This is a genomic window from Kordiimonas sp. UBA4487 (genome assembly GCF_002389025.1).
Lineage (GTDB): Bacteria > Pseudomonadota > Alphaproteobacteria > Sphingomonadales > Kordiimonadaceae > Kordiimonas > Kordiimonas lacus.
In genome coordinates this window covers 57,672-173,014 of sequence record NZ_DGNR01000002.1, presented here as the reverse complement: position 1 = coordinate 173,014, position 115,343 = coordinate 57,672, and the positions used below count along the sequence as shown (strand labels likewise).

At 57.1% G+C, this 115,343-nt stretch carries 104 protein-coding genes, 1 tRNA gene and 1 other RNA gene (2 of these 106 cut by a window edge); 40 read left to right on the top strand and 66 right to left on the bottom strand.

Annotated features, from left to right (window positions below):
* Nucleotides 1–744 carry the 5' portion of an enoyl-CoA hydratase/isomerase family protein gene (locus B3Z17_RS00775; protein WP_286828146.1) on the bottom strand. 72 nt of this gene lie to the left of the window's left edge, so only the first 744 of its 816 coding nucleotides appear in the window; its start codon is at nt 742–744; its stop codon lies beyond the left edge, outside the window.
* Between the two features lie 15 nt (nt 745–759).
* Nucleotides 760–1,452, bottom strand: a complete 693-nt coding sequence (locus B3Z17_RS00770) for an SOS response-associated peptidase (RefSeq protein WP_074519492.1) — start codon at nt 1,450–1,452, stop codon at nt 760–762.
* A 59-nt stretch (nt 1,453–1,511) separates the two neighbouring features.
* Here B3Z17_RS00770 and B3Z17_RS00765 point away from each other — a divergent pair, with 59 nt between their 5' ends.
* Entirely contained in the window at nt 1,512–1,976 is a 465-nt protein-coding gene (locus B3Z17_RS00765) for an NUDIX hydrolase (protein WP_206594876.1), read from the top strand.
* A 20-nt stretch (nt 1,977–1,996) separates the two neighbouring features.
* On the opposite strand, the gene B3Z17_RS00760 is transcribed toward B3Z17_RS00765, so the two are convergent.
* Nucleotides 1,997–2,923: a LysR family transcriptional regulator gene (locus B3Z17_RS00760; protein ID WP_286828143.1), complete on the bottom strand. Its 927-nt coding sequence runs from the start codon at nt 2,921–2,923 to the stop codon at nt 1,997–1,999.
* 114 nt (nt 2,924–3,037) lie between these two features.
* Here B3Z17_RS00760 and B3Z17_RS00755 point away from each other — a divergent pair, with 114 nt between their 5' ends.
* The 3 genes from B3Z17_RS00755 to B3Z17_RS00745 all read left to right on the top strand — a co-directional run bounded on the left by B3Z17_RS00755 (nt 3,038) and on the right by B3Z17_RS00745 (nt 4,269).
* On the top strand, nt 3,038–3,496 hold the full coding sequence (locus B3Z17_RS00755) for a VOC family protein (protein WP_068304989.1): 459 nt from the start codon (nt 3,038–3,040) through the stop codon (nt 3,494–3,496).
* An 11-nt stretch (nt 3,497–3,507) separates the two neighbouring features.
* Nucleotides 3,508–3,864 carry a nuclear transport factor 2 family protein gene (locus tag B3Z17_RS00750; protein WP_286828142.1) on the top strand — a complete coding sequence of 119 codons (357 nt, stop codon included), beginning with the start codon at nt 3,508–3,510 and terminating at the stop codon, nt 3,862–3,864.
* A gap of 189 nt (nt 3,865–4,053) precedes the next feature.
* Complete coding sequence (locus tag B3Z17_RS00745; protein WP_068304984.1) at nt 4,054–4,269, top strand: DUF2842 domain-containing protein; 216 nt, start codon at nt 4,054–4,056, stop codon at nt 4,267–4,269.
* A gap of 68 nt (nt 4,270–4,337) precedes the next feature.
* Here the strand turns inward: B3Z17_RS00745 and B3Z17_RS00740 are convergent, their stop codons facing one another.
* The 3 genes from B3Z17_RS00740 to B3Z17_RS00730 form a co-directional block, all read right to left on the bottom strand.
* Nucleotides 4,338–5,966 carry a long-chain-fatty-acid--CoA ligase gene (locus B3Z17_RS00740; protein WP_286828141.1) on the bottom strand — a complete coding sequence of 543 codons (1,629 nt, stop codon included), beginning with the start codon at nt 5,964–5,966 and terminating at the stop codon, nt 4,338–4,340.
* A gap of 123 nt (nt 5,967–6,089) precedes the next feature.
* Nucleotides 6,090–6,533, bottom strand: coding sequence for a M67 family metallopeptidase (locus B3Z17_RS00735; RefSeq protein WP_286828140.1), 444 nt, complete (start codon nt 6,531–6,533; stop codon nt 6,090–6,092).
* Nucleotides 6,518–6,937, bottom strand: a complete 420-nt coding sequence (locus B3Z17_RS00730) for a hypothetical protein (RefSeq protein ID WP_286828139.1) — start codon at nt 6,935–6,937, stop codon at nt 6,518–6,520. The genes B3Z17_RS00735 and B3Z17_RS00730 overlap by 16 nt, the downstream gene beginning before the upstream one ends.
* Before the next feature lie 11 nt (nt 6,938–6,948).
* Between B3Z17_RS00730 and B3Z17_RS00725 the strand changes: the two genes are divergently transcribed.
* Both B3Z17_RS00725 and rpoH read left to right on the top strand, forming a co-directional pair.
* Nucleotides 6,949–7,929 carry an RluA family pseudouridine synthase gene (locus B3Z17_RS00725; RefSeq protein WP_286828137.1) on the top strand — a complete coding sequence of 327 codons (981 nt, stop codon included), beginning with the start codon at nt 6,949–6,951 and terminating at the stop codon, nt 7,927–7,929.
* An 83-nt stretch (nt 7,930–8,012) separates the two neighbouring features.
* Nucleotides 8,013–8,915 carry an RNA polymerase sigma factor RpoH gene (gene rpoH, locus B3Z17_RS00720; RefSeq protein ID WP_286828136.1) on the top strand — a complete coding sequence of 301 codons (903 nt, stop codon included), beginning with the start codon at nt 8,013–8,015 and terminating at the stop codon, nt 8,913–8,915.
* Nucleotides 8,916–8,918: 3 nt separating this feature from the next.
* On the opposite strand, the gene B3Z17_RS00715 is transcribed toward rpoH, so the two are convergent.
* The 6 genes from B3Z17_RS00715 to B3Z17_RS00690 form a co-directional block, all read right to left on the bottom strand.
* Entirely contained in the window at nt 8,919–9,455 is a 537-nt protein-coding gene (locus tag B3Z17_RS00715; RefSeq protein WP_068304972.1) for a hypothetical protein, read from the bottom strand.
* 33 nt (nt 9,456–9,488) lie between these two features.
* Nucleotides 9,489–11,516 (bottom strand): hypothetical protein, encoded by a 2,028-nt coding sequence (locus B3Z17_RS00710; RefSeq protein ID WP_286828135.1) that lies wholly within the window; start codon nt 11,514–11,516, stop codon nt 9,489–9,491.
* 212 nt (nt 11,517–11,728) lie between these two features.
* The gene (locus tag B3Z17_RS00705; RefSeq protein ID WP_286828134.1) at nt 11,729–13,021 is read right to left on the bottom strand and encodes an adenylosuccinate synthase; all 1,293 of its coding nucleotides are present in this window, start codon (nt 13,019–13,021) and stop codon (nt 11,729–11,731) included.
* A 38-nt stretch (nt 13,022–13,059) separates the two neighbouring features.
* Nucleotides 13,060–14,223: an ATP phosphoribosyltransferase regulatory subunit gene (locus B3Z17_RS00700; RefSeq protein ID WP_286828133.1), complete on the bottom strand. Its 1,164-nt coding sequence runs from the start codon at nt 14,221–14,223 to the stop codon at nt 13,060–13,062.
* Between the two features lie 51 nt (nt 14,224–14,274).
* The gene (serA, locus tag B3Z17_RS00695; protein WP_286828132.1) at nt 14,275–15,852 is read right to left on the bottom strand and encodes a phosphoglycerate dehydrogenase; all 1,578 of its coding nucleotides are present in this window, start codon (nt 15,850–15,852) and stop codon (nt 14,275–14,277) included.
* A gap of 83 nt (nt 15,853–15,935) precedes the next feature.
* Nucleotides 15,936–17,093, bottom strand: a complete 1,158-nt coding sequence (locus B3Z17_RS00690) for a phosphoserine transaminase (RefSeq protein WP_286828131.1) — start codon at nt 17,091–17,093, stop codon at nt 15,936–15,938.
* Nucleotides 17,094–17,702: 609 nt separating this feature from the next.
* Between B3Z17_RS00690 and B3Z17_RS00685 the strand changes: the two genes are divergently transcribed.
* Complete coding sequence (locus B3Z17_RS00685; RefSeq protein ID WP_286828130.1) at nt 17,703–18,269, top strand: hypothetical protein; 567 nt, start codon at nt 17,703–17,705, stop codon at nt 18,267–18,269.
* A gap of 66 nt (nt 18,270–18,335) precedes the next feature.
* Here the strand turns inward: B3Z17_RS00685 and B3Z17_RS00680 are convergent, their stop codons facing one another.
* The 13 genes from B3Z17_RS00680 to pyrC form a co-directional block, all read right to left on the bottom strand.
* Nucleotides 18,336–19,118 (bottom strand): nucleotidyltransferase domain-containing protein, encoded by a 783-nt coding sequence (locus B3Z17_RS00680; protein ID WP_286828129.1) that lies wholly within the window; start codon nt 19,116–19,118, stop codon nt 18,336–18,338.
* A 60-nt stretch (nt 19,119–19,178) separates the two neighbouring features.
* Nucleotides 19,179–19,700 (bottom strand): GrpB family protein, encoded by a 522-nt coding sequence (locus B3Z17_RS00675; protein ID WP_286828128.1) that lies wholly within the window; start codon nt 19,698–19,700, stop codon nt 19,179–19,181.
* 2 nt (nt 19,701–19,702) lie between these two features.
* Nucleotides 19,703–20,854, bottom strand: a complete 1,152-nt coding sequence (locus tag B3Z17_RS00670) for a serine hydrolase domain-containing protein (protein WP_286828127.1) — start codon at nt 20,852–20,854, stop codon at nt 19,703–19,705.
* 13 nt (nt 20,855–20,867) lie between these two features.
* On the bottom strand, nt 20,868–21,635 hold the full coding sequence (locus B3Z17_RS00665; RefSeq protein ID WP_286828126.1) for an alpha/beta fold hydrolase: 768 nt from the start codon (nt 21,633–21,635) through the stop codon (nt 20,868–20,870).
* Nucleotides 21,635–22,450: a bifunctional hydroxymethylpyrimidine kinase/phosphomethylpyrimidine kinase gene (thiD, locus tag B3Z17_RS00660; RefSeq protein WP_286828125.1), complete on the bottom strand. Its 816-nt coding sequence runs from the start codon at nt 22,448–22,450 to the stop codon at nt 21,635–21,637. The genes B3Z17_RS00665 and thiD overlap by 1 nt, the downstream gene beginning before the upstream one ends.
* A 17-nt stretch (nt 22,451–22,467) precedes the next feature.
* Nucleotides 22,468–23,811 carry a phosphoglucosamine mutase gene (glmM, locus tag B3Z17_RS00655; protein ID WP_286828124.1) on the bottom strand — a complete coding sequence of 448 codons (1,344 nt, stop codon included), beginning with the start codon at nt 23,809–23,811 and terminating at the stop codon, nt 22,468–22,470.
* Nucleotides 23,812–23,912: 101 nt separating this feature from the next.
* Complete coding sequence (gene folP, locus B3Z17_RS00650; protein ID WP_286828123.1) at nt 23,913–24,989, bottom strand: dihydropteroate synthase; 1,077 nt, start codon at nt 24,987–24,989, stop codon at nt 23,913–23,915.
* A gap of 57 nt (nt 24,990–25,046) precedes the next feature.
* Nucleotides 25,047–26,951, bottom strand: a complete 1,905-nt coding sequence (ftsH, locus tag B3Z17_RS00645) for an ATP-dependent zinc metalloprotease FtsH (RefSeq protein WP_286828122.1) — start codon at nt 26,949–26,951, stop codon at nt 25,047–25,049.
* Between the two features lie 148 nt (nt 26,952–27,099).
* Nucleotides 27,100–28,377 carry a tRNA lysidine(34) synthetase TilS gene (gene tilS, locus B3Z17_RS00640; protein ID WP_286828121.1) on the bottom strand — a complete coding sequence of 426 codons (1,278 nt, stop codon included), beginning with the start codon at nt 28,375–28,377 and terminating at the stop codon, nt 27,100–27,102.
* A gap of 23 nt (nt 28,378–28,400) precedes the next feature.
* Nucleotides 28,401–29,273 (bottom strand): tetratricopeptide repeat protein, encoded by an 873-nt coding sequence (locus tag B3Z17_RS00635; RefSeq protein WP_286828120.1) that lies wholly within the window; start codon nt 29,271–29,273, stop codon nt 28,401–28,403.
* A 176-nt stretch (nt 29,274–29,449) separates the two neighbouring features.
* Nucleotides 29,450–30,007: a peptidoglycan-associated lipoprotein Pal gene (gene pal, locus B3Z17_RS00630; RefSeq protein WP_286828119.1), complete on the bottom strand. Its 558-nt coding sequence runs from the start codon at nt 30,005–30,007 to the stop codon at nt 29,450–29,452.
* Between the two features lie 212 nt (nt 30,008–30,219).
* Nucleotides 30,220–30,855: a LysE/ArgO family amino acid transporter gene (locus B3Z17_RS00625; protein ID WP_286828118.1), complete on the bottom strand. Its 636-nt coding sequence runs from the start codon at nt 30,853–30,855 to the stop codon at nt 30,220–30,222.
* Nucleotides 30,856–30,882: 27 nt separating this feature from the next.
* Nucleotides 30,883–31,965 (bottom strand): dihydroorotase, encoded by a 1,083-nt coding sequence (pyrC, locus tag B3Z17_RS00620; RefSeq protein WP_286828117.1) that lies wholly within the window; start codon nt 31,963–31,965, stop codon nt 30,883–30,885.
* A 130-nt stretch (nt 31,966–32,095) separates the two neighbouring features.
* Between pyrC and B3Z17_RS00615 the strand changes: the two genes are divergently transcribed.
* The 3 genes from B3Z17_RS00615 (at nt 32,096) to B3Z17_RS00605 (ending at nt 34,052) form a co-directional block, all read left to right on the top strand.
* The gene (locus B3Z17_RS00615; protein WP_286828116.1) at nt 32,096–32,881 is read left to right on the top strand and encodes a YgfZ/GcvT domain-containing protein; all 786 of its coding nucleotides are present in this window, start codon (nt 32,096–32,098) and stop codon (nt 32,879–32,881) included.
* Nucleotides 32,882–32,958: 77 nt separating this feature from the next.
* Nucleotides 32,959–33,861, top strand: coding sequence for a hypothetical protein (locus B3Z17_RS00610; protein ID WP_286828115.1), 903 nt, complete (start codon nt 32,959–32,961; stop codon nt 33,859–33,861).
* A gap of 68 nt (nt 33,862–33,929) precedes the next feature.
* Complete coding sequence (locus B3Z17_RS00605) at nt 33,930–34,052, top strand: hypothetical protein (protein WP_277620377.1); 123 nt, start codon at nt 33,930–33,932, stop codon at nt 34,050–34,052.
* Here B3Z17_RS00605 and B3Z17_RS00600 read toward each other — a convergent pair.
* From B3Z17_RS00600 to B3Z17_RS00560, 9 genes are all read right to left on the bottom strand, one after another.
* Nucleotides 34,049–34,876, bottom strand: a complete 828-nt coding sequence (locus B3Z17_RS00600) for a phytanoyl-CoA dioxygenase family protein (protein WP_286828114.1) — start codon at nt 34,874–34,876, stop codon at nt 34,049–34,051. The two genes, B3Z17_RS00605 and B3Z17_RS00600, sit on opposite strands and share 4 nt — an antisense overlap.
* Before the next feature lie 59 nt (nt 34,877–34,935).
* Nucleotides 34,936–35,367 (bottom strand): hypothetical protein, encoded by a 432-nt coding sequence (locus tag B3Z17_RS00595; RefSeq protein WP_286828113.1) that lies wholly within the window; start codon nt 35,365–35,367, stop codon nt 34,936–34,938.
* Between the two features lie 42 nt (nt 35,368–35,409).
* Entirely contained in the window at nt 35,410–38,070 is a 2,661-nt protein-coding gene (gene ppdK / locus B3Z17_RS00590; RefSeq protein ID WP_286828112.1) for a pyruvate, phosphate dikinase, read from the bottom strand.
* A 103-nt stretch (nt 38,071–38,173) separates the two neighbouring features.
* Nucleotides 38,174–40,279 (bottom strand): glycine--tRNA ligase subunit beta, encoded by a 2,106-nt coding sequence (gene glyS / locus B3Z17_RS00585; RefSeq protein ID WP_286828111.1) that lies wholly within the window; start codon nt 40,277–40,279, stop codon nt 38,174–38,176.
* A 3-nt stretch (nt 40,280–40,282) separates the two neighbouring features.
* On the bottom strand, nt 40,283–41,179 hold the full coding sequence (locus B3Z17_RS00580) for a glycine--tRNA ligase subunit alpha (protein WP_175445661.1): 897 nt from the start codon (nt 41,177–41,179) through the stop codon (nt 40,283–40,285).
* Nucleotides 41,180–41,296: 117 nt separating this feature from the next.
* On the bottom strand, nt 41,297–42,037 hold the full coding sequence (map, locus tag B3Z17_RS00575; RefSeq protein ID WP_068304929.1) for a type I methionyl aminopeptidase: 741 nt from the start codon (nt 42,035–42,037) through the stop codon (nt 41,297–41,299).
* A gap of 3 nt (nt 42,038–42,040) precedes the next feature.
* Complete coding sequence (locus B3Z17_RS00570; RefSeq protein ID WP_074519494.1) at nt 42,041–42,343, bottom strand: chorismate mutase; 303 nt, start codon at nt 42,341–42,343, stop codon at nt 42,041–42,043.
* 32 nt (nt 42,344–42,375) lie between these two features.
* Complete coding sequence (locus B3Z17_RS00565; RefSeq protein ID WP_286828110.1) at nt 42,376–43,263, bottom strand: S49 family peptidase; 888 nt, start codon at nt 43,261–43,263, stop codon at nt 42,376–42,378.
* Between the two features lie 33 nt (nt 43,264–43,296).
* A complete protein-coding gene (locus B3Z17_RS00560) occupies nt 43,297–44,118 on the bottom strand; it encodes a tRNA1(Val) (adenine(37)-N6)-methyltransferase (protein WP_068304925.1) in 822 nt (273 codons plus the stop codon).
* A 154-nt stretch (nt 44,119–44,272) separates the two neighbouring features.
* Between B3Z17_RS00560 and B3Z17_RS00555 the strand changes: the two genes are divergently transcribed.
* The gene (locus B3Z17_RS00555; protein WP_286828109.1) at nt 44,273–45,301 is read left to right on the top strand and encodes a polyprenyl synthetase family protein; all 1,029 of its coding nucleotides are present in this window, start codon (nt 44,273–44,275) and stop codon (nt 45,299–45,301) included.
* 5 nt (nt 45,302–45,306) lie between these two features.
* Here the strand turns inward: B3Z17_RS00555 and B3Z17_RS00550 are convergent, their stop codons facing one another.
* Nucleotides 45,307–46,017, bottom strand: a complete 711-nt coding sequence (locus tag B3Z17_RS00550; protein ID WP_286828108.1) for a hypothetical protein — start codon at nt 46,015–46,017, stop codon at nt 45,307–45,309.
* Between the two features lie 124 nt (nt 46,018–46,141).
* Here B3Z17_RS00550 and B3Z17_RS00545 point away from each other — a divergent pair.
* Together B3Z17_RS00545 and B3Z17_RS00540 are read left to right on the top strand one after the other, a co-directional pair.
* Nucleotides 46,142–46,218, top strand: a tRNA-Pro gene (locus B3Z17_RS00545).
* A gap of 86 nt (nt 46,219–46,304) precedes the next feature.
* Entirely contained in the window at nt 46,305–47,243 is a 939-nt protein-coding gene (locus tag B3Z17_RS00540; RefSeq protein ID WP_286828107.1) for an MBL fold metallo-hydrolase, read from the top strand.
* Here the strand turns inward: B3Z17_RS00540 and B3Z17_RS00535 are convergent.
* From B3Z17_RS00535 to B3Z17_RS00525, 3 genes are read right to left on the bottom strand one after another with little or no spacing between them, the layout of a single operon-like run.
* The gene (locus B3Z17_RS00535) at nt 47,240–48,349 is read right to left on the bottom strand and encodes an aromatic ring-hydroxylating oxygenase subunit alpha (protein ID WP_286828106.1); all 1,110 of its coding nucleotides are present in this window, start codon (nt 48,347–48,349) and stop codon (nt 47,240–47,242) included. The two genes, B3Z17_RS00540 and B3Z17_RS00535, sit on opposite strands and share 4 nt — an antisense overlap.
* A gap of 1 nt (nt 48,350) precedes the next feature.
* On the bottom strand, nt 48,351–49,229 hold the full coding sequence (locus B3Z17_RS00530) for a dimethylarginine dimethylaminohydrolase family protein (RefSeq protein ID WP_286828105.1): 879 nt from the start codon (nt 49,227–49,229) through the stop codon (nt 48,351–48,353).
* Complete coding sequence (locus B3Z17_RS00525) at nt 49,226–50,542, bottom strand: APC family permease (protein ID WP_286828104.1); 1,317 nt, start codon at nt 50,540–50,542, stop codon at nt 49,226–49,228. Before B3Z17_RS00525 ends, B3Z17_RS00530 begins: the two co-directional genes overlap by 4 nt.
* Nucleotides 50,543–51,037: 495 nt before the next feature.
* Here B3Z17_RS00525 and B3Z17_RS00520 point away from each other — a divergent pair, with 495 nt between their 5' ends.
* The 4 genes from B3Z17_RS00520 to B3Z17_RS00505 all read left to right on the top strand — a co-directional run bounded on the left by B3Z17_RS00520 (nt 51,038) and on the right by B3Z17_RS00505 (nt 55,827).
* Nucleotides 51,038–51,958 (top strand): MBL fold metallo-hydrolase, encoded by a 921-nt coding sequence (locus tag B3Z17_RS00520; RefSeq protein ID WP_286828103.1) that lies wholly within the window; start codon nt 51,038–51,040, stop codon nt 51,956–51,958.
* Between the two features lie 68 nt (nt 51,959–52,026).
* On the top strand, nt 52,027–53,019 hold the full coding sequence (gene nadA / locus B3Z17_RS00515; protein WP_414672757.1) for a quinolinate synthase NadA: 993 nt from the start codon (nt 52,027–52,029) through the stop codon (nt 53,017–53,019).
* A gap of 25 nt (nt 53,020–53,044) precedes the next feature.
* Complete coding sequence (gene nadC / locus B3Z17_RS00510) at nt 53,045–53,884, top strand: carboxylating nicotinate-nucleotide diphosphorylase (RefSeq protein ID WP_286828101.1); 840 nt, start codon at nt 53,045–53,047, stop codon at nt 53,882–53,884.
* 59 nt (nt 53,885–53,943) lie between these two features.
* Nucleotides 53,944–55,827 (top strand): response regulator, encoded by a 1,884-nt coding sequence (locus B3Z17_RS00505; protein WP_286828100.1) that lies wholly within the window; start codon nt 53,944–53,946, stop codon nt 55,825–55,827.
* Here the strand turns inward: B3Z17_RS00505 and B3Z17_RS00500 are convergent.
* Complete coding sequence (locus tag B3Z17_RS00500) at nt 55,824–56,228, bottom strand: DUF6869 domain-containing protein (RefSeq protein ID WP_068304903.1); 405 nt, start codon at nt 56,226–56,228, stop codon at nt 55,824–55,826. The two genes, B3Z17_RS00505 and B3Z17_RS00500, sit on opposite strands and share 4 nt — an antisense overlap.
* 110 nt (nt 56,229–56,338) lie before the next feature.
* Nucleotides 56,339–57,118, bottom strand: a complete 780-nt coding sequence (locus B3Z17_RS00495) for a M48 family metallopeptidase (protein ID WP_286828099.1) — start codon at nt 57,116–57,118, stop codon at nt 56,339–56,341.
* 142 nt (nt 57,119–57,260) lie between these two features.
* Here B3Z17_RS00495 and B3Z17_RS00490 point away from each other — a divergent pair, with 142 nt between their 5' ends.
* On the top strand, nt 57,261–58,952 hold the full coding sequence (locus B3Z17_RS00490) for a molecular chaperone HscC (protein ID WP_286828098.1): 1,692 nt from the start codon (nt 57,261–57,263) through the stop codon (nt 58,950–58,952).
* The gene (locus B3Z17_RS00485) at nt 58,949–60,184 is read left to right on the top strand and encodes an RDD family protein (protein WP_286828097.1); all 1,236 of its coding nucleotides are present in this window, start codon (nt 58,949–58,951) and stop codon (nt 60,182–60,184) included. Before B3Z17_RS00490 ends, B3Z17_RS00485 begins: the two co-directional genes overlap by 4 nt.
* A 92-nt stretch (nt 60,185–60,276) precedes the next feature.
* On the opposite strand, the gene rpmF is transcribed toward B3Z17_RS00485, so the two are convergent.
* On the bottom strand, nt 60,277–60,462 hold the full coding sequence (rpmF, locus tag B3Z17_RS00480; protein WP_068152552.1) for a 50S ribosomal protein L32: 186 nt from the start codon (nt 60,460–60,462) through the stop codon (nt 60,277–60,279).
* 253 nt (nt 60,463–60,715) lie between these two features.
* On the opposite strand from rpmF, the gene B3Z17_RS00475 reads away from it, so the two are divergent.
* The 10 genes from B3Z17_RS00475 (at nt 60,716) to B3Z17_RS00430 (ending at nt 68,707) form a co-directional block, all read left to right on the top strand.
* On the top strand, nt 60,716–61,411 hold the full coding sequence (locus B3Z17_RS00475; RefSeq protein ID WP_286828096.1) for a hypothetical protein: 696 nt from the start codon (nt 60,716–60,718) through the stop codon (nt 61,409–61,411).
* Nucleotides 61,412–61,426: 15 nt separating this feature from the next.
* Entirely contained in the window at nt 61,427–62,362 is a 936-nt protein-coding gene (locus B3Z17_RS00470) for a 2-hydroxyacid dehydrogenase (protein WP_286828095.1), read from the top strand.
* 79 nt (nt 62,363–62,441) lie between these two features.
* A complete protein-coding gene (locus B3Z17_RS00465; RefSeq protein WP_068304893.1) occupies nt 62,442–63,422 on the top strand; it encodes a calcium/sodium antiporter in 981 nt (326 codons plus the stop codon).
* Nucleotides 63,422–64,180: an SDR family oxidoreductase gene (locus B3Z17_RS00460; protein ID WP_068304891.1), complete on the top strand. Its 759-nt coding sequence runs from the start codon at nt 63,422–63,424 to the stop codon at nt 64,178–64,180. Before B3Z17_RS00465 ends, B3Z17_RS00460 begins: the two co-directional genes overlap by 1 nt.
* A 3-nt stretch (nt 64,181–64,183) precedes the next feature.
* Complete coding sequence (locus tag B3Z17_RS00455) at nt 64,184–64,609, top strand: dihydroneopterin aldolase (protein WP_068304888.1); 426 nt, start codon at nt 64,184–64,186, stop codon at nt 64,607–64,609.
* 376 nt (nt 64,610–64,985) lie between these two features.
* On the top strand, nt 64,986–66,842 hold the full coding sequence (uvrC, locus tag B3Z17_RS00450) for an excinuclease ABC subunit UvrC (protein ID WP_286828094.1): 1,857 nt from the start codon (nt 64,986–64,988) through the stop codon (nt 66,840–66,842).
* A gap of 78 nt (nt 66,843–66,920) precedes the next feature.
* The gene (gene pgsA, locus B3Z17_RS00445) at nt 66,921–67,472 is read left to right on the top strand and encodes a CDP-diacylglycerol--glycerol-3-phosphate 3-phosphatidyltransferase (RefSeq protein ID WP_068304881.1); all 552 of its coding nucleotides are present in this window, start codon (nt 66,921–66,923) and stop codon (nt 67,470–67,472) included.
* A gap of 2 nt (nt 67,473–67,474) precedes the next feature.
* Complete coding sequence (gene moaD, locus B3Z17_RS00440; RefSeq protein ID WP_068304879.1) at nt 67,475–67,726, top strand: molybdopterin converting factor subunit 1; 252 nt, start codon at nt 67,475–67,477, stop codon at nt 67,724–67,726.
* A gap of 2 nt (nt 67,727–67,728) precedes the next feature.
* A complete protein-coding gene (locus tag B3Z17_RS00435) occupies nt 67,729–68,175 on the top strand; it encodes a molybdenum cofactor biosynthesis protein MoaE (protein ID WP_286828093.1) in 447 nt (148 codons plus the stop codon).
* A gap of 25 nt (nt 68,176–68,200) precedes the next feature.
* On the top strand, nt 68,201–68,707 hold the full coding sequence (locus B3Z17_RS00430) for a DUF6265 family protein (RefSeq protein ID WP_286828092.1): 507 nt from the start codon (nt 68,201–68,203) through the stop codon (nt 68,705–68,707).
* 92 nt (nt 68,708–68,799) lie between these two features.
* Here the strand turns inward: B3Z17_RS00430 and ftsZ are convergent, their stop codons facing one another.
* The 15 genes from ftsZ to B3Z17_RS00355 all read right to left on the bottom strand — a co-directional run bounded on the left by ftsZ (nt 68,800) and on the right by B3Z17_RS00355 (nt 86,134).
* Nucleotides 68,800–70,485, bottom strand: a complete 1,686-nt coding sequence (ftsZ, locus tag B3Z17_RS00425) for a cell division protein FtsZ (RefSeq protein ID WP_286828091.1) — start codon at nt 70,483–70,485, stop codon at nt 68,800–68,802.
* Between the two features lie 74 nt (nt 70,486–70,559).
* Complete coding sequence (gene ftsA / locus B3Z17_RS00420) at nt 70,560–71,822, bottom strand: cell division protein FtsA (protein WP_074519496.1); 1,263 nt, start codon at nt 71,820–71,822, stop codon at nt 70,560–70,562.
* A gap of 22 nt (nt 71,823–71,844) precedes the next feature.
* Complete coding sequence (locus B3Z17_RS00415; RefSeq protein ID WP_068304867.1) at nt 71,845–72,621, bottom strand: cell division protein FtsQ/DivIB; 777 nt, start codon at nt 72,619–72,621, stop codon at nt 71,845–71,847.
* Entirely contained in the window at nt 72,618–73,556 is a 939-nt protein-coding gene (murB, locus tag B3Z17_RS00410) for a UDP-N-acetylmuramate dehydrogenase (RefSeq protein WP_333698347.1), read from the bottom strand. The genes B3Z17_RS00415 and murB overlap by 4 nt, the downstream gene beginning before the upstream one ends.
* A 1-nt stretch (nt 73,557) precedes the next feature.
* Nucleotides 73,558–74,967: a UDP-N-acetylmuramate--L-alanine ligase gene (gene murC, locus B3Z17_RS00405; protein ID WP_068304864.1), complete on the bottom strand. Its 1,410-nt coding sequence runs from the start codon at nt 74,965–74,967 to the stop codon at nt 73,558–73,560.
* Nucleotides 74,964–76,076 carry an undecaprenyldiphospho-muramoylpentapeptide beta-N-acetylglucosaminyltransferase gene (gene murG / locus B3Z17_RS00400; RefSeq protein ID WP_068304862.1) on the bottom strand — a complete coding sequence of 371 codons (1,113 nt, stop codon included), beginning with the start codon at nt 76,074–76,076 and terminating at the stop codon, nt 74,964–74,966. The genes murC and murG overlap by 4 nt, the downstream gene beginning before the upstream one ends.
* On the bottom strand, nt 76,076–77,227 hold the full coding sequence (gene ftsW, locus B3Z17_RS00395; protein WP_068304858.1) for a putative lipid II flippase FtsW: 1,152 nt from the start codon (nt 77,225–77,227) through the stop codon (nt 76,076–76,078). The genes murG and ftsW overlap by 1 nt, the downstream gene beginning before the upstream one ends.
* On the bottom strand, nt 77,224–78,588 hold the full coding sequence (gene murD / locus B3Z17_RS00390; protein WP_286828089.1) for a UDP-N-acetylmuramoyl-L-alanine--D-glutamate ligase: 1,365 nt from the start codon (nt 78,586–78,588) through the stop codon (nt 77,224–77,226). The genes ftsW and murD overlap by 4 nt, the downstream gene beginning before the upstream one ends.
* Nucleotides 78,589–78,595: 7 nt before the next feature.
* Entirely contained in the window at nt 78,596–79,672 is a 1,077-nt protein-coding gene (mraY, locus tag B3Z17_RS00385; protein WP_068304855.1) for a phospho-N-acetylmuramoyl-pentapeptide-transferase, read from the bottom strand.
* Complete coding sequence (locus tag B3Z17_RS00380) at nt 79,662–81,110, bottom strand: UDP-N-acetylmuramoyl-tripeptide--D-alanyl-D-alanine ligase (RefSeq protein WP_286828087.1); 1,449 nt, start codon at nt 81,108–81,110, stop codon at nt 79,662–79,664. The genes mraY and B3Z17_RS00380 overlap by 11 nt, the downstream gene beginning before the upstream one ends.
* A 4-nt stretch (nt 81,111–81,114) precedes the next feature.
* Nucleotides 81,115–82,578, bottom strand: a complete 1,464-nt coding sequence (locus tag B3Z17_RS00375) for a UDP-N-acetylmuramoyl-L-alanyl-D-glutamate--2,6-diaminopimelate ligase (RefSeq protein ID WP_286828086.1) — start codon at nt 82,576–82,578, stop codon at nt 81,115–81,117.
* A gap of 10 nt (nt 82,579–82,588) precedes the next feature.
* Complete coding sequence (locus B3Z17_RS00370; protein ID WP_068304842.1) at nt 82,589–84,274, bottom strand: peptidoglycan D,D-transpeptidase FtsI family protein; 1,686 nt, start codon at nt 84,272–84,274, stop codon at nt 82,589–82,591.
* A complete protein-coding gene (gene ftsL, locus B3Z17_RS00365; protein ID WP_068304840.1) occupies nt 84,271–84,663 on the bottom strand; it encodes a cell division protein FtsL in 393 nt (130 codons plus the stop codon). Before ftsL ends, B3Z17_RS00370 begins: the two co-directional genes overlap by 4 nt.
* Nucleotides 84,663–85,670, bottom strand: coding sequence for a 16S rRNA (cytosine(1402)-N(4))-methyltransferase RsmH (gene rsmH, locus B3Z17_RS00360; RefSeq protein ID WP_286828085.1), 1,008 nt, complete (start codon nt 85,668–85,670; stop codon nt 84,663–84,665). Before rsmH ends, ftsL begins: the two co-directional genes overlap by 1 nt.
* A complete protein-coding gene (locus B3Z17_RS00355; RefSeq protein WP_286828084.1) occupies nt 85,667–86,134 on the bottom strand; it encodes a division/cell wall cluster transcriptional repressor MraZ in 468 nt (155 codons plus the stop codon). The genes rsmH and B3Z17_RS00355 overlap by 4 nt, the downstream gene beginning before the upstream one ends.
* Nucleotides 86,135–86,744: 610 nt before the next feature.
* Here B3Z17_RS00355 and B3Z17_RS00350 point away from each other — a divergent pair.
* Complete coding sequence (locus B3Z17_RS00350) at nt 86,745–88,205, top strand: hypothetical protein (protein WP_286828083.1); 1,461 nt, start codon at nt 86,745–86,747, stop codon at nt 88,203–88,205.
* 45 nt (nt 88,206–88,250) lie between these two features.
* Here B3Z17_RS00350 and B3Z17_RS00345 read toward each other — a convergent pair whose 3' ends face one another.
* The 3 genes from B3Z17_RS00345 to rnpB form a co-directional block, all read right to left on the bottom strand.
* The gene (locus tag B3Z17_RS00345; protein WP_286828082.1) at nt 88,251–90,713 is read right to left on the bottom strand and encodes a zinc-dependent metalloprotease; all 2,463 of its coding nucleotides are present in this window, start codon (nt 90,711–90,713) and stop codon (nt 88,251–88,253) included.
* A gap of 163 nt (nt 90,714–90,876) precedes the next feature.
* Nucleotides 90,877–92,649: a DUF885 domain-containing protein gene (locus tag B3Z17_RS00340; RefSeq protein ID WP_286828081.1), complete on the bottom strand. Its 1,773-nt coding sequence runs from the start codon at nt 92,647–92,649 to the stop codon at nt 90,877–90,879.
* 206 nt (nt 92,650–92,855) lie between these two features.
* Nucleotides 92,856–93,227: RNase P RNA component class A (rnpB, locus tag B3Z17_RS00335), an RNA gene on the bottom strand.
* 118 nt (nt 93,228–93,345) lie between these two features.
* Between rnpB and B3Z17_RS00330 the strand changes: the two genes are divergently transcribed.
* On the top strand, nt 93,346–93,558 hold the full coding sequence (locus B3Z17_RS00330) for a hypothetical protein (protein ID WP_068304824.1): 213 nt from the start codon (nt 93,346–93,348) through the stop codon (nt 93,556–93,558).
* An 87-nt stretch (nt 93,559–93,645) separates the two neighbouring features.
* On the opposite strand, the gene B3Z17_RS00325 is transcribed toward B3Z17_RS00330, so the two are convergent.
* On the bottom strand, nt 93,646–94,308 hold the full coding sequence (locus tag B3Z17_RS00325; protein ID WP_068304821.1) for a TetR/AcrR family transcriptional regulator: 663 nt from the start codon (nt 94,306–94,308) through the stop codon (nt 93,646–93,648).
* 306 nt (nt 94,309–94,614) lie between these two features.
* Here B3Z17_RS00325 and B3Z17_RS00320 point away from each other — a divergent pair, with 306 nt between their 5' ends.
* Both B3Z17_RS00320 and B3Z17_RS00315 read left to right on the top strand, forming a co-directional pair.
* Nucleotides 94,615–95,745, top strand: a complete 1,131-nt coding sequence (locus tag B3Z17_RS00320; RefSeq protein ID WP_286828080.1) for an efflux RND transporter periplasmic adaptor subunit — start codon at nt 94,615–94,617, stop codon at nt 95,743–95,745.
* A 12-nt stretch (nt 95,746–95,757) separates the two neighbouring features.
* Nucleotides 95,758–98,898 carry an efflux RND transporter permease subunit gene (locus tag B3Z17_RS00315; RefSeq protein ID WP_286828079.1) on the top strand — a complete coding sequence of 1,047 codons (3,141 nt, stop codon included), beginning with the start codon at nt 95,758–95,760 and terminating at the stop codon, nt 98,896–98,898.
* A gap of 83 nt (nt 98,899–98,981) precedes the next feature.
* On the opposite strand, the gene B3Z17_RS00310 is transcribed toward B3Z17_RS00315, so the two are convergent.
* The 4 genes from B3Z17_RS00310 to B3Z17_RS00295 are packed head-to-tail and all read right to left on the bottom strand — an operon-like array spanning nt 98,982 to nt 102,595.
* Nucleotides 98,982–100,187, bottom strand: a complete 1,206-nt coding sequence (locus B3Z17_RS00310) for a hypothetical protein (RefSeq protein ID WP_068304813.1) — start codon at nt 100,185–100,187, stop codon at nt 98,982–98,984.
* A complete protein-coding gene (locus B3Z17_RS00305) occupies nt 100,184–100,933 on the bottom strand; it encodes an N-acetylmuramoyl-L-alanine amidase (protein WP_286828078.1) in 750 nt (249 codons plus the stop codon). The genes B3Z17_RS00310 and B3Z17_RS00305 overlap by 4 nt, the downstream gene beginning before the upstream one ends.
* Nucleotides 100,934–100,937: 4 nt before the next feature.
* Nucleotides 100,938–101,846 carry a DMT family transporter gene (locus tag B3Z17_RS00300; RefSeq protein WP_286828077.1) on the bottom strand — a complete coding sequence of 303 codons (909 nt, stop codon included), beginning with the start codon at nt 101,844–101,846 and terminating at the stop codon, nt 100,938–100,940.
* Entirely contained in the window at nt 101,843–102,595 is a 753-nt protein-coding gene (locus B3Z17_RS00295) for a molecular chaperone DjiA (protein ID WP_068304807.1), read from the bottom strand. The genes B3Z17_RS00300 and B3Z17_RS00295 overlap by 4 nt, the downstream gene beginning before the upstream one ends.
* Before the next feature lie 184 nt (nt 102,596–102,779).
* On the opposite strand from B3Z17_RS00295, the gene B3Z17_RS00290 reads away from it, so the two are divergent.
* Nucleotides 102,780–103,910, top strand: a complete 1,131-nt coding sequence (locus B3Z17_RS00290; protein WP_286828076.1) for a beta-ketoacyl-ACP synthase III — start codon at nt 102,780–102,782, stop codon at nt 103,908–103,910.
* Between the two features lie 77 nt (nt 103,911–103,987).
* Here the strand turns inward: B3Z17_RS00290 and B3Z17_RS00285 are convergent, their stop codons facing one another.
* Nucleotides 103,988–105,199 carry a GGDEF domain-containing protein gene (locus B3Z17_RS00285; RefSeq protein ID WP_286828075.1) on the bottom strand — a complete coding sequence of 404 codons (1,212 nt, stop codon included), beginning with the start codon at nt 105,197–105,199 and terminating at the stop codon, nt 103,988–103,990.
* A gap of 183 nt (nt 105,200–105,382) precedes the next feature.
* Between B3Z17_RS00285 and B3Z17_RS00280 the strand changes: the two genes are divergently transcribed.
* The 4 genes from B3Z17_RS00280 to B3Z17_RS00265 all read left to right on the top strand — a co-directional run bounded on the left by B3Z17_RS00280 (nt 105,383) and on the right by B3Z17_RS00265 (nt 110,664).
* A complete protein-coding gene (locus tag B3Z17_RS00280; RefSeq protein WP_068304800.1) occupies nt 105,383–105,754 on the top strand; it encodes a BlaI/MecI/CopY family transcriptional regulator in 372 nt (123 codons plus the stop codon).
* Entirely contained in the window at nt 105,754–109,113 is a 3,360-nt protein-coding gene (locus tag B3Z17_RS00275; protein WP_286828074.1) for a M56 family metallopeptidase, read from the top strand. The genes B3Z17_RS00280 and B3Z17_RS00275 overlap by 1 nt, the downstream gene beginning before the upstream one ends.
* Before the next feature lie 79 nt (nt 109,114–109,192).
* Complete coding sequence (locus B3Z17_RS00270) at nt 109,193–110,377, top strand: dipeptidase (RefSeq protein ID WP_286828073.1); 1,185 nt, start codon at nt 109,193–109,195, stop codon at nt 110,375–110,377.
* 110 nt (nt 110,378–110,487) lie between these two features.
* The gene (locus B3Z17_RS00265) at nt 110,488–110,664 is read left to right on the top strand and encodes a hypothetical protein (RefSeq protein ID WP_156432052.1); all 177 of its coding nucleotides are present in this window, start codon (nt 110,488–110,490) and stop codon (nt 110,662–110,664) included.
* A 79-nt stretch (nt 110,665–110,743) separates the two neighbouring features.
* On the opposite strand, the gene B3Z17_RS00260 is transcribed toward B3Z17_RS00265, so the two are convergent.
* Nucleotides 110,744–111,190, bottom strand: a complete 447-nt coding sequence (locus B3Z17_RS00260) for a YaiI/YqxD family protein (RefSeq protein ID WP_068304792.1) — start codon at nt 111,188–111,190, stop codon at nt 110,744–110,746.
* A 110-nt stretch (nt 111,191–111,300) separates the two neighbouring features.
* On the opposite strand from B3Z17_RS00260, the gene B3Z17_RS00255 reads away from it, so the two are divergent.
* On the top strand, nt 111,301–111,894 hold the full coding sequence (locus B3Z17_RS00255) for a hypothetical protein (protein WP_286828072.1): 594 nt from the start codon (nt 111,301–111,303) through the stop codon (nt 111,892–111,894).
* Between the two features lie 248 nt (nt 111,895–112,142).
* Nucleotides 112,143–115,343, top strand: partial view of a hydantoinase B/oxoprolinase family protein gene (locus B3Z17_RS00250; protein ID WP_286828071.1) — the 5' portion only. It continues 381 nt past the right edge of the window; 3,201 of the gene's 3,582 nt are visible here — the first part of the coding sequence; its start codon is at nt 112,143–112,145; the stop codon falls past the right edge of the window.

Here is a 115,343-nt window from a genome sequence, read left to right as displayed (position 1 = left end):
CGCGTCCTCGGCTGTGTGGGCATCCTTGAACATTTGTGCGGTCTGGTCGTCATCGTCATGCTGGCCGTCAAGGATAAGGCGAATGGTCTGTTTAATGCCGCGCACCGAATATTGCGAGACCTGGGCAATTTGCTGCGCAAATGCCTGGGTCCTTTCCGTCAATTCATCTAGGGAAAACAGCTCATCCACCAGGCCAATGCGCAGTGCCTCATCGGCGTCCACCACCCGGCCGGTAAACAGCATGCTTTTGGCCTTCGCTGGCCCCACAAGGTCCATCAACTGCTTGGTGTCATTGAGGGGATAGATCAGCCCCAGCTTGGCCGGCGTGATTGCAAACCGTGCTGTGTTGGCGGCAAAGCGCATGTCGCAGTGAATGGCAAGGCCACAGCCGCCGCCCATGCAGGCCCCTGCCACCTGGGCGATGGTTGGCTTCTTCGCCCGTGCCAGCGTCCGCTGGGCTTCCCGAATAGCCAGCCTGTTACTTTCCTGCCGCTCCGGCGACGTCGCAATCTGTTCCAGCTCTGCAATGTCTGCCCCAGCGGAGAATGCTTTTTCCGTAGACGAGCAGACAATGATGACGCGCACGTCCGGGTCCGCATCAAGCCGCGCTACAGCGCCTGGGATTGATGCCCACATGGCTTCCGACATGGCATTGCGCTTCTCCGGCCTGTTCAGCACCAAGCGACCGATGGGACCAACTTTTTCAAGGAAAACAGGGCTTTGGCGATCATTCAGGTCAGTCATTCGTGTCTGCTTTCCTTAAAACAAAGTGTGTTGGCGTTCTTGCTCTGGCGGCTCCAGGCATTCCGGCGCGTCAAACCGCACATCATTGAGACGGCTGTTAACTGCGCGCCACTCGAATGCAGTCTCTGGCATAAAATCGAAACTTTCCAGGAAGCCGCGGGGTAGCGGGTCGTGGGGTGTGAGCCAAGCCCCATACTGCTCCCGCTTTACAACAAGCGGCATCCGGCTATGCAGGCTGCGCATCGGCCCGTTGGTCGGCCCCGTCAGGATCGCCATGGTTTCCAGCCAATGTTCGCCTGCCGGGCCATGCCAGGTGGTCCAGATGCCCGCAAAGGCCTGCAGGCCACCGCCGACGGGGGTGATCAGGAAAGGCTGCTTGCGTCCATTCACTGTTTTCCATTCATACCAGCCATCAAAAGGCACCAGGCAGCGCGTCCGCTTCATCGGAGACCGGAAAGAAGGCTTCTCAGCCACGGTTTCCATGCGTGCGTTGATCAGCGGCTTGGCACCCAGTTCCTTTTTCCACTCTGGCACCAACCCCCACTCGACTGCGGCAAGCTCAGCCAAACCGCTCTCGTTATTGCGGACAATCAGCACCGGTTGACCGGGGGAAATATTGTATCGCGGCGGTATGTGAGCATCTGCGCGCACGCCAAACAATGCCTTCATTGCATCCTTTGGCGATGTCATCAAATAACGTCCACACATAAACCCTTGCCTCTTTTGTCGTCCACTCCCATTGTGGGGCTTATGTGCAAAGAAATAGCATGCTTATGACAGAGGCAAGTGAAAAGCCGGATCACCGGCAAAATCCGACGCGTCCGGTCGTGGGCGTTGGTGCCGTGGTGATGAACGGCAACAATGTTCTTCTGATCAAGCGCGGCAAGCCCCCCAAGGAGAATGAGTGGAGCCTGCCTGGTGGTGCTCAGCTATTGGGGGAGACAGCGTTTGAGGCCGCTGCGCGCGAAGTGTTCGAGGAAACAGGCCTTACGATCCAGCCAACCTGCCTGTTAGACGTTGTCGACTATATTGACCGGGCGCCTGATGGATCGCTCGAATTTCACTATACCTTGATCGATTATCTTGCCCTGACCACCGATCGTCATCCGGTTGCTGGCACTGATGCGGTCGATGCACGCTTTTTCCCTCTTGAGGAAGCCCTTGCGCTGCCGCTATGGGCGGAAACCCGGCGTATCATTGCCTTGGCGGCGGAGAAATTGGCGACGCTTTAACTGTTGCATAGAACAGCCGCTCATGTCTCATCTCCATGCCTCCAGCGGTCCCAATGCGGTATATTGCCGCCCAGGTTAGTGACCATGAAATCGATAAAGACACGTACCTTTTCAGGCAGATAGCGCTTCTCCGGGAAAACCGCATATATCGCCTTATGCGGCATTTCATAATCAGACAATATGGGCACCAGTTTCCCTGATTGAATATCCGGCCCGGCAACAAAAGTCGGCAAGCGTCCAATCCCCAGGCCCTGCAGCAATGCCTCATGCAAAGCTTCGCTGTTGTTCACCTGGTAATTGCCTTCTATCCGAACGCGGCTTTCCTCACCGTTCCTGATAAACACCCACTCAGGTACCCCTGTGTGATACGTAAACAGGATGCAATTATGCTGTATCAGGTCCTGTGGCGATTTTGGCATACCGTGCCTTGCGATATAATCCTTAGATGCACAAAGAACGCTATGGAGCGGCGCCAGCTTCCGGGCGATAAGCGACGAATCCGGCAGGTCGCCTGCGCTTAACGCAACATCGAAGCCCTCCGCAATGACATCACGGGTCTGGTCGCTCATATCCATATGAATTTTAACATTCGGATACTGCTTTAAGAATTGTGGGATGATCGGCGCAATGTGAAGGCGCCCAAATGACATTGGTACGCTGAGGCGCAGCGTCCCTTGCGGCGTCGCCTGCAATTCCATCGCCGCATTCTGGGCATCCTGCGCGGCATTCAATGCCTGCACCGCATGTTCAAAATAGCGTGCACCCGCTTCGGTCAGGCTTAATTTGCGCGTCGACCGCTGCAGCAATTTAACGCCCAGCTGACCTTCCAGCCCACTTATCCTCTTGCTCACCGCCGACTTGGTAATGCCAAGCTTTCCGGCCGCCTTCGAGAAGCTGCCCTCTTCAACCACACAGGTGAAAACTGGAATTGCGGAAATATCCTGCATGACGCCCAACTGTTTCCTATAAGTTAACAATATTTTTCAAAACAACAATATTATCACCCATTCAGAAACGCAATAGATTGTCTGGGTACAGTCATTACAGAAGGAGAGCAGACAATGGCTCGATTGGAACATGTGAATCTGGTTGTCAAAGACCTCGACGCGACATTGGATTTTATCCTGACTGCGTTTCCAGACTGGCGGGTGCGCGGAACAGGCGAAGGCGACTGGTACGGCACAAAACGAAAGTGGCTGCACGTTGGTACCGATGACCATTACATCACGTTGAACAATGGGGGCACCGGCAGCAACCGCGACCTCAAAGGGCATCTGCCAGGTCTCGCCCATATCGGGTTTATCGTTGATGATATGGAAGCCGTCGCAAACCGGCTCCAAGCCAAGGGATACGAAATAGCGACCATTGGCGCCGATCACCCCTTCAGGAAAACCATCTATTTCATCGATCCGGCCGGCTTTGAGTTCGAGTTTATCGAATATCTGAGCCAAAAGCCGGAAGAAAAAAACATGTATGGCGGGGAAACATCAGGGATCACCCGCGTCAGCACAGCAATTTAAGGATAACCGCAATGAACAGCACAAACTTTATAACAGACCTCTACAAGAATGCGGTTGACGGTATGGATACAGCCCAGCTTGCCCCCTTCCTGGCGGAAGATGTGCGCTTCCGTATCGGCAACCATGATCCCGTGAAGGGGAAAAAGGCAGTTCTGGACGCTAATCACGCTTTTTTCTGCAGCATTAGTAGCATGGCCCATACCATCGACAATATCTGGCCTCATGGTAACGACATCATATGCAATGGCACGGTTGACTACGTCAGGCTGGATGGCAGTGCGCACTCAGCCACATTCGCGACAGTCTTGACGCTGAAGGATGGAGAAATTAGCGATTATCTCGTCTATGCCGACCTGTCTCAGCTTTGAAACCGGGAATGTTCAGGCATGAAAGCTTCACATGTGGGCCATAGATCAGGCATCTACTGATTGCTAATTGCAGTCTATTCCATGTAGAGAAGAGGTCGCGGCAGCAGTCAGGCAGCGTCCCACACCTTCCTGGCCGTGCTTTTATAGGGCCGCAACTGGGCCAACCACAGCGCAAGAAAGTAGACAGACATGACCGACGAAAAACCATCCTCCCGCAGCGCGATCGGGATGCTTGCCCTGATTTTCGGCCTGATGGCTTATGCCTTCCTGGCGGCTGCCATTGGCGGCATGATGGCGGAATGGTCGGTCGCGATCCAGACAGTCTATTACCTGATCGCCGGCCTGCTGTGGATCTGGCCCGCCAAGAAGCTGATCTACTGGATGGGCGGCAAAAAGCCCGAATAGGCACCACGCCAAAAGAAAAGCCGCAGTGCAAAACACCGCGGCTTCCTTTTTGGTCTTTCCCAAATCCATCAGGTGCCTGGGAATTTATAGTCCTTGAACTGGTCTCTGAGGTCTTTCTTCGAAATCTTTCCTGTGGCGGTGTGCGGAATCTCGCTCACCATCACCACGTCATCCGGTAGCCACCATTTGACCACCCGGGTCTCAAGGAAGGCATTCATCTGTTCGGTCGAGACCGTCTTGCCCGCTTCCGGCACGACAATCATCAATGGGCGTTCATCCCATTTAGGGTGATGCACGCCAATCACTGCGGCTTCCACCACATCCGGGTGTGCGACAGCCTCATTTTCAAGGTCAATCGAGCTGATCCATTCGCCACCAGACTTGATCACGTCTTTGGCGCGGTCTGTGATCTGCATATAACCATATTCGTCGATACAGGCGATATCGCCGGTGTCGAACCAGTTGTCGTCATCGAGGATCTTGCCGCTGTCGCCCTTATAATAGGTGTCGATCACCCACGGGCCACGTACCATCACCCGGCCAGAGGTCTCACCGTCGCGCGGCAGGATGTTGCCGTCGTCGTCCTTGATGCACATCTCAACACCCAAGACCGAGCGGCCCTGTTTGGTCTGCACATCCAGTTTTTCTTCGGCGGGCAGCGTTGCCACAGCTGCGTTTTCGCTGCCAAGGCTGCCAAGAGGGCTGGTTTCCGTCATGCCCCAGGCATGGTTCACCCGGACACCGTATTTTTCCTGGAAGGTCTGGATCATGCTCCTGGGCACTGCCGATCCACCAATGGTCACGATCGTCAGCTTACCCATGTCCTTGCCGGTTGCCTCAAGATACTTCAGCATGCCGGACCAGACAGTCGGCACAGCCGCTGTCACCGTGACATCCTCGTCGATGATCAGTTTATGAAGCACATCCGGTTCATGGTGCGGGCCATTGAAGGCAATCTTGGCGCCCGTGGCCGCCGCAGCATACGGAATACCCCAGCTGTTAGCATGGAACATCGGCACGACCGGCAGGATGGTCGACAGCGACGTGATGCCCAGCGTGTCACCGGAGATTGCCAGCAGCGTGTGCAGGAAGTTCGACCGGTGGCTGTAGAGAACCCCTTTCGGATTGCCGGTTGTTCCGGACGTGTAACAAAGGCCGCAGGCTGTGTTCTCATCAAATGTCGGCCAGCTGTAATTACCGTCTTCAGCATCCAATAGCTCTTCGTACGACAGCACGTTCGGGAGCTTGGTCTCGGGCATATGCTCACGCCCGACCATGATCACATAATGCTCAATCGTTTTCAGATGATCCTGAATGGCTTCGATCAGCGGCACGAAGGTGATGTCCAGCATCAGCACTTTGTCTTCCGCGTGATTCATGATGTAGATCAGCTGTTCGGGGAACAGGCGCGGGTTCACCGTGTGCGTCACAGCGCCCATGCCGGACGCACCATACCAGATTTCCATATGTCGGTGGCTGTTCCAGGCAAGTGTCGCCACCCGGTCGCCCATTTCCACTCCCAGGCGTCCAAGCGCCTGCGCACACTTTTTGGCGCGCACAGCACAGTCGGCGTATGTATATTCAAACTTCCCGCCTTCCGGCAGAAGGCCGACAATTTCGCGGCGTGGATGGTTTACTTCGGCATGCTCAAGAAACTTGGATACCAGCAAAGGCCAGTCTTGCATCTGTCCCAGCACAGGCACTTCTCCCCATAATCGAAAACAAAACGCCGCTGCCTTCCCAAACAGCGGTACATTCAGGCGTCTGATTGACTATAGGTCTGCGACGGGGCTTTTCAAACGCTTTGTGGCGCTTTTTCGCTAGTCTGACGAGACTTTGAGCATGCACTCATCAAGCTGGTGCGGATCGCCTGTTCCTGCCCGGAAGGCGCCGTGCTCACACATACCGTCCCTGACACCGGAAATAAGCCAAACCCAACCGGGTTCGACAGACTGTGCCCTGTCCGTGTCCGACGGCCACGCCACCCCATTCGGATGGCTGTGCCAGACACCCACAATCTGGGGCCCACCAGCCCGTGCTGCTTTCTGCATCAGGATATGCATGCCAGGGTCAATCTCGAAGCTGGTTTCGGGGTTACCTTCGGTAACATTGTCGGTGACAACGGCCTGCGTCAGTTTGACTTCACTACCCCCGACCTCGCCCAGCAACAAGGCGCAAGCCTCATGCGGCTCCGCCTGCCAGGCCGTGCGCTCCAGCATTTCAAGGAGGGTGGCGCTCAGCCGGACGTTTACTTGTCCTGCCATACCAGCGGAACGTCCACTTTGGCCTGTTCACCCGTCACACGGTTGAGTGTGATGATGGTATCGCCGGCATTCGACCGGAAATGGAACACCAATTCGGCACCCTGGCCGGTCACGGACACCAGCGTGGCGCCCGCTGGCCGTTCGATCTGATAGTCACCATAAGATTGAGCCGGTGCCATAACAGGCGCCGTGGCCACGGCCTCGGTGTCACCCTCACCCATCAGGCTTTGTGCCGCACGTTCGGAGATCTTATAGACCATCAACCCCACCATCGCGAGGATGGCGATCCCCAGCCCGATCACCAGCACCTTCATGCCAGTATGGCTGGGCACTGCCTCGTCGTCACCACCAGAAACGGCAGCGCCTTCATTCTGGGGCGTGACTTTTTCGTCTTGTGGCATCATAAGATGTCTCCATGAGCGACACATTCAAAATTCATATCGAGCCAGAGCTTGCCGGCAGCCGCCTTGATAAAGTGCTTGCCGACGCAATGCCAGACTTTTCGCGCTCGCGCCTCAAGGCACTGATCGATGATGGCCAGGTTCTTGAGCAGCAAGCGGGCGGTAAAATCAGCGCGTCGCGCAAAGTCAAAGCCGGTGAAACATACCATATCAATGTGCCCGAGCCAGAGGACCCAGAACCAAAGGCCGAGGATATCCCGCTTGATATCGTGTTTGAGGACGAGCACCTGATTGTGGTCAACAAGGCGCCTGGCATGGTGGTGCACCCGGCGGCAGGCAGCCCGTCCGGCACGCTTGTGAATGCGTTGCTGCATCACTGCCACGGATCTTTGAGCGGCATCGGCGGCGTCAAGCGCCCGGGCATCGTGCACCGCATTGACAAGGACACCAGCGGGCTTCTGATTGTGGCCAAGCATGACAAGGCCCACAATGGCCTTGCCGAGCAGTTCGCGGACCATTCCATTGAACGCCTGTATTCTGCCGTGTGCAAGGGCCACCCCGTGCCGCCCAGTGGCCGGATTGAAGGCAATATCGCGCGCCATCCGGTGGACAGGAAGCGCATGGCCGTTACAGACCATGGCGGCAAATGGGCGGCAACGCACTACCGCTCGCAAACTCACTTCGCGCAAAATGGCGTTGCTATCGCCAGCCTCATCGAATGCCAGTTGGAGACAGGCCGCACCCATCAGGTGCGCGTTCACATGGCCCACATCGGCCACCCACTGGTCGGCGACCCGGTTTATGCCCGATCTGCAGTGCCCGGCAGCATAAAAGGTGCGGCCCGCGCAGCGCTCCAATCCTTCAAACGCCAGGCACTTCATGCCCGGGTTCTGGGTTTTCGCCACCCCGTCAGCGGCGAAACCTTTAAATTCGAGAGCGACTTACCATATGATATGAAAGAGCTTTTGGAGACACTGGCACCCTACCGGGTGTAAGTGCCTCTTTTTGCGTGTTTGACGAAGAATAGAAAGCCGCAGTAAACTAAGCGGCAAACAATAAAGCGGTTAGGGATAGGAATATGTCGACTCCAAGCAACTTACCAACGTTGTCGCCTGAAGGCAGCCTCAGCCAATACCTGCAGGACATCCGGAAATTCCCGATGCTCGCGCAGGAAGAGGAATACATGCTGGCCAAGGCCTGGACCGAACACGAGGACCGGGACGCAGCCCATAAGCTTGTCACCAGCCACCTGCGCCTGGTTGCCAAGATTGCTATGGGCTACCGCGGCTATGGTCTGCCCGTGGCTGATCTGATCTCTGAGGGCAATGTGGGCATGATGCAGGCGGTCAAACGCTTCGACCCGGAAAAAGGTTTCCGCCTTGCCACCTACGCCATGTGGTGGATCAGGGCCGCAATCCAGGAATATATCCTCAGAAGCTGGTCGCTGGTGAAAATCGGCACCACCGCTGCGCAGAAAAAGCTGTTCTTCAACCTGCGCCGCATGAAAGGTCAGATTGCTGCTGTCGAGGAAGGTGACCTGACACCCGAACATGTCGCCAAGATCGCCAAAAAGCTGGATGTGCCGGAAGACGATGTGGTCAATATGAACCGTCGCCTGGCCGCCATGGACCACTCGCTGAATGCGCCCCTGCGCGCTGACGCGGAAGGCGAATGGCAGGATTGGCTGGTTGACGAAAACCCGGACCAGGAAACTCTGGTGGCAGACAAGGAAGAACGGGACCAGCGCCTGGAGCTTCTGTCGGATGCGATGGGTGACCTTAACGACCGTGAGCGCCATATTTTCCAGGAACGCCGTTTGGCGGAGCCGCCGAAAACCCTGGAAGAACTCAGCCAGGAATACGGCGTCAGCCGTGAACGGGTACGCCAGATTGAAGTGCGTGCTTTTGAAAAAGTCCAGAAGGCGATGCGGCTTGCGGCATCAGAAGCTGGCCTGGGCAATCCCGGTAAACAACAGCATTAAGGGTCAGGCGCTTGGACGCCGACCTTGTGCCCAGCCAGGCTCTTCTTCGGGACCGTCCTTGTCTCCGATCACATCTGCCCCCCACTGTTCGATCAGGGCCTGTCGCTGCTGGTTCAGCGTTTTAATGCGCTCTTGCGCCAGGCTTTGCAGCACGATGGCCGCAAGCATGGGGCCCACGTGGACAAGGGCATAACCGACTGCCGCCGCACCATACATGGTAGCCAGGTTAATTGGGTTGAACAGGATAAACATCAGTTCCCGTGGTTGATCCATGACCATTGCGATAAACGGTAGAACGCCAGCGATATTCATGAACCCGACGCACTGAACGCGCTCAGCCTTATTAATACCTTTGGCAGTGAGGCTGAGAACAATCGTCGGCGCCAACCCCACGATGGCAACACCGACCGCGTTGAGGCTGGCGATGCCAAGGCCAATCAAGCCGGCGACAAGAAGCGGCCCAAACGCACTCATTTCCTGGCGTTTGTTGATCTTGCGGCGCATCCGCATCGGTGTAGCTTGCTTCTTCTTTTTTGCCATTCTTCTTTCCAAAGATCCCTGTGCACTCAACCCTTATGCAGGGAAAAATGCCATGAACCCAACAAGTAACATGACGACAAATGCGACCAGCCTACTGCCTCGCAACCCCTTGGTACGCGCGTCAGAGTCAGTTGGCAGTATTTTACGCCCCAGCTTGGCCTTTTCCCGGTCCAGTTTCATCAACGCGTTACGGGCTTGGGCAAACTCCCTTGAATCCTCGACCTGGATACGCGACATGTTCAGTTCTGTTGTCAGCTTATGAACATCACCGCCTTTCTTCACTTTTTCAAGCAAGGCTGTCACGCGCTCCCGGCGCTTCTTGTTCTTCAGCGCCTTCACGGTGTTTGACAATCCATCGACCAGCTTCTCGGTCAGGTTATGGAGCGGCTCAAGCTTAAACCGGCGCTGCAGCATACCGAAAAACTCGGCGCTCAGGCTGTTCAGGCGCACCGGGTCATTCTGTGCGGCGGCAATCTTGTTGAAATCGCGCTCAAGATCACTGCCATGGGCGGTACAAAAGGCAGCGATATGGCGATCCAGCAGCACATTCTTCAGTGGCCCGACCGCCGCCATTCGATCAAGCGCGCGCATCATCTGTTTGATGGACCCGATCCAGACATTGCTGAAACGTTGACTGACGCAGGGCAGGATCGGGTTCATGGCATAGAGCACCCGTTCCATGCCACGCCCAAGCGATTTGCTGCTGCCGTGGATCATGATGGGACGCAGGCCACGAACCTGGGTCATGAACCTATCGTTTCGTTCGGCGCAGACCTCAGCAAGGGCATTGAGGAAGCGTTCATCAAACAGATCCAGAATGACACCGATCAGGTCACGGTCATCGCGCGAGAATGCATCGGCCAGTGCCGACGGCAAGCCATCCAGGAAGAAGGAGTGGCCTTTGAAATGAACCGGTCCCGTTGGGTGCAGGAACATGCAGACGCGGGACACCATTTTATAGTCGTCGGGCCGCGTGCCACCAAGACCACCACCAGGCACGACATTCAGTGTGGCTTCAAGCCGCTCGGTCAGAATTTCATCGCGGAACGAGAGCTGAACCCAGGCAGGAAAGTCGATTCCCTTAAGGAAATTCGCGGCTTCCCGCGGATCGCGGGCGAAGGCATCGGCCAGCAGGCGACGGTCCACATAAGCAACACCCTTGAAACTGGTCGGCCGGTTCATGGACCAGGCCTTCATACTGGTGCGCTTTGGTTTGCCCACCCCCTCGAACCAATCAAGGATATCTTCGGCGCCCCAGCGCTCGTCCTCGTCATCTGCCATCAGACCCCGGATGAGGTTGCCGAGCGCCCCGGGAATTTCACGCCCTCCACTCAGGGCCCAGAATGAGCTCTGGTTCACCCGTGCCATCAGCAAACTGTCGCGGTCCTTGCCGCGCCACAGGGCTTCACCGAAATAAAGGCTCTGGAGGCAGGCACCCAGCTGATAGAAATCGCTTTCGATGTCCCCTTCACCGCGGGCTGTTTCATCCGCAAGCGCCAGCTTTAGCGGCTCAAGGGCAAAGGGATGCTTGTAGCCCGGCGGCGCGCTGTAGCATTCGCCGATGCAGACCTCATCGCCATCTGGGGCCGCGAAAAAAAGATTTGTCGGCATGATACTGCGGTGCGTGAAACCGCGTTTGTGAACTGCCGCGATTGCCTTCAAGGCAGACAAAACAATACTTTGCCTGAGCTTATTTGTGTTAACCCGCGGATGTACTTTGCCGTCCGGCCCAAACAGGGCGCCGCCTGTCGGTCGTTCAAAAATGGTGACCAGCCGCTGTTTCTGGCCTTTCAGGTCCAGATTCATCAAGCCCCGGTCGATGGGGTTTACCACATTCGCAACGGGGCGGCTTTTCAGGCTTTTGTAAACTTCATTCCGGACCGGAATGGTGGGGTGCTGTACCAATGCATATATGTCTTTGCCAGGGCGTTCCTTGTCGACAGCCATGAAGGCATCGCCGCCACAGGTGGTGAACTCCGGCAACGGTGCCGACGTCTTGACGTCGTACCGGTCACCGAAAGCGCTCTGACCGCTCGGAACTGGTGCACTATCACCGCTCAAGCCAAATTCCCCTTAGCACGCAAACAGCGGCGCTCCCGTGCCCCTTGGCAGCGCCACAATCAATTCCTGTACCCCTTATGCAGGAATACAGTTAACAAATTAAAATCATATTGCTCAAAGATGCAACATATTCACAAAAAAAACGCCGCTGCTCCGGGGAGTTAGCGGCGTTTTGTGTCTTTTTTGCTTAAGCGCTGATTATTGCAATCGCATTAGTCCAGGAAAGGATCCCGCACCAGAATTGTATCGTCGCGCTCAGGGCTGGTAGACAGGAGTGCCACTGGCACACCGATCAATTCTTCAATACGACGGATATATTTCACTGCTGTCGCAGGGAGGTCGGCCCAGCTGCGCGCGCCGAACGTGCTGTCTTTCCAGCCTTCAAGCGTCTCGTAAACCGGCTCAACGTCGGCCTGATCTTCCATACCGTATGGCAGATAGTCGATCACTTCGCCTTTGTGCTTGTAGCCGACACAGACCTTCAGTTCGTCCATACCGTCCAGAACGTCCAACTTGGTCAGGGCAATACCCGTGACACCGCCAATCGTCAGGCTCTGGCGCACCAATACTGCATCAAACCAGCCACAACGACGGGACCGACCAGTTACAGTACCAAACTCATGGCCCTTTTCGCCCAGATACTGGCCAATCTCGTTTTCCTGTTCTGTTGGGAACGGGCCGGAGCCAACACGTGTCGTATAGGCTTTGGTAATCCCCAGCACGTAGCCAAGTGACGATGGGCCCATGCCGGAGCCACCAGCTGCCTGGCCTGCAATCGTGTTGGATGACGTCACAAATGGGTAAGTACCGTGGTCAACGTCCAGAAGCGTGCCCTGCGCGCCCTCAAACAACACCTTCTTGCCCGCCTTGTCGGCGTCATCAAGCGTGCGCCAGACATTGGTTACGTATGGCAGAATTTCAGACGCCATTGCCATCAGCTCGTCAGCCATTTCCTTGCTGTCGATTTCTTCGTGGCCAAGACCGCGACGAACAGCATTATGGTGCGTGAGAGCGACTTCAAGGCGGGCTTCAACCATCGCACGGGACTGAAGGTCGCACACACGGATCGCACGGCGACCAACCTTGTCCTCATAGGCTGGGCCGATGCCGCGGCGCGTAGTGCCGATCTTGACACCTTTGGTGGCGTCTTCACGGATGGCATCCAACTCGCGGTGGTACGGCATGATCATGGTAGCATTGGCTGCAATCTGCAGCGATTCAGGCGTGATATCAACGCCCTGCCCGCGCAGTGTTTCCATTTCCTTGAGGAGCGCCCAAGGATCAACAACCACACCGTTACCGATAACGCTTGTTTTGCCGCCGCGGACAATGCCGGATGGCAGCAGGGACAGCTTGTAGACGTTTCCGTCGATTACGAGCGTATGGCCGGCATTATGCCCGCCCTGGAAGCGCACCACCACATCAGCGCGTTCTGAAAGCCAATCGACAATCTTGCCTTTGCCTTCATCGCCCCATTGGCTACCGACGACAACAACGTTGCCCATGCGAAATCCCCTTTACTGGTCTCTTAAAAACAGAGCTTTTATACGGGTCGAACCCGTTCATCAAGCAAGATATGGCTGCAGCCAAGGCGCTTTGCTTCCACAAGCGGGTCAGCGCCCGCATCAAGGCCCTGTACCGTACGCCAGCCCTCGACGCGCAACTTATTGCCATCACTGGATTTTGTGCCAAAAGGCAGGAAAACATGATCGGTCTTTTCAGCTGCTGGCAGCGCCTTCATCAGGCTATCCAGATAGACAGAAAATCCTGTTGCTTCCTCTTCATGGCCGTCAGGATGGGGCACCATGTAGCGCCCACCGCGGCCCAGCTCGCCCTCGCCACCCTTGGCAAAGAGCGCGAATCCGATTCCGCTTTTATATTCGAACCCATGGCTTTCGCACGGGTCGATTGTCAGCGACAGGTCTGGCAACCGGTCAGCGACCATTTCAGTCAGGCGGCTGAGGCGGGCAACAAGCTTGCCGGCGTCGCCCTTGAGCTCCAGTCCAGAAAGCATTTCATTCGCCTGCTTGGCTGGGCCCGCGGCCTGCAGCAGTTTCTCAAACGCAGCCCGGCTTGCATCAGGCAGTACCGCGAGGCCACCGATATCCTTGGCTTCAAGGGCTGCCATCACGCCTTCCCGCACGTCACCCGCAAGCCTATGCTGGTCACACATCATGGCAACAAGGGGCGCAACCGTCAGGTCCAGCGACAGCTCACCAATGCCGACAGCTGCAAGCGCTTCAACGGCAACTGCGATCACTTCAAGTTCAGCCTCAAGGCTGGGACTGCCCACCAGCTCAACGCCCGCCTGCACAAACTGGCGGGTGGGGCGAAGCTGGCTGCCCTTGGTCCGGAGCACATTCCCTGTGTAGGCAAGCCTGAGCGGGCGCGGTGCATCCGCAAGTCGCGTGCTGGCAAGCCGTGCCATCTGCATGGTCATGTCGGCCCGCACTGCCATCATGCGCTGGGTATCCGGGTCCATCAGACGGAACATCTGCTTGGCGCGGGTTTTCCCTGCACCAACCAGCAGGCTGTCTTCATATTCGACAAGAGGCGGGGCCACACGGTCGTATCCATGCGACAGGAATGTATCCACCAGACCGCGCACCAAAGCTGCTTCTTGTTCAGCCTTGGGTGCCAGTTGATCACGAAAGCCTTCCGGCAAAAGTGCCTGACGGGCGTATGCACCACCCGCCATCTGTTTCATTGGACCATTCACGTGTCAATTGACCACTAAACGTGGCCCCTCTCGTTAATTTTAGAACGTCAGACGTTTTGCCTGCCGTACATGCGCGAGCGCGGTCACCTGGTCAAGAACAATATCCTGAACCGGCTGGTCAACCGACACCAGACACACGGCCTCTTCGCCCTCGATCTTACGGCCCAGCGCAAAGGTTGCGATGTTCACACCGTTGTAACCCAGAAGCGACCCCAGCGCACCGATGAAGCCAGGTTTGTCATCGTTGATGACATAGAGCATGTTTGGCTCGACCTCAGCTTCAAGGCGCACGCCGTTGACTTCCACAATCCGCGGTGCGTGGTTGGCGAACAGCGTGCCGGTTACGGTCCGGGTCTGCTTTTCGGTTTCAACCGTCAGCTTGATCAGCGTGTGATAGTCGCCTTCACGGTCATGCTTCACTTCCGTTACCTGGATGTTGCGTTCTTTCGCGATCACAGGCGCGTTGACCATGTTAACGCTGGACATCAGCGGCGACAGAAGGCCTTCAAGCACAACAGCCGTCAGTGGCTTGGTATTCAGCTCGGCAACTGCGCCCTCATATTCTACCATGATACGCTTCAGGCCATGTTCTGTCAGCTGGCCAGCGAAACCACCGATCTGTTCAGCAAGCGCCATATAGGGCTTCAGCTTCGGTGCTTCCTCAGCGGAAAGCGACGGCATATTGAGGGCGTTGGTGACACCGCCGGTCAGCAGGTAATCGGACATCTGTTCAGCAACCTGAAGGGCCACATTGACCTGTGCTTCGGTCGTGCTTGCGCCAAGGTGCGGCGTACAGATGACATTGTCATGGCCGAACAGCGGGTTGTCGGTTGCAGGCTCAACCTCGAACACGTCGAGGGCGGCACCAGCCACCTTGCCGCTGTTGAGCGCATCGAGAAGCGCTGCTTCGTCGATCAGGCCACCACGGGCACAGTTCACGATGCGAACACCGTCCTTCATTTTCTTGAAGGCTTCAGCGCCCACAACACCGCGCGTCTGGTCAGTCAGCGGGGTGTGAAGCGTGATCACGTCCGCTTTGGCGAACACGTCATCCAGCTCAACCTTGGCGATGCCCAGGTCCGCCGCACGCTCTGGCGCCAGGAACGGATCATAGGCAACAACCTTCATCTTCAGGCCCAGTGCACGCTCTGCCACCACGGAACCGATGTTGCCGCAACCGATCAGGCCAAGCGTCTTGCCGGTGATTTCCATGCCCATGAATTTGGACTTTTCCCACTTGCCGGCATGCGTGGATGCATTGGCCTGCGGGATCTGGCGCACCAGCGCCATCATCATGGCGATCGCATGCTCAGCTGTCGTGATGGAGTTACCGAAAGGCGTGTTCATCACCACCACACCGGCGTTGGTGGCGGCTGGCACGTCCACATTATCCACACCGATACCGGCACGGCCAACAACCTTCAGGTTCTTGGCGGCTTCAAGGATTTTCGGGGTAACTTTGGTCGAAGACCGGATGGCCAGGCCATCATAGTCACCAATAATTTTCAGAAGCTCGTCCTTATCCAGGCCGGGCTTATAGTCAACTTCCACGCCGCGATCTTTGAAAGTCTGTTCGGCAAGTGGGCTCATTTTATCGGAAATCAGCACCTTAGGCATGATTGGTCCTTCTCTGATGTCTTTTCTCTGTTGGGAAACAGCCGGGGCCGCACGGCGCTTGCCGGGCCCCGGATACAAATCTTCTACGAATGCGCTGCTTTGGCTTCCGCGTAGGCCCAATCGAGCCACGCGGTCAGGGCCTTAAGGTCTGCGGCTTCAACTGTAGCACCGGTCCAGATGCGAAGGCCCGGAGGGGCATCGCGGTAGGCACCGATGTCATAGGCCACGCCTTCAGCGTCCAGAATGGAGGCCAGCTTCTTCGGCACAGCCGCCTGCGCTTCTGCATCCAGGCCCCGGAACCATGGGTCCACAACCTTCAGACACACACTGGTGTTGGACCGGGTGGCTTTGTCAGCCGCCAGGAAATCAACCCATTCGGTTTGCTCTGCCCAGTCCTCCAGAACCTTCAGGTTGGCTTCGGACTTGGCGATCAGGCCCTTCAGGCCACCAAGGCCATCGGCCCACTCAAGCGCGTCGATATAGTCTTCAACACAGATCATGGATGGGGTGTTGATGGTTTCGCCCACGAAGATGCCTTCGATCAGCTTGCCACCTTTGGTCAGGCGGAAGATTTTCGGCAGCGGCCATGCAGGCGTGTAGCTTTCAAGGCGCTCAACAGCACGCGGGCTGAGGATGATCACGCCGTGGGCTGCTTCGCCGCCCAGCACTTTCTGCCAGCTGTAGGTTACAACATCGAGTTTGTCGAAAGGCAGGTCCATCGCGAAAGCGGCCGAGGTGGCGTCGCAGATGGTAAGGCCCTTGCGGTCGTCGTCGATCCAGTCACCGTTTGGCACTTTCACACCACTGGTGGTGCCGTTCCAGGTGAAGACAACGTCATTGTCGAAATCGACCGCGTCCAGATCCGGCAAGTTGCCGTAATCCGCATCAAACAGGCGTACTTTTTCAAGTTTCAGCTGTTTGGCAACATCTGTTACCCAGCCAGAGCCAAAGCTTTCCCAGGCAAGCATATCAACGCCGCGCGCACCCAGAAGCGACCAGAGCGCCATTTCAACGGCGCCGGTGTCGGAACCGGGCACAATACCGATGCGGTAGTCCGCAGGTACACCCAGAACTTCACGAGTTTTATCGATGGCGTATTTCAGCTTGGCCTTGCCAGGCTTAGACCGGTGAGACCGCCCTGTGAGGGCGTCATTAAGCGCGTCCACGCTCCAACCTGGACGCTTTGCACATGGGCCAGAGCTGAACTCAGGCCGTGCAGGTGCCGTGATAGGCTTTGTCATATCGCTATCCTTCCAGATAGTAAGCGCCTCGTTGGGGAGGCGTGTCCCAAGGGTTTATGCCGACCTCACAGACAGCTGGTTCCCAGTTGGGGGAACTACCAAGGCCGGAAACTAGCGATATAGGCGCCAAAGTCAACGAAAGATTTGTGTCAGGACACAGAAGTTTTTGTAACGATATTTCACGCCTGAAAAATAGTCAGGATTCCGAAGGGTTAAACGATCAAGGCCAGTGAGCCTAGCTGCAAGCTCTAGCACTTCTTGGAGGTGCGAATCTGTTCATGAGAATTTAATCAGACTGGTTTACGCTTATGGTATCTTTGTTCTCGGTTCCGAGACGAAAGGAAACTGTAATGAGTGAACCAGAGAGGACGATTAACGTAACTGTGATAGTCAACGAAAAAGAGAGCAGCCCCCAGCCAAGGAAACCACTCTCTTTCATTCAAGATATAGTCAAATATATCGTCTACATATTTACAGGACGTTAATCAGACTGACAAGGGGCCTTCATCGGCCCCTTGTTTTCTTCCGCCTTTCGAAGGGTTCGCGTCCAAGCCCCGTATCACCTTCAACCGCCGGCCCTGCCCGGTCACAATCAGTTGGAGGAAAACAATGCGCGTACGCCCCATTCACTTCATCATCTTTGGAGCTGCCTTTGGCCTCGGTGCCTGTGCAAGCGGGCCGGACCGTGGTCGCAGCGGCCCGCCGCAGATGGACATGAACCCAGCAGCACATGCAGAACGGGTGCAACAAGTTTACCGCCAGTATGTTGAACGCTGGGACTATAACGGGGACGGCGAAGCCACCTGCGAAGACATCAATGTCCAGCGCAGCCGCCTGTTCCGCGTGCTGGACGAAAACAAAGACGGCAAGCTGGTCTCAGGTGAGTATCGCCACGCGAAATTCGAAGACAAAAGTTTCATGTTCTTCGATTTCCTGCGCGTGGATACAAACGGCACCGCTGCCGTGGAACTGGAAGAACTGGTGGCCGTGCCCCACAGCCAGTTCCTGAATGCGGATAATGACGGTGACTGCTATATCAGCCCGCCGGAAGCCATGGCTATGATGCGTGACATGCAGATGGGCGCAGGCGGCGCTGAAGGCCGTGGCCCAGGCGGCCGAGGCGGTAAAGGCGGTCGCGCACCCCGAGGTGGTGGCCCTATGGTTACCGGGGATTAGTCTGAAGCATTAAGCAAATAGTGGGGCAGCCAAGGAAACTGGCCGCCCCGACGTCACACCCAGTTATTATACCGCATGTAAGGGGTACAGGTCACACAGGCCTTCCGGCATGCCGTTAGTTATTTTTTCCGGCACCTGGTCCTCTCTCAGCTCCAGATACAGCTCCATTGAGGCATGAATGGCACTCCTCACAGACTTCGCGCAACAAGCGGGGACTGTGGCGGCAAGCATAGCGCCTCCAATTTCTTCGATACGCCGAACGCCACGTTGGTTTTGCCCATGGCGACGGTGAATCATTGGCCCCAACACTTGATCTCGAAAGAATGAAAGCATGCCGATCGCTTCATAAAACTCGCATCGCATCGCCTTCGTTATTGCGTAGTGCAACCAAATCCAAGCCCGGTCTTCGAACCATTGCGGCGACTGGTTAGGCCATTCAATAATGGCTGCATCCAGTTTTTGCTGAATAAGGTCCATGTTACGCGCCCACAGAACGGCTGGTATTTCAATCCTGGCATCCAGGTCGGACACGGTCACAAACTTCATATCCACATGGAGAAGAGCGTTTTGATAGAGACATATCAAAAGCCGGGGTTCGCCCACATGCTCGCCCGTAAACGCGGACACAAGGACATCAACAGATTCTGCGAGAGCCCTTCGACTCTCCATCACTTCCGGATAAAACTCTTCTTTGACAATAATGACCAAGTCGAGGTCAGAATGCTCGTCAAAGCCTCCATGCACAAGGGAGCCACCGCCTAACAAGGCCTCAAATCTATGATCATTGGAAAAGAATTCACGTGCTTTCTCAATGAAAGTAACGTGCTGGCTGGGTAAAGTGCTAGTCATAACATTCTCCTGGCTAGCACCTCAGAATACTAAAAAGCTCTGTCCTGAATCAACTCCAATTTAGCTTTCCAGGACTTCCACCCATTTAAGCGCGATCGCCTGTATTTCTTCAACGAATGCGCTTTTGGCGTCCTGATAGGCCGGGCCCGGCATTTCAGCCAGGTTGGCCTTCAGGTCTGAATAGGCCTGAGCCATTTCCGGATGTGCCCGCATGAAATCACGGAAGGCGACATGCCGCACAGCATGATGACTTCCTTTTTCAAACACGTGAACATGGTGGGTACGGCGCCCTTCTCCGTCCGTTAGGCGGAAATAGCGACGTCCCGGTATGCCGTATTCGCCTTTGGCTTCAAACCCGGCCTCAAGCATTGCAGGCGTTGCTTCGTCAACAGCATCAACATCAGCCACTTCAACAAGAATATCGATAATGGGCTTGGCCAAGATCCCTGGAATTGCCGTGCTACCTATGTGGGCAATGCACACGGCATTGTTCCCCAGCGCATGCCGAATTACCGGCACCTGTTCATCAAAAGCAGCCTTCCAGCTGGTGCGGTGGGGAACAAGGTGAACCGACTTTGTCATGACTAACGACTCGTAGAAGTCTCAAATTCATCAAGCGCTGCCACCCAGAAGCGGGAAGATAGACGCTCAACTGCACTGGTCTGCGCATTCGCCATGATAGCAAAGCCAAGGTCCAGGTCTTTTGAGTAGGATACGAATGTCCTGAACCCCTTCACACCTCCTGCATGCAGCACAACATCATGGCCATCAACGGCATAGATGCGCCAGCCGAAACCATAATGTGCGTCTGTCAGTTTGCCACGCCAACCGCGGCGCCTGAGTTCACGCGATGTATCCACGCGTTTCTCTGTCACCATTTCAAGGACAGGTGTCGGCAACACCGCGTCGTTATACCCCATCTGGGCCACAACCCATTTAGCCAGATCTTCGATGCTGGCATTCACGCCGGCGGCTGGCGCCACCCGGTAATAATTCCGGTCCACCATCACCCTGATCCAACCGTTCCGGCGCGTGAAAATATGGGGTTCAGCCCGGTTCGCTGTGGAAAGGTAAGCCTCCAGCCCTAGCGAGGCATGCTGCATGCCGAGCGGCTTCAGAAGTCTGCTTTCCACCAGCGACGGATAGCTTTTACCTGTCGCCTGCTCAATGGCCGGCTCAATCAAGCTAAACAGGATGTTCTGATAGCCGTAACAATCCCCCGGCTGGCACATGGGCTCGATCCGGTCAAACCGGGGAACAATCTTATCAAGTGCCCAGCCATCCTCGAGCATATTGTCATAGGCATTTGGGGTGATACCGGCGCTGTGGCTCAAAAGATGCTTCAGCTTTACCTTGTTGGCAAACCCATTTGATTTGAATTCAAGTGCGGGCACGAACTTTGTCACGGGTGCCTCAAGGTCAAGCTTGCCCTCTTTCGCCAGAATTGCCGCAAGGTCTGCCGCGAACGTCTTCGAGACAGACGCAAGGCGGAATACTGTCTGGCTGGTGACCGGCAAATCAGCGTCCACCGCACGCGTGCCATACACCTTCACGGCCACCACGCGACCACCCTTGATAATCGCGTAAGCCGCACCGGGCACCTTGTTGGTTTCCACCTCGTTCAGGAACTCTTTTTCAAAGTCCGGGATCAGGCCGGCAGCCTGTGCGCCAGCCATGCCACCCAAAAGAGCTGCCCCCAAAATACCGCCGAGAATTACTGCCTTCAGACGTTTCACACCCAGTTCCTGTTTAAAGTTCATCTTTCAAAAAACGTGTTATCACACGCGCCACCAGATCAGGTTTTTCTGCATGAAGCCAGTGTCCCGTGCCTTCCACTGAGCGCACAGTGGCTTTAGGGAAAAGTTTCAGGATCGCGTCCCGATGCTCGGCCGTCACATAATCGGAGTCGCCGCCTCGCAGGAACAGAACTGGCGTATCCACCGGGTCCCCTTCAACAGCTGCGCTGATTGAACCGTAGTCATCGCGAATGGCATCAATATTCAAGCGCCAGCGCCAGGTGCCATCATTCCCACGTCGCCAGTTGGTCAGCAGGAAACTGAGCACGTCAGGTTCCTGAACATAAGAGGTCAAAATGGCCTCGGCCCCGGCCCTGTCTTGCGGGGCAGCATCTGCCACTTTCCCCATACCTTCAAGAATGGTGTCATGGTGGTGGCTATAGGCAACAGGCGAGATATCCCCTACCACCATGCGGTCCACCCGGTCCGGCGCAAGCAGCGCCATTTGCATGGCCACCTTGCCGCCCATGGAATGGCCAAAAACGTGCGCCTTATCGATGCCTTCACGGTCCATCACGTCAAGAATATCTTCGGCCATTTCGCCATAGCTGTTGGTGGGCACATGGGGGCTGCGGCCATGGTTACGGTGGTCCACCATCACCATGCGGAACTCATTTTCCATCGCGCGGGCCAAGCCGCCCAAGTTGTCCCCTGACCCGAAAAGGCCATGCAACATCACAAGAGGTGGTCCGTCGCCGCGCGTCCGGTAGAACAGGTCCATCAGTCAATATCCAGACGTACGCGTGCGTGCCCAAGCGGGCCATGACCACCGCCAAAGCCAGGCGCGGCCTTGATAGCCATATGGACGAAGGTGTGAGCTTTTTCAAAAGCGGCTTCCAGGGTCAGCCCTGCGGACAAAAGCGCGGCAACAGCGCTTGCGAGCGTGCAGCCAGTACCGTGGGTATTTGTGGTGTCGATGCGATCACTTGTAATACGGCATTCGCCTTTCGCACTCACCAGTACATCCGTCGAAGTTGCGCCTTCAAGATGCCCGCCCTTGATCAGGACAGCCTCTGCACCTGTATCCAGAATATCATTCGCAGCCGCGATCATGTCGTCCACCGTATTGATCAGTCGGCCGGTCAGCACTTCCGCCTCATTGGCGTTGGGTGTGACAAGGCTAGCATGGGCAATCAGTGTCTTGAACGATGCAACAGCGTCCTTCTGCAACAGCATACTACCACTTGTCGCCACCATCACGGGGTCAACAACCAGGTCGCCATCAAAGGCCACGTCATCAATCACAGCCAGCACGGTCTCAATCACTGCTTTGTCGTGCAACATACCGGTCTTGATTACATCCGCGCCGATGTCGGACAGCACAGCCCGCATCTGCGAGGCCACAATACCCGGCGCCATGGCCTCTACGTCTGTCACGCCCTTAGTGCTTTGCGTGGTCACAGCCGTCACGGCTGTTGCGGCATACTGCCCCAGCATGGTCACCGTTTTGATGTCAGCCTGCAGGCCTGCACCACCGGAGCTGTCTGATCCGGCAACAATCAGTACCCGGCCCATCTGCTTTGGTCTCTGCTCCATGATGTCTGGCCTTCCTGTTAAGCGCTTGCTTCGATCTCGGCACAAATCTGGTCCACCACCCGGTTCACAACGGCTTCGTCATCACCTTCCGCCATTACGCGAATTACCGGTTCGGTGCCCGACTTACGGATCACCAACCGCCCGGTACCGTTCAGGTCGGCTTCTGCGGCAGCTATAGAGGCCTTGACCGGGCCAGTTGCAAGCGGATCGCCGCCCTTGAAGCGGACATTCTTCAACAGTTGCGGCACAGGTTGGAACTGGCGGCAAGCTTCAGAGGCTTTATGGTCAGATTGCTTAATTTCCGTCATCACCTGCAGGGCAGCAATCAGGCCGTCTCCTGTAGTGGCAAAGTCACTTAACACAATATGGCCGCTTTGTTCGCCGCCCACGTTAAAGCCTTTTTCGCGCATACGCTCCACCACATAGCGGTCACCCACCTTGGTGCGTTCCAGCGTCAGGCCTTCGCCCTCCAGCAAGCGCTCGAGCCCCAAGTTGGACATAACGGTACTCACAAGCCCACCGCCCTTCAAAACGCCCCGCTTGTGCCAATTGCGTGTGATGAGCGCCATGATCTGGTCACCGTCCACTATGGCACCGGTCTCGTCGCACAGGATCAGGCGGTCTGCGTCACCGTCCAATGCGATGCCAAGATCTGCGCCTTCAGCTACCACCCGTTGGCACATTGCATCAGGGTGGGTCGAACCACATTCCTTGTTGATGTTGAAGCCATTCGGGTCAACGCCAATTGAAATCACATCTGCACCCAACTCCCACAGCACCATCGGGGCCACTCGGTAGGCCGCGCCGTGGGCGCAATCCACCACCACCTTCAGCCCGTCGAAGGTTACGCCGTTGGGAACCGTTGCTTTGGCAAATTCCACATAGCGCCCGCGGGCGTCCTCAAGGCGGGTTGCCCGGCCCAGCTTTTCGGAAGGCACCAAAGACTTGTGGAAACCATTGTCTACCAGTGCTTCAATTTCCAACTCGGTTTCATCCGACAGTTTGAAACCATCAGGGCCGAAGAATTTAATGCCGTTATCCTGGTGTGGGTTATGGCTGGCGGAAATCATGACACCCAGGTCCGCGCGCAAGCTTTTCACCAGCATGGCAATCGCGGGGGTTGGCATGGGACCAACCATGATCACATCCATCCCGGCGGCGGTGAAACCAGCCGCCAGCGCTGGCTCATACATATAGCCGGATCGCCTGGTATCCTTGCCGATCACCACCCGGTGCACATGGTCCCCACGGCGAAACACCCGGCCTGCAGCCAGGCCCACCTTCATCGCAACATCGGGCGTCATGAAGCCTTGGTTGACCTCACCCCGCATGCCATCTGTGCCAAAATATTTCCGGCTCATACCCAAGTCCCTAATAGTCAAATGAATGGAATTTTAAAATTGAAGGCAATTGTAACCAGTTCGGCCCCAAGCGTCCACTCGGAAGGCGATTTAGTCAGGCGTTATCCCCCTGCCCCCATCATGGCCGCATCATGCATGGCCTGCGAGAGCCTGACCGCCTGAACTGTTTCGGTCACATCATGAACCCGGACAATCTGGACGCCCTGTTCAACACCTTTCAGCACAGCGGCAAGCGAGCCCGGCATGCGTTCAGCCGCCTCCTCGACGCCCGTGATCGCCCCAATGAAGCGTTTGCGTGAAGCCCCCAACAGAACCGGGCATCCCAGCGAGTGAAAGAAGGCCAGGCCGTTCATCAGGGCCAAGTTATCCTGCACCACACGCTTACCAAATCCGATACCCGGATCAACGATCAATCGGCTGCGGTCAATTCCAGCAGCGGTACACGCCTCAATCCTGTCTTCAAGATAGTCGTATACGTCCAGCACCACATTGTCATAGTCCGGCGCGTCCTGCATGGTCTTCGGGGTGCCCTGGGAATGCATCAGGATGATCGGTGCGTCCGTCGCCACGGCTGCTGACATGCTGTCGCCGTCATACGTCAGGGCCGATACATCATTGATGATGTGGGCGCCCGCATCCACTGCCTTTGTCATCACGGTGGAGTGCCGCGTATCGACAGACAACGGGATGCCGTCAGCTGCCAGCGCTTCGATCACAGGCACGATCCGCTCAGCCTCCTCGCCTTCCCATACCGGGGTTGCGCCAGGACGCGTGCTTTCGCCGCCAATATCGATGATGTCGGCGCCTTCAGCCCGCATCTGGCGCGCGCGCCTTATGGCCGCGTCCGTGTCCAGGAATTTGCCGCCGTCAGAAAAGCTGTCCGGTGTGACATTGAGAACTCCCATCACCAGGGGACGGCTGAATCCAAGCGGTGCATCCCGGCCGGGCAGCGCCATGGGTGGGCGCGGTGCGGCATAGCGTTCAAGCTGGGCTTCCGCCAGCGAGCGCACGGCCTCAGGAAGTGGCGCAAGCGCTGACGCCAGGCTATCGGCTGGTACCGTATGGTCCAATTGTATTTTGGCGCCTTCCCGTACGATCAGCCTGAAGGACGGGAAAGACAGCCCGGGAATACCGGAACTGAACCCATGGAGGGTCCCCCAAACGGCACCGACGGGCACGAGATATGCTCTCGCCCCGTCGGTCAATTTTTCTAAAGCTTCAACCGTCACCGGCCGTTAGCCTTCAGGCTGCGGTTCGCCGTGATCAATACCGGCGCTTGGCACAGCCGAAGGCGACGCTGGTGGCACGTCAGACCTGCCGCTAGGCTTCTTTGGTTCGGTCCGTATCTTTTCGCCAGCAATCAGCTTCTTGATCTCGTCACCAGACAGCGTCTCATATTCAAGAAGCGCGTTGGCGATGATATCCAAATGATCACGATGTTCGGTCAGGATCTTCTTGGCCCGATCATTGGCTTCACCAACGAACCGCTTGATCTCTTCATCAATCATCTGAGCTGTTGCTTCTGATACATTCTGCTGCTGCGCCACAGAGTGCCCAAGGAACACTTCCTGTTCGTTGGCAGCATACTGCAGCGGACCAAGCTTGTCTGACATTCCCCACTGGGTCACCATGGCCCGGGCCAGTTTGGTCGCATACTGGATGTCGCTTGACGCGCCGCTGGTGACTTTGTCGTGACCGAAGACGATTTCCTCAGCCACACGACCACCCATGGCAATCGCCAGATTGTCGTGCATCTTCTCACGGCTCTGGGAATATTCGTCCCGCTCCGGCAGGCGCATCACCATACCCAAAGCACGACCGCGCGGGATGATGGTTGCCTTATGGATCGGGTCAGACGCTTTACAGTGCAACGTGACGAGAGCGTGGCCGCCTTCGTGGAAGGCTGTCAGCTTTTTCTCGTCATCAGTCATGACCATGGAGCGACGCTCTGAACCCATCATCACCTTGTCTTTGGCGTCCTCGAATTCCTGCATCGCGACAATTTTCTTACCGCGGCGGGCTGCCAGAAGTGCAGCTTCGTTCACCAGGTTCATCAGGTCAGCGCCTGAGAAACCGGGGGTGCCGCGCGCAATCACATTGATATCCACGTCAGGTGCCAGTGGCACCTTCTTGATGTGCACGCCAAGGATTTTCTCGCGGCCATCGATATCCGGATTTGGTACCACAACCTGACGGTCAAAGCGGCCCGGACGCAGCAGCGCAGGGTCCAGCACGTCTGGACGGTTGGTCGCTGCCAGGATGATGATGCCCTCGTTGGCTTCAAAGCCGTCCATCTCAACAAGGAGCTGGTTCAGGGTCTGCTCGCGCTCGTCGTTACCGCCGCCAAGGCCCGCGCCCCGATGACGACCGACAGCGTCGATCTCGTCAATGAAGATGATGCAAGGCGCGTTTTTCTTGGCCTGTTCGAACATGTCGCGCACGCGGCTTGCGCCCACGCCCACGAACATCTCAACGAAGTCAGAACCCGAAATCGTGAAGAAGGGTACATTTGCCTCGCCTGCAATGGCACGCGCCAGAAGCGTCTTACCCGTACCAGGAGGGCCTACGAGCAGTGCACCTTTCGGGATTTTGCCGCCCAGACGCTGGAACTTTTGCGGGTCTTTCAGGAAGTCCACGATTTCCTCGAGCTCTTCCTTGGCTTCTTCAATACCCGCCACGTCTTCAAACGTCACCCGGCCTTGTTTTTCCGTCAGCAGGCGTGCACGGCTTTTGCCGAAGCCCATGGCCCCGCCACCGCCGGACCGGCCCTGCATCTGTCGCATGAAGAAAATCCATACCCCGATCAGCAGGATGAACGGCAACCAACCGATCATCGCGTTCAGGAGGCCATTTTCCTCACGTTTGATTTCCCTGTAGGTCACGCCGTTGTCGATCGCGAGCCTCAAGAGGCTATCGTCAATCATGAAAGGTGCAGTGACGGTAAATTTCTCGCCTGACCCCTTATAGGTGCCGACGATATCCTGTTCCTGCTTTTCAACGCGGTCCACACGGCCCTGTTCTATCGCTTGCACGAACTCACTATAGGCAAGCTCAGGCGCCTTCGGGGCATTGCCTTGAAACAGATTGTAAAGCGTCACCAGCAGAAGGATGATCAATCCCCAGACCAGCGCGTTTCTCATAAAACCATTCACTATAACTGCCTTTCATATGTCGCCCCTATGGCGGCGACTGCGTCAGATGCATTTATCCTGCATTCTTCCTTTAAAAATGCTTACCCAAGAGATAAGCGTGGCCACCCTCCATGCAAGGGGGAACCGGCCAATAAAGCTACTTTTTCGGCCAACCGTGGGATTTAAGCGACAAGCTTACCGCATTTCCACGGCCCAAGGCTACTTCCAGGTGTGGAACTGCCAACGGATCTTCTCCGTCGAACACCGCCGGCAACACGATCCGAGCCGCAAGCGGCAGGGTTGTCTGCCTGATATCCGGCCACGCTTTCAGCGCCCTGTTCCACCCCTCTTGCCCAAGGGGCCCAATTTCCAGCCCTGCAATATCACCCTTGGCTGAAATATCAAAACGGTTATCCCAGCTGCCGCCCTCTGCCACGGGCACTCGCCCCTGCGCTGCGCGCAGCTCCCGCGTTGCCAGAACTTGCGTGCCCGACACAGGAATAAACTGGACACCATAAAGTGTTAGCCCTGAAAAGCCTGGTGCGCGCATCGCATCAGCGGCGCGCTCCAACTTCTCCATTCTGGGCACATAGCGTTCACCGCTGACTGTCCGACACATGCTGGCAATCGCCCGCAGCATAATTTCTTCAGGCACCGAATCGAACGCGGCAGGGTCGAACATCAGCGTACCGTCATGCCGATATTCTACGTTCTCCGTAAGCCAACGGTTTTCATAATATTCGAGTGCATCCCGGGTACGCCTGAGGCGCCCCGCCGTTGCAGCCAGGCGGTCAGCCCGCAGCCCTTCAAGGGGCGGGTTCTCCAGAAACGAGCGCACTTTTACCCGGTCAAACTGCATGGCCTTGTTGCTGGGATCTTCAAGCCAGCCAACCTTCATGGCTTCAAGCGTAGCCATAAGCTGTTTCTTCGGAACCCCGAGGAGCGGCCTCACCAATGTGATCCGCCCGTCTGTGCCCGGCATGTTTGATGTCGGCGGCATCGCAGCCAGGCCGTATACGCCGCTGCCCCGCGCCAAGCGAAGCAGCAGTGTCTCGGCCTGGTCATCCTGGTGGTGGGCCGTCAGCAGGTACCCAACCCCGTTTGCTACGCACCAATCGTTCATCAAGTGGTAACGAGCAATCCGTGCCTCGGCCTGGATGTTGGCTTCAGGTTTCTTGCCTTGCCAGACCAACCTGTGGCAGGGAATGCCTTTATCAGCCATCAGCTTTTCCAAGGTTGCCGACTCTGCTGCGGATTCTGGCCGCAGTCCATGATCAACTGTCAGGCAGACGACATTGGCAATTTCAGATGCCAGCAGAACAAGACACAGGCTGTCAGGCCCACCGGATACTGCAACAGCAAGTGGGGCGCCATCGGGCACCCCACAGGCGCTAAGCGCCTCTTTCAGGTCTGTTGATGTTAGCCGCTGTGCCAAAGCATCCGCCTGTCTGGTTGTCGCTAGGTCGCGCAGCCGGCTTCGGCAGCCGTCCGCTCGGCCCGAGCTTTCAGGCGGTCTGATGCGTTATCTGCGCTACGGCGAAATTCCGCCAAGGCGTTGCAGGCGTCCGGCTTGCTGCCAAGGCCAATCAGTACATCCGCCAGATCCAGAAGCGCGTCTGCGCGCTTGCCGTGATTGGGATGTTCCTCAATCAGCGCCAGCAACTGCTGTGCTGCCTGCGGCAGGCGCCCTTTCAGCAGGTGAATACGCCCCAACCAAAATTTAGCATTGCCCGCAAGGGAATCATCGGGATGCGCCTTGAGGAACATATCCATGGCCTTGAACCCGCTATCGAGGTCATTTTTCTGGATGAAGCCAAATGCATATTGATATTGATCCGAAGGCTCTCCTTCAGGCAATGAAATTTCCGGCTCCTTGGGTGCTTCATCGACCTTGGCGGCAGGTGCTGTGTCGGCGGGCGTCGTCACCGGCTGGGAATTTGGCTGTGCCGCCTGGCTGGCGCGATAGTCGGCGGCTTCCTGTTGCTGCAGCTGCAATTCGCGACGCAGCAGGTCCAGCGCCTCGTCCAACTGCCGCTGCTTATGCTCAAGCTCTTCCATACGGCCGGTCATGGCGCGCATCTGGCGCTCTACCGTTCCGATCTTGGCTGCTAGATCCGCCAACAGCGTCCTGTCATCAAGACTACCCTGCGCACCAGCTGATGCGCCGGTAGCAGAGCTGGTCGCAGCCCCGCCACGCAGCCGATTTTCAAGGGCGATCATTTCGCGTTCCAGCCGCTCAACCTTGAGCGCCAGCTCCGCACGACTTTGGGCTTCGACCTCAATGGTTACAGACAAAGTGAGAATACAGATGGCAACAACACGCCAGATCATATCCTGGTTCTCCTTAACTGACAGGCCCGCTCAGAACTGGAACGAGTACAGGTATAGTTGTTAAATGCGGCCCGATAATGGCTGCGCCGCACCCCACCAAAGGGGCGTCCGATAAAAAAACAGCCCCGCACCGGCAATCCGGGCACGGGGCCACTTGTCCTGAGTGCGCCTAAGGCTTACTGGACGCGGAGCACACCGCGACGGTTCTGGCTCCAGGTGCTTTCACCGTTACCAACAACAGCAGGGCGTTCTTTGCCGTAGCTGATGGTGTTCATGCGGGAAGCCGGAACGCCAAGGGCGATCAGATAATTTTTGACAGCGCTTGCACGACGCTCGCCCAGCGCGAGGTTATATTCGCGGGTCCCGCGCTCATCACAGTGACCTTCAATCGTGATGCGTACACGTGGGTGACGGCCCAACCATGCCGCTTGCTTCGACAGAGTTGCGCGCGCTTCTGCCGTAATCTCAGAGCTGTCATACTCGAAGAAAACACGGTCGCCAGCGTAAGCTGTCAGGCCTTCCTGACCTTGCACCTCGATTGGGTCCAACGTATCTTGCGTAACCTGGCCCATATCAGGCTGGCTCGGCTGGCCTGTATCTGTCTGCGATTGGTCAGTCGACGTATCCGTGGAGGATGTATCCGTCTCTGGCTCAGGGGTGGATGAACAGGCTGCCAGAATCAGTGCAGCCGCGGAAATGATGGCGATATTTTTGCCCAGGCGCTCGGACTTCATTATTGCTCCCTCCAACGGAGCGGGGGTTCCCCGCGTTTTATACATGTGTCATCGCTCGCCCGGCCTCCCCCTATTAGAAAGCTGGTAAGCGACACCTGAAGTTCGTGGCAACTATAGAACGCGAATCTTTCGCAATCAAGCAATCAAAATAGCTCAAATACTTGTTTCGACGTGAAATTTCCGCCGAATTTTCACAAAAATGTCATGATTGATCAAATCGGCAGGAGGCTGACGAGGGCCCCAAGCGCAAAAAGCCCAATAATTGCCGCGGACACATGGTTAATCATGGTGAGCAGATTGTCGTTTACCTTGTCCCGAAGGTACCGGCCAATCCCCACCAACAGCCCCCACCAGGAACAACTGCCCAGAAACACGCCCATAATCAGCATGATGGCATCGCTCGACGCATGCCCAGAGGCAGCCCCCAAGTCCCCAATCCCGGCAAGGGCATACATGCCCAGAAAACCGAAGAAAACACCAGGGTTAGTAAGCGTCAGAACCAAAGCACCCAACATGCCGCGCTTGACCCCGCCTTCCATGGGTTCGCGGTCCAGGTGCGGATGGGCCCGCCAGATACGCACCGCAAAAACAAGCATGATAGCGGCGCCAACCAGACGCAGCAGTGTGTCATAACTGTCAATGATCGCAAGAAATGCGTTGAGCCCGAGCGCTGCCAGCCCGGCATAAAAGGCATCGCCAAAGGCTGCACCGGTACCGATTGCAAACCCGTCGCGCGCACGTCCGAACAGACTGCGGCGCAGACAGATAATGTTGACAGGGCCGATGGGGGCGGACAGCGCGAAGCCAAATCCCACGCCCCACAAAGCATATTCCAGCCCACCAATCACCAGTATTTACCCCCCACCTGCACTTATTCAGGCGTCTTCAAATCCCGCGAACCGCCATTCCAGCGTTTCGCCGGCCAGGAACGGCACCAGCTCGTTGCCCCCGCCTTCAACCTTTTCCGGTACGGTGACTGGTGCGCGTTCAAGCACGATACGGCGCTCATTGAGTGGCAAGCCATAAAACTTCGGGCCATTTTCGGACGCGAAGGCTTCAAGCTTATCCAGCGCGCCTTCTTCTGCGAAGGTCTTGGCATAGCTTTCCATCGCAAACGGTGCGTTGAATACGCCGGCACAGCCGCAGGCCGTTTCCTTGGCCTCCTTGGTGTGAGGCGCACTATCTGTGCCCAGGAAGAACTTTGTTGAGCCGGATGTCGCTGCCTTCCTGAGCGCCAGACGGTGTTCCTCCCGCTTGATCACCGGCAGGCAATAGAAATGCGGCTTGATCCCCCCCACCAGCATGGCGTTCCTGTTGTACGCCAGATGCTGCGGCGTAATGGTTGCGCCGATATTATCGCCGCTTTCCATGACAAAAGCTGCCGCATCAGCAGTGGTGATATGCTCAAACACCACCTTCAGGCCCGGAAAATCGGCAACGACCTGCTTCATCACCCGGTCAATGAACACGGCTTCCCTATCAAAAATATCCACATGGCTGTCTGTGACCTCGCCGTGCACCAGAAGCGGCATGCCGATGCGCTGCATTTCTTCCAGCACCGGATAAATGTTTTTTACATCGCTGACACCAAAGCTTGAGTTGGTCGTGGCGTTCGCGGGATAGAGCTTGCAGGCGGTAAACACACCTGACGTGAAACCGCTGGAGACCTCAGCCGCATCGATGCTGTCTGTCAGGTAGCATGTCATCAACGGCGTGAACTGGAGATCAGAAGGCACCGCCTTATGGATACGGTCCCGGTAGGCTTCCGCGGCCGCCACGGTTGTCACAGGCGGCGTCAGGTTCGGCATGATGATCGCCCGGGCAAACTGGCGTGCCGTGTAGGCCGCCACCGTTTCCAGCATGGCACCGTCCCGCAGGTGGACATGCCAGTCATCAGGCTGGCGAATAACAAGGCGATCCTTGGTTGCGTCATGGGTTTGGGAAGCGGGCGCGTTCATTGGTGTATCCCTGTTTTTACTTCATACCTACGTGAGGGCTGTTGTAACGGGCTTCGCTGCGCCTTACAACTTGAAAGCCGCAATAAAGTGGCTATGTGTAGCGTGAATATCAGCACCAGATAGGAATTTTATGTCAGCCGCCCTGTTGAACCTCGATCACCGCGCCATCCTTCGTCTGAAGGGCCCGGATGCCCGCAGTTTCCTGCAGGGGCTGGTGACCAACGACGTGATGCCTGTAACGGCCGGCAAAGCCGTGTACGCTGCCATGCTGACCCCGCAAGGGAAATATATGTACGACATGATCATCATGGCCGATGGTGATGACCTGCTGCTGGATATTGAGGCAGAACGAAAGACAGACCTGATGCGGCGCCTGATGATGTATAAGCTTCGGGCGGATGTGGCGATCACGGACGAGACCGACCTCGGTGTCTGGGTATCGCTGGAACAGCCAAGCGCAAACGGCGTGTCAGTGCCTGACCCTCGCGACGCAATGTTGGGTTGGCGGCTTGTAACCGCAGAAAAGCCGGATGCCCCCGCCCTGGAGCGCGACACCTATGAACAGGCCCGGCTGCGGCTGGGTGTGCCGGACGGCAGCCGCGACATGGAAATTGAAAAATATTTCTGGCTGGAAACGGCGGCCGAACGGCTGAACGGCGTATCCTTCACCAAGGGGTGTTATGTCGGGCAGGAATTGACCGCCCGCATGAAACACCGCACCAACCTGAAGAAAATGCTGCGCCCCGTACGCGTTGAAGGCGGCGCGCCTGAAGAAGGTGCTGTCATTGAGACAGTAGAGGGCAAGGCAGCGGGCACCGTTCGCACCTCAAACGGCGAGTTTGCGCTCGTCTACTTCCGGCTGGAGCACGAAGCCGCAACGCTCACATGCGACGGCAAACCGGTGATCCTGTTATAATTATTGCATTTGCAGTTCTTTAACCTCCGCAATCTAGTCTTGGTCTTTGCGTGTAACAATCAAGACGGGGACTTTGCGTGCGCACTGGACTGATCCGGGGTGTGACTGGGCTTTTACTGGCATTTATTGTCAGCGCCGTCCCCGCGCATGCTGAAAACAAACCCACCATCACTTGGCTAAAGCTTGATTGGCAGCCCGCCTGGATCAATTCGGGCCCCTGGGCAGGTAAAGGCTATGCGCAGGCTGGTGAACGCATGCTGCAGGCCCGCTTGCAAGAATTCGATCATGCCGACCAATCCGTTGTGAATGTCCGCATCTACACAGTCATCAAGACAATGGAGGCCTGCTTTGCAACCGCGCCCTACCGCGGCATTGACCTGAGTCCAGACCAGAGAGACGGCCTGGTTTTCAGCGCCCCAACGTTCCTGTTCTTCTATCATGGCATCATTGCCCAGGAGAAGGCGTTGCCCGTTATTCAGGCCCACGCCGATCAGGGACGAGTCGACTTCAAAAGACTGATTGAAGACAAAGCTGCCAGAGGTGCCTTCCAGCCGGGCCGTGTCTACAGCCGCTGGCTCAATGACATTTTCGCGAATGATCCAAACACGGGGAATATGTTTCGCTGGTCCGGGCGCACCAGCCTGACCCAAAGCATGTTCAAAATGATGGATGCCGGGCGCTTCGATTATTTTGTCGACTATTATGCCATGCTGCGATTTCATCAGCTGACCGAAGGCAACAGCGGCCACTACAGCTATTATCCGATCCTGGAACATGAGAATGAGTTTGGCATGGGCGGCATTGTCTGCAATGACACGCCCCAAGGACGCATGGTGATTGCGCGCATCAATGAAATTCTCTCCAGTCTTCGGCAAACAGATGAGTTCACCAATGCCAACGCCTTCTGGCTGATGCCACCCGGCCAGGAAGCCAAATACTGGCGCCTCTGGCATCAGGAACTGCTAACCCGCACAGATTGACGCACTCACACTAATAGTCTTGTCTTTTTTCCCCGCTTGTGGTGCCATTGGACAAACGGGGAAGGGCTATGACCAAGAGCAAAAAACAACGCACTCAGGAAAAGAACAAGGCGCATGAGCGGCACAATCTGTTTGTGTTGGGCGCCGCTGTCGCCTCCATCCTGATCATCGTGCTGGCACTGGCCAACTAGTCAGCCAATAGCTTTGCTGGATGACGGCCACCCGCATGGCCCATGAAGGGTGGGTGAATCTGATAGCCAAGTAACGACTGCATCGTTTCAGGCATTTTCGCCACATCCTCACGCGGGATGGACAGGAAGAAGTTTTCCTGCTGGCGCGCCCAGGTGGCGCAATACTGCGGGAACAGCCCAAGCCTGCCGTGGTCGGTCACATTGCCCCCTGCCCTGTGCCACAGGTTCCCCAGGAAAATCAGCACCGACCCCCGCGGCATTTCCGCCGTTACGATCTCTGCGTTTTTTGGTGCAGCCCAGCCGTCCGCCTGTCCGGCCTCATGAATCTGGAACGCGTCATAGGTTTCCAACACACCCTCGGGCTTTTCATCGTCGCCCCAGGTATGGCTGTAGGGGATCAGCTGTGTGGCGCCGTTTTCCGCCGTGAAGTCATCCATCGCCCAAATTGCACCCACTGAGAAGGCGGGTCGGGGGCGCGGGATGGGATAGAAGCTGTCATCTGTATGGAAGGCCTGCGGCTGTTCGCCCGGCAGCACATTGGCCGCCAGCGCCGCCGTGATCAAACAGTCACCCCACAATAGCGGCTTGATGATCTTCAACACATCTTCGTTATCAAAAAAGGGCCACAGCGCCGGGCCATATTTGGGCAGGCTGTAGATGCGCTGGGTCTTGAAGCCTTCAAACTGGTTGCGGCCCGTACGCTGGCCCTCGAAGACCGGGTCCAACACCGCGCGGCAGGCATCCAGTTTTTCATGCGGCATCAGGTTTTCAATGATGAAATAGCCGCGGTCCTTGATGATCTCGATAATGTCAGCGTGGTTCATGGCCTATCCCCCTACAGGGAAAAAGATAGCCCCACTCCGAGAAAAGAAAAGCCCTGTGGCTATTCGAATACCTGTCGAACATTCACATCGCGCTTTGGCCAAACACTCGCAGCCACATAGGCAACGACAAAGCCTTGAAGGAACACCAGCAACAAGCCGACCACTTTTCTGGGAACAAAGGCATCGCCCGACAAGGCCGCTGCAATGAAAAGGGGCGTGATAATCATAGCTGCAACCTGGATTGCAGCAATTTTCACAGTCCTTTTGCGCCGCATCATCAAAACAAGCGGCGTTGCGATTGCCGCGAGCAGCAGCGCACCACCCAAATCCATGATGGTTGCAGCCATCATCACAGCAACCTCATCCACAGACTCTGGATCAAACGCAACCCATCCCAGTACAATGCCGTGGCGGAGGACGAAGCTGCTCAACATCTCGCCAACGAGCACGGACAAGAAAAACAGCCCAATAAATATACCAACCTTTTTCATACTTCCCCCAAATGCAAAGAGGGCCCGAAGGCCCTCAGAAATTTAGTCTTTCAGGGCGGCCTGTGCAGCCGCGAGTCTGGCGATCGGCACCCTGTACGGCGAGCAGGACACGTAATCCAGCCCCGTGCGGTGGCAGAATTCCACCGACGCCGGATCGCCGCCGTGCTCACCACAGATGCCCAGCTTCAGGTCAGGCTTGGTGGAGCGGCCGCGCTCGGCGCCGATTTCCACAAGTTCGCCCACGCCTTCCTGGTCGATGGAAACGAATGGGTCCTGCGCGAAGATGTCTTTCTTCACATACTCGTCCAGGAACCGTGCTGCATCATCCCGGCTGATGCCGATGGTGGTTTGCGTCAGGTCGTTGGTGCCAAACGAGAAGAAATCAGCTTCAACTGCAATCTTGCCAGCCTGCAATGCAGCGCGCGGCAGTTCGATCATGGTGCCGACCAGATACTCGACGCTATGGTCTTGCTCGCTGAACACCAGGCTCGCAGCGGCATCCACCACCTGGCGCAGCATACCCAGTTCCTTGCGGGTGGCCACCAGCGGGATCATGATCTCAGGCACAACCGTTTCGCCGGTTTCCTTTTCAACCGCGATCGCCGCTTCAAAGATGGCGCGCGCCTGCATTTCATAGATTTCCGGGTAAGTAATGCCGAGGCGGCAACCCCTGTGACCCAGCATCGGGTTAAACTCATGCAGTTCAGACGCCCGGCGTTTCAGGTGGTCCACATCCGCGCCAATGGCCTTGGCCACGTCTTCGAATTCGTCTTCCTCACGCGGCAGGAATTCATGCAGCGGTGGGTCCAGAAGTCGGATTGTCACCGGCAGGCCGCGCATGATCTTGAAGATTTCTTCAAAGTCGCTGCGCTGCATCGGCAACAGTTTCTCAAGGGCGGCTTTCCGGCCCGCAAGATCATCCGCCAGGATCATCTCACGCACGGCAATGATGCGCTCGCCTTCAAAGAACATATGCTCCGTGCGGCACAGGCCAATGCCTTCCGCGCCAAACTCACGAGCGGTCGAGGTGTCATGCGGTGTATCGGCGTTGGTGCGAACCTTCAGCTTGCGGTAGCTGTCGGCCCATTCCATCAGCTTGGCGAAATCGCCCGCGAGCTCAGGCTGCAGGGTTTTCACTTCGCCGATCATCACCTCACCCGACGCGCCGTCGATGGTGATGATGTCGCCTTCCTTGACTTCACGGCCCGCGCAGGACATCACACCTGCCTTGCCGTCGATGCGCAACTGACCAGCGCCAGACACACAGGGCCGCCCCATGCCGCGGGCCACAACAGCCGCGTGGCTGGTCATACCGCCGCGGGCGGTCAGAATGCCTTTGGCAGCGTGCATGCCGTGAATGTCCTCGGGGCTGGTTTCAACCCGGCACAGGATCACAGCTTTGCCTTCCTTGGCGGCTGCTTCGGCGTGGTCTGCGTCAAACACCACCTCGCCAGAGGCCGCGCCAGGCGACGCCGGAAGGCCACGTGTCAACACATCACGCGGGGCATCCGGGTCCAGCGTTGGGTGCAGCAGTTGGTCAAGGGCTGCAGGCTCAACCCGCAGCACGGCTGTTTTCTCGTCGATCAGGCCATCAGCCGCCATTTCAACGGCGATCTTCAGGGCCGCTTTCGCGGTCCGCTTGCCGGCGCGGGTCTGCAGCATCCACAGTTTGCCGCGCTGAACGGTAAACTCGATATCCTGCATGTCCTTATAGTGTTTCTCGAGCTTCTCGAACACAGCCGCAAGCTCTGCGAACACTTCAGGCATGCTTTCTTCCATCGACGGCAGCGTTGCGCCTGCAGCTTCACGGGCTGCTTTCGTCAAATTCTGCGGCGTGCGGATGCCCGCCACCACATCTTCGCCCTGCGCGTTGATGAGATACTCGCCGTAATATTCGTTTTCGCCGGTGGATGGGTCCCGCGTGAAGGCCACACCCGTCGCTGACGTGTCGCCCATGTTACCGAACACCATGGCCTGCACATTTACGGCCGTGCCCCAGTCTTCCGGGATATTGTTCAGCTTGCGGTATACCTTCGCACGCTCAATCTGCCAGCTTGAGAAAACGGCACCAATAGCGCCCCAAAGCTGCTCACGCACATCCTGTGGGAACGGCTTGCCAAGCTCTTCTTCCGTCTTGGCCTTGAACTGCTGCGCCAGATCTTTCCAGTCATCCGCGTCAAGGTCGGTGTCCAGATCGACACCCTTTTCTTCCTTGTGGATCTCGATCAGTTCTTCGAAGTGATAGTGATCAACCCCGAGCACCACGTCAGAATACATCTGGACAAACCGGCGGTAGCTGTCCCAGGCAAAGCCGGGGTTGCCGCTGTTTCGTGCCAGACCTTCAACCGTTTCGTCATTCAGGCCCAGATTCAGGACCGTGTCCATCATCCCTGGCATGGAAACCCGTGCACCAGACCGCACGGACACCAGAAGCGGGTTTTCCTTGTCGCCAAATTTGGCGCCAACACTTTTTTCAATTGCTGCGATGGCCTGGTTGACTTCGCTTTCAAGCGTGTCGGGATATTCCTGGCCGTTGGCGTAATAATAGGTGCAGACTTCTGTGGTAATCGTCAGCCCCGGAGGCACCGGCAGGCCCAGCGAGGCCATCTCGGCCAGGTTTGCACCCTTGCCGCCCAGGAGGTTCTTCATATCTGCACGGCCTTCAGCCGCGCCATCACCAAAGCTGTATACCCATTTGGTCATGCTCTACAGTCCTTTGTCGCGTGCCCGGGTCCCCTTTAAAGGCACGCAGATTTCAGAAGGGCGCCGGGCAGTTTTTATATCTGGTTGCCCGGCCATTTTATGATCAGCCCTCGATCAGGCTGAAATCGGCCACGGTATTCACCGCGGCTCGAATTTGGCTCAGAAGCGCAAGGCGGTTGGCCCGCAGCGCTTCATCATCGGCGTTCACCGTTACCTTGTCAAAGAAGGCATCGATTGGCGCTCTCAGTGTAGATAGAGCGGCCATCGCCTTTTCAAAATCTTCCGCGGCCAACGCATGCTCCGCGTCGGCGCCCGCGCGGGTGAGCGCAACCGCCAGCGCTTCCTCTTCCGGATCAATGAGGGCGGCTTCGTGAACGTCCTGGTCATAGGACTTGCCGTCTTTCTTCTCTTCGATCTTCAGAATGTTAGCGGCCCGCTTGTAGCCCGCCAGCAGGTTGGACCCGTCATCGCTTTCAAGGAAAGCCGACAGGGCTGCAACCCGGTTCAGGATGCGCACCAGGTCATCATCGCCTTTGGCAAACACGGCGTCGATCAGGTCGTGCCGCACACCAAGGTCACGCTGCTGCACTTTCAAGCGGTCAGCGAAGAACGGCAGAAGATGCTCTTCGAACATGCTTTCCAGATGCTTGAGGATTGCGTCCTCACCGCCTTCGGCGTGCAGTTCCAGATACGGCTTGAGCGGCTTGGCAGCCAGGCCCAGCACATGCTCAAGCGGCAAGCGGATACCGTTTTCTGTGATCAGGCGAATGACACCCAAGGCTGCGCGGCGCAGCGCATAAGGGTCCTTGGAGCCTGTCGGACGTTTGTCGATCGCAAAGAAACCAACAAGCGTGTCGATTTTTTCTGCCAGAGCCACAGCAACAGATACCGGTGCACTAGGGCAATCATCCGACGGACCGGCAGGCGCATAATGGTCACGAATGGCATCGGCCACCGCGTCGCTTTCGCCCTGTGCCTTGGCATAGTAGCGGCCCATGATGCCCTGCACTTCAGGGAATTCGTAAACCATGCCGGAAACCAGGTCAGCTTTCGCAAGCTCTGCAGCGCGCTCTGCCTCTGCCGGATCACAGCCTTCGATATATTCAGCCAGGAAGCCCGCCAGCGCTTTCATCCGCGCCACACGGTCAGACATGCGGCCCAGTTCAATATGGAACACGATGTCCTTGAGCTGCGGCAGATTGTCTTCGAGCTTGCCCTTGAGGTCCTGTTCCCAGAAGAATTTTGCGTCTGCGAGGCGTGCGGCGATCACCCGGCCATTGCCGGTTGCGACAGCCGCGCCGCCATCCTTGGCTTCCAGGTTCGACACCGTGATAAAGTGCGGTGCCAGCTTGCCGGTTTCCTTGTCGCGGGTAACGAAATATTTCTGGTCCTTCTTCATGGTCAGGATCAGCACTTCTTCCGGCACTTCCATGAAGCTTGGGTCAAAGCTGCCCAGAAGCGGCACAGGCCATTCAACGAGGCCCGCCACTTCCTGCAGAAGCCCCTTGTCTTCCACCCATTCAACGCCCTGCTTGTCAGCAAGGGCCTTCGCGGCTTCAGCGATCTTGGCTTTGCGCATCGCTGGGTCCAGCACCACTTTGGCGTCCTGCAGCTTGGTACGGTAGTCAGCGAAATCTGTCACCTCAAAGGCGTCCGGCGCCATGAAGCGGTGACCGCGCGTGGTGTTACCCGCCTTGATACCGTCGATGTCCAGTTCAACCACATTGCTGCCGAACAGGCACAGGATGGATTGCAGCGGGCGCACCCACCGGAGGCTGCCATCGCCCCAGCGCTGGGACTTGGGCCATGGGAAATTGCGTACGGTGGCTTCAAGCGCTTCGGCGATCACTTCTGTCGTCGCGCGCCCCGGCTTTTCGATCTTGGCGAAGAAGAAAGTGCCCTTCTTTTCTTCGCGCTCTTCAAGCTGGTCCCGGGTTACGCCCGCGCCGCGCATGAAGCCTTCAAGCGCTTTTTCCGGCGCGTCAACGCGGGGGCCACGGCGCTCCTCGGAAATATCAGGTGTTTTGTCAGGGATGCCGCTGATGGTCAGCGCAAGGCGGCGCGGTGTCGCGAACGCATCAGCCATCTCATACGCAAGGCCCGCTTCCTTCAGCGCAGCCGTCATCATTTCCTTGAAGTCTTCAGACGCTTTTTTCTGCATCCGTGCCGGAATTTCTTCGGACAGGAGTTCAATCAGAAGGTCACTCATGACTTATACCTCCCAGCCGTTTTTCTTGATCCAGGCTTCACAGCAGCCCTTCGCCAGGTCCCGCACACGGCCGATATAGGCCTGTCGTTCCGTTACCGAAATGACACCGCGCGCATCCAGCAGGTTGAAGGTGTGGGAAGACTTGATGCACTGCTCGTAGGCCGGAAGCGGCAACTCGGCTTCCAGAAGCTTGGCGCATTCTTCCTGCGCCTTCTTGAAGTCCGCGAACAGCTTGTCGGTGTCGGCGTGCTCGAAATTGTAGGCAGACTGCTGGCGCTCGTTCTCCAGGAACACGTCGCCGTATGTTGCGCCGGCGCCGTTGAAATCAAGGTCATACACATTGTCGACGCCCTGCACGAACATGGCCAGGCGCTCCAGCCCGTAGGTCAGCTCACCCGAAACCGGTTTGCAGTCAAAGCCGCCCACTTGCTGGAAGTAGGTATATTGGCTGACTTCCATGCCGTCGCACCAGACTTCCCAGCCAAGGCCCCAGGCGCCCAGGGTTGGGCTTTCCCAGTCGTCCTCGACAAAACGGATGTCATGCAACTCGGCATCGATGCCGATCGCTTTCAGGCTGCCAAGATACAGTTCCTGCATGTTCGCAGGGCTTGGCTTCAGGATCACCTGAAACTGGTAATAATGCTGCAGCCGCATGGGGTTTTCACCGTACCGGCCATCGGTCGGGCGGCGGCAGGGCTGCACATAAGCAGCTTTCCACGGCTCTGGGCCAAGCGCCTTCAAGGTGGTCGCCGGGTGAAATGTACCCGCGCCCATTTCCATGTCATATGGCTGAAGGATGACACAGCCCTGATCGGCCCAGTAATTCTGGAGCGTCAGCAGCATTTTCTGGAACGGCATGGCGTCCGGATTGCGTTTTGCAGTGCTTGAAGAGTCTGTCATGAATGACCGCTTTAAAAAATCGAATCTGTTACTCGGAATTGCTGCGCTGCAAACTAACGGGCGGACCCCATGGGGTCAAGCAAGAGAATCCCTTGGCGTAGCAAAGATTTTCAAGGCTCACGCTGTCAGGATAATTGGCGCGCCTTTTGTGACGATAAAGGTATGCTCGAACTGGGCTCCGAAGCCGCCATCAGCCAGGCGGAGGGTCCAGCCGTCTTCGTCCTCATAATATTGGTCGCTGTGGGTTGCCAGGAACGGCTCGATGGTCAGCACCTGCCCTTCGTGCAAGCGCTCGCGCTCACGCGGATAATAGATGTTCGACACCGTCGGCTCTTCATGAATCCAGCCACCAACACCGTGGCCGTTCAGGCCCTCGATAATCTTGAAACCATATTTGGCCGCTTCGCGCTCCACCACCTTGGCGATGGCATTCAGCGGCTGACCGGCACGCGCCGCGAACATGGCTTTCCGCTGCGCTGCCTTGGTGGCATCCAGAAGGGTCTGCAGGTCAGGCGAAATGGTGCCCACCGCGAAGCTGGAGCCGGTATCCGCAAAAAAGCCGTCCTTCTCAGCCGACACATCGATATTGACCAGATCGCCTTCCCGAAGCGGAATGTCGTTCGGAATGCCGTGCGCGACCGCGTCACCCACGGAAATACAGGTGAAGCCGGGGAAATCATAGGCCAGCTTGGGCGCCGATGTCGCGCCGCGCTCTGCCAGCATTTCGCCCGCCATGGTGTCCAGCTCAAGCGGGGTCACACCGGGCACTACCCTTGTGCCCATGGCAGCCAGCACATCGCGGCAGATAGCGCCAATTTCCTTCAGCTTTTCAAGCTGGTCCGGCCCGTCAACAGTCATGCCCTAAAGCTCGCCTTTCTCTTTGATCCGCTCATGGTGCTGGATCACTTCCCGTATGATGAAATGGAGGAATTTTTCGCTGAATTCCGGGTCCAGGTTGGCGGAATTCGCCAGCGTGCGCAGCCGTTCGATCTGCTTCTGCTCGCGCCCTGGGTCAGCCGCCGGCAGGTCATGCTCGCGCTTGTAGAAACCAACCGCCTTGGTGATCTTGAAGCGTTCGGCCAGCATGAAAATCAACGCCGCGTCAATATTGTCGATGCTCTCCCGGTAGGCATTCAGCTGGGTCTCGTGTTGTTCGCTTGTCAAAGCGCTTCCTCCGTAAAGTATACTTTAGGGCCCTATAGCCCGAAACGGTTCCAAAACAGCCGTTCCTCGATCGCCGCCAAAAGCCCATGCGGCATATCTTCGATCTGGCCGATCCCGCTTGTATGCTGGGTGTCGCTGCCGCGGCCAAGGCCAAGGATCGACCCCAGGCGGGGTTTGCGTTCGCCAATCAGGCGCAGCCGCACCTTTTTGCCGAACCGGTCCCGAAGAACTTCACGTGCGTCGCCCAAACCGTCCACAAGACCCATTTTGACGGCGTCGGCACCCGTAAAGACATCCCCGGAAAACAAGCGCCCACGTAGCCCCTTGAGGCGCTTGCCCCGGCGCTCGCGCACCAGGGATTTGAAATGTTCGTGGACCTCTTCCTGAATTTCCTTCAGGCGTTCCACATCTTCTTCCTTCTCTGGCGAGAAGCTGTCCAGCATGGCTTTCCGCTCGCCTGCTGTGTAAAGGCGTCGATCAATGCCCAATTTCTCGATCGCCTTATCGAAGCCAAATCCGCTCGCGATCACGCCAATACTGCCGATGATCGACGACTCGTTCGCGTAGATCTCGTCGCCCGCCAGCGCCAGCATATAGCCGCCTGATGCTGCAACATCTTCAGCAAATGCAAGCACTGGCACATCTTTTTCGCGCGCAAAGTCGCGGATGCGCTTGGTAATCAGTGCACTCTGCACAGGTGATCCGCCGGGCGAGTTAATCTGCAGCGCCACAGCAGACAAGCCTGGGATGGTGAAAGCATGCTCAAGCGTTTCAGCCAGGGACGCCATGTTCAGATTCTGCTTGAAGCGCTGGCCCGGAGCAATCACGCCGTAGAGCCGTACCACCGCCACAACAGGTGGCGGATCACCGAACAAGCGGCGACGCAGTTCATAGAAGAATTTGGACAGTCGGTTAGCCATGGTTGCTACTTTGGATAATCATTCTGCCCCTGATTAGCGGCTTTGACGCGGATGCGCAAAGGCTTTCAGGTCAAGAGCCGCGCCATCACGCAAAATTTCTTCGGCTTCACGGGTATAGCGTTCCACCTCTCCGTGCAAGGCAAGCCCCGGCAGAATACTGGCTGTGCCGTGCATACCCTTGCGCCCCTGGATGATCACCCGCTTGGCGGGAGAGCCGTAGCGCGGCCAGAGTGGCATGATCTTTAACTCCCCCACACGCCGGTGCAGGTGGGCAATCACTTCATCCACCCGGTCGGCCCGGTAAATAATGGATACTGTGCCCTTGTTGCGCACCAGATGAATGCAGAATTTCACCCAGTCGCGCACGCCGGCGCTGAGGTCCATGTGCGCGAGGCCTTTGGTTTCCGCTGGGGGTCGGATGCCCTTGCCGTCGGCCAAATAGGGCGGATTGACCATCACATGATCATAGGTGGCTTCGTCTTCCTGTTTGAGGTCCGTAATACTGCCCTCATCAACGGTCACCCTGCCCTCAAGGCCGTTATAAGCGATGTTGCGGCGCGCAAAATCAAGCATGTCCGACTGAATATCGATGCCATGAACAGACACGCCGGGAACCCGCCGCGCCAGGCAAAGGGCCGCGCCTGCAGACCCAACACCGCCTTCAATCACCCGCTCGCCAGCCTTGGCAGGCACGCAGGCGGCCAGCATCACTGTGTCCATCGACACACGATAGCCGCACTTGGGCTGGATCAGCTTTACGGCGCCACCAAGGAAATCATCGACCGTTTCCCCTTCACCCAGGCGTGGGATCGCGGGAAAGAGATGCGCGCTATTGTCTCGGGCTTGATCGTCCACGGGGTTTCGTTCACCACTTGTTTATTTGATACGCTTAATTGTACGTGGAAATTATCTGGGGTCAATTGACCTAAAATGCGTGCAAATCCTTGCCAGCCCTGATGTCAGGCAGTAATGTCCGCGCGCTAAATATAAAAATGAAAGCGGGGATCGAATGTCCAGCAACGTTGTAAATATGCGCGATCACAAGCAACCAGCCGCCGATAAGGAGGCAATCGACCGCCTTCAGGCCATGACCGCTGATGACATGCAGTTGGTAAACGAAACCATCCTGAAGCGCATGGACAGCCCCGTGGCCCTCATTCCTGAGCTGGCCGGACACCTGATCTCCTCAGGCGGAAAACGCCTGCGTCCCATGCTGACCTTGGCTTCCGCCAAGCTTGTTGGCTATGAAGGCAAGCGCCACATCGGCCTCGCTGCCGCCGTTGAATTTATCCACACCGCCACGCTTCTGCATGACGATGTGGTGGACGAAAGCAACATGCGGCGCGGCAAGAAAACCGCCAATCTTATCTGGGGCAACCAGCCGACTGTTTTGGTGGGTGACTTCCTTTTCAGCCGGTCATTCGAGCTGATGGTGGAAAGCGATTCGCTGCGCGTCCTCAAGATTCTGGCAAATGCCGCTGCCGTTATCACTGAAGGTGAAGTTCTGCAGCTGACTACTGCCAATGACCTGACCACGTCAGAGGAAAAATACCTGGAGGTGATCACCGCCAAGACGGCCGTGCTGTTCGCCGCCGCCTGTGAAGTAGTGGGTGTGGTGTCCGAACAGGGCGCAGAGGTTGAAAGTGGACTCGAAGCCTACGGCCGCTATCTGGGCATCGCCTTCCAACTGGTGGATGACGCGCTGGATTATTCCGCCAAGCAAGCGACATTAGGCAAAGAAATCGGCGATGACTTCCGCGAAGGCAAGGTGACCCTGCCCACCATTCTGGCCTACCGCCGCGGCAGTGAAGAAGAGCAGAAATTCTGGAAATCCACCATGGAGCGCCGCAAACAGGCCGAGGGTGATCTGGAAAAAGCCATCGACCTTCTGAACCAGCACGGCACACTGAATGACACCATCGAACGTGCCCGCCATTATGGCAACATGGCCAAGGACTCGCTGGCAATTTTCCGCGACAGCCCAGCCAAGAAGGCGCTGATCGATATCGTCGATTTCTGTGTGATGCGGGCCTACTAGGGCGCCTACTCTATTGGTAGCTGTCCGTTGTGGTTCATGACAGGTCGCACCCAGCCACTCTGTGTCCAACTCACCACAGCAAGCTCAATGGGCTCTCCCGCACGGCGCGTAATGCGCCCAAGGTCGCAGCCTGGGCGTCCAATGATGGCCATTTCCCGGGGACATTCAAACGTCACAAAATAGGCTGGCTGTGCCTGAACCATGGATGCCTGGTAGCTAAAGTTTGCTGACACATAACCTGCTGGCAGGTCTGCCCATTCGGCAACGGTCATCACACGGCCGAGGTCAAATGCTCCAACATAATGCACCGCTGCTGGCACCACCTCAAATCCAAACGCTCCTTCAGAATAGCTGTCATAAGAAATTGTACGGGCATTATAGCCGCGCAAGGAATAGGCGACAATTTCCTCAAGAAACCAATGACCTGGCTCGAACGTGGCTTCAACAAAATACTCACCTGTCGGCATCTTCCCGTATGGGCCCGATTTGACAGACCCCTTTGGAGCGCTCACAGACACAGTCTCCTTGAAAGCTTTCCCGGTCGAAGGGTCATATTTGCGAAATTTGAGTTCGGGACGGACCATACCCTTGAAGTCTATCTTCATGACAACTAGGCCAAGGTCCCTTTGGGCCAAGTAGCTAATGTCTTTCTTATCGCCGCCCATACAGCCTGAAAGAAGAACGGCCAAGAACAAAAACCGGGTCACGTTTTTCATATTATCCCCCAATATCGCGCCTTGTATAGTGCACACGAACCTATGTAACAGATATCGCGTAACTGTATGGCCTGCAAGGCCTTGTTCCTGCGCCTGAACTGCCGTAATTTTCGGTTCGGCGTATCGGGGAGTAGCTCAGCCTGGTAGAGCACCGTCTTCGGGAGGCGGGGGTCGCAGGTTCAAATCCTGTCTCCCCGACCAATTTCTATCCAATGTTCTAAGCCTTCAGCCAATTGACGCGCTTATCAACTGATGATCTGATCCTTTCATCTCTTGGGGAGGAACAGATGATCAGATTAGCCATCGCTGCGCTACTTGCGGCCACGACCAACATGGCGGCTATGGCCGCAGACCTTGGACCGACGGCTCTACACAGATACGTATCCAACCATATCAGCTGGAACACCAACAGCTATTGGATTGAAGGCGACGACGGCGTCGCACTTATCGACGCCCAACTGCTGCCGTCGGACGCGAGGCGCCTTGCGGACCAGATCAAGGCCAGCGGTAAACCGCTTGCAGGCGTTATCATCACCCACCCGCATTCAGACCATTTCGGCGGCCTGCCGGTTCTGAAAGATGCCTTCGGTGACTTTCCGATTTACGCCACTCAGGGCACGGCTGACGGCTTTGCGCCCACGCTCCAGCAGATGCTGGCGTCATACAAGATGCCGAATGCCTTCGGCGAAGCCTTGGACGAACGACTTGTGATGCCAACCGACATCATCAAAGATGGTGAGACAATCACTATTGCCGGGATCGATTTCCAAATCCACGACCTGGGCGCCGGTGAAGCCGCCAACAATATCATCGCCTACCAGAAGGACCTGAATGTGGTGTTTGCGGGCGACACTTTCTATCCTTTCACCCATTATTATGTTGGCGAAGGCCATATCGATGGGGCCCTGAAACATCTTGAATTCCTGAAAGCCAGCTTTGATGCCGACACCTACGTTCTGCCGGGCCACAATGATGCGAGCCGGGTCAGAAGCGCAGACAAGCAGATTGCTTATATCAATGGTTTCATCGATGCTGTGAAGGCTGCACGGGCCGCGAAAGGTGCGCTCGATGCCAATGGCCGTCTGACCCGTGAGGCCAGAGGCACCATGGTTAGCGAACTGATGCAGGACTATGCGGCCTATGACGATTTCAGCTTCGGCAGCCGCACAATCCTGACATGGAACAGCTTTGGGGTTGAAGCCTGGCTGCTGGCCCAGAAGGACTAGATTTTCGCCCCGAAATCCTCGGGCAAAGCCTCGCGGATGCGGCGCACGCTATCCAGCAGGCACACTTCTGTTTTGGCAAGCGGCCCCGTGCTGAAGCTTGACGATGCCATACCGTCCTGCACCCGGTTGATGATCACCGTGTCTTCGGCATTCACTTCCCGGTTGATGCGCCAGTTCAGGTACCGCGCGGCCTGCATCTCTCGCCTCTCATCCGGCAGCACATAGGCCACCTCGCGGATTAGCGTTTCTGTGGCCGAGACCGGAATGAATTGCATGAAATCGATCTGGTCGGGGTACACGTCGAAGGCCACATTGGGCCACAGCCGATAATAGCACCAGTGGCGCTGCAGGTGCTCTGGCAGGTGATCCACTTTGGGCAGCAGCGATTTATAGTGCCGTGTCGACCAGCTGTCCTTGCGGGTTTCCATTACGTCACCCCACATCTTGTGGATGTCACCCTTCACTTCCATGCCGTAAGTGTTGCCCACAAGACCCGAAAGGCCGGAGTGCGCGACGGGGATATGCAGCGCATCGGCGTAATTATCCGCGATCTGCTTCCAGTTCACCGCACGGGGCCTGAGCGTCAATCGCCCAAGCGGCTGCATTTCTTCAATCCTGTAGCGGCTCAGCTCATCAACGTAGGGCGCGAACTGGTCCTCAATGCTGGGCCCACCAGGCACAAGGCGTGCCCAGATAAACCCGAGAAACTCACAGCTTTCCGCCTCCGGCAGGAAATGGTCTGCGCGGTCAAAACCTTCGAAATCGCGCTCGTAGGGCACGTTCACCAGCGTGCCCTCAAGGTCCCACGTCCAGGCGTGGTAGGGGCAGCGGATACGCCCGGGGCATGATCCATCATTGCCTTCCAAAAGGCGCGAGCCCCGATGGCGGCAAACATTATGGAACACGCGGGCCTTGCCGTCCTTACCGCGCACGGCCACAAGGCGTTCATTGAGGATATCCAGCGTGACATAGTCACCCGCATTCGGCACATCATTCTGGTGGCACACCAGCTGCCATGCCGGGCGGACCACCGCCTCCATCTCGCGCGCGAAATAGGCTTCGTCATAATAGGCCCAGGACGGCAGGCTTTCATACGCCGCTGTCATGTCAGGTGCCCCGCACCAGCGGGCGCGTCAGGCAGGTTGGCCCGCCTTCGCCCTTGCGGCTGATTTCGTCGCCTTTGTAGGTATCGACCGTGCAGCCTGCAGCCTCCAGCCGCGCCTTGGTCTCAGGCAGACGGTCCAGCATCAGGATGTTGCGGGGGCCAAGTGCCAGCACATTGCAGCCCATGGGGATGAATTCTTCCTCAGGCACCTCAACAAACCCAATACCGCGCGCTTCCAACCAGTTGATAAAACTATCCGGCATCAGCGGACGGTAGATCAGCGCCAGGTCGTGGTCGAGCGGGCTGATCATGGACATCAGGTGAAACACGTCTTCGGGATGGCTCGGGGGCGGTAGCGGCACTGTATGCACTTCCACATCGGGCCCTAATAGGCCTTGGAGCTGACGGATGCCTTCCGCGTTGGTGCGCGGGCCTTCACCCACAGCCAACGCGTGATCATCCAGCCAGATGATATCGCCGCCCTCAATAGTGCCCGGTGCTTCAATAGTGCCCAATACCGGATAGCCTGCGGCTTCAAAGGCGCTCGCATTCACCGCTGGTTCGCCCCGGCGCCCAGCACGGCCCATATGGCACAGGATGAGGCCTTTTGGGCTCACCAGCACCGCATCGCGGGCATAAATGGAATCAAGGGTCAGCGCGTCATCGCCGCCAAGCATGATCACTTCGGCGCCAGAGGCGCGCAGCTTGTCGGTGAAAATCTTGTGTTCATCGATCGCAGACCCAAGCTTGGGCGCGGAATAGAAGCGCAGGCGCTCCCATTCATCCGCAACCTTTTCGTCACTGACATAGGCATGCTCGGGCGGCCTTACTGCCACAACCTTGAGCGCCCCATATTCGTTCAAACCGGATAGTGTCTTCATTCTGCCCCTTCTCGTCTTTGTCTTGTAACCCAAACATAAATCGGCAGGCCTGCAAGCAGAAGCAGGAAGGCCCAATAAACGCTGTCACGCCCCGATCCGGCGATGATCCATACCGCATAGCCAAACCCGATGGCCGCCACAAGGGTGTCCCGCAGATGCACGCCGCGTGACGCATGCGGATCACGGACTGCATACAGCCAAGCCGACGCGGCAGACATGGCCACAGGCAGGATCGCCGTCACCGTGGACAGCAAAATCAGAAATTCAAAAGCCACCACCAGGCCGTTGACGAAATTCAGCGCCAGCGCCACCGAAGACAGGATACCTCCGATAATGAACGACCAAGCCGGCGTGCCGAACTTGGTTTTCATGCCAAAAAGGCTCGGGAACAGGCCGTCAAGAGCCGCAGCCATGGGCATCTGCCCCGCGGCGAACAGGTTGGCGTTCACGCCGCTGCTGGTCGCGACCAGTGCAATGATCGCGATGACCGTGGCGCCCCCTGGCCCCACAAGCGCAGAGGCAGCATCCGCAAGCGGTGCCGTAGAATTCATCAGTTCATCAGCTGGCAACAGACCGAACGCTGCCACGGTGACAGCGAAATAAAGAACAGTAACAGCAAGCACCCCCATCATGGTGGCGCGAGGGATGGTGCGGGCCGGGTCCTGCACTTCGCCGGCCGGCACCGTCGCAACCTCAAAGCCAATGAAGGCCCACATCGCCAGCGCACTGGCGGCGATGGTCGCATCAAGCCCATCCGCAGGTTCCTTCATGGCGGAGAAGTTTGTGCTTTCGACACTCACCAGCCCTACAAGGGCGAGAAACAGAAGCGGCAGGAATTTGGCCAGCGTTGTAATGAGCTGAAGCGCGCTTGAGCCGCGCACGCTGCGACAATTGACAAACACCAGTATCCAGATCAGCGACAGGCCGGCGACAAGCGACAGGGTGGGCGATGTTTTAAGTACCGGAAAAAATTCCGACAGGTACCCGACAAAAGCCACGGTGACAGCCGCAACAGCAATCCAAAGCGAAATCCAGTAGCCCCACGCCATCTGAAAGCCGACGAAGTCACCAAACCCCGCCCGACTGTAGGCATAAGGCCCGCCGGTTGCGGTTATCCGTTTGGCCATATAGCAAAGCGAATAGGCAAGCGCGATCGTGCCCAGCCCCGTCACCAGCCAACCTGCAAGCGCGTATGCCCCGAAAGGTGCCAGGACAGTTGGCAGCATGAAAACGCCCGAGCCCACCATCATACCGACAGAAAGCCCCCAAGTGCGCCAGAACCCCATCACACGACGGGTTTGGTAGTCCCCCATAAGATCTTCCTCCCTGATCCCCGAAAAAAGCCTAAAGGAAAGAAGCGTTTGCACCTAGTGCTTTTCTACGTCGTCTGACTGGGGAGCACCAAAGCCTGCCCCCGCACGATTCTGGTTCAAATTGGCACATACCGACATGTCTCAAATTGAAACAGCATTGTCCCAAGGCGGTACAAAACGATCTATCCTGCAGCCCGTGTTCGGCCAAGCCCTTGAAATCCCTGGCACTCATTTCTGGCACATAGATTGCGAATATGGAGGCGAACCTGGTGCTCCGGCTGCCACCAGATACCGGGTTCCTGAGTTTCGGGTCTTCGCAGCTGCCAATTTGTTGAAGACCCAGCCATTGGAGTCGGCCGCGCCTCTTGCCCCACCTCAATCCGCTTTGGTGCGGTCGGCTCCGAACCACTCTCCCCCATTTAATCTGACTTCCGTCATTTTGCTTTTCAGCGATAGCGACACAGGTTACCCATTGGGACACCCTTTGGAGAGCTTATGAGCGCTGAATTCATCCATGACCTGCACGCCCCTTACGGTGAAGCCGAACCCGTTTCGCCATTGATCACCCGTGTCCTGTGCGAAAACCCCAGTCCTTTCACATATACAGGCACTGGCACTTATGTTGTGGGCACGGGCCCAAATGTGGCCGTTATCGACCCCGGCCCAATGATGGAAGCGCACGGCAAAGCCATCCTTGAGTCCACCAAAGGCAAAACCATCAGCCATATATTGGTGACCCACAGCCATATCGACCATTCGCCCCTGAGCGCGTGGCTCAGTGAAAGAACGGGTGCCCCTATATATGCTTTTGGCCCCCACGGGGCGGGCCGGAAAGGCGGCCTGGAAGGCGAAGAGGTGGAAGCGGGTGCGGATCATGCATTCCAGCCCCATCATCAGCTGAAAGACGGCGACCGGGTGACGGGCGACGGTTGGACCCTGCGCGCCATCCACACCCCTGGCCACACAGCCAACCACCTGTGCTTTATGCTGGAAGAGGAACAGGCCCTGTTCTGCGGTGACCATATCATGGGCTGGGCCACTACGGTGATTTCCCCGCCTGACGGCGATATGCGTGCCTACCTTAAAAGCCTGAGGCGCACGATCGATGAAAAGCCCGCACGCCTGCTGCCGACCCACGGCCCGGCAGTTGAGGACCCTGAACCTTTCGTCCGCGGCATCATCACCCACCGTCGCATGCGCGAAGGCCAGATTTTGAAGCATCTTGAAGATGGCCCGCTCAGTATCGATATAATGGTCAGCCGCATGTATAAGGATGTGAACAAGGCGTTGCATCCTGCGGCCGCGAGGTCTGTGCTGGGGCACCTGATCGCCCTTGTCGAAGAGGGCCGCGTTGAGGCAGATGGGCCAGCGACGCTCGTAAGCGAATATCGCCTACCCCCAAAGCCTTGCCAATAGGGCTTTTGGCGGCTATCTATGCCGCACCAATAGGTTTTTGAGTATACGTGCAGGAGACTGACATGAACATGCAAACAAGCACCGCTGTTGATCCGACCCTCGACCTCGTGGCCGAGATCCAGCGTCTGCGCAAGGAAAAGAATGCGGTTATCCTCGCACACTATTACCAAGCCGGTGAAATTCAGGACATTGCCGATTTCGTGGGCGACAGCCTCGATCTTTCGCGCAAGGCCGCGGAAACTGACGCCGAGATGATCGTCTTCTGCGGTGTGCGTTTCATGGCTGAAGTGGCCAAGATCCTGAGCCCACAGAAAAAGGTGGTTTTGCCGGATATGGCGGCAGGCTGCAGCCTGGAAGACAGCTGCCCGCCAGACGAATTCGAAGAGTTCGTCAAGGCGCACCCGGATCATATGGTCCTGAGCTACATCAACTGCTCAGCTGCCGTGAAAGCCCATACCGATATCATCGTGACCAGTTCGAACGCTGAGCATATCGTCAGCTCGATCCCCCAGGACCAGAAAATTATCTTTGCGCCGGACCGCCACCTGGGCGGTTTCCTGTCGCGCAAGCTGGGCCGTGACATGCTTTTGTGGCAAGGCACCTGCATTGTGCACGAAATGTTCAGCGAAAAAGAGCTGATCAAGCTGAAGGCCAAGCACCCGGACGCGCCCGTGGCCGCGCACCCTGAGTGCCCGGACAATATCGTGCAGCATGCGGATCACGTGGGCTCCACCAGCTCTATCCTCAAGTTCGCGACCGAGCATCCAGCCGACACGATCATCGTGGCGACAGAGCCCGGCATTATCCACCAGATGGAAAAGGCCGCGCCGAACAAGACCTTTATCGGTGCACCGGGGGCCGACGGCAACTGCAGCTGCAACACCTGCCCGTTCATGGCGCTCAACACCATGGAAAAGCTGTATCTTTGCCTGCGTGACGAAGGCCCTGAGATCGAATTGGATGAACACACCCGGGTTGAGGCCGAAAAGCCACTGCGCAAGATGCTGGACCTCAGCGCAGCCATCAACACCGGCAAAGACCTGTCCGCCATCGGCGCATAAGCCACTACGCCAGGGAGCAAGGCACATGACCGATTTTCCACTTTCACAGGCGGAAATCGATGCCTTCATCGATGTCGCCTTCGCGGAAGACATCGCCACGGGCGATGTCACCTGCGAGACGGTAATCCCTGAGGACGCGCGCCTGACGGCCACCATGAATGCCCGTGAGGTTATGGTGCTGGCTGGCTTGCCGCTCGCCGCGCCCATCTTCCGGCGCCTTGATCCTGACTGCACCATCGAATTCTTCGCCCAGGACGGCGACAAAATTGACCCCGGCACTGCTATCATGAAGGTGGAAGGCAAGGCCCGCGCCATGCTGTCGGCCGAGCGCACGGCACTGAATATCGTTCAGCACCTGTCAGGCATCGCCACACTGACGCGTCAATATGTCGACCAGATCAAGGGCACCGGGGCCACCCTTCTGGACACCCGAAAAACCATTCCTGGCCTCAGGAAACTTGGTAAATATGCTACCGCCATGGGCGGGGCGAAAAACCACCGCATGGGCCTGTTTGACGCCGTGATGATCAAAGACAATCACATTGCAGTTGCGGGTTCGGTTGAGAAAGCGGTCGCGGGCGCAAAAGCCGCAGGCCGGAATGACATCCAGGTTGAATGCGACACCCTTGAGCAAGTGCGCGAGGCGGTATCGGCAGGCGCCAACAGCCTGCTGCTGGATAACATGCCGCCAGCCATGCTGCGGCAGGCGCGTGCCATCGTGGATGGTGCCATTCCGTGCGAAGCCTCAGGCGGCGTCAACCTGCATACCATCCGCTCAATCGCGGAAACCGGTGTGGACTATATTTCTGTCGGGCGCCTGACCCAAAGCGCGCCCGCCGTCGATATCGGTCTGGATTTCGCATAGCGTTAAGGCGCGAGTAAGGTTTTCCCATTAGCGTGTGTCTACACGCTTTGGGGGGCGATATGCGCGCGAGATACATGCTAAAAGCCCGGACACGACACACTGAAACACCACTGGATTCCAGCCGACAGCTGACGCGACGTTATATTGTGGCACTACTGCTTGTCGCAACTGCGGCCACCACTGGCTTCCTGACCCTCTATTTTTCTATCAAGCGGGAAGAAACTGCGGCCACCGTCATTAATGTAGCCGGCCGGCAACGGATGCTGTCCCAAAGAATTGCGCTATTCATCAATCAACTGCAAGCACAGCCAAACGATGCCACCTTGCAGCAAAAGACCAGCAAAACAATCGATTTGTTCGAGACCTCTCACCGGGGTCTTATTTTGGGGGACGCGGATCTCGACTTGCCAAGCCTCACGCACGTACCTACACGAGACATCTACTTTGGCGACATTGCACTGGACGAACGCACCCGAACCTTTATCAGCCTGGCCCGGACAGCTTTGTCACAAGCAATTGCTTCCGGCATCATCGACGCTGATGTGCTCGAGGATATCAATACGGATGCCGCTGGTCCGCTTTTGAATGCACTGGATAGTGCGGTCGCCAGTTTCGCGAGAGAAAGCCGCAGCGCCATCCAGAACCTCGAAACCATTGAAGCCACTGTTTTTATATTTACGCTGCTACTGCTGTTGGCCGAGGCCTTTGTTATCTTTCGGCCCGCCGTGAAACGGGTCCAGTTGGCTATGTACCGTGTACTTAAGGCAGAAGAAGCCTCGCATAAATCCGCACGCGACCGACAGTTGGTGCTTGATGCGGTTAGCCACGAACTGCGAACCCCGCTGGGCGAAATCATGCATGCCGTCGCGTCCATCCCCCCTGAAAAGGTCGGCCCGGAAGTCATGGAACAATTAAGCAGGATCAATCGTGGCTGTGATGATATTGCTAATTCTGTTACCGCGGTCCTGAACTATGTATCGCTTGAAACCAGCATGAATGCCCCGCGCCCTGAACCCATCAATCTATACGTATTTCTGGATGGTCTGGTTGAGCGGCTGGCGCCACAGGCTCGAGCGAAAAATCTGGTGCTTTATCACCAAAGCGACGATGCAGCCGCACCCAACGATTGGTTTATCAAGGTCGATAAAGGCATCCTGTCCGCCATTGTGACCAAACTCCTGCATAACGCTATTCAATATACCACCGAGGGACGTGTGATTGTCAGATCGCAACTGACAGAGGAAGATGCCGACTGGCTCAGTTTGAAGATCGATGTTGCCGATACAGGCCAAGGCATTCCCCAAGGCGAGCTTGATACCATCTTTGACGCGTTTGAGGCCGCGGCCAGAACCGGCCAGACGGCGCGCGGTCTGGGATTAGGCCTTTCGTATGCGAGAGCGGCAACCAAACAGCTGGGTGGAACACTTACCGCTGTCAGCACACGGGGTCTGGGCAGCACCTTCTCCGTAACGATTCCCGTAGAAAAAGCCGAAAAGCCTGACACAACCCCAGTAAACCTTGATGAAACTGCTCAAGATAAATCGGCAGGGCTGAAATGCTTGGTGGCTGAAGACAATCCAGTGAATCAGATAATCCTGAGCAGGCTACTTGAGCGCGAAGGTCACCACGTGGTGAGCGTCGATAACGGCAAGTCAGCTGTTTCCGAAGCAGCACGTATGCGGTTTGATGTGATCCTTCTGGATATCAACATGCCGGAGATGCGGGGCGATGAGGCATGCCGGGCGATCCTTGAGCAAGCTGGCGACCACACACCACCGCGAATGGTAGCCGTAACGGCTAACACATTGCCCGAACAGATAGCAGGCTATCATGCAGCCGGGTTTCAGGCAGTCGTCGGCAAGCCGATCGACAATGAAAAACTGTATGATGCCTTGGTGGGCCTGCGCCCGGTTGGGCAAGAAGTAACCAACATAGACCTTTAGAGCGCCTGCACCCTGCCGTGCGATGCCCGGATCTCTGGCAAGGCGCCGTCGAGTGTACCCCAGGCCTGTTCGCTGACCGCATTGCGCCAAACGCATGAGAGGGCCACACAGAAGTTGGCATTTTCGCGCGCCGCTTCAATCAACCTGCCAAGCATTTCGCCACCATGGAAATTGATCAGGTCTTCAAGGGGCCCTGTGCCCAGAAAAGCCAGCGCCTTCATATTGTCTGCTTCAACCAGATTTACCGCTTCCCAGATCACCTTGAAACCGAGCGCGGCATCGTCACGGCATAGTCGCCACAAGGTTTCCACCGCCCGGAACTGCGCCTGTTGGGCATCTGCACCACGGGTGAAATAGCCCATGTAGTCCTGAGCCAGCTGGTGGATGTCTTCTTCCGTCATAATGCCCTGCCTGTTGGGCGCCACTACGCGCGTTCTGCACTCCCTGTCCCAAAATGTGACAAAAGATTACCAAACAGACAAGTTAACGAATTGTTTTTATTAAACTTTTATCATTTTCGATAGTGTGAAAGATACTCTGGCATGCGTTCTTCGAGGCGGGCGATACGCTTGTCGTCCGATGGGTGCGTGGACAGGAAGGTTGGCTGTTGGCCACCGCCTTCCTTCAGGGTTTTCATGCGCTGCCACAAGCGAACAGAAGCACGTGGGTCATAGCCCGCCTTTGCCATATAGATGGCGCCAATGTGATCCGCCTCCAGCTCCATCTTGCGACTGTGGGGCAACTGGACGAAGCCAGCCGTGGCAAGTGACGCCAGCCCAACAGCCATCTGGGCCGTTTCCTGGTCCTCTGTGGAGGCACCAACAGCCACACCCGCGCCTACAATCAACAGATTCTGCATCTGCGCCCTGCTCATTTGTTCCGCGCCATGGCGCAATACCGCATGCGCAATCTCATGCCCGATAACGGCCGCGAGTTCTTCGTCTGACGTGAAGCTGTCCACCATTTTCTTGTAGATGGCGATCTTGCCCCCTGGCAACGCCCAGGCGTTCAAAACCGGTTCGTCAATCACGACGAATTCCCAGTCGAGGTCGGGCTTGTCGGAGATGGCAGCGATACGGTGGCCGATCCGCTGCACGCGTTCAGCCAACGCGCCACTGGTTTGGACCGAGGCCGACTTCTTGACCTCCTTCATCGCCTCAAGCCCCAGGGCTGCGTCCTGGCTGGGCGGAATGATGATAAATTGGGACCTGCCGGTTACTTCGTTGGTGGTCATACAGGCTGACGCTGTTAACAGGCCAGTCGCCAATAGCATTCCCTTGATCATTTTCATTTCGCTGTCCTCCGCCTTGGTTGTTTGAAGCATTATCACACACGATCATTGACACGCAGATGTCGTGAAAACACTATGCCAGACATTATGCCCATGGCTTTGGCCCACTCTAATCCCTGAAACAACAGGTTGTGAAGCTCGTATGACAATTATCGGAATTGATTTGGGAACCACCAATAGCGCTTGCGGCTATTGGCAGGATGGTGAAATCAGGCTGATTCCCAATCGAAGTGGGGATTATCTGACACCGTCGGTGGTGGGATTGGACGGCAACAATAACGTCATTGTGGGCAAGGTTGCCAGAAACCGGTTGATAACACACCCGGACAATACAGTGGGTGTCTTCAAGCGCCTTATGGGCACCAATCATCAGGTGAGCCTTGGCAAACGACGCTTCACTGCAACAGAGCTTTCAGCCTTTGTCCTGAAGGCCTTGAAGGAAGATGCAGAAGCCCATCTGGGCGAGGAAGTGACCGAGGCCATCATCAGTGTCCCGGCCTATTTCAACGACAACCAACGCCATGCCACGAAACAGGCTGGTGAAATCGCGGGCCTGACCGTGCGCCGCCTGATCAATGAACCGACAGCAGCTGCTTTGGCGTATGGACTGCATGAGCGGGCGGAAGGCATGTTTGTCGTGCTGGATATGGGCGGAGGTACTTTTGACGTCTCCATTCTGGAATATTTTGACGGCATCATGGAAGTGCATGCCAGCGCAGGCGACAACTTCCTGGGCGGAGAAGACTTTTTGGAGGCCATGGTTGTCAGCTTCTGTAAAGCCGTGGATGTCGATAAAGACAAGCTTGGAAAGTCTGAGCTGCAGCAGCTTTATGATCGCCTTGAGCAGATAAAAAGGAAAATCCACACGCAGGACAGCATGCTGCTGGAAATGGAGCTGCGCGGCAAGCAGGTGCAATTCGAGGCCACACCGGAATGGTTCAAGGAATGCACCCTGCCGCAACTGATGCGCGTGCGCCATCCCATCGAGCAGGCACTGCGTGATGCGAACCTGCGCGTTGCCGACGTCACTGAAGTGCTGTTGGTTGGCGGCGCCACCCGCATGCCTGTGTTCAGAAACATGGTTGGTACTTTGTTTAAGCGGATACCAGCAGGTCACCTTGACCCTGACCTTGTGGTCGCCATGGGCGCGGCTGTGCAGGCCGGATTGAAAGCGCGTGACAAGACGCTGGATGATGTGGTTCTGACTGATGTCTGCCCCTATACGCTGGGGACTGAGGTGGTTGACCCATCCGGGTCCGGTAAACCCGGCTTTTTCCTGCCACTGATCGAGCGCAACAGCGTCGTCCCAACCAGCCATGTCGAGACCCTTATGACTGTCTCGAAAAACCAGCAGCGTATGGAGGTAAACGTCTTTCAGGGCGAACACCGGCTGGTGGAACAGAATGTCTTTCTTGGCTCCGTCTCCGTAGCCGTACCAAAAGGCGCTGCGGGTGAGCAGACCATTGATGTGCGCTACAGCTACGACATGAATGGACTCTTGGAGGTAGACGTCAAGGTTAACAGCACGGGTCAGGTTATCAACCATGTGATTGAGCAGTCGCCCGGCGCTCTGTCGCAGGAAGAAGTTGAGAAATCGCGGGCACGGCTGGCAGGCCTCAAGTTTCACCCTCGCGAGAAAGAGGAAAATCTGGTCCTGATTTCCCGTGCGGAAAAGCTTTACCTTACATCCCTTGGCGAAATGCGGACCTTGGTTGGGCGCTACCTGTCTGAATTCGAGAGTGTGCTCGACACCCAGAAAGAAACGGAGATTGCCAAGGCGCGGGACCGGTTCAGCGAGGTCCTAGACCAGCTGGACCCGGGTAGCATTTTATGACATTCCCCTGGTCCAACCTGGGCATTGAACCCACTGAAAACACCCGTGACATCAAGAAAGCCTATGCGCAGCGGCTGAAGAGCACCCGACCGGATGAGCATCCAGAGGCGTTCAAAACCCTTCATGACGCCTACAAACGAGCTCTGCAGTTGGCTGAGCTCGGCGATGCACCGGAAGACGACTGGGACTGGGATACGCTCGATGGCGGCGATGAGGTCCCGCAGCTGGGGCAAGAGGCCGACCGACAAACACTTGAACTTGATACTGAAGGAGCCGAAGGTCCTGTAAGAACGGTTGATGCTCATGACAGCGGGAACGGCCAGCCCGCTGCCGTTACGGCCCAGAAAGAGAAACCTGCCATCGACGAGGCTGCTGCCACCAAACTGATGGAGGAGACGAAGGCGTTGCTGTCTACCAACCCGGACCTCCACCAACTTGCAAAGTGGCGCTTCATTGAAGAAGAGCCCCAGATGCTGGATGAGAGCTTCAGGGCTGAGGTTGGCGACAGGCTGTTGGCTCACATCATCAAACATCAGGCGGCCCAGATGAAGTTGCGGGGTGACCAATGGCACCTCAAGGTAGGCGAACCGATCCTCGCCTACCTCAATCGGCAGTTTGGCTGGTCCTACCGCTATTATGATCTTCTGAATAAGTTCGATTATGACGAGATAGACTTTCTGCGTGACCTGCCCGCTGCCCCGCCACAGCCCAAGACTGAGGCATTCGGCATCAAAGGGGGCAATAAGCTGCACAAGCGCAAACCGCGTGACCCGCACCGTCCACAGTCGGGTCCCACCTACCCCTTTATGCGCCTGGCTGCCATGGCCATCGATTTAGCCATCATAGCCGTACCAATGATTGTCATTGCCAAGCTGTCCGGGCTCAAAACTGAAGCCGAACACACAGAGGTCGCATTTATTGTCTATCTTGCGCTGGCCCCCGCCTTTGAGGCGTCCCGATGGCGCGCGACCATCGGCAAACGCATCATGGGCCTTCAAACACTGACCAGCAAGTTGATGCAGATGAGCTTCTTTGATGCCTGTTGGCGGTCGCTTGTGCTGGCGGGCTGCATATGGGGGCTCCAATGGCTCAACGACCAGTGGGGCAATCCGGTCTCGGATTTTGCCGCGGTGATTTGGCCGTTTATCATCTGCAGCTGGATCGCAGGCGGTCGTTACCCGCATGACCTGTTGTCATTCACAGTCGTCCTGAATCGCGGCAGAACCCGATAGGACATGCTTCTCACATCAGGATTTCAGGCAAAGAAAAACCGGCCGCTCAGATGCTGAGGGGCCGGTTATTTTCTTCAGGAGGAAGCTAAGGCTTAGAAGTCGCCTTTAGGCTCCAGAATCTGCTTACCACGGTACATACCTGTTTTCAGGTCGATGTGGTGACGCAGCTTGTACTCGCCAGTGTGCGAGTCTTCCTGGTAGTTAACCGCCTTAAGGGCATCATGCGAACGACGCATACCACGGCGAGACGGGGTAACTTTTCTCTTTGGAACTGCCATTTTTCTAACCTTTTCACTCGCCGGGGCCAACGGATGGCACTGCCGGGCTGTTCGTTCGGGCCCACGAAATCCGTGAACACCTTGATTCGAGGCGCGCAACATAAGGTGAGCGCCTACAAAATGCAAGGAAAACACGCAACTTTTCGAAAGCGGCCTTGCTTGGGCGCACAAATAGTTGATTCCCCAATGCTTTTCAAGCGGACTTTTCAATATTATGACCTAATTGAGGGTTAGGGAATTAAGGGGACTGACCATGCGCATACTTCTGGCAGCAATAATTATGGCTTCAGGGCTGGCCCAACCAGTGGTGGCTGAAGACTATCTGGTCACACAATACCGCGCAGCACCGGGCAACTTCCCTGCCCTTTTGGACCTGTTCACCACGACCGACCTGACATTCTATAACGGCAGCCGGCCAATCCTGATGCGTCACAGTCAGGGCAATCATTGGGACCTGATGGTGCTGACCAAGTTGAACCCGGCGTGCGAAAAGCAAGCGCCCTGCCAAACCATGCAGGAAAGCCTGAATCATACGGCCGCAGCGCTGGTGGACTTCGAACACCGCTTCACTGCGCGTTCAGGCACCAACTGGGAAATGATCCTGGAGCAGAACAAGGGCGCTGGCCTATACCACATTGAGATGTTCAACGCCGCAGCAGGCAAACACGAAGCCCTCCTGCGCCAACGTCGGATGGAAAATGAGTATCTTGCCAAAACCGGACAAGTGACCAATGTCATCTTCACTGTAACAATGGGGTCAGATGTGGACGCCTTCACCATCGGCTTTCATGAAAGCCTGAAGACATTCGCCGAAACCCCCGATCTGCCTGTGGAAGCATTTGAAAAGGCAGCCGTGGAAGCAGGCTTCAAGAACAGGGCGGATATCAGCTTCCACCTGAGGGAGCTGATTGTGGGCCACCACGACACGCTGGCGACCAAAGCGAACTAGGAGCAAGCAAGACCAATGACACGCATTTTGTTTTATCTGGACGACTATCCCCACGATATCTGGCGCCAGTGCATCCATGCCATTGATCCCACGGTCGAATTTATGGGCAACCCGGATTGGGGCAGCCCCGATGATGGCGATGCCTATGCTTTCGTGTGGGAGCCCGAACCCGGCCTGATCGCCCGCTACCCCAACATCAAAGCTGTCTTTTCCCTGGGGGCTGGGGTTGACCATCTGACGCGGGACCCCGACCTACCGAAGGGCATGCCCATCATCCGCATGGGCGATGAAGGCCTCAAGGAAGGCATGGCCGAATATGTGCTGATGAATGTGCTGATGCATCACCGGCAAACGCCGCAGCTGTTGGCGGCCCAGCGGCAGCGTCACTGGAAGCGGGTCTTTTCGCTTGCGGCAAAAGACGTGCGCGTGGGCATCCTGGGCTACGGTGCACTTGGCCAACGGGCGGCCCAAGCCCTTAAGCCGCTCGGCTATAATATCGCCGCCTGGTCCCGCAGCCCGAAAGACGATGAGCTGGTCACCCACTTCACTGGCATGGACCAGCTCAATGACTTTCTGGCAAGGACGGATATCCTTGTAGGCCTGCTGCCGTCAACCAAGGAAACCGAGGGCCTCCTGGACTTTGACCGCCTGTCACGCCTGCCTGAAGGTGCAAGCGTCATCAACGCGGGGCGCGGTAGCCTGATCGTGCTGGATGACCTGATGGCGCTGCTGGACAGTGGCTATATTTCGGGCGCGTCGCTGGATGTATTCCCTGAAGAGCCCTTGCCGGCCGATCACCCCTTGTGGGGCTATGACACAGTGATCATCACGCCTCACAGCGCAGCCATCACCCGCCCCGATACGGCAGCGGATTATGTTCTCAGGAACATCAAACGGATAGAGAATGGGGAAGAGCCGGAGAATTTGCTGGATACAAATCTCGGTTACTGACTTTCTTTTGGGGAAATGAATCCCTATATAAGCCGAAACGGCGTGTTTGGGGCCGGGTAATAAAGGATTCGATCACCGTATGGCTTACATTCAAGTTGTTGCCGGACTGGTATTGTTGGTAGTTGCCGGCGACTATCTCGTGCGTGGCTCCGTATCGCTTGCCCGCCGTGCCGGCGTTTCCAAGCTGATTATCGGATTGACGATCGTCGCCTTCGGCACCTCTGCGCCTGAGCTGGTGGTTGGCGTGGATGCGGTACTGAATGACGCGCCAACCCTCGCGCTCGGTAACGTCGTCGGCTCCAATATCGCCAACGTGCTGTTGGTGGTTGGCCTGCCTGCCCTGATCGCGCCAATGGTCTGTTCTGCGCCGCGCCTTGGCCGCAACCTTGTCTTCATGCTTTTCTCCACCGTGATTTTCATGGCCATGGCCTTTGGCGGTGTATTTGATTGGACCCAAGGGCTTATCCTTCTAGCCTTCCTCGCCCTTTTTATCGGTTATTCGATTGCCCGGCGGAAAGCCTGCCCCATTGAAGCCGCCAAAGAGCTTGAGGAAATGGAAGAGCTTCAGCAAAAGCCTGACAGCTACCGCCTGGCGACCACCTTCGTTGTCCTTGGCCTTGTCGGCTTGATTTTTGGCGCAGACTTGCTGGTGGCAGGTGCGGTTGAAGTCGCACGCGACTTCGGCGTATCAGAAGCCGTCATCGGCCTGACACTGGTTGCCTTGGGCACCAGCCTGCCGGAGCTCATCACGGCCCTTGTCGCCGCCGTGCGCGGCCACTGCGATGTTGCTGTGGGGAACGTGATCGGCTCCAACATCTTCAACCTCTTGTCCATCATTGGTGTCGCCTCATTGGTGGGCCCCATTCCGGTCCCCGACAGCTTCCTGCAGGTAGACCTTTGGGTGATGCTTGGCGCATCGCTGTTGCTGGTGCCATTTACCCGCGCCCGGTCCCATGTGGGCAAAAAGGCCGGCGCCGTGATGGTGCTGCTATATGTTTCCTACGTGGTTTATCTTGCGCAATCGGCTGAGAGTGCCAGCGCAATGGGCATGACCCTCTGATGCGCGCGCCAAGGACAGCCCTTGTTACCGGTGCCAGCCGCCGCATTGGGCGTGCCATAGCCATGGACTTGGCCGCTTATGGTTTTGATGTGGCCGTGCACTACCACGGATCAGAGGAGGAAGCCGAAGACGTTGTCGCCAATATCGAGGCCTATGACGGAACAGCTGTCGCCGTGAAGGCTGACCTATCGGATGCGTCCGAAACAGCGGGGCTGGTGGCTGCGGCTGAAGAGGCACTTGGGAAACCACTGACGCTCCTGGTCAATAACGCGTCCCTTTTTGAGAAAGACGAGGCCCAAACCTTCAGCGCTGAAGCATGGGATGCCCATCAGGCCGTTAACTTGCGCGCACCCGCCATGCTGGCGCAGGCCTTCGCAGAGCGGCTTCCTGAAGGAGCCAAGGGCACGATTATCAACATGATTGACCAGCGCGTGTTGAAGCTGAACCCTCAGTATTTTTCATACACGGCATCCAAATCTGGCCTCTGGAGCCTGACACGAACCATGGCGCAGGCCTTTGCGCCAAACATCCGGGTCAACGCCATAGGCCCTGGCCCGACACTCAAGAATACGCGCCAAACCGCTGAAATCTTTGAAAAAGAAGCGACAAGCACCCCTCTGGGACGTGGTCCGGACCTGGAAGAAATTTGCGCCGCCGTGCGTTTTCTGCTTGAGAGTCCGTCGATTACAGGGCAAATGCTGGCTTTGGACGGTGGCCAGCACCTGGCTTGGCGTACGCCGGATATCCTGGAGGACTGAGTAATGTCGCACGATGACGCGCTGGTACGATCCAACATACTGCACCTGCCCTTTGCGGATGCAGCCCGCTCTGTTCGTCATGTCTTTGTCCGCGACTATGTCACCCAGGCCGAGATCGGCGTCTGGGAACATGAAAAGGATACCCGCCAGGCAGTCCGCATCAATGTGGACCTTTCGGTTGCCGAAACAGCCGAGCATCACGACGACCAACTGGCGAATGTTGTTTGCTATAACGACATCGTGAACAAGATCCAGGCCATCATCAAAACTGGCCATATCAACCTTGTTGAAACTCTGGCTGAGAAAATTGCCGAAATGGCGCTTGGCGACGACCAGGTTATCGCTGCCCGAGTGAAGGTTGAAAAGCTTGAAGCGGTCGAAGGTGCGGCGAGCGTCGGCGTTGAAATCGAACGCCACAAACATCCTTAACCAATTAGTAACAATTGGACTTTTTCGCCTCATGCGTGCCCATCGCACGGGTGAGTTTTGCACATCGAATCAACAGCTGCCATAATGGCTGCCACCAAACAACAAGACAAAATTGTTATGGTGAAAATTAAGTGGTTGACTGGTCCACATTCATTATAAATCAATGACTTAGCGTTTTTGCCCAAAAATTAGGCAAAAAGGAGAAACCCTAGTGTTACAGCGATGTTGCACTTGCATCTACGGTTTTTCCCACAAACTTATCCACAGGTTCGGTGGAAATCTTTTAGACGAATCAAAATGACAAAATCATGTCATTGATTCTCCTGTCTCATTCCGGCACAAGTCCATAAGGTGAACATTAGGGAATATAGTTTTCGTGGTTGAAACAACGCTGCAAATTGGCATCGACACCATCAAGGAACACCTGAAGACGGCACCCACCGCTCCGGGCGTTTACCGCATGCTAAATTCGCATGGTGATGTCCTTTATGTCGGCAAAGCGAAAAACATCAAAAAGCGTGTTACCAGCTACACGCAGGAAAACCGCCTGACGGTTCGCCTGATGCGCATGGTTTCTGCCACTACGGCCATGGTTTTCGTCACTACGCGCACGGAGGCCGAAGCGCTCCTGCTTGAGGCATCGCTGATCAAGCGGTTCAAGCCCCCGTTCAACGTGCTCCTGAAGGATGACAAATCCTTCCCCTATATTCTGCTGCGTCAGGACCATGAATGGCCGCAGATCACCAAGCACCGCGGCGCCCGCAAGCACAAAGGCCTCTATTTCGGGCCCTTCGCCAGCGTCTCGGCAGTGAACCGCACCCTGAACACGCTACAGAAGGTGTTCCAGCTTCGCTCCTGCTCTGACGTCACACTTGAAAGCCGCACGCGTGTTTGCCTGCTTTATCAGATCAAGCGCTGTTCCGGGCCTTGTGTCGGCAAGGTTGGCCGCGAGGAATATGACGATATGGTCGGGGAAACCCGGGCTTTCCTCGAAGGCCGCACGTCCGGCATCCAGAAGAAATTTGCTAACGCCATGCAGGAAGCCAGCGACGTGCTGGACTTTGAAGTAGCCGCGGTGTTCCGTGACCGGCTGAACGCCCTCACCCACATCCAGAGCCACCAGGCCATGGTGAACGCGATGGTGGATGAAGCCGACGTGATCGCGGCAGAGGAAGTCGCCGGAACCGTGGGCATTCAAGTATTCTTTTTCCGTGCGGGGCAGAACTGGGGCCACCGCGCCTATTTCCCCAAGCATGACAAAAGCGAAACTGTTGAAGATGTGCTGGCTGCTTTCCTTGCCCAGTTTTACGACAACAAGCCTGCACCCCGCCTGATCCTGCTGTCACATGAGGTTCCGGACCAGGAACTGCTCTCAGACGCCCTGACAGCCCGCATGGAGCGCAAGGTTGCCATTTCTGTACCCGCCAGAGGCAAGAAAGCAGAGGTTATTGGTGAGGCCCGCCGTAACGCCCGCGAGGCACTTGAGCGCCGCCTGGCGGAAACCGCCAGCCAGACCAAGCTGCTACACGGTGTGGCGGACCTGTTTGGGCTGGATGCCCCGCCTGAGCGGATCGAAGTTTACGACAACAGCCACATCCAGGGAACCAACGCCCTCGGCGGTATGATTGTTGCCGGGCCTGACGGCTTCATGAAAAACAGCTACCGCAAATTCAACATCAAGTCCGACGAGACAGCTCCGGGCGATGATTTTGCCATGATGCGCGAGGTCATGCGCCGGCGTTTCAGCCGCCTTCTCAAGGAAGATGCAGACAAAGGCCGTGGCCATTGGCCTGACGTGCTGCTGATTGACGGCGGCAAAGGGCAACTTTCAAGCGTGATGGAAGTACTGGAAGACCTCGGCGTGTCGGAGGATGTGTGTGTGGTCGCCATCTCGAAAGGGCCTGACCGAAACGCGGGACGGGAGCAGTTCCACATGCCCGGCCGTGACGCCTTCATGCTGCCGGAAAATGATGCTGTGCTCTATTACCTGCAGCGGCTAAGGGACGAAGCCCACCGGTTCGCCATCGGCAGCCACCGGGCGCGCCGGTCAGGTGACATCAAGAAATCCCCGCTGGATGGCGTGCCGGGCATTGGCCCCAAACGAAAGAAAGCCTTGTTGCACCATTTCGGCTCGGCCAAGGCCGTGGCGGGCGCAGACGTACGTGACCTTGAGGGCGTAGACGGTATTTCCCGTGCCATGGCCCAACAGATTTACGACCATTTCAGGGATTGATTAAACTACACGCGCAATCATTGACGCCACCGCGGTTTGCGCTATTGTGGCGGCATCACCGCAAGCACAGGACAGCCCATGTGGACTTTGCCTAACATTCTTACAATGTCGCGGATTTTCGTGATACCGGTTCTCGTGGCATCCTTCTTTATGGACCAGCCGCTGGGCAGCCATGTGGCTTTTGCCACCTTTACCCTTGCGGGCATAACGGATTTCTTTGACGGCTATCTGGCGCGCGCAACCGGCAGCGTCTCCAAGATCGGTGTCTTTCTGGACCCGATCGCTGACAAGCTAATGGTTGCAGCTGTAATTGTGATGGTGGTCTTTGCCGGCTGGGTATCAGGCCTTCATGTTATTGCCGCCGTCATCATCATGTGCCGCGAACTTCTGGTTTCCGGCCTGCGGGAATTCCTGGCGGGTGCCCAGGTCAGCGTACCGGTGACCATGCTGGCCAAATGGAAAACCACTGTTCAGATGTTTGCGCTCGGCGCGCTCGTGTGGTCCGAAGGGGCGCCAGAATTTGGCCTTCCGGCCCATGAACTCGGCATTGGCCTCCTGTGGATGGCCGCTATCCTAACCCTATATACCGGCTACGACTATCTGCGGGCTGGTCTTAAGCATATGGTGTAACCATGCAGCTTGTTTATTTTTCATGGATCCGCGAACGGGTCGGCAAATCGGAAGAGAGCATGCAACTGCCGGGTGATGTGAAAACGGTGGATGACCTGATCGATCACCTATGCAGCATCAATGAGGTCTACCAGGCCGCGCTTGGCAATAAGTCTGTCGTTCGGGTGGCGGTCAACCAGACCCACGTAAACCTGGACCATCCGGTCACGGATGCTGATGAAGTGGCTTTTTTCCCGCCTGTAACCGGGGGCTGACCATGGCCCGCATTTCGGTTCAAAGAGAAGACTTCCAGATCGCTGACGAAATCGCGGCTCTGAGGGGTGACCGTACCGACATGGGCGCCATCGTCACTTTCACAGGCACCGTTCGCGATATAACGGGTGAGCTGAAGGCCATGACGCTGGAGCATTACCCTGGCATGACCGAAGCCGAACTCGGCCGTGTAGCCGATGAAGCGGAAAAACGCTGGCCGCTTGTGGGCTGCCGTGTCATCCACCGCTATGGTCGGCTGGAACCTGGCGACAATATTGTCTTGGTCATCACCATGAGTGCCCACCGGCACGCTGCCTTTGAGGCCGCTGATTTCCTGATGGATTTCCTGAAATCCCGGGCGCCTTTCTGGAAGATGGAAGAAACCGACAATGGCGGCCAATGGGTCGATGCGAAGGAAAGTGATACAGACGCTCTCAAGCGCTGGGATTAGAAATTCGGAACAGGTGGAGGCTGGAATGAAATTTATAATAACTGCTCTCGTGTTATTGCTTGCCTACCCCAGTCCCTCTGCCAAGGCGGAAGGTCAAACCCTTACCTTCACCGACGGCATGACGTCACCGCCCGCCACCCTCGAAGATGCAGCTTGGCTCGCAGGCTTGTGGCGCGGCGAAGCGTTCGGTGGCCAGGTGGAAGAAAATTGGTCCCCACCGCTTGGCGACAGTATGGCCGGCGCCTTCAAACTGGTGTCGGACGGCAAAGTGGATTTTTATGAACTTGAAGTCATCCGGGAAGTCGGCAACACGCTGATATTGCAACTCAAGCATTTCCACGGCGACCTCAGGGGCTGGGAAGAGAAGGATGAAACCGTCGACTTCCCGCTGGTGAAAGTGACTGAAACTGCGCTGTATTTCGATGGCTTCACCATTGAGCGCGTGAGCAACGATACCATGAACATGTATGTCCGGATCAAGGAAGGCGAGGTTGAAAGGGATGTGCTGTTTGCCTACCGGCGAGTGAAGTAGGCTTCCCGACGCTCCCCCCAATTCGCGAGTTCAGGCGTCAAAGAAAAAGGCCGGGATGTCCCGGCCTTTCCTGTTCTGGCTGATACCAGTCTTTATTGGTTGTTCTGACGCCGCAGGAAGCTTGGGATTTCAAGCTGGTCTGTGGCCACTTTCGGTGCAGGCCGCTCGTCCGGGTCAACGCCGCCAACAGCAGGAGCAGCTTCTTCCGCCGCCGGTGCAGCCTCTGCCGTCTGACGACCTGCATCATTTGATGGTACTTCCGGTGCTACCGGTTCGTCAGTAGACCGCAGGCCAGACGTCATCAACTGGAATAGGCTGCGCTTCTGGGGCGCGGCATCTTCAGCCGTGGTGGGCCTGGCTGCTTCTGGCGCTGGCTCAGGCTTCGCTTCTTGCGCATTTGTATAAGCCGCTTCCTGGTATGCGCTCGGTTGGCGCATTTGCTGAGGGCTGGCCTTCGGCGTCATTGGCGCGTCAGCAATGAAGGTATCCTCACCTTGCGCCGCAACCGCCTTGGCTTCGATGTCTTCTTCCACTTCTTCATATGGTTCAGACATGGAATGCACCAGGTCATCTTCATCATCAACCTCCGGGTCCTCGGCAGCTTCCATCGATTGCTTCAACGACGACATAGCCGTGATGATATTGTCTTCATCTTCGGTCGCTTCCGCTTCGACCGGCTCTGCCTCAGTCTCAGCGGCTTCCTGTGTCACTGCTTCTTCCTGGCCAGCCTCAACTGCGGCCTCGGGCACCACTGGTGCTGCAGAAACCGGCTCTTCCGTCCGGCGCGGCACGGGTACCGAATATTCGCCTTCGCCGCCTTCGATGCCGGTGGCTACCACAGAAACGCGCAGTTTGCCTTCAAGGTCATGATTGAATGCGGAACCAAATACGATCAGCGCTTCCGGATCCACAAGGTCGCGTACCATATTCACGGCTTCATCAACCTCATACAGCGTCATGTCCATGCCGCCCGTAACGTTGATGATGACGCCCTTGGCTCCCTGCAAGCTTGCCTCTTCAAGGAGCGGGTTCGAGATAGCCGCTGCAGCAGCTTCCTGCGCCCGGTTCTCGCCTTCGGCTTCACCCGTCCCCATCATGGCTTTGCCCATCTCGGACATCACGGTGCGGACGTCAGCAAAGTCGAGGTTGATCAAGCCAGGCATAACCATCAGGTCGGTAATCCCGCGCACACCAGAGTGCAGCACATCATCCGCCATCTTGAAGGCGTCAGCGAAGGTCGTGCGCTCGTTCGCTACCCGGAACAGGTTCTGGTTCGGGATGATAATGAGCGTATCAACATGCTGCGCCAGTTCACTGATGCCGGCGTCCGCAATTTTCATGCGGCGACCACCTTCGAACTGGAACGGCTTGGTAACAACGCCCACAGTCAGGATACCGCGTTCACGCGCCCGCTTGGCAATCACTGGCGCTGCACCTGTACCCGTGCCGCCGCCCATACCGGCAGTGATGAAGGCCATGTGACAGCCATTCAACATCTCGTCGATGGTGTCGTGCGCTTCTTCTGCTGCGGCCTGGCCGATTTTCGGCTGTGCGCCGGCGCCAAGGCCCTGGGTGATCTGCACACCCAATTGAATACGGTTGTCGGCTTCAGCGTTTGCAAGCGCCTGTGCGTCTGTGTTGGCAACGACAAAGTCAACGCCCTGCAGCTGCGCCCTGATCATGTTGTTGACGGCATTACAGCCCGCGCCGCCAACGCCAACAACCGCGATTTTCGGTGTCAGCTCTGTAAGTTCTGTGTGTTCAAAATCGATAGACATTGCCCAATACCTCCGTTTGATATCTTTGTATCCTGCGACGGCTGTGTTGGCCAGCCTGCAAGCGTTTCTGCCCGTTAAAAATTGTCCCGAACCCAGCGCGAAAAGCGGCCAAACGCCCCCCGCGTGGGTACTGATGATTTCTCTTGTTTCTTTTTCATGGTTTCCAAAACCGGGCGCCGCGCACCGTAAAGCAGCAATCCAACGGCCCCCGCGAATGTTGGGGCCTGCGCCGCTGCTGGCAGCCCGTCAATCAGTTCAGGCCGTCCGACCCGAACCTGGCGCCCCAATACCCGGCTGGCCAGGTCCCGGATACCTTCCGTTTGTGCCACACCGCCTGTCAGCACCACACGGCGCCCGGCCACACCAGAAAAGCCGGATGCATCCAGGCGTTTGCCGATGGTGGAAAACAAAAGCTCCAGTTCTTTCTGGATAACGCCAGTCAGTGCGCTTCTGGGCTGGCGGGCAATGGCGTCATCGCCGCCTTCGCCCACTTGAGGCACCTCAATTTCGAGCCGTTCGTCTGCAGGATCAACTGCGGCCGCACCATTGAAAGTCTTCAGGCGCTCGGCATGCTCGAACGGTGTCAGCAGAGACCGGGCAACCTGCTCGGTGATCTGGGCGCCGCCGATGGGCAGCACTTCAGCATGCACAAGCGCACCCTGGGCGAAAATGGAAATGCTGGTGGTGCCCGCGCCAATATCAATGGCTGCGGCCCCCATTTTGGCTTCGTCCGCCACAAGGGTAGCCAGGCCTGAGGCAAATGGGGTCAACACCACGCCTGCCACATTCAAGTGCGCCCGGCGTACACATGCCTGCAGGTTCTGCAGTGGGCCGTTCGAAGCCGTGATCACATGCAGTGCCACACTCAGCTTCTTGCCGTACATACCCGTAGGCGCCTTGACGCCAAAATTACCGTCCACTGCGAAAGCTGCTGGGAATGCATGCAGGATTTCGTCTTCATCGACATCAACCTGTTCACGCGCCTTGGCAACCGCACGGTCAATGTCAGACTGGCTGACAGCATGACCGTCAACATCCACCTGGACTTCGATCACATTGCTTGTGGGCTCACCGCCCGAAAAGGACAGGAATACATCGCTGATGGTGGCACCGGCCATCTTTTCGGCCTGGTCAACCGACGCGCGGATGGCTTTTTCCGTCGCGTCCATATCAACCACAGCGCCCGCAGACACGCCGCCCAGGCAGGCCCGATTGCCAACACCGCGAACCCGCATGTTTCCATCAGCATCCACTTCAGCAATAAGGCAGGAAATCTTCGCGGACCCGACATCGAGCGCTGCGATCATTCCTTCCTGTGTGCCGTTCACTGCTTTCATGTTTTTTATACTCTCAACATCACTATGTTGCCCAACCGGTGCCGCTCATACGGCGGCGGCCTTCCGGTGATACCCTCAGCACCATGCGGTCAGACAGGCGCATATCAATGACATCGACTTCACGTCCAAGCAAGTGATACTCAGCCTCCAGTGACGCAAATTTCTGCCATGCCTCAGAAGCACTGTATTTGGCTGTCATCTCCGGGAGTTTTACCCGGATACCATTGTCAAAAATCATGTCCCAGCGGCGATCACCAACGCGTACCGCTGTGCGAACCCGGGACGAGAGTGCCCCTGCAGTATCAAGGAGGGTCTGCAGCTCAGCAATATAGTCTGCCGCACCGCTGCCTACGATCATCATCAGGTCAGAATATTCCACCAGGCCACGTTGGGTGATGATGGTACCTGTTTCATCAATCAGGCTAACCTTGCCACCCTTTTGCCAAAGCGCGTATGGCTGGCGTTCTGTCAACATCACCTTGAGGCCTTCAGGCAGGACCCGCGTAACTTTAGCTTCCTTGACCCAGGGCAGCAGCTCCAGTTGTTGGCGCATGGTCTCGAGGTTCATGGTCAGCAGCGGCACGCCGTCATCCACATCAAGGGCGGCCAAAACATCAGCGCGCTTGCTGCGTTCGATCCCCGAAATCTGCAAGTCACTGAGGACAAAGCCCGCATCGCGTGAGCGCTCTACCACCCAGGTTTCAACCATAGGGGCCAGCCAGGTGCCATAGGCCACTGCGGACGCAAGGAAGCCGAGCGTTAACAACAGTTTTCTGCGCTGGACAAGGACGGTCATCATGCGGTTCGTTGCTCCCCTTCTTTACGGCCTATGCGCCGGATTTCCCATTCCAGCTGGACGCCGGTTTCTTCCAGCACCTTGGCGCGTACAGCTTCGCCCAATTCTTCAATCTCGGCCGCTGTTGCCGTGCCGTGGTTCAGCAGGAAATTACAATGCTTTTCCGACACCTGGGCATCGCCGATGCGCATGCCCCGGCAGCCTGCCTGGTCGATCAGCTCCCACGCTTTCATGCCTTCCGGGTTCTTGAAGGTACTGCCACCCGTGCGCGTACCAATCGGCTGGCTTTCCTGGCGTTCTGCCGAGATTTCCTCCATTCGCACCAAAATGCTCGCAGGATCCCCTGTGCGCGCTTGGAAGGATGCGCGGGTAAAAATCAGGTCTTTGGTCTCCGGGTTTGACGACCGGTATCCGAAATGGAATTGGTCAGCGCGCAACTCGTGTTGGTGGCCGTAGCGGTCCACGCCGTGGGCGTGGATCAGCACGTCTTTGATCTCAAAACCGTACGCACCTGCGTTCATCGGCAGCGCACCGCCTACAGTACCCGGTACACCGACCATGAATTCAAGGCCTGTCAGGCCAGCTTTCTGGGCCGCACGTGCAACATGCACATCCATGGCACCCGCGCCGGCTCTCACCACGTCAGCGCGAACGTCAATCTGCGCGAAGGCACGGCCAAGCCGTATAACAATCCCCTCAACACCACCGTCACGCACCAGAAGGTTAGAGCCAACACCGATAACGGTGATCGGCACGAACCCCGGAACATGACGAAGGAAAGACACTAGGTCAGCTTCATCAGCGGGCTCGAACAAGACATCCGCTGGACCACCGGTTCGGAACCAGCTCAGGCGGGACAATGGCGCATTTTCAACCAGCCTGCCCTTCACATGAGGCAGGTTATCGATGAACGGCATATGTTTTTCCTGAGCAATCATCTTACGTCTCCAGCGCTTTTAGTGCGGTTGGCAAATCGTTGGCCCACTTGCTGATGGAGCCAGCCCCAAGGCACACGACAACGTCACCCGCCGAAACGTGGCGCTTGACGGCTGCGGCAAGGTCGCCTTCTCCATCAATGAAATCCACTTGGCGATGGCCGTGCACGCGCAGGCCTTCCACCAAACTGTCACGGTCAGCCCCTTCGATGGGCTGTTCACCCGCTTCATAAACCGGGGTTACGATCACCGTGTCGGCGTCGTTGAAGCAGGTACAGAATTCTTCGAACAGGCTTTTTAGGCGGGTATAGCGGTGCGGCTGCACCACAGCCACAACACGGTTATCGAAGCTTTCGCGTGCAGCCTTCAGAACGGCTGCGATCTCAACCGGGTGGTGGCCATAATCATCGATGATGGTCACACCGCCCACTTCGCCTGTTTTGGTGAAACGCCGCTTGACGCCACCAAATGTTTTGAAGGCAAGGCGAAGCGTCTCTTCGTCCACCTGCATCTCAAGCCCCACGGCAATAGCCGCCAGCGCGTTCTGGATATTGTGGTTGCCCGGCATCGGCAGGCTGAAGCCCGTTATGGTATGCACGTCGCCCGTTGCCCTGTCGCGTACCGCCACATCAAACGCCGCCACGCCCTTTGAAGCAGAAATATTCACTGCCCGCACGTCTGCCTGTGCCGACATGCCGTAGGTTACAAACCTGCGGCCCTGAAGGTGGCTGATCAGCCCCTGCACTTCCGGGTGGTCGACACACAGGATGGCCGCGCCATAGAAAGGCACACGGTCAAGGAATTGCTTGAACGCTTCCTTTTCAGCCTCGAACGTGCCGTAGAAATCCAGGTGTTCAGCATCCATGTTGGTGACAACCGCGATTGTAGCCGGCAGCTTGACAAACGTTCCGTCACTTTCGTCCGCCTCAACGACCATCCAGTCACCTTCACCCAGTACCGCGTTGGTACCGTAGCTGTTGATGATGCCGCCGTTGATCACTGTTGGGTCAACCTTCGCCGCTTCCAAGACAGCTGCCACCATCGAAGTTGTGGTGGTCTTGCCGTGCGTGCCCGCAACAGACACACACCACTTGAGGCGCATCAGTTCCGCCAGCATTTCGGCCCGACGCACAACAGGTATCGTTCGCTCACGCGCGGCCATGACTTCCGGGTTGTCGGCCTTGATGGCGGTTGAGACAACGAGAACCTGAGCGTTTTCAACGTTTTCGGCACACTGGCCAATCTTGACGGTGATACCCATTTTCTGGAGGCGCTGGACGTTGGCGTTTTCGCTGATGTCTGACCCCTGCACGCTATAGCCCAGGTTATGCATCACTTCTGCGATGCCAGACATGCCGATCCCGCCAATGCCTACGAAATGAACCATGCCAATGTCGAACGGAATGCCCTTCATTTTGGCGCCTCACTTTCTTCACTGATACTGACAACAATGGAAGCCAGGCGTTCGGCAGCATCCAGGCGGGCAACCATGCGCATACCTTCGGACGCATTCCTCAGGTCACTCATGTCTGTCAACAGATGCTCAAGCTTTTTTGCCAGCGCTTCCGGCGTGAAATCATCTTCCTGCATCACCCAGCCACCACCTGCTTCTGCAATCGCAGCTGCGTTTGCGCTTTGATGATCGTCTGCGGCGATTTTAAGCGGCACCATGATGGCCGGGCGGCCCATGGCCGCCAGTTCGGAAATCGTGGACGCGCCAGACCGACAGATTACCAGTTGCGTCCTGAGCAGAAGCGACCCGACATCCTCGAAATAATCCTGCACACGGGCACGCACGCCGATATCTTCATAAGCCGCAATCACACGGCCCACATCTTCCGGGCGGGCCTGCTGTGTCATCTCAATCCGCTGACGAATATCTTCCGGTAGCAGCGCGAGAGCGGCAGGCACAACGTCAGACAGGATGCGTGCACCCTGGCTTCCGCCGATCACGAGAAGTCGTACATCACCGAACCCAAGCGGTACGGCATAGGCAATGTTTGAAAGCTTGGCGATCAGCTGGCGCACTGGATTACCTGTGACTTCCGTATAGGCCCCTACTGGCACCTTGGCCGTATCCTGAACTGAAAGCGCCAGCACACGGGCATCTTCAGCAACAAAACGATTCACTCGCCCCAGCACTGCATTCTGTTCATGCAGCACAAACGGGATTTTCAGGCTGCGTGCCGCCAAAACGGCAGGCAGGCTTGGATAGCCGCCAAATCCCACCACCACAGTTGGCTGGGTCTTTTTAAAGCGGCGGCGCATCTGCAGCGTGCTTTTGAGGATACTCAGCACCGACCTGATCTTGCCAAAGATGCCGCCGCCCATATGGCTCGCGGTCTTGAGCACATGGCGGTCCACGTCCACGAGTGCATTTGAAATACTGTTACCGCGGGTGTCTGTCACCAGCGACACCTGATAGCCATCGCGCACCAGAACGTCAGCAACGGCTTCCGCAGGCATCATATGCCCGCCGGTGCCACCAGCTGCGAGAACGATATTTGGAGCGCGCATCAACATTACTCGGCAGCCCTCCACCCCATGGGGTCAGACCCCGGCCGGATAAACCGGTTGCGTTTCGTGAGCGCCAGCATCATGCCCATGCCGATGGCAAGCGCGAGCATCGAGGACCCACCATAGGAAATGAATGGCAGTGTCATGCCCTTTGAAGGCAACAGTGCCAAATTCACACCCACATTGATCAGCGTCTGCAGGCCAAACTGCATGATCAGTCCCGCCGCCGCCAGCAGGCGGAATGGGTTTTCCTCTTCGAGGAGATGTGCAAGGCCGCGCACCACAATACCGGCAAACAACACCAACAAGAGCACACAGGCAATCGCCCCGAACTCTTCGCCGACCACAGCAAAGATATAATCCGTGTGGGCATCAGGCAGGTGCAGCTTCACTGCGCCCTCGCCCGGCCCCTTGCCCAGCATGCCGCCAGCCTCGAAGGCCTCCATGGCCTTGTCGGTCTGGTATGTGTCACCGCTTGCAGGGTTGATGAAACGATCGATCCGGCTGGCCACGTGTGGCAACAGCGCATAGCCAACGCCAAGGCCCAGCACACCAACGCACCCGGTCAGAACCATCCACATCATGGGCAGGCCCGCGAGTGCCATCTGGGCGAACCAGACCGTGCTGATCAGAATTGTCTGTCCAAAGTCAGGTTGCAGGATCAAGAGGCTGACAACCAACAGATACAAACCAAGAGCAACCTGCTTAGCTGGAATCTTTTCGTCCGAAAAATGTGAGGACAGCACCCATGCTGTGGAAACGATGAAAAACGGCTTCATGAATTCACTGGGCTGCAGCGTGTAGCTGCCAATCTGCAGCCACCGGGTCGCACCCTTGATTTCAGGTCCGATCACAAGCGTTGCAAGCATCAGCACCAGCATCACCGGCAGGCCAATCACCGCCATGCGGCGCACCATGGTAGCTGACATCAGCGACACCACAAAAACGGTCCCGAGCCCCAACGTCATGAACACAGCCTGGCGTTTGACGAAATGCATGGCATCCAGGCCAAGGCGTTCTGCCACTGCCGGGCTTGCCGTCAGTGTAAGCCAGATACCCACACCGGCAAGTGCCAGCACAAGGGCCAGCATCCAGCGGTCAACGGTCCACCACCAGCGGGACAGGACGGAATTATCGGTGCGAGAGAAAGCGATCATTTGGCATCTCCCTGCATTAGCGCATGCACCGCAAGGCGGAAAGCCTCGCCCCGGGCTTCAAAATCCGTGAACTGGTCAAAGGCCGTGCAAGCGGGAGACAGCAGCACAACGTCACCCGGCTCAGCGTCTGCTGCGGCCTTCTGGACAGCGTCAGCCATATCGCGGCAATCCACATATGGGATAGTTTCGCCGAGGTCATGCACCAGCGCGTCAGCAGCTTCGCCCAAAAGATAAGCTGTTTTCACACTGCCGACAAAAGGAAGTAGCCCCGCAAAAGACTTGTCTTTCGGCCGGCCGCCCACAATCCAGCGAATGCTACGATAGGACGCCAAAGCGCGACTGGCAGCGTCCACATTGGTAGCCTTGGAATCGTTCACATACCGCACGCCATCAACTTCCCCGATCAGCTCCTGCCTGTGGGCAAGGCCAGGGAAGCTTTTGAAGGCCTCAAAGATGTCACGGGCTGCCAGGCCAAGTGCGCGACCTGCTGCATATGCCGCCGCCGCATTCTGCCAGTTATGGGCGCCCTTCAATGTGGGCAGACGTGTCAGGTCACCAACAATCTTTTGGTCACCACCTGTGTCATCCACCAGTTTGCCGTCAGCTACATAGACACCACCCGGCATCTCATTTGTGCTAGCAATGCGCACGATAGGCGCTGCGAGCGCTTCTGCCATATTTATGGTGGCAGCATCATCCTGCCCGACAATCGCAACGGCGCCTTTGGCTTGCATATCAAATAGGCGTTTCTTAGCAGCCGTATAGCCGGCCATATCACCGTGGCGATCCAGATGATCGGGTGTCAGGTTCAGAAGGATTGCCACGTCAGCCTGGAAGTTCTGCGTCAGGCCCAACTGAAAGGACGACATTTCGAGGACATACACGCCGCCTTCTTCAAGTGGATCAAGCGAAAGAACGCCACGACCGATGTTGCCGCCGATGGCGACCGGCAGACCGCAGCTGGCCACCATATGGCCAATCAGCGCCGTCGTCGTGGACTTACCGTTGGTGCCAGTGATGGCCACGGTGCGGTGAGCCGGCAGGCTTTCCCGCGCTGCCTGGAAAATATCGAAATCGCTGATCAACGGCACGCCTGCAGCCTTTGCCTTCTCCACAAGCGCGTGAGGCTTGGGATGCGTCAGCGGCACACCTGGCGCCAGCATCAGCGCGGACATGCCAGTGAAGTCCGCCCGGTACAGGTCTTTTGCGAAGCTGCCAACCTGATCGCGACGTTCCACCGTATCGTCCCATGCAAGGACGCGGGCGCCAGAGGCCGCAAGGGCGTCAACAGCTGCGATACCGGTTCGGGCCAGGCCGAACACGCCAACTATCTTGTCCTTATATGTTGGTGCCGTAATCAAGTCGCCCTTACCTCAGTTTCAGCGTGGCCAGGCCCGCAAGAGCCAGCACGATGGCAATAATCCAGAAGCGGATCACAATGGTTGGTTCCGCCCAGCCTTTTTCTTCATAGTGGTGATGCAGAGGCGCCATGCGGAAAACCCGCTTGCCTGTCAGCTTGAAGCTGATCACCTGGACAATCACCGAAATGGTCTCCAGCCAGAACAGGCCGCCGATGATGCCCAGCACGATTTCATGCTTGATCACCACTGCAATGCTGCCCAGCATGCCGCCAAGCGCCAGCGAGCCTGTGTCACCCATGAACACCATGGCGGGCGGCGCGTTGAACCACAGGAAGCCGAGGCCCGCGCCAATCATGGCAGCGCACAGAACGGTAAGTTCCCCTGCCCCGCCCACATAAGTGATACCGAGATAGTCGGCATAAACCGTGCTGCCAACCATATAGGCGATAAAACCAAGGGCGGCACAGGCAATGATCACCGGTACGATCGCCAGACCATCAAGGCCATCAGTCAGGTTCACGGCATTCCCGGCCCAGACCATCACTAGCATGGCGAAAGGCACATAGAAAATGCCCAGGTTCACCAGGAAGTTTTTGGCAAATGGCAGCGCAAGTTCCGTCCCGTCGGATGAAGAGAGCCACCAGGCCACACCGCCCGCGATTGCGAATTCAAGCAGAAGGCGGACCTTGCCTGACACGCCACCGGTGGTGCGTTTTGTTACCTTGAGGTAGTCATCGACGAAGCCGATCGCCCCAAAACCGAGGGTTACGATCATAACGGCCCAAACATATTTGTTGGAAAGATCAGCCCACAGGAAGGTGGAAATCCCGAGTGCCAACAGGATCATGAAGCCGCCCATGGTGGGCGTACCCGCTTTGGCAACAATATGGCTCTGCGGGCCGTCTTCGCGGATGGGTTGCCCCTTTTTCTGCTTGGTCTTCAACCAGCGAATGATCATCGGGCCAAAGATGAAACAGATGATCAGCGAGGTCACAACGGCCCCGCCGCTCCGGAACGTGAGGTAGCGGAACAGGTTGAAAATGCCGCCCTGGTCGGCGTATTGGGCAAGCAGATTATAAAGCATTGGCTACTCCCGCCACTCGCGTGGCGTCTTCCCGGATTTCCTGATTATTCTGCTCCAGCAGCAATTCAACGAACTTCGTAAGGCCAGCGCTGTTGGCACCCTTAACCATGACAGCGTCACCATCCCGCAAGTCGTTCACCAGTTGATTGACGCCCTCAGCAACAGAATTGCACGCGACTACGTCAACACCGGCCCTCTTGGCAACATTTGTGATCTCTGGTCCGAAAGAATAGATCTTGGACACACCAAACTTTTCGATGTCCTTGGCCAGTGTCTGATAGACCGCCTTGGCTTCATCGCCCAGCTCGCGCATATCAGCAAGCACAGCAATTCGGCGCCCGAACTGGCTGAGCGGCACCAGGGACAGGCGGCGCAAGGCGGCCTTCATGCTCAGTGAGTTGGCATTATAGCTGTCGTCCAGCAAGGTTGCCTGCGCGTAAGGCAGTTTCAGGGTGTGCGTGCGACCGCGCCCAGGTTCTGCCTCCAGAGCGGCCAGCGCCATCGCTGCATGGCCCAAGTCACCCCCGGCTGCCTTGACAGCCGCAAGCACCAGCAGGCTGTTCTGCACCCATTCGCGTCCTGCCTGGCCGATTTTATAGGTGATCGGTGTACCGGCGATCTCTGCGGTCAGGCAGGTACAATTGTGGTGTTCCGTCATACGAAGCGGACGGACATCCGCATCCCCAGTCACCGAAACAGTAACAACCTCATGGCCTGTTTTTTTGGCGAGCTCGACAAGCGTATGCGCATAGGGGTGGTCGATATTGATAACAGCAACGCCGCCATCCACCAGACCTTCAAAAATTTCGGCCTTGGCCCCGGCAATCGCTTCAACGTTCGAGAAGGCCTCTGTGTGTGCGGCGCCAACACCGGTGACAACCGCCACATGCGGGCGCACCAAAGTTGTATTGTGGCGGATTTGGCCCGGCCCGCTCATACCCAGCTCGAAAATGCCGAAGCGGCTGGTGCGGGTCATGCGGGCAAGCGACAAGGGCACACCCACATGGTTGTTGTAGCTTTTGATACTGGCGTGCGTGCTGTCCACCCGTTCAAGCGATTTCCTGAGCGCATGTACCACACTGGTTTTCCCGGCACTGCCGGTCACCGCGATAATCTTTGCTGGAGCCCTGCGGCGAGCTTCAGCTGCCATCAGGCGCAGCGATTCCAGCGTATCGGCCACATGAACAAGGCGTGTGTCGCCCAAGTCAAAACCATCCACGCTTTCGCTCACCAGCGCTGCAACGGCACCGCGGGCAAATGCGTCTGCCAGATAGCTGTGACCGTCCTCAAACTCGCCCTTCAGTGCCACAAACAGGTCACCAGGCATCACCTCACGGCTATCTGTCTGCACGCCGTCAGCGTACCATGGTCGCGCATTCAGGCCGCCACACATGGCTCCCAGTTCCGCCGATGTCCATAATGGCTCTTTAATAAACACTCTCTCAGCCCCCGCTTCCTGCACCCTGAGCGGTCAGGATTTCCCTGACCGTCATGATATCGGAGAAAGGCACCACGATCTCCCCAACCGTTTGGCCTTCCTCATGTCCCTTGCCGGCAACAATCAGCATATCGCCCGCATCAAGCGAGAGGATTGCTGTTTCAATTGCCTTTGCCCGGTCGCCGATCTCAATGCCTGATGTGCAGGCAACCTTGATCTCGGACCGGATGGCGGCCGCGTCTTCGCTGCGCGGATTGTCGTCGGTGATATACACCTCGTCCGCAAGCTCAGTGGCGATGGCCCCCATTTGTGGCCGTTTTCCGGCATCGCGGTCCCCACCGCAACCGAATACGACCTTCAATTTATTTGGTTTATGTGACCGCGCGGCCTTCAGGACCGTGCGCAGGCCGTCTGGTGTATGGGCATAATCTACAAACACAGCGCCGCCTGTGGCACTTTCGCCGATCAGTTCCATCCGGCCCGGTACACCTTCAAGGCTCTCAAGCGCCTTCATGACCAGGTCGGCGTCGCCGCCGCATACAATCACGAGGCCTGCAGCCACCAACGCGTTCTGGGCCTGGAAAGCCCCCACAAGTGGCAAGTGAACCCTGTATTCCTTGCCGCCGAACAAGGCGTCGATGGTTTGCCCTGTTGCTGTCACGTCCTGCCTGAGAAGGCGCAATACCGCTTTTTCGTGGAAGCCAACCGTCAGGATACGCAGGCCGCGCGCCCAGGCGATGTCTTCCAGTATAAGCCCCCAGGGATCATCCACATTGATCACGGCGCCCGCCCCAGGCGCCAGAAGTTCACCAAACAGGCGCGCCTTGGCATAAAAATAGCCCTGCTCCGTACGGTGATAATCCATATGGTCGCGCGTCAGGTTGGTGAAAGCCGCCGCCTGCAAGCGCACACCGTCCAGCCGGTACTGGTCCAGACCGTGGCTTGAAGCTTCAATCGCCGCATGATCCACGCCCTTATTTGCAAGCTCAGTCAGCACCTCATGAAGAGCCATCGGGTCCGGTGTTGTCAGGCCACCTGGGCGTTTCACGGAAGTTGAGCGCACACCCAGCGTACCAATGCTGGCCGCCTCGAATCCAATCGCCTGCCAGATCTGGCGCGTGAAATCAGCGACTGATGTTTTGCCGTTGGTACCAGTAACCGCCACCTGCGTTGCGGGCTGCGCCCCATAGAATCGCGCCGCCAACTCAGCATAGCGGCGGCGGGGGTTAGCGTCGTCTATAATGGGGACGCCTCCCCCCTCTACCGATGCTCCCTCGGTCGTCAGTATGGCGGATGCACCCGCCTTTATTGCGTCGTTGATGAACTTGCGCCCATCAACTTTTGAGCCCGGCAATGCAACGAACAGGTCTCCCGGTTGCACACGGCGACTGTCCACGGTCATACCGGTGATGGTTACATCCCCGGCCACGCGGCGTCCGCCCAACAGTTGTGCAAGCGTTACTGTCATTGCCCCTTCCCTAGTCCTCTTCGATCATAAGGGCGACCTGTTGGTACAGGCCTTCATCTTCCCGTTTCGGCGCCACCCCAAGCAGAGGGGCGGAGCGCAAAATTACATTTTTCACCACAGGTGCCGCGACCCAGCCGCCCGAGCGATAGCCAAAAGTTTCCTTCGTGCCGCGCGGCTCGTCCAAGAGCGCGAACACCACATATTGCGGATCGTCCATTGGGAAAACGCCGACAAAGGAAGAAATCAGCGCTTTTCTGTCATACCCGCCAGCAACGGCCTTCTCTGCCGTCCCCGTTTTGCCACCAACACGGTATCCAACAGCCTCCGAACGGCCGCCGGTCCCCTTGGTGACGGCGAGGCGCAGCAACTGCCGGATCTTCCGGCTTGTGTTCTGGGAGATCACTTGCTGCCCCTGCCGCCAATTGTCATCGTTGTGGGTGAGTGTGGCAGGAATAAGCCGCCCGCCGTTCACCATTGCGGCAATACCGTTGACCAACTGAACCGGGCTGACGGCAATGCCGTGGCCATAGGAAATTGTCATGGTCGAGGACTTGCGCCAGGTTGCCGGATAGATAGGGCTGCCTACCTCCGCAAGCTCAAGATTTGTTGTGTCCAGGAAGCCCAAATCACGCAGGAATTTCTGCTGACGCTCCGCCCCGATGTCCAGCGCCATTTGCGCCGTCCCGATGTTGCTGGAATAAGCGAAGATCTCAGGCAGCGACATATAGCGCGCCTTTGGATGGTCGTCGCGAATTGTAAAGCGTGCGATCCGCAGTGGCTTGGTCGCGTCATAGCCGTCTTCAAGGGTTGCGATACCCTGATCCAGCGCTGCCGCGAAAGTAAAGGTTTTGAAGGTGGAGCCAAGCTCATATACGCCCTGCGTTGCGCGATTGAAGCGCTGCTGGCTGGCCACGCCCCGGATATCGTTGGGGTCATAATCCGGCAGTGACGCCAGCGCAATTACCTCGCCTGAGTTCACATCCATCACAATGCCGGCGGCACCGATGGCGCGGTGTGCGCTCATCGCCGCTTCCAACTCATCCGTCAGCGCATATTGCACGCGGATATCGAGCGCCAGCTTGATCGGCTCATCAGTCCGCCCAGCGTCATTCAGCCGGTCATTGAAGAAATATTCAACGCCGCCAAGGCCGTTTCCGTCCACATCCACATAGCCGAGTGCGTGGGCCGCCAAGCGACCGTGCGGGTAAACTCGTTCTTCCTCGCGCTGGAACTGGAAGGCCGGAACACCAAGGGCGTTCACTTCCCACTTTTCGCGCGGGCTGAGCTTCCGTTTCAACCAAACGAACTTACGATCCGACGACAGCTTTTCCTCGACCTCTGACAGGCTGAGGTCCGGTAGCACCGCAACAAGGCGCGCCGCCACATCTGCCGGATTCTTGATCTCAGATGGGTTGGCATACAGTGAAGAGGTTTCAAGGTTTGTCGCGAGTACTTCACCGTTGCGGTCCAGAATGTCGGCACGAGCCACCTTCACAGGCGGAATCACAATCTGGCGCTCCGCCACCTGCTTGGTTTCAGGTGTCGACAACCCAAGCTCGACGGTGCGGATCACCATCACAGCGAAGGCCGCAAAAAACAGCAGAACCGCAACCATCAACCGGTTGCGGGCAACATCAAGCGCGCTCTTGCGCTCCCCTTCCAGGGACAGACGCTGATATGCCGTCGTCGCACTCACAAACTTTGTCCTTTCTTGTCTTCGTCAGCTTTGTCGTTTTTCGGTTTCTCTTCAGGCTTCGCCCGGGTTGGCAGCAGCACGCCCGGATCCTCGCCCGCCTCAACGCCCTTAGGACGGAACGGAATACGGGTGATATCCGTCACCACCTGTTCTGCATTCGGCGGCATCAAGGCCAGGAAGCGGATGGATTTTTCCTGCAGCGACCGCGGCGTGGTCAGGAACGCCCATTCGGCCTCCAGAACCCGGATCGCCTCCCGGTCCTCGTGGATTTTCTGGGCCAGTGCCTCGACCGCTTCGGCTTTTTCCTGCACCGCCAGCTTCAACTGTAGGACAGCCGCGCCAGACGCCAACGCCGTTACAGCCGCACAAATGGTGATCATCCGACGCATCAGCCCCTCCCCTTCGTGACCGGCACCCGCGCGGGGGCTTCGGTACGGATAGCGTGGCGAAGCCGGGAAGAGCGCGCGCGTGGATTAACCTCCAGCTCTGCGCCTCCCGGCTTCACCGCTCCCTTGTTCTTTTGCTCGAATGTGGGCGCAGGCCCTGCGGATACCGGCCCCGGCATATGGCGGCTACCACCGCTCGCGCGACCACTGCGTTCAGCCATGAAATTCTTGACCATGCGGTCTTCAAGCGAATGGAAGGACACAACAACCAGGCGGCCACCCGGCTTGAGCACCTGTTCCGCGCCTTCAAGGCCTCGCTCAAGCTCACCCAACTCGTCGTTCACATGAATGCGAAGCGCCTGGAAGGTGCGCGTAGCGGGATGAACCGACTTCTGCCCTTTGCGCTGGGGCGGACGGCCAATGACCCGCTCGATCATATCGGCCAGCTGCTTGGTGCGAGTAAAGGGGGTCGTGGCGCGATCTTTGGCGATCGCCGCTGCAATACGGCGCGACTTCCGCTCTTCCCCAAATTCATAAATGATGTTGGCCAAGCGCTCTTCTTCATAGGTGTTGACCACATCGGCCGCGCTTTCGCCTGACATGCCCATGCGCATATCCAACGGGCCATCTCCCATGAAGGAAAAGCCGCGCTCGGCTTCGTCAAGCTGGAAGGAGGACACGCCGATATCCAGCATCACGCCATCAACGCTTTCCACACCCGCATCTGTAAGCAGCGACCGCATGTCACCGAAGCAGCCTTCAAGGATATCGAACCGGTCACCGAACTCAGCCCGGAAGGCTTCGGCGCGCCTGATCGCATCCGGGTCACGGTCAATCGCGATGACCTTGCAGTTGGCCGCAGCCAATACGGCGCGCGTATAGCCACCGGCCCCGAAGGTGCCGTCCACATATACGTCACCGTCCCGGGGCGCCAGCGCCTCAACAACTTCGTTCAATAGAACAGGGATATGTCCGGTGTGATGATTAGCGTTATTGGAGGCGGCAATCATGCCTGCCCCCCGCCGCCGAAGGGCGGCAAGTTGGGCGCGGTCTCGGAGGCCAGCGCCAACTGTTCTTCACGGTGCGCATCATAGGCTTCACTGCCCCAGATCTGAAACTTGCGCCCCAGACCAACAAAGGTGGCGCTACCGTCGATCCCCGCAAACTCGCGAAGCTCAACCGGCAACATGACACGGCCCTCGGGGTCGAACTGAAGCTGGCTGGCACCGGCGAGGATGGCGGTGGCGACAGACATTTGGTCGGGGTTGAAGGGCCCAAAGTCGCCGTAGAGCCGGTCAGACAGCTGTTCAAGGAAGGACATGTCCGCGCCTTCGATGCACGGAAGATTGAGCGGACGATACACGACAACACCAGGGAAATGGCCGCCAGAAACAGCCGAACGGAAAGGCGCAGGAACGGACACACGTCCCTTCTTGTCGACCTTGTTTTTGAATGTGGACAGGAAAAATGCCATTGCCCATCAGCCCCCGTTCTTCTCCCCCCGCCGCACGCCGCCAAACGATAGACAGGCATTCGGATCGTCATCCGAACCTATTTGGGATATCATGGGTAAACATGGTTGGTCAATGGGATTACATGGGAGCAAGTGAAGTTTCTTGGGCACCCGAAACGTCCGACTCAACCCAATAAATCAAATCAAAACAATTCGTTAATGACGTTTGTTTATCTTTTGTTCCGGATGCAAAACAATTTGGGAAATTGGCACGCCGTAGCTGCAGACTGGCCAAGTGTCCACTCAGCCAGCACACAGACCCACCCGAGTACGGCGGAAAACTGGTTTTTTTCAGAAGGCCCCCGCCTGGCCCATACCGGCCCATGAAGAACCAGCTTGGCCACGCCCTGGCGAGAGGTCGCGTTCAAGGCCGCCAGAAAGGTGCCAGAAGATAATGGAGCCTGACGCCACACATTAGCGGTTGGCCGGTCATGTGGCGCGCCACCATTGGTCGCCCTTGCCTGTCGGTTCACCTCAAAGAAATTGCAGCGAAGGCCCAGCTGCATAGGGTGCGCGAGCATCAAGGCCGCGCCGGAAGGCGTCAGTCAACATCATCGACCAAGGGACAGTTATGCTAGCCAAAAACTTATGGGCGGTAACCGCTACGTGGATCGCTTTATCCAGCATGCCGGCTTTTGCTGGAGACAGAGAAGAGGCACTGATTGAGAAAGCAATCGCGGCCTATGGCGGCGAAGCACTCCTGAACCTGCAAACCCTGCGGGTTAATGACACCTACAAGAGTTTCCGCCGGGGCCAAAGCAGGAGCCCATCAGAGACCGATCAGGTCACTTATGTAACAAGCACCACTATCGACTATGGGAAGCGCCGCAAAAGTGCGCAATCGATTGGCGGTGTTTATGTACAAGGCCTCTATGTCCAACACTCATTCTATGATGGCGCCACAGGCTATCAACTGCATCATTCCGCCAAGACAGCCGCAGAAAGACCACGCCTGGGATTTTCTCGCGCTGACCGAGGCCTTTCCTGGCGGCTGGACATTGCGCTGGTAAAACTTCTGTCGGAAGCCCGCGCAGATGCCAGTTACAAAGGCACAGGCGTTCACTGCGGAAAGCCCCAACAGCTCATCAGCTTTCATCCGGAAGGGTATCCTGAGTTCACACTTCATATTGATGAGGATACCGGTCTTGTCAGCAAGATGACCCGACCTGATGCCGAAAACGGTGGCCAATATGTCTATGTTTTCAGCGACTATCAAAAACAGGATGGCTTTACCTTTGCGGCAGACACCTATGTGATGCGACGCGGCAAGCCCGACAGCCTGACAGCAACCCGCACCCTTGATTTCAATATAGATATTGATGCAGCCTACGCGGTGCCTGCAACATATGACACCCCTCCAAAGATGCTGGATTTTGCAGAAATGTCAGTCCAAAAACTGGCCGACAATGTCTATCATGTGGGCCAGGGCGGCGCCTTCTCGATCTTCATTGACGCCGGGGACTATCTGATCGCATCCGGGGGATATCACGGCCTGAAAGACCGCCTTGATGCAGTGCAGGCGTCCCTTGGGACCACCAAACCACTCCGGTATCAGATCGTGACGCACCATCATGACGACCATATCGGGGGCCTCCGGGAGGTGGCTGACCTTGGCGTCACCTTCATTGTCGCGGAGGACCATGTGGAAGCGGTTCGCGCAGCCGCACACACTGAGTTGCCCGACGAACGCTTCCTGATTGCGGGCGAAAATAACTGGTATGCAAACGGGTTGGTGCAGGTCGTCGATATCGCAAGCTGGCACGCTGACCACAACCTGGTCACCTATATTCCAGGTGCAAAGATCGTTTTCAGCGCTGATCATTTCTTCACATTCAAGGAAACCGGCGCGCCCGATCCCGCTGAAATGTATGCCCAGTTCAGAACTGCACTAGAAGGCTATGGCTTGGACACCCAACATTTTGCCGCAGCCCATAGCGGGCGGATACTCAGCCGAGAAGACCTCATCCACGCCTCGACCGGGCCATTCAAAGAACTTGCCTGCCCAGAAGGTTGGGATTTTTGCCAGAATTAGAATACACACAAAAAAGGGGAGCCAACCGGCTCCCCTTTCTACCCTTTATTCCTGAACCCCGCAGTGCCAGCAGGTCTCCGCCCCACCGATCGGGCTACCAGGCGGAATGGCCGGTGCTTCGGGCTGCCCCACGGCTGGCGTGCGCGCCCGTGCCAGGGCGTCATCGATCCGTGCCACGAGACCATCGCTGAAGGCCGCATCAGTACGACGCGCCCGTTCCACCTGCTTGCGGAGCGTCATCAGCGCCGCACGGCTGGCCTGCCGCACACTTACCGCCACATCAGGGCCGAGGGTCAGGGCAATCAGCCGTTCAGCATATTGGCCAATGACCAACTGCCTGAGCGCTTCATAACGCGCACTCTTACGCGGCTTGCCCAGAATATCCATCGTCAGGTCCGCCATCACTTGTTCAAGCGCCGGATACTCGGCTGTCAGCCCCTGCTGATGGAGACGCGCGAGCCGTGGTGGCGCCAGAAGCGCATCAAAGCTGAGGTTCGCAGCAACAGATGCCGCACCCATCAGATCAAACATCGGGCGTGTAGATGGCGCGAATGTCTCGCGGTCGAACTGCGGGTCCCCTTCACCGTAGCCTAGTGGTGACAGCGCCAGCAGTACCGGCTCCGCAACATCAAGTGCCTCTGGCGTTATGGTGCCAAGAAGGGCATCAATCGCCTGCTGCTGACGCTCCCATGCCACGCGAACCGGCCGGGCGCGGCCATCCCCTTCCGCACGGTAGGCGAACTCTGCCCCACCAATCTGCTTGGCCGCTGCCTGCAATTGGTACCGATGATAGAGGTAGAGCGGCACAAATTTGGTCTGGAGCGCCGACGCGTCCTCACTGGCGCGCAGATTGCCATCACCGAAGCGGTCCAGCGCGATCCGGCGTACCGCCATGGTGTTCGCAAGGCTTTCAAGCGCGTCTTCGCCTGTGTCCCACAAGGCACCCCGAATGTTGCCTGTGGCAACGGAGCGCGAATCCGCGTCCGACACATAGATCAGGCCTGCCTCGTCAGCCGCCGCCACTAATTCGGCCTGCGCCGCACGGTCATCCTGTGCGCCATAGTCACCATAGAGGAAGTTCACCGTCCATTTGTCCCAAGCGCCCACACCAACACCATAGGCGTTTGAGAAATCAAGCGTGCCGTCGGCGTTCGCCTGCACATCTGGGGCAGGATAGTCCATCACACTGGCGCGGCCACCATAGGTACTGGCCGCCATATTATGGTCAAAGCCAAGGGCATGGCCGACCTCATGCGCCGCCAGCTGGCGAATACGCGCAAGGGCAATCTGAACCGGATCATCCGCGTCACCCGTGCCGGTTTTCGCGGCCCCCGCGAGTGCTTCGAAAATCTTGATATCCTGCCGTACACGCAAGGAGCCCAGCAGCACAACACCGCGCAGGATTTCGCCTGTCCGCGGATCGGAAAGCGCCGCACCATAGGACCAGCCCCGCGTGGCCCGGTGCACCCAGTTCACCACATTGTAGCGCGCATCCAGCGGGTGAACGCCTTCCGGCAAAATCTCAACCCTGTACCCACCTGGGAAACCGGCAGCCGCGAAGGCGTCCGCCCACCAACTGGCGCCTTCCTTGAGTGCACTGCGGATCGGCTCTGGCGCGCCGTTGTCGATATAAAAGACAATCGGGTTGATCACCTTGCCGCTGGCATCTTTTTCCAGCCGGAAGCGCCGCGCCAGTACTGTCACAACGTCTTCATCCAGGCCCGCTGACATATCAATATAATCAAGCCCCAGCACGCCGGCCCGGGCGTCATAGCGGCGCGTCTTGAAACCATCATCCGGCAGCGCACGCAGCGTGGTGTGCGCGATCAGGGTTACCGCCTCGGGCACAGGTGTGGTAGCCCGCACTTCAGGACCGGGCTTGGAGCCCACAAAGGTGACATAAGCGTCAAATTCGCCGTTGATGGGGAACATGAAGGCCGCGCCAGTGTCGATGTAGGACCTGTCTTTATTGATTGAAAAACTGCCCTGCCCTGTGCTGTCGAGCGTTGCAGCCACACCCGTTGCGTCGCGCATCAGCAGGCCGCCAATATCCACCAGCACCTTGCCAGTTTCAGCGTCTGTCGCGATGATATCGCCCGACCAGATGATAGACTTGGCAAAGCTTGTTTCCACCGCGCGCTTCTCAGCTGCACTGTCTGCAGTCGCGCGAAAACGGCTGTTCTCGATGATGGCCATCACCTTGGCACCCGCCCGACGGAACTGGATGATGTCATTGCCGTTCGGTACGCTGCGGTCCAGCCCCAAGGGATTCGACCCCAGCCCGCCTGTAAGATAGGTGGCGTAAATATACCGCCCCATCAAGCCGTCATCATCTGGCGCATCCAGCGCCAACAGCGCCCGGGCTTTGGCATGATCCACATACAAGTCCACGAGGCCAGGCTTATGTTCAAGCCCTTTGACTTCTTCGGCAAAGTCGGCTGCAGCCGACGGCAGCGAACAAGTCACCATCCAAACAAGTCCAACCATCAGCTTCAAATATCGGCGCATATACATCCCCCTGCGGATTGGTATTTTTATCAGCAAGTGACTGTAGCGCCCGAAACCGAAATTGGAAGGCCAATCCGCCAGATTGTATACAATTGTGTCAAACCAAAGCAAAAAGGGGCAGCCAGAGGCCACCCCTTCCTGAATTCCTGATAGCTTCGCCCTATTAAAGCTGCGACGGCACGAACCGCTCCATCACCGCCTGGCGCATCAGTGCTGGCGGCAACAGGCCCTGCGCCAGAATGAAATCGTGGAACGCCTTGGCGTCAAACTTGTCAGCCAGCGCGAGTTCGACTTCCGTCCGCAGCGCCTGCAGCTTCGAATAGCCATAGAAATAGGCCGGCGCCTGCCCCGGGATGCGGTAGGTGTAACGCTCGATCTCATTCTGCGCCCAGCTTTCAGACAGCATCACATCTTCTGTGAGGATCCGCTTGGCCTCAACGGCATCAATCAGCCCCAGGTTCAGCATGGGGTCAAGGAAAGCCCGCGCGGCCCTTAGCAGGCGGTGCTGCAGGGACACGAGCTGAGCATCCAGCGGCATGTATGGCTTGGAGATGGCCTCGGCATACAGCGCCCAGCCTTCAACGTTGGTGCTGTTGAAGGCGTATAACTGACGCGCAAGCGACACGCCATTATCCACCATGGAGGCGAACTGAAGTTCGTGGCCCGGGCGCGCCTCGTGGGCCGAAAGGGTCCAGGCGTTGGCACGGAAGGTTTCATCTGTCTTGATCCACTCGCCATTCTCGTCCTTCTTCAGCTGCGGCAGGCGGAAGGTTGGATATTCCTTTTCACCTGCACCCACAAAGCGTGGCGGCTGCAGGTTCGGCGCAGGCTGCTGCGCCGTTTCCGCCGCCGTCATGATGCGCACCTGCGTGTCGCGCTCAGGGATGGTCACCAGACCTTCCCGGATGGCAATTTCTTCCAGCTTCTGGATGGTGTCCTCATAGTAGGCCTTCAACTGGTCGCCCGGAATGGTGTCTTCCTTCAACTGGTTGATCACGTCGCGGTAATCATGGCTATCGTAACCCTTCTCCGCGGCAACCAGAACCGCCAGGGCCTTCATTTCGTTCTTGATGTTGGCATAGCCGAGGGTGGCCAGCTCGATCAGCTCCTCCGGGCTTGCATCCACACCCCAGGTGGCCTTCAGCGCGTCTTCATAAAGCGGGCGCGGCAGTCGGGCCGTCTGGCGGGCGCGCGGTTTGATCTCTGTTTCAATGAAGGTGCGGTAGTCAGCCAACTGGCCTTTAAGCGTCGCAGCAGCATCCTGCCAGCCTTCAAGGCCCGCGCCTTCAAACAGGCTGTCGATGCCCGCGACAAAGGTCGGCATGCGCTCAAGGTCCTGCTCAACTTCCTTGATGTAAGGGCCCTTCAGTGCCTCATTGCCCATACGCTCACGCGTGCGGGCCATAGCCAGTTCAACAATCGGGGTATACCCCTCCTCAAGCCCAGCGTAGCGCTTCAACCGTGTTACAGCCTGTGCGTGGCGCGAGGCATCACTGCCTGGCCCCAGGAGGGCCTGAAAGCCACCAAAGATCATCTGCGGCACATTATAATACGGCAGCTGCGCGCTATTTTGCAGCTCAAGCGACCGTGCGCCGTCCTCCAGCGCCTTCACCATGATGGCCATATCCTGGAGAAGCGCAGGATCGGTCTCGTTCGCCATCTGGGCTTTCAGGGTTGCGATGATTTCCACCGAGTCCGCACGGTAGCGGTCCACCACATTTTCCTTGAGGTCGAAGACGTTGGCTTCCACACCCGTCACGCCCACCTGGGCGGCAAACTCGGGCTGATATTTGCCCATAAGGTTCAGCAGTTGCTGAGAGTATTCATTGCTTTTCTCGACCCACGTTTCGGCAAACGCACCGGTTGAAAGGGAGAGAGACAGAGCCAGCATGCTGGCCCCCGTGAGAGCCCTTCGGGCAACAGACTTGAATTTCATTTTGGTATCCTCGCGTTATTGGTGTTGGCTATTATTCTTAGTCCACGCCCGACAGAACATCTTACATAGAAAGTTCATGCGCGTGGCCCCGCAGCAACGAAAGTGCAAGCCAGCGACAAATCACAATCCTTTGCGACAAACCGTGCACAGGGCGCGATAAATTATCGTAAAACAGTAATTTTATGCAACACTATAACAAGGAAAATAGTGGCAGATGGCGTGTAAGCCGGGTTCTGTACCAGTAAACTGGTGATGACCATTCCTCTAGGCGACATGTTGCCATGCCGCTCAAGCAACCGACCCGGACGGTGGCGCAGAAACCCGCCTGCCACTTAAGGCAACCATCCCTATTGGTCTTGCTCCCGGTGGGGTTTACCCTGCCAGTCCTGTTACCAGGACCGCGGTGCGCTCTTACCGCACCCTTTCATCCTTACCTGCCCATTCGGGCATAGGCGGTTTGCTTTCTGTGGCACTTTCCCTGAGGTCGCCCTCGCCGGCCATTAACCGGCACCGTGTTTCTGTGGAGCCCGGACTTTCCTCCCCTACCCTGAGGTAGCGGCGGCCATCCAGCCATCTGCCGGGCGGCACTGAACCACTCGCACCCTCCGGGGTCAAGAAAATAAGCATACACGCGGGCTTGAAGACGCCATAATTTTAGGGCAAAGTCCGCCTCAAATCATGATTGAGGATATAAACATGAAAAAACTGATCCCGGCTGTAGCCCTGTTTGCCTTGGCGGCCTGCTCCAGCGATGGCGACGAAATCGTGTTCGACACAGTGCTTGGCCCACGGACGGAAGCACAGGTAGAATCACTGCCTTCCACACTGAAAGGCGACAGCGACAATGCCCGCTACTCGAGCGAGAACCTGAAAGGCGCCGGCATGGAGTCAACGGACGGGACTGAATAGCTCGGCATCCTCCTGTCTCCAGGTCGGAAATGACAAAAGCCACTCGAACGAGTGGCTTTTTTATTGGGTCGACTGAAATTGCCGGTGCTATTTCTTGCGGTAAAGCTGCAGGAAACAGTCCACCACATCGTCAACATGAGCCTTCAGCACGTCGTCGCTGACACTATCGAACAAGCCAATCGACATTTCAAAATGCAGCTTGCCCTTCAGCAGGGAGACCAGCCGCCCGGCAGCCTTTTCAAGATCATCGATATCCAGCTCGCCTCGGTCGACCCAGACCTTCAGGAAGGCTGAAAGCTTGACGATCATTTCTGCAGGACCCGCTTCCCAGAAGATTTTTGCAAGCGCAGGCCCGCGCCCCGCGGCTGCCACCAGCACCCTGTGCATCGCCATGGCATCCTGGCTCATGAGCAAGCGGGCAAACTTGGTTGCCACAACCGTCAGATCACCCTCCAGCGTATGAGTCTCAAGCCCCTGCAGGGCCTGGTCCGGGAAATATTTCTCAATGGTGATGTGGATCGAGTCCGCAAAAAGCTGCTCTTTCGACGAGAAATGGCTGTAAACAGTTTGCTTGGAAACACCGGCCCTTTTGGCCACTTCATCCATGCTGGTGCCGTCAAAACCGTTTTCCAGAAACAGCTGACTTGCCGCATCAATGATCGCGCTGTTCTTCTCCACGTCACGCGGACGACCGCGTGCGGGCTTGTTCTCGTCTTCAGCGTCCTGATGTGCAACTGCAGTATTCGACACGTTTTTCAGCCTTTATTTCTGTTCCGAATTCACGATCCAAGGGGGCCTTCCATAGCCTGTCCCTCACCAACATGCAAATTTCTGACAAGTCAGCTATGCATATTTTTTAGACTCACAAGTCTACAAATATCAAACACAATGCCTTATATGCAAGCCAACAAACGCAGCGGCAACAAATTTACGTTACGGAACCATTGTTTCGATAATTTACTAGACTATACAGTCCAGTTTATATATACAAGCAGAAAAGTCAGGCCAAGCTGGCCCGCAGAAGAAAACGCCCGAGTGGCGACAGCAGGACACAACATGACAGTACAGCGTGGGAAAATTTTCAAGGCAGTCGGAATCCTGGCTGCTGTGGGTGTATTCAGCAGCATTCTCGCTGCCCGCATCACAGCGCAGAGCGTTCCGGAAAGCGGCAAAAGCCGGTCCCTGCCCGTCCGCACCACTGAAGTCACGCTGGAGCATGGCTATCACGCCAAACGGACATTCACCGGCCGCGCCGTCCCTGGCCGCATCAGCCAGATGGCGTTTGAGCTTGGCGGCAGCGTCAGCGCCATTCATGTTGACCTGGGCACAGCCGTAAAAAAAGGCGACACGCTCGCCGCGCTGGATACCGCCCGGCTCGAAGCCCAGCGTGCGCAGTTGTTGGCGGAGCGCGAAGAAGTGAAAGCCCGGCTTGATCTGGCAGAGCGGACATTGGGGCGCGCCCAGGAAACCTATAGCCAGGGCCATTCTTCGGCCCAGCGACTGGATGAAGCCGAAGCAAACGCCATTTCCCTGCGCGCCAATGAAAAACGCCTGGAAGCGGCGATCAGCGCACTCGATGTGGACCTGGCGAAATCCCACATGACAGCTCCTTTCAGCGGCATTATCACTGCCCGCTTCCTGGACGAAGGCACCGTTGTGGGGGCTGGCACCGCTATTCTTGAGATATCAGAGAACAACCGAATGGAAGCCCATATCGGCATGCCGCCGCAGTATGCTGAAGCAGCCAAAACGGGGGCACCAATTGAACTACGCGATGGTCGCCGCAATGTCATCAGTGGTGCTGCACTCCGCTCGGTCGTACCCGCCATTGAAGGCCAGACCCGTACCATGATGGTCACCTTCGACTTACCGTCCGGCACGGCCGCCCGCGGCGAACTTGTAACGGCTGTGGTCAGGGATTGGCAGGAAGCTGAAGGCTCATGGTTGCCGCTTCGCGCCCTATCGTCTGACGTGCGTGGGCTTTGGCGCGTCTACAAGATTGTGGACGGCCCTGATGGCCCGCAAGTGCGGTTTGAAAATGTCCAAATTCTCTATACAGACGACAATCGGGTCTTTGTCACCGGCACCATTTCAGATGGTGACCGCGTTATTGCCGACGGGATCGAGCGCCTGGCCCCAGGCCAACGGGTGACCATCCTGCCTTCCAATCCTGCGCCGCGCGGTTAAGGGAGGCGACAGATGAAAGGTTCCCTCTATAACCACCCGCGCGTGGTCTGGCTGATCCTCCTCTTGATCGTGATCGCCGGCTTCAACAGCTTTTATACCATGCCGCGCCTCGAAGACCCGCACATGCAGAGCCGGGTAATCCAGGTGACGACCTTCTATCCCGGCGCGGACGCCGAGCGGGTTGAGGCCGAAATTTCGGAAAAACTGGAGCGCAAGATGCGCGAAATTCCGGAAGTGAAAGAGGTCTGGAGCGTATCAAACCCAGGGGTTTCGCTGATTACGGTAGAGCTGGAAGACCGCGTCGATGACGCCAAACCCATCACCGCCCGCCTTCGCGACAAGGTCTCTGAGGTCACAGATCTGCCTGCAGGCGCCCTGGCACCCGATTTTTCCGATACCCGCATCTATGCCCACTCCGCCATCATGGCGCTGACATGGCATGCTGATGCACCAATCAATTATGCCATTCTTGGCCGCCATGCGCGCGAGATTGAAAGCCAGATCAGGAACCTGGCCGGTACCGATTTCGTGGATGTTCTGGGCCTGCCGCAGGAAGAAATCCGCGTCAGCATCGATGATGCGGAACTCGCGGCATACGGCCTGACCATGGAAGATGTCGCTGCCCGCATTCGCGGGTCCGATGCGCGCGGCGCCGCGGGCGTGGTGTCCGACGCCAAAAACCGCATGGTGGTGCAGGTCTCCGGCGCGCTCGACAGCCTTGACCGCATCCGCCGCATTCCGCTCGGGCTTGATGCATCGGGCGCGAGCCTCAGGCTCGGAGACGTGGCGATGGTAGAACGCGCATTCGAGAATCCGCCCAGCCGCCTGACCTATCTGGACGGCCACTATGGCGTGGTGATTGCAGCGCGCATGTTCGAAGACTACCGCATCGATGCCTGGTCCGAACAGCTGGGTACCCTTCTGGGCACATTTGAGGAAACCCTGCCCTCAAGTGTGCATCTGGAACGCATTTTCGACCAGCGCGTTTACGCTGACGAGCGCCTGCACGGTCTGATGGGTAATCTGGCGGAAGGCGCACTGGTGGTGCTACTCGTACTTCTGGTCTCCCTTGGTTGGCGCGCCTCGCTGGTATCCGCGTCTATCCTGCCTCTGACCCTGCTGGCATCCCTCGCCATCACGGACGCCATGGGCCTGAGGATCGAACAGGTCCTGGTTACTGGCCTAATCGTGGCGCTTGGGATCATGGTGGACAACGCCATCGTGATCACGGACGAGATCCAGCACCTGCGCCTCATGGGCGAGCGCCGATCAGTTGCGGTGGCCAAAACGGTACGCAAGCTTTGGCTACCTCTGATGGGGTCCACACTCACAACCATCATCGCCTTCATGCCGCTCGTGCTGATGCCGGGCAATGCGGGCGATTTCCTGATCGGTGTGCCTGCCGCAGTGATTGCGTCCTTGATCGCCTCCTATGTGATTGCCTTCACCATCATCTCGGCTGTCGCCGGGCGCGTGGTCGAAGGGCGGGCGCCAAATGCCGGGCCAATCAAGCGTGTCTGGTGGCGTGACGGCATTGAAGGGAAAGCCCTTTCCGTTCCCTTCCGCAAAAGCCTGGAATGGTCGGTAAAACGTCCTGTTCGCTCAATGGTCCTCGCAACAGCGATCCCCATGCTTGGCTTCCTCCTGGCAGGTCAACTGACAGAGCAGTTTTTCCCGACAAGCGACCGGAACCAGTTCCGGGTCGAGATTCAGATGCCGGCGCAGACATCCATTGAAGAGACCCGCCGTGTGGTTGAGCAGCTTGACCGGGACCTGCGCACCAACCCTGAAATCCAGACGACCCACTGGTTTATCGGCACGCGGGCCGCGAAATTCTATTACAGCATGATGGCCCGGAACGATGGCCTGGTGAATGCCGCGGAAGCTGTGGTCACGGTTGAGGATTTCGACCAGATCCCAGGCCTTATCCCGCGCCTTCAGGATGAACTGACGCTGTTGTTGCCGGAAGCCACGGTGCTGGTGCGCGAACTAGGCACCGGCCCACCGATTGCCGCCCCGCTTGAGGTCCGTATCCAGGGGCCGGATTTGGCCGTTCTCGAAAGCCTGGGCGAAGACATGCGCGCCATAATCAGCCGCCTGCCGAACGTGACCTTCACCAAAACCACGCTGAAGGCCGGTCGCCCCATGATCAACGTGAAGGCACGGGAGGACGATGTATCGGTTACCGGCCTGACGCTCAGCCAGGTGGAGGCCCAATTGCAGGCGCTCACCGGCGGCATCGTGGCAACCCATGTCATCGAGGAAACCCAGCAGGTACCGGTACGCCTGATCGCAGACCGTGCCAATTGGTCCAATATCAGCTCCATCGCCAACATGAGCCTGATCGGTCGGCCCGTCCAGGGCACAACATCCCGGGGGCTCACAGACCTGCCCGTTTCTGCCGTTGCAGACGTGGAGCTGACTACCAAGGTTGGTACGATCGAGCACCATGATGGCGTCCGCATGAACAAAGTTCAGGCCTACCTGGATTTTGGCGTGCTGCCTGATACAGCGTTCAAAGCGCTAAAGAAGACGCTTGAGAAGGAGCACCTTGAGATCCCACCGGGATACAAAATCGAATTCGGTGGCGAGTCGGAAAAACGCGATGAGGCCATGACCAAACTGTTCGGCACTGTGGGCTTGTTGATGGTGCTGATGTTGCTGGCCATTGTGCTGACCTTCAACAGTTTCCGCATGGCATTCGTAACTTTTGCCGCGGCGGTTCAGGCTGCCGGACTTGGCTTGTTTTCGCTTTGGTTCTTCAACTTCCCGCTCAGCTTCGTGGTGATCTTCGGCCTGATGGGCCTTGTGGGCCTCGCGATCAACGCTACAATCGTGATCCAGTCTGAGCTGAGAGGCAGGGAAGCGGCCCGCGCCGGCGACGCTGACGCAGTGGTTGAAGGTGTGATGAGCACCGGGCGACATATTGTTTCCACCACCATCACGACAGTGGGCGGCTTCACGCCGCTTATTCTGGCCGGCGGCGCCTTCTGGCCACCCTTTGCTGTGGCCATTGCAGGCGGTGCATTCCTGTCCATGATCGTGAGCTTCTATTTCGCCCCCGCGGCCTTCCTGTGGATCACGCGCTACAAGCCAGTGACAGCCCCAGGTGGAGAACCACAGGTTCCGGTGAGTGCGTCGACCGAGACCTGACGTTAAACAAGACGCACCAAACGGAAAAGGCCGGCCCAAATGGACCGGCCTTTTTCTATACTCAGGCAAGATTGCCCCGAAACCTATTCCAGAAGCGGCGCCATCAACGCGAGGGCCAGCGCCTGGTTATCATCATCTTCCATGGCTTCAACCACATGGCGGGCCAGATACATATCAGAATTGCCAAGCGCCCCTTCAAGAAGCGTCAATCGCACCAGGTCTCGCTCATACGCGCCCTGAAGCTCTCCCACTTCATTGAGTAGCTCGCGCATCTCTGCAGCGAAAATGCTCTGGTTAGAGCCAGCCCTTAGAGACGCCAGATATTGCGCTTTTTCGTCCACCGCGATGAAGAATTCAAGCCGAGACAGGGCAGTTTCCAAGTCGCCGCGTGCAGCCTCAATCACACCAACCTTCTTGGCAAAATCGACCAAGCCCATGGTGTTCCTGACACGCCCGCCATGCAAGAGAGCCAGTTCATAGCTTTCCTGAACGAATGCTTCATTCATGCCCGCTTCGAACATGCTGCGGGCGCGCTGGGCCGCGATGGTGGCACGGGATGAAATACCGACAACTGAGCTGAACAGCTCATCCGCTTCTGCAAGATAAGCGTTTCGGTCGCCTGGGCGCCCCATGCGGTCAGCGAGGATAGCCAGTTGCACCATGCCCTGATACCTTTGATCTGGAACCTCAATTGCACGCACTTTGGTTTCCAGACCGGCAATATCAACAGTGGCCAGGGCCTCACGCGGTGCCCGCGGCAACAGCGACAGCTCACGCCAAAAAGCTTTTACCTGGTTGGACATCTGCCCCAGAGCAACTCGAGCATCTGCCAGCTTTCCCGCTGAAATGGCTTCTTCCGAAATTTTTGCCAGCACAGCGTCACGAATACCGTCATTTTGTAATTCTTCAGCAAGCGCAAGCGCGCCTGCTCCGTCCCCGGCGCGTGCCAGGAGCGGTGCGATGACTGTAATTTTTTCCTGGGTTACCAATGTCAGGCGAACCGACCTTGCTTCATCCAGCGCCAGCATCAGGGTTTGGATCGCCTGATCCTTTTGCCCGGTTTCGATCATAGCGCGAGCCACACCGATCAACACCTTTGCGCGCTCGATCCCGAACTCTTCACCGATCACTGTCTGGAGCGCTGATGTGAAGGCACAGTCCCGCGTTGGCGCCTCAAGGCATGCCATGGTGTGCTCGTTCGGTCGGTGCTCAGTAGAAACAGAGTCATTCTGTGCCAGAGCTGGCATCGCAATTGCTGTCAGGAAGGTGGAAAAGAGCAGTTTCTTCATAAACGTTCCCCATTTATGCGTATCTGACTGACAATGTCGGCAAGCCTGGCGGCTGTTCCCTTGTCAAAGCACCCAGATACTGTTTCGGGTCGCCAATGTGCCTGAAAGGCACGGATGATAGATTCAGTGGCAGCGTCAAAACTTCCGGTGTGATTCAAAGGATATCCGACGATACCTAATTGTTTGTTAAGGTTACCAACTATATCGCCGGTGTCCCCACGCCGTGCGATAGCTTCGGTGTCGCTTCCATCGGCATCTGACCATAAACCAAACCCATTTTTGGCCAGCAGTTTCCAGGGAAACAGCTCGCCTGGATCGGTTTTTCTGTCAGGCGCGATATCGCTATGCCCGATGAAATGCGCCACGGGGATAGTATGCCTCTTTTTTAAGTCTGTTAGAAGGTCCAGCAGCGAAGAAATTTGCCGACCCGGAAATTCGCGGTAGCCAAACTCGTGTCCCGGGTTAACAAGCTCGATGCCAATGGAATAATGATTCAGGTTCTCGCGTCCCTGCCAGGATGACACGCCAGCATGCCACGCGCGCTTGTCGTCAGGCACCATGCGGAAAATACGGCCATCTTCTTCAATCAGATAATGGGCGGACACTTCGGCCTTTGGGTCACACAAGCGCTCCAGCGCCTCGGTCCCCGTCCGCATCCCGGTATAATGTATCACTACCATATCCGGGGATTGCCCACCGGGGCGCTCGTTCCAGTTTGGAGAAGGATGTTCGATGACCTTCATCATCTGTTCAGCCCTTCGCTTCCTCTGTTGCAGGCTTGATCTCCGCCACCGCCAGCGACTTGGCGCGCGCACTATTGCGGAGCGTAACAACCATCACACCCAATAGCGTCAGCGCTGCGCCCACGGCCATACGCCAGGTGAACTCCTCGCCCAGGATCAGGATGCCGCCGCCTACAGCAAAAACCGGCATCATCAGGAAGTATGGCGACACCACGGAAACTTCATATCTACGAAGCAGATAGTTCGCCCCACCATGGCCAATAACAGATGCCCCTATACCCGTGTAAACAACGGCAATCCAGGCCTTTGTGCCAGTGTTGGCAAGGGCCTCGAACTGCCCGGTTTCAAAGATTGATGACAGGACGGCAGACCCCAGAATGCCAGCCACACCCACCCAGGCCTGGGTGGTTACGGCGCGCACCTCCTTGAGCCGCCGCATCAATACAGCCGACACAGAATACATGAAGGCGGCAAACACGATGATCAGAAGCGCGTCCCAATAGGCGAATACATTTGGATCAAACCCCAGCACCAGAACTCCCGCGAAGCTGAGCGCAATACCAACCACCCGCTTCCAGCCAACGGTTTCATGCAAAACGATGATTGCCAGGATGGTAGAAAAGGGCACATTCAGCTGCGAAGCAATCGCCACCGCGCCAACACCGCCTGCGAGCTGCATGCCCATGAACACCGCACCAAAGTGGATGACCCCCAGGCTGACGGCAGCTATGGCCAGGTCTTTCATACGGCCCGGCACAATCTTCAGGAATGGCAGCAGAACGACCACGACCACAATGAAGCGGGTGGCATTAGCCACCAGGGGTGGCAGGTCCTCAACTGCCCATTTCACGGCGATGAAGTTCAGTCCCCAAACCAGGGTCACCAGAATGACCAACAGGATATCCCGGGTCCTCATGCGCGTTGCTCCGTGCGCGTCCCGGCACTGTTTCGCATGGCCTTGATCTTGTCGTAAGCCACGTTGATTTCCGCAGCCCGACGGGTTGCGACCGCAATGAAATCGTTCGGCACACCCGCTGCAATAAGGCGGTCAGGGTGGTTATCCCGCACCAGCTTGCGGTAGTGGGACTTCAGCGCCGCATCGTCAATGCCGGGGTCAACCCCCAACACGCTGTATGGACAATCCGGGTCCGCCCCGACATGCCGGTGCACCAGCGCCTCAATTTCCGCCTGCCGGTAGCCGAAGATCTTTGCTACAGCGCGGATATAATTGAGTTCATTGGGGTGTACTTCACCATCGGATTTCGCAATGAAAAACAGCGCCTCCAGAAGGTCGGCCAACACCGGGCGATTATCATGCATCAGACTGGCGATCTGCTTGGCGTAGGCATCGAAGCCGGTGGTGGACCGGCGCGCCATATCGAACACCCGGCCAACATTTGCCATTTCTTCGGGGGGCACACGGAACACCTGCTTGAAGGCGTCCACTTCCTCGCGGGTCACGCGCCCATCGGCCTTGGCCATTTTGGCAGCCAGCGCAATCACGCCAATGGTGAAGGTGATCTGTTTTGTGGCGTCAGGATCGGCCGTTCGGTTCGCGACGCCGGCGTCCACCGCGGCGCCTGCCGCAACGCCTAAAAGGGCCCCTATGGGCCCGCCCAAGGCCAGCCCAGCTGCAGCACCAATAATTTTACCCCAAATCGACATATCCGTTTGGTAGCATAGCCCCAAGCGCTATCCTACAGAAAACTAAGCCATTTTTTGCATGGCAGATATTCCCGGAATGATTGGTTGGATGTTGGGGAAAAAGGCAGTATATCTATGCGCCCAATGTAACAAGCCTGTCACAAATCGGCGTAAGGCAAGGCGGAAAAACAAGGAACTGTTTGGTATGGTTGATGTAGTAATTTCGGGAACGGGTCTGTATGTGCCGCCGCACAAAATCACCAACGAGGAACTCGTCAAGACGTTCAACGAATATGTTGACGATTTCAACGCCCGCAACAAGGCCGATATCGACGCCGGCCTGATCCCAGCCAAGCAGCATTCCAGTGCTGAGTTCATCGAGAAGGCTTCCGGCATCAAAGCCCGCCACCTGGTGGATGTTGAGGGCGTGATGGACCTCGACCGCATGATGTCCAAAATGCCGGAAGGCGGCCACGGCGACGACGAGCGCCCCTGCTTCCAGGCCCACATGGCGATTGAAGCAGCCAAGGAGGCTATAAAAAACGCCGGCCTGGAACCTGAAGACATTGACCAGATCATCTGTTCGGCCGCAGTAGTGCAGCGCTTCTTCCCGGCCATCGGGATCGAAGTACAGAAGCACCTGGGCACAAAGGGCAGTGCCCTTGATATGGTGATGGGCTGCTCCAGCGCCACTTACGGCCTGATCGCAGGCGTGAATGCCATCAAATCCGGCACCGCAAAGCGCGTGCTGATGGTGAACCCGGAAATCTTCTCCACCATGGTGAACTTCCGCGACCGCGACAGCCACTTTATCTTTGGCGATATCGCCTCAGCCGTTGTGCTTGAAGACGCGTCGGTTGCCAAGGGCGATGACCTCTGGAAAGTGACCGGCACCAAGGCCGAGACCCAGTTCTCCTCGAACATCCGTACACATTATGGCCCAATGACCCGCCTTGACGACGACAGCCTGCTACGCAAGGACATGTTCTTCATGCAGGAAGGCCGCAAGGTGTTCAAGGAACTGCTGCCACTGGTGACCGAGTTTATCTCCAGCCAGCTTGAGGATGCCGGCCTGAAAGTTGAAGACCTCAGCCGTATGTGGCTGCACCAGGCAAACATCAACATGAATATGTATGCCGCCAAGAAGCTGCTTGGCCGCGAACCGGAGGAGCACGAAGCCCCAACGGTGCTGGACCAGTATGGCAACACGGCAGGCGCGGGCTCCATCGTGGCCTTCCATGAAAACCACCGCGACATGAAAGTCGGCGACAAGGGCATCATCTGCTCCTTCGGCGCGGGCTATTCAATCGGCAGCCTGCTGGTGGAAAAGCTCTAGCCACCACATGGCTCTAGAATAAAGAAACGGCCCGCGATCAATGATCCGGGCCGTTTTTATTTGCCGTCACCCTTGCGTTATCCAGGCTTCACGCTCCCGCTGCCTGACACCTCAATCTGGTTCCTGCCTTCTTTTTGGGCTTCGCGCAGTGCCTTGTAGGCCGCGTCCAGTATGCTGTCCGGCAGTAGATCATCGCCGCGCGCTGTGGTTACACCGAAGCTGACTGTCAGGCTGATATCCTTCTTGCCATATTGGAATGGGTAGCCGGTTACGGCGTCCCGAACTCGGTGGGCAACCAGCTCTGCGCCCTCTTCCGACGTGCCAGGCAGCAAGAGCACAAATTCCTCACCGCCAAAGCGGCAGAATACATCTTGCGCCCGACGGCCTTCCATGACGCCATCGGCAAACTGCCTGAGGATAGCATCCCCCACCAGGTGTCCGTGCTTCAGGTTGATCCGCTTGAATTTATCAATATCCATCATGATCAACGAAACAGGCTCACTGAGACGGCGGGACCGCGCCAGCACTGTCTTGATCACCGTCATGAAGGCGCGCCTGTTCAGCGCGTGCGTCAGCGGGTCCATCATGGCCTGAATGCGAAGGTCCGCCTGAACCCGTTCTGCCGTTGAGACAATCATCGAAACCGTCAGCGCAAGCGCGAACAGCGTCCCTTCGATTTGCGTTATCGATGCAAGAGCCGATTGGTCACCCCCCGGCCCCGGAGCTGTCATCGACTGCAGAACGATACCGCGATACACATTGAAAGCAGCGTGGGCGAAAAATACGCCGGCAATGGTGCTTGTGCCGATGGTCTTGCGTTTGATGATGCCCTTATAAAGGCCGACCCGCCCACCAAGGGCCTGCACGACCGAAAGCGCAGCCCCGGTCGAAAAGACCGCCACAAAGAAAGAATACAGTGCCGCCCGGTTTTCCGGCGTGCCACCCTGCATCACGTTGTTCACCAGTATGATGATGGCAAAGACCATGATGAAGCCGGCGAGATACGTCAGACGCCGGGACCGTTCTTTCCAATAATCCGCTATGCCCAACCAGAACCACAGGTGCCCCATCAATATCAGGAGATCCCCAAGGAGAATCCCAAGCGGCTTGGATGGTCCCGCCGCCATCATGAAGATGACGACCCCCGCGGTTGCCATGCCCATGCCGACCGCAATCCGTCCCAAACCCGCAAAGCTGAAGTTCGCCACCCAATGTGCCGCCAGCACAAAGGTCGACACAGCCAAAATCAGGACTGTCACCAATGTCAATGACGATAGGTCTAGGGCCACATGATTCCCCCAATGTGATACCAGCTCGGGCAACACCTTATGCCATCAATACAAAAAATCAAATCCGCCTTTTCGGGGGTGGGTACTTTTCCGCCTGCGTGAGGCTTTTCAGATTCTTTTGGTTGACGACTTACTACAGCTGTAGTAATCAAACTTCTACACATGTAGTAGAAGGTCCGAGACATGACAGCGAACATTAAACTATCAGATCAACAATATCAGCTCGTCCAAGCACTCTGGAAGCTGGGCGAAGGCTCAGCCAAGGACGTGCAGGCGAAGCTGGATAATCTGGGCCTCGCACATACAACAGTCGGGACAATCTTGTCCCGACTGGAGAAAAAAGGCGTTCTGGCTTCGGAAACTCGGGGCCGTGAACGTGTCTACAGACCGCTGATCAGCGAAGGCGATGTGAAGCGGTCCATGGTTTCATCGCTGGTATCCACCCTGTTCAAGGGCGACAGCAAGGCTCTCCTCGCGCATCTGGTCAATGAAGGGGAAATCGAAAAAACCGAACTGGACCAAATCAAGCAGTTGATCGATGGGGAGAACAGCTGATGTTTGATCTTTTCTTTGACATGCCGGCCCTGACGCTGGTGTTGAAATTCATGGTTGCCAGCAGCGTCCTTCTTGGCGCGGTCTGGCTGATGGAAAAAACACGACTGCTGAACACGCCTGATCTTGCAGATATGGCCTGGAAGCTGGCCATTGCAGGATCATTCGTCGCGCTTTTGCCCATCGGGGACTGGATATCCAAACCCATCACCATTCAGCATGAAAAGACATCCGCCCTGGTTGAAGAATTCAACGAAGGGCGACCGCTCGCTGGCATGGTACCCATGATTGATCCCTTGCCACAGGATATACAAGGCGAACGCACGGCACTTCCTGCCCGCAGGCTGCCCCCATCTCAACAGGAAATGCTTGATCCTATAGTTGAGCAGCCGCAGGAACAGCAATTGCCTGCGACCAACCAACCGTTGCAGACAAGCCAGCGCGCCCTGCCGCGTCAAACAACCCTTTGGGACTTCCTTGGCACCCTGCGCACCAAGGAGCTGGCGGCCCTGACATGGGCCATGCTGGCGGGCGTTGCCCTGCTGCTGCTCCTCGGCGGGTATGCATTCGCTATCAAAGGCCTTGGCAGCCGCCTGCGGGTCCCGCCAGAGCACGATTCCAATAAAGCACTGCGGGCAATCTGTACCGCAGCGGGCATCAAGCATGTGCCTTACCTTAGCCGGTCAAGCGACATCAAAAGTCCGGTATGCCTGCCGCGGCGTGAAATCTGTTTGCCTGACTGGGCCTTTGACGACCTGCCGGAAAGCGAACTCAACAGCCTGCTGGCTCATGAGGTTGCACACATGGTGCGCCGCGACCCGCTTATGCTGATGATCATGCAGGCCTTGTCACGACTGTTTTTCTTTCAACCGCTATTCCTTCTGGCGCGCAAGCGGTTGTCTGACATCGCGGAACTTTCCGCTGATGAATGGGCAGCAACCCATTTGGCTGACGCTAAATCCGTTGCAGCCGCCCTCTACACCTGCGCCACAAAAATACATCAAACACGACAAATACAGTGGGGACTTGCAATGGCTGGTGACAAATCAATGTTAAAATTCAGGGTCGAACGCCTTATTGGCGCTACCGGCCAACCTTTCAGAAAATCCGGCATGGCGGCCAAAGGTGCCGTAGCCACAGGCCTTCTGGCCATCACGCTGGGATTGCCCAGCATCCAGTTTGCGGGCGCGCTTTCTGCCGAGATGCCGACATCCCTTATGGCAAGCAGCACAGCCCACCCTGACACACCACCAAGCCCGGCGGAAATCGAGGCCGAGATGCGGCGCGCTATTGAAGAAGCAAGGGCCAAGGTGGCTGAGCGGGCTCGTGTGATGGCAAAAGAAGCCAAGGAAACGGACCACCCGGACGCGCCAACTGAGGAACAGATCGCCGAAGAAATGCGCGTTGCCATTGCCCAGGCAGAGGCTCAAGTCTCGGAAGAAGCACGCCTGATTGCAGAAAGTGCAGACTCGTTCGGCTTTGAGATGTCTTCCCATGACGATGATGGCCACGTGCGTCGCCACATCACAGACGTAGACGGCAATGGCATGATGACCTGGAACGACGGCAAGCGCGAGATCAAGGTCCGCTGGGATGGCGATTTCACCCTGACAGATAACGACGAGGCCGTCGCGTCCATGGCAGAAGGCGCTATGCTGGACCTGCGCTCCAAATCCGGCGGCAAGACATACCGGGCACGCATTGAAAACCCGGACGGCAAGCTGGAAACCACCTTCTGGAAAAACGGCAAGAAAACCGGCTTCGACAAGGAAGGCGAAAAATGGCTGGCTGAAACCCTGCTGCTACTTGTTCGGGAAGTGGGCCTGAATGCCGAAGCCCGGATTACCCGCATCATGAACACCAAAGGCACCAGCGGCGTCGTGAAAGAGATCGAGCAGATCGACAGCGACTATGTTGCCCGCGTGTATGCGTCCCATCTGGTGAATATGGCCGACCTTTCCAGACGCGAGCTTAAAGACCTGGCCGACCGCTTTGCCAAAATGGACGGCGACTATGACATGCGCCTGGCCCTGTCACTGTTGCTTGATGAACCAGAGTTGGACAGAAGCGTGATGCCTAAGATCATGAAGGCCGCTCGCGCGATCGACAGCGACTATGAGCTTCGTCTGCTACTGACGCCTTACATCGCACGGTTCGGCGCTGACAACAAGACAATGGAAGACCTGATCGACGTCGCTCGTTCGATTGAAAGCGACTATGAAATGCGCCTCCTGCTGTCTTCGGCAGTCAGCGGTCAGTCGCTGAGCGATAACAATCTGGAGCGCCTTGCCAATGTGGCTGCGAGCGAGATGGAAAGCGACTATGAACTCCGCCTGCTGCTGAGCTCTTTCGTTGAGCAACTGGGCCAGTCACGCAAGGCGACAACCGTTGTTATCAAGGCAATCGCCAAGATCAGCAGCGACTATGAGAAACGCCTGGCGCTTGGCTCCGTTGTTTCCCACGGCGCGTTTGACAACCAGAACTGGCTGGCCGCAATTGAAACCGCTACCACAATCGATAGCGATTACGACAAGCGTCTGGTGCTAAGCGAAATCAAACCGCTGCTCCCTGAAGATAAGAAGATACAGGAAGCCTTCAGCAAAGCTGTCGCGGGCATCGATTCCGACTATGAGCGCAAGCTTCTGTCGACTGACGATACAAAGGTGGTGGCCGAAATCCGCGTGCGCGACCTGCCGTCAGGGAGCGAGACCAAGGTCTCGCCAACTGGCCGCAGCACTTGGGGCGTCAAGATAGCGACAAAGGTCACAGATTCCGACGACGCCCCTGCCGCATCCCAAAAGACAAAGGTCAGGGAAGTCACACCGAAGGCTGCGCTTGCCTTGGGCGCCACAGAGAAGATCAGATACAGTGACCACCTGTCGCGCTATGAAGACAGCATTAACCTGATCGAAGGCAAGAATTGCAAACGCAACTGCATCATCCGCCACCCTGCCTTTAGTGGCCTCAAGGAATATGATCTGCTGGCCATGATGCAGCACATGATTGATGGTGGCCTGAAAGCCCGCGGTGTTGAAGCTCCAGACTTCCGGGTAACCATAACGTCCATACAGCTTGATCATTCTATCTCTGCCCTGAACAGCCGTATCTCGTCAGCCGGACGCAAAGGTGCTCTTGGAGCTCCTAAGGGGGTCATGACAGCAATTGTTGAGTTTCAGGACCCTAACAGCGACCAATACCGTGCGATTAAGGTAGACACCATCAATAGCGGCTCTGACTATCGCGCTTATGGCCTAAACACTGACCAGTATTGGACCAGTGGCCTCAGCAAGCTTGCGGCCTACATGGCAGATGCTATTGCTGATCAATTGGCGGTACAGGCCGAATCGCAAGCTAGCATCTAGCCAGAAAAGTCCAGCACGGGCTATCAGGGCTCGCCAAACAGGTTTCCTCCCCTATATTTCATTTAGGGGAGGATTTTTTATGGCTCGTGTTCTCAAAATCACTGCCACCATCGCGCTATTGGTGCTTCTGGTTGGCTATGTCGGCTTGCGCCTGATCGCAGCACCCATGGCCGACCGCACCATGAACAAACAGGTCGCACACCGGCCCTATAGCTTGAATGCTGACGCCGCGGTCCTCCACCAGTCGCTTCTGGTAATGGACTGGCACGCGGATACGCTTCTATGGGAACGCGATCTGCTGGCCCACAATGATCAGGGTCATGTAGACCTGCGGCGCCTGCAGGCAGGCAATGTTGGCCTGCAGATGTTCACCACAGTCACAAAAACGCCGCGCGGCCAGAACCTGAGCACAAACGACGCTTCAAGCGACAACATCACCCTGCTTGCCATTGGCCAGGGTTGGCCGATCAGGACATGGGGCAGCCTGCTGGAGCGAGCGCTTTATCAGGCTGAAAAGCTTGATGGCGCCATCGAGCGTTCCCGCGGCGGCATGATGTGGGTGCGAACGCAAGCCGAGCTTCAGCAATATCTTGACGCCCGCGCTACACAATCGTCCGGCACGCCGCTTGGTGCCCTGTTGGGCACCGAAGGGGCCCATCCGCTGGAAGGGGACATTGCAAACATCGACCGGATGTACGATGCCGGCTTCCGCATGGTGGGCTTGGTGCACTTTTTCGACAACCAACTCGGCGGTTCCCTGCATGGCACGGGGAAAGGCGGCCTTACAGACTTTGGCAAGCAGGTGGTTGAACGCCTGGAAGAACGCGAAATTATCATTGACCTAGCCCATTCATCTGAGCAGGTCGCCTGGGATACGCTCAAGATTGCGACGCGCCCAGTGGTGGTTTCCCACACCGGCTTTCGCGGACACTGCAGTACCCCCCGCAATTTCCCGGACAACCTGATGCAGGCAATTGCCGGCAAAGGCGGCCTGATTGCTGTCGGCTTCTGGGACAAGGCGGCCTGCGGTGACACACCTGATGATATTGCTGCAAGCATCGCCTACGGCATTGACCTTATCGGCGCCGATCATGTGGTGCTGGGGTCCGATTGGGACGGCACGGTCAAGGCCATCACTGCCGCCGATACCGGGGCCATCACACAGGCCCTGATGAAACGTGGTGTTTCAGAAGATGTGATCCGCATGGTGATGGGCCAAAACAGTATTCGATTCCTGTCCGATTGGTTACCAAAAGGTCAATAAAATCAGCAATCTGGATAAAATTTTATCCATCTCTTCACAAAGGAAACGCCATCTGGCAATAAGGCCCCTGTAACCACAAAAAATCATCGGATTCGGTTCAGGAGTACTTTATGATCAGCAGCATTTCATCTGGCCCTGCCCTGCAGCTAAATACAGCGGGCATCGCACCACAAAAGAATGGTGGCGGCGCCAAGCTGGATCTCAATGACGTACCTCAGAGCAAGGTAAAACTTGAAGCGCCGCACACCATCAATGGTAAAGGCCTCAAGATCGACATCAAAGTCTAAGGGGTTAGGCATATGTCGGGGAAACGGCGCGGCTCATGGCCTGCGCCGTTTTCTTTTGCCATTCAAACTCTGCGGGTGCTCAGCTGCGTTTGCCTTTTTGTACCGCCAGTTCCAGCGCAGACAGGAAGCGGGAACGATCCTTTTGGGAAAAGCTTGCATTGAAGCCCCGATCCTCACCCATGTCCCGCAGCTGGGATTTGAGCTCGCGCATGGCCAGCGCCATGCCGATGTTATCTGTTGTAAACGGCTTGCCGTTATGGCCCAGAACCACTGCACCGGCTTCAATCAGCCGGGCGGCCAACTGGATATCGCCTGTGATGCAGATATCACCCGCTGCCGCATGCTCCACGATCCAGTCATCCGCGGCATCAAAAGCATCCCCCACGACCACTTTCTTGACATTGTCCCCCACAGGAAGACGCAGCCAGGCATTGGAGACCAGATGAACCCTCATGTCATGCCGGTAGGAAACCTTGAGCACCTCTTCCTTCACGGGACAGGCATCCGCATCCACAAATATTTCCATGCACTCTTACTCTCTGCATTGGGTAAAGCCACCGGTGCGAATTAGCATGTTTCGCCCCAGCAAAACAATGCTATGACACTATGAACAATAAGATATGGAAAGGTTTCTCCATGAAAAAGCTGATCACCACTGCCTTCGCCGCATGCATGGCGCTGACCTTATCCGCCGCTGCACAAGAGGAAAATTCCCAGCCTTCCCAGCAGGACCAAACGGTTAGATCCATACAATATTTGCTGAAGCGCGCAGAATTGGTGCGCATGCTGTCCGCGCAGCACCTGATCTATATCGACGACAACCGCGACAAAGACGAGTTGCATCTGATGGACGACGCCGCACAGGTTATGGCCTTCAGTCTGGTTTGCCAGGATCCGTCATTTGACCCGGCAACATTGAACAAGATTGCCGCAGAAAGCACGCTGCAAATTGCCCTGAAGGTTGAAGGGTCTCCGATTGAAGAGGCCATCACGGACGCGATGGGCGAGTTGCAGGGGAAAGACCGCATCACACTGATTGCCGATGTGTCATCAAATGTCTTGATGTTCAAGATCGGCCGTCGGCGCGGCTTGTTTGATGCACTGTTGACCGATTTTGGCACAGCCCGCTTCTGCAAAGGCATGGGCAGCAACATGCGTGCCCGTTATCAAGGACTGGCCACACACTTCAAAGAAATGCAGCCGGAAAAAAGTAGCAACGAACGCAATTGACAATCATTGGTTTTAATTTTACCCTTATTAGGTGAAGGAGTGGAGATGCAGTCCTGACGGTTGCAGCCTTCTGGGTTCCCGACACCCAGGCCCCGACCTTCCCTGGCACCATTTCAGCTCGAGGGGCCGCCCCGGCACCACTCTCTCCCAGAGTGGTGCCATTTTTATTTATATAGCTGCCAACATCGCTCTCGCATTGAACTGGTCTTTCAAGACCAGTATGCATAGGCAAAGCGAGGGACTGATGTATGAACAAATTTGAATTCTGGATTGACCGGGGTGGGACCTTTACAGACGTGGTGGCAAGCCACCCGGACGGCAGCCTTTCAAGTCATAAGTACCTGTCCGAAAACCCCGGTCAGTATGACGATGCCGCTGTCCATGCCATGCGCGATATCATGGGCGTGGACACAGATGCACCCTTCCCTGCCTCTGACGTTCGCGCCATCAAGATGGGTACAACGGTTGCGACCAACGCACTCCTTGAGCGTGACGGCGAGCCCACCCTGCTTCTGATCACAAAGGGGTTCAGGGATGCGCTTCTGATCGGCCAACAACACCGGGCGGACCTCTTCGCCCTAAAGCCCGAGCGCCCGGCCCCCCTTTACACAGATGTGGTGGAAGCCGATGAGCGCATGGCCGTCGACGGAAGCGTCATTACACCGTTTGACGAGACATCCTGCAAAGCAGCGCTCCAGAAGGCATATGATAAGGGGCTGCGCAGTGTGGCCATTGCCTTCATTCACGCCTACCGCTTCCCGGCCCACGAAATTGCAGCCAGCAAGATCGCGGAAGACATCGGCTTCACCCAGATATCGCTGAGCCACAAGGTCAGCCCACTGATGAAACTGGTATCGCGCGGCGACACCACGGTGGCGGATGCCTACCTGTCCCCCATTCTGAAGCGCTATGTGAATCAGGTTGATCAAGCCACAACCGGTTGCCCGCTTTATTTCATGCAGTCGAACGGCGGCCTCGCAGCAGCACACGCCTTTGAGGGCAAGGATGCAGTGCTTTCAGGCCCCGCAGGCGGCATTGTGGGCGCGGCCAAAACAGCCGAACGAGCAGGCTTCTCCAAACTGATCGGGTTCGACATGGGCGGCACCTCCACGGACGTCAGCCACTATGACGGCGCCTATGAACGCGTGTTCGATACGGTGGTGGCTGGCGTACGCATGACCGTACCGATGATGGATATCCACACCGTCGCAGCCGGTGGCGGCTCTATCTGCAGGTTTGAAGACGGACGCTTCCTTGTGGGCCCGGCTTCGGCGGGTGCCTTCCCGGGCCCCGCTGCCTATGGCCGAGGCGGCCCTATCACCATGACCGACTGTAACGTCATGCTGGGCAAGCTGTCGCCAGACCTGTTCCCAACCGTGTTCGGCGAAGACGGCAAATCACCCCTGGATAGAGCCGCGACTGAGGCAGGTTTCAAGTCCATCAAAAAGCAGATCAAGGCCGAAACAGGCGATAGCTTCAGCGTGCAAGAGATCGCAGAAGGTTTTCTGGCCGTCGGCGTGGAACATATGGCGCGCGCCATCAAACGCGTCTCAGTCGAACGCGGCCACGACATCAAGAAATACAGCCTGCTAACATTTGGCGGTGCTGGTGGTCAGCACGCCTGCCTTGTGGCAGATGCGCTGGGGATCGACCATGTGATCGTGCCACCCTTCTCAGGCGTTCTCTCAGCCCTTGGGATGGGACTTGCTGACCAAAGGGTGATCACCGACCAGGCACTTGAAAGCCCGCTTGAGGACCTGGACACCATAAACGCAGCGGCAGACCAGGTTCGCGCCTCGGCGCAAACGCGCCTGGCAGAACAGGGCATCAAGGAAAACGACCAGCAGGTAGCAGTCCGCGTCCGTTTGAAATACCAGGGCACCGACACCGCACTATCGGTTCCGCTGTCAGGCCGCGACGAAACCAAAGCCGCCTTTGAAGTGGCGCACAAAACCCAGTTCGGCTTCACGGAACCCGACCAAGCCATCTTTGTAGAAGCTGTTGAAGCGGAGGCCGTGGGCGGCGGGGCGGCAACCGCCTTGAACCTCACAGCAAACAGTGACAACACCAAGCCGGAAGGCAGCTACCGCTTCTTCAGTGAAGGCGAGATGCGTGACGCCGCCGTCTATCACCGCGAGCGCCTGAAGCCTGACCATGAAATCATGGGGCCGGCCGTTATTCTGGAAAACGGCGGCACCACGGTTCTTGAGCCAGGCTGGGCCGCAAGCCTCAAGGCTGATGACACCCTGCTGCTGCACCGTGCGGCAGAGCGCTCAAGGCGCGACATCGATACATCGAAGCCCGACCCGATCATGTTGGAGATTTTCAATAATCTCTTTATGTCGGTGGCCGAAGAAATGGGCGGTGTGCTGGCGAAAACAGCCCATTCGGTGAATGTGAAGGAACGGCTGGATTTCTCCTGCGCTGTCTTTGACAAGGCAGGCAACCTGATCGCCAACGCCCCCCACATGCCGGTGCATCTGGGCAGCATGGGCGAAAGCGTCACCAGCATCATTGAGGCGCGCAAGGGCACCATAAAGCCTGGCGATGTGTTCATGCTGAATGACCCCTTCGCCGGCGGTACGCATTTGCCGGACATCACGGTTATCACCCCGGTATTCTTTGAAGGTGACGCAGAGCCACATTTCTATGTTGCGTCGCGCGGCCACCACGCAGATATCGGTGGCATTTCGCCGGGATCCATGCCGCCAAATTCGAAAACGATTGACCAGGAAGGCATCCGTTTCAGCAATTTCAAGCTGGTATCAGAAGGCAGCTTCAACACGACGGATCTGAGAGACAGGCTCAGTGAAGGCCCATACCCGTCGCGCAATCTGGATCAGAATGTCGCGGACCTGAAAGCGCAGGTGGCCGCGAACGAACGCGGAGTGGCCCTGGTGCGCAAACTGGCCATCGATTTCGGACGAGATGTGGTGGACGCCTATATGGGCCACGTCCAGGATAACGCCGAGGAAGCCGTTCGCCGGGTGATTGACCGGCTGAAAGACGGCAGCTTCACCTACCCGATGGATTGCGGGGCACAGGTGTGTGTGCGCCTGTCCACTAACCGCAATGCCCGCACGGTAACGGTTGATTTCACGGGCACAAGCCCTGTTCAGGACAACAATTTCAATGCGCCTCTGGCTGTAACCAAAGCGGCGGTCCTCTATGTGTTCCGCACGCTGACAGGCGAAGACATTCCGCTGAATGCCGGTTGCCTGAAGCCAATCAACATGATTGTCCCTGAAGGTTCTATGCTGAACCCCACGCCGCCCGCGGCTGTGGTGGCCGGCAATGTGGAAACCAGCCAGGTGGTTACCAATGCCCTGTTTTTAGCGGCAGGCACCATGGCGGCGGCCCAGGGCACCATGAACAACCTGACCTTTGGCAACAGCCGGCATCAATATTATGAAACCATCGCAGGTGGTACGGGCGCCGGACCCACCTTT

What these genes read in the sequence shown, in the direction of transcription:
- B3Z17_RS00770 (WP_074519492.1), bottom strand. Translation starts at nt 1,452, where the DNA reads ATGTGTGGACGTTATTTGATGACATCGCCAAAGGATGCAATGAAGGCA.
- B3Z17_RS00765 (WP_206594876.1), top strand. Translation starts at nt 1,512, where the DNA reads ATGCTTATGACAGAGGCAAGTGAAAAGCCGGATCACCGGCAAAATCCG.
- B3Z17_RS00760 (WP_286828143.1), bottom strand. Translation starts at nt 2,923, where the DNA reads ATGCAGGATATTTCCGCAATTCCAGTTTTCACCTGTGTGGTTGAAGAG.
- B3Z17_RS00755 (WP_068304989.1), top strand. Translation starts at nt 3,038, where the DNA reads ATGGCTCGATTGGAACATGTGAATCTGGTTGTCAAAGACCTCGACGCG.
- B3Z17_RS00750 (WP_286828142.1), top strand. Translation starts at nt 3,508, where the DNA reads ATGAACAGCACAAACTTTATAACAGACCTCTACAAGAATGCGGTTGAC.
- B3Z17_RS00745 (WP_068304984.1), top strand. Translation starts at nt 4,054, where the DNA reads ATGACCGACGAAAAACCATCCTCCCGCAGCGCGATCGGGATGCTTGCC.
- B3Z17_RS00735 (WP_286828140.1), bottom strand. Translation starts at nt 6,533, where the DNA reads ATGGCAGGACAAGTAAACGTCCGGCTGAGCGCCACCCTCCTTGAAATG.
- B3Z17_RS00730 (WP_286828139.1), bottom strand. Translation starts at nt 6,937, where the DNA reads ATGATGCCACAAGACGAAAAAGTCACGCCCCAGAATGAAGGCGCTGCC.
- B3Z17_RS00725 (WP_286828137.1), top strand. Translation starts at nt 6,949, where the DNA reads ATGAGCGACACATTCAAAATTCATATCGAGCCAGAGCTTGCCGGCAGC.
- rpoH (WP_286828136.1), top strand. Translation starts at nt 8,013, where the DNA reads ATGTCGACTCCAAGCAACTTACCAACGTTGTCGCCTGAAGGCAGCCTC.
- B3Z17_RS00715 (WP_068304972.1), bottom strand. Translation starts at nt 9,455, where the DNA reads ATGGCAAAAAAGAAGAAGCAAGCTACACCGATGCGGATGCGCCGCAAG.
- B3Z17_RS00705 (WP_286828134.1), bottom strand. Translation starts at nt 13,021, where the DNA reads ATGGGCAACGTTGTTGTCGTCGGTAGCCAATGGGGCGATGAAGGCAAA.
- B3Z17_RS00700 (WP_286828133.1), bottom strand. Translation starts at nt 14,223, where the DNA reads ATGAAACAGATGGCGGGTGGTGCATACGCCCGTCAGGCACTTTTGCCG.
- serA (WP_286828132.1), bottom strand. Translation starts at nt 15,852, where the DNA reads ATGCCTAAGGTGCTGATTTCCGATAAAATGAGCCCACTTGCCGAACAG.
- B3Z17_RS00690 (WP_286828131.1), bottom strand. Translation starts at nt 17,093, where the DNA reads ATGACAAAGCCTATCACGGCACCTGCACGGCCTGAGTTCAGCTCTGGC.
- B3Z17_RS00685 (WP_286828130.1), top strand. Translation starts at nt 17,703, where the DNA reads ATGCGCGTACGCCCCATTCACTTCATCATCTTTGGAGCTGCCTTTGGC.
- B3Z17_RS00680 (WP_286828129.1), bottom strand. Translation starts at nt 19,118, where the DNA reads ATGACTAGCACTTTACCCAGCCAGCACGTTACTTTCATTGAGAAAGCA.
- B3Z17_RS00675 (WP_286828128.1), bottom strand. Translation starts at nt 19,700, where the DNA reads ATGACAAAGTCGGTTCACCTTGTTCCCCACCGCACCAGCTGGAAGGCT.
- B3Z17_RS00665 (WP_286828126.1), bottom strand. Translation starts at nt 21,635, where the DNA reads ATGGACCTGTTCTACCGGACGCGCGGCGACGGACCACCTCTTGTGATG.
- thiD (WP_286828125.1), bottom strand. Translation starts at nt 22,450, where the DNA reads ATGGAGCAGAGACCAAAGCAGATGGGCCGGGTACTGATTGTTGCCGGA.
- glmM (WP_286828124.1), bottom strand. Translation starts at nt 23,811, where the DNA reads ATGAGCCGGAAATATTTTGGCACAGATGGCATGCGGGGTGAGGTCAAC.
- ftsH (WP_286828122.1), bottom strand. Translation starts at nt 26,951, where the DNA reads ATGAGAAACGCGCTGGTCTGGGGATTGATCATCCTTCTGCTGGTGACG.
- B3Z17_RS00635 (WP_286828120.1), bottom strand. Translation starts at nt 29,273, where the DNA reads ATGATCTGGCGTGTTGTTGCCATCTGTATTCTCACTTTGTCTGTAACC.
- pal (WP_286828119.1), bottom strand. Translation starts at nt 30,007, where the DNA reads ATGAAGTCCGAGCGCCTGGGCAAAAATATCGCCATCATTTCCGCGGCT.
- pyrC (WP_286828117.1), bottom strand. Translation starts at nt 31,965, where the DNA reads ATGAACGCGCCCGCTTCCCAAACCCATGACGCAACCAAGGATCGCCTT.
- B3Z17_RS00615 (WP_286828116.1), top strand. Translation starts at nt 32,096, where the DNA reads ATGTCAGCCGCCCTGTTGAACCTCGATCACCGCGCCATCCTTCGTCTG.
- B3Z17_RS00605 (WP_277620377.1), top strand. Translation starts at nt 33,930, where the DNA reads ATGACCAAGAGCAAAAAACAACGCACTCAGGAAAAGAACAAGGCGCAT.
- B3Z17_RS00600 (WP_286828114.1), bottom strand. Translation starts at nt 34,876, where the DNA reads ATGAACCACGCTGACATTATCGAGATCATCAAGGACCGCGGCTATTTC.
- B3Z17_RS00595 (WP_286828113.1), bottom strand. Translation starts at nt 35,367, where the DNA reads ATGAAAAAGGTTGGTATATTTATTGGGCTGTTTTTCTTGTCCGTGCTC.
- ppdK (WP_286828112.1), bottom strand. Translation starts at nt 38,070, where the DNA reads ATGACCAAATGGGTATACAGCTTTGGTGATGGCGCGGCTGAAGGCCGT.
- glyS (WP_286828111.1), bottom strand. Translation starts at nt 40,279, where the DNA reads ATGAGTGACCTTCTGATTGAACTCCTGTCCGAAGAAATTCCGGCACGG.
- B3Z17_RS00580 (WP_175445661.1), bottom strand. Translation starts at nt 41,179, where the DNA reads ATGACAGACTCTTCAAGCACTGCAAAACGCAATCCGGACGCCATGCCG.
- map (WP_068304929.1), bottom strand. Translation starts at nt 42,037, where the DNA reads ATGACTGTTGACGGGCCGGACCAGCTTGAAAAGCTGAAGGAAATTGGC.
- B3Z17_RS00565 (WP_286828110.1), bottom strand. Translation starts at nt 43,263, where the DNA reads ATGGCTAACCGACTGTCCAAATTCTTCTATGAACTGCGTCGCCGCTTG.
- B3Z17_RS00555 (WP_286828109.1), top strand. Translation starts at nt 44,273, where the DNA reads ATGTCCAGCAACGTTGTAAATATGCGCGATCACAAGCAACCAGCCGCC.
- B3Z17_RS00550 (WP_286828108.1), bottom strand. Translation starts at nt 46,017, where the DNA reads ATGAAAAACGTGACCCGGTTTTTGTTCTTGGCCGTTCTTCTTTCAGGC.
- B3Z17_RS00540 (WP_286828107.1), top strand. Translation starts at nt 46,305, where the DNA reads ATGATCAGATTAGCCATCGCTGCGCTACTTGCGGCCACGACCAACATG.
- B3Z17_RS00535 (WP_286828106.1), bottom strand. Translation starts at nt 48,349, where the DNA reads ATGACAGCGGCGTATGAAAGCCTGCCGTCCTGGGCCTATTATGACGAA.
- B3Z17_RS00530 (WP_286828105.1), bottom strand. Translation starts at nt 49,229, where the DNA reads ATGAAGACACTATCCGGTTTGAACGAATATGGGGCGCTCAAGGTTGTG.
- B3Z17_RS00525 (WP_286828104.1), bottom strand. Translation starts at nt 50,542, where the DNA reads ATGGGGGACTACCAAACCCGTCGTGTGATGGGGTTCTGGCGCACTTGG.
- B3Z17_RS00520 (WP_286828103.1), top strand. Translation starts at nt 51,038, where the DNA reads ATGAGCGCTGAATTCATCCATGACCTGCACGCCCCTTACGGTGAAGCC.
- nadA (WP_414672757.1), top strand. Translation starts at nt 52,027, where the DNA reads ATGCAAACAAGCACCGCTGTTGATCCGACCCTCGACCTCGTGGCCGAG.
- nadC (WP_286828101.1), top strand. Translation starts at nt 53,045, where the DNA reads ATGACCGATTTTCCACTTTCACAGGCGGAAATCGATGCCTTCATCGAT.
- B3Z17_RS00505 (WP_286828100.1), top strand. Translation starts at nt 53,944, where the DNA reads ATGCGCGCGAGATACATGCTAAAAGCCCGGACACGACACACTGAAACA.
- B3Z17_RS00500 (WP_068304903.1), bottom strand. Translation starts at nt 56,228, where the DNA reads ATGACGGAAGAAGACATCCACCAGCTGGCTCAGGACTACATGGGCTAT.
- B3Z17_RS00495 (WP_286828099.1), bottom strand. Translation starts at nt 57,118, where the DNA reads ATGAAAATGATCAAGGGAATGCTATTGGCGACTGGCCTGTTAACAGCG.
- B3Z17_RS00490 (WP_286828098.1), top strand. Translation starts at nt 57,261, where the DNA reads ATGACAATTATCGGAATTGATTTGGGAACCACCAATAGCGCTTGCGGC.
- B3Z17_RS00485 (WP_286828097.1), top strand. Translation starts at nt 58,949, where the DNA reads ATGACATTCCCCTGGTCCAACCTGGGCATTGAACCCACTGAAAACACC.
- rpmF (WP_068152552.1), bottom strand. Translation starts at nt 60,462, where the DNA reads ATGGCAGTTCCAAAGAGAAAAGTTACCCCGTCTCGCCGTGGTATGCGT.
- B3Z17_RS00475 (WP_286828096.1), top strand. Translation starts at nt 60,716, where the DNA reads ATGCGCATACTTCTGGCAGCAATAATTATGGCTTCAGGGCTGGCCCAA.
- B3Z17_RS00470 (WP_286828095.1), top strand. Translation starts at nt 61,427, where the DNA reads ATGACACGCATTTTGTTTTATCTGGACGACTATCCCCACGATATCTGG.
- B3Z17_RS00465 (WP_068304893.1), top strand. Translation starts at nt 62,442, where the DNA reads ATGGCTTACATTCAAGTTGTTGCCGGACTGGTATTGTTGGTAGTTGCC.
- B3Z17_RS00460 (WP_068304891.1), top strand. Translation starts at nt 63,422, where the DNA reads ATGCGCGCGCCAAGGACAGCCCTTGTTACCGGTGCCAGCCGCCGCATT.
- B3Z17_RS00455 (WP_068304888.1), top strand. Translation starts at nt 64,184, where the DNA reads ATGTCGCACGATGACGCGCTGGTACGATCCAACATACTGCACCTGCCC.
- pgsA (WP_068304881.1), top strand. Translation starts at nt 66,921, where the DNA reads ATGTGGACTTTGCCTAACATTCTTACAATGTCGCGGATTTTCGTGATA.
- moaD (WP_068304879.1), top strand. Translation starts at nt 67,475, where the DNA reads ATGCAGCTTGTTTATTTTTCATGGATCCGCGAACGGGTCGGCAAATCG.
- B3Z17_RS00435 (WP_286828093.1), top strand. Translation starts at nt 67,729, where the DNA reads ATGGCCCGCATTTCGGTTCAAAGAGAAGACTTCCAGATCGCTGACGAA.
- B3Z17_RS00430 (WP_286828092.1), top strand. Translation starts at nt 68,201, where the DNA reads ATGAAATTTATAATAACTGCTCTCGTGTTATTGCTTGCCTACCCCAGT.
- ftsZ (WP_286828091.1), bottom strand. Translation starts at nt 70,485, where the DNA reads ATGTCTATCGATTTTGAACACACAGAACTTACAGAGCTGACACCGAAA.
- ftsA (WP_074519496.1), bottom strand. Translation starts at nt 71,822, where the DNA reads ATGAAAGCAGTGAACGGCACACAGGAAGGAATGATCGCAGCGCTCGAT.
- B3Z17_RS00415 (WP_068304867.1), bottom strand. Translation starts at nt 72,621, where the DNA reads ATGATGACCGTCCTTGTCCAGCGCAGAAAACTGTTGTTAACGCTCGGC.
- murB (WP_333698347.1), bottom strand. Translation starts at nt 73,556, where the DNA reads ATGATTGCTCAGGAAAAACATATGCCGTTCATCGATAACCTGCCTCAT.
- murC (WP_068304864.1), bottom strand. Translation starts at nt 74,967, where the DNA reads ATGAAGGGCATTCCGTTCGACATTGGCATGGTTCATTTCGTAGGCATT.
- murG (WP_068304862.1), bottom strand. Translation starts at nt 76,076, where the DNA reads ATGTTGATGCGCGCTCCAAATATCGTTCTCGCAGCTGGTGGCACCGGC.
- ftsW (WP_068304858.1), bottom strand. Translation starts at nt 77,227, where the DNA reads ATGATCGCTTTCTCTCGCACCGATAATTCCGTCCTGTCCCGCTGGTGG.
- mraY (WP_068304855.1), bottom strand. Translation starts at nt 79,672, where the DNA reads ATGCTTTATAATCTGCTTGCCCAATACGCCGACCAGGGCGGCATTTTC.
- B3Z17_RS00375 (WP_286828086.1), bottom strand. Translation starts at nt 82,578, where the DNA reads ATGACAGTAACGCTTGCACAACTGTTGGGCGGACGCCGCGTGGCCGGG.
- ftsL (WP_068304840.1), bottom strand. Translation starts at nt 84,663, where the DNA reads ATGCGTCGGATGATCACCATTTGTGCGGCTGTAACGGCGTTGGCGTCT.
- rsmH (WP_286828085.1), bottom strand. Translation starts at nt 85,670, where the DNA reads ATGATTGCCGCCTCCAATAACGCTAATCATCACACCGGACATATCCCT.
- B3Z17_RS00355 (WP_286828084.1), bottom strand. Translation starts at nt 86,134, where the DNA reads ATGGCATTTTTCCTGTCCACATTCAAAAACAAGGTCGACAAGAAGGGA.
- B3Z17_RS00350 (WP_286828083.1), top strand. Translation starts at nt 86,745, where the DNA reads ATGCTAGCCAAAAACTTATGGGCGGTAACCGCTACGTGGATCGCTTTA.
- B3Z17_RS00345 (WP_286828082.1), bottom strand. Translation starts at nt 90,713, where the DNA reads ATGCGCCGATATTTGAAGCTGATGGTTGGACTTGTTTGGATGGTGACT.
- B3Z17_RS00340 (WP_286828081.1), bottom strand. Translation starts at nt 92,649, where the DNA reads ATGAAATTCAAGTCTGTTGCCCGAAGGGCTCTCACGGGGGCCAGCATG.
- B3Z17_RS00330 (WP_068304824.1), top strand. Translation starts at nt 93,346, where the DNA reads ATGAAAAAACTGATCCCGGCTGTAGCCCTGTTTGCCTTGGCGGCCTGC.
- B3Z17_RS00320 (WP_286828080.1), top strand. Translation starts at nt 94,615, where the DNA reads ATGACAGTACAGCGTGGGAAAATTTTCAAGGCAGTCGGAATCCTGGCT.
- B3Z17_RS00315 (WP_286828079.1), top strand. Translation starts at nt 95,758, where the DNA reads ATGAAAGGTTCCCTCTATAACCACCCGCGCGTGGTCTGGCTGATCCTC.
- B3Z17_RS00310 (WP_068304813.1), bottom strand. Translation starts at nt 100,187, where the DNA reads ATGAAGAAACTGCTCTTTTCCACCTTCCTGACAGCAATTGCGATGCCA.
- B3Z17_RS00305 (WP_286828078.1), bottom strand. Translation starts at nt 100,933, where the DNA reads ATGATGAAGGTCATCGAACATCCTTCTCCAAACTGGAACGAGCGCCCC.
- B3Z17_RS00300 (WP_286828077.1), bottom strand. Translation starts at nt 101,846, where the DNA reads ATGAGGACCCGGGATATCCTGTTGGTCATTCTGGTGACCCTGGTTTGG.
- B3Z17_RS00295 (WP_068304807.1), bottom strand. Translation starts at nt 102,595, where the DNA reads ATGTCGATTTGGGGTAAAATTATTGGTGCTGCAGCTGGGCTGGCCTTG.
- B3Z17_RS00290 (WP_286828076.1), top strand. Translation starts at nt 102,780, where the DNA reads ATGGTTGATGTAGTAATTTCGGGAACGGGTCTGTATGTGCCGCCGCAC.
- B3Z17_RS00280 (WP_068304800.1), top strand. Translation starts at nt 105,383, where the DNA reads ATGACAGCGAACATTAAACTATCAGATCAACAATATCAGCTCGTCCAA.
- B3Z17_RS00275 (WP_286828074.1), top strand. Translation starts at nt 105,754, where the DNA reads ATGTTTGATCTTTTCTTTGACATGCCGGCCCTGACGCTGGTGTTGAAA.
- B3Z17_RS00270 (WP_286828073.1), top strand. Translation starts at nt 109,193, where the DNA reads ATGGCTCGTGTTCTCAAAATCACTGCCACCATCGCGCTATTGGTGCTT.
- B3Z17_RS00265 (WP_156432052.1), top strand. Translation starts at nt 110,488, where the DNA reads ATGATCAGCAGCATTTCATCTGGCCCTGCCCTGCAGCTAAATACAGCG.
- B3Z17_RS00260 (WP_068304792.1), bottom strand. Translation starts at nt 111,190, where the DNA reads ATGGAAATATTTGTGGATGCGGATGCCTGTCCCGTGAAGGAAGAGGTG.
- B3Z17_RS00255 (WP_286828072.1), top strand. Translation starts at nt 111,301, where the DNA reads ATGAAAAAGCTGATCACCACTGCCTTCGCCGCATGCATGGCGCTGACC.